At 59.3% G+C, this 114,276-nt stretch carries 104 protein-coding genes, 2 tRNA genes and 5 pseudogenes (2 of these 111 cut by a window edge); 67 read left to right on the top strand and 44 right to left on the bottom strand.

Annotated elements, in window-relative coordinates; genetic code table 11:
• The 4 genes from ACA043_RS01630 to ACA043_RS01615 form a co-directional block, all read right to left on the bottom strand.
• Positions 1-245, bottom strand: the 5' portion of a protein-coding gene (locus tag ACA043_RS01630) for a DUF2164 domain-containing protein (RefSeq protein WP_187678879.1). It extends 16 nt beyond the left edge of the window; the window shows 245 of its 261 coding nt (coding positions 1-245); it begins with the start codon at positions 243-245; its stop codon lies off the left edge, out of view.
• Positions 246-884, bottom strand: a complete 639-nt coding sequence (gene hisH / locus ACA043_RS01625) for an imidazole glycerol phosphate synthase subunit HisH (RefSeq protein ID WP_187678880.1) — start codon at positions 882-884, stop codon at positions 246-248.
• Positions 884-1,477, bottom strand: a complete 594-nt coding sequence (gene hisB, locus ACA043_RS01620) for an imidazoleglycerol-phosphate dehydratase HisB (RefSeq protein ID WP_042557195.1) — start codon at positions 1,475-1,477, stop codon at positions 884-886. The genes hisH and hisB overlap by 1 nt, the downstream gene beginning before the upstream one ends.
• A 271-nt stretch (positions 1,478-1,748) precedes the next feature.
• Positions 1,749-3,413, bottom strand: coding sequence for an OFA family MFS transporter (locus tag ACA043_RS01615; protein ID WP_187678881.1), 1,665 nt, complete (start codon positions 3,411-3,413; stop codon positions 1,749-1,751).
• 492 nt (positions 3,414-3,905) lie between these two features.
• Here ACA043_RS01615 and ACA043_RS01610 point away from each other — a divergent pair, with 492 nt between their 5' ends.
• The 15 genes and pseudogenes from ACA043_RS01610 (at position 3,906) to ACA043_RS01540 (ending at position 18,149) form a co-directional block, all read left to right on the top strand.
• On the top strand, positions 3,906-6,128 hold the full coding sequence (locus ACA043_RS01610; RefSeq protein WP_497658496.1) for an AsmA family protein: 2,223 nt from the start codon (positions 3,906-3,908) through the stop codon (positions 6,126-6,128).
• The gene (gene mutY, locus ACA043_RS01605) at positions 6,125-7,192 is read left to right on the top strand and encodes an A/G-specific adenine glycosylase (protein WP_497658495.1); all 1,068 of its coding nucleotides are present in this window, start codon (positions 6,125-6,127) and stop codon (positions 7,190-7,192) included. Before ACA043_RS01610 ends, mutY begins: the two co-directional genes overlap by 4 nt.
• Positions 7,189-7,461 (top strand): oxidative damage protection protein, encoded by a 273-nt coding sequence (locus tag ACA043_RS01600; protein ID WP_401267770.1) that lies wholly within the window; start codon positions 7,189-7,191, stop codon positions 7,459-7,461. The genes mutY and ACA043_RS01600 overlap by 4 nt, the downstream gene beginning before the upstream one ends.
• Positions 7,462-7,563: 102 nt before the next feature.
• A tRNA-Phe gene (locus ACA043_RS01595) sits at positions 7,564-7,639 on the top strand.
• 409 nt (positions 7,640-8,048) lie between these two features.
• Positions 8,049-9,023: a 2,3-diaminopropionate biosynthesis protein SbnA gene (gene sbnA, locus ACA043_RS01590; protein WP_489879697.1), complete on the top strand. Its 975-nt coding sequence runs from the start codon at positions 8,049-8,051 to the stop codon at positions 9,021-9,023.
• 6 nt (positions 9,024-9,029) lie between these two features.
• Positions 9,030-10,061, top strand: a complete 1,032-nt coding sequence (sbnB, locus tag ACA043_RS01585; RefSeq protein ID WP_401267764.1) for a 2,3-diaminopropionate biosynthesis protein SbnB — start codon at positions 9,030-9,032, stop codon at positions 10,059-10,061.
• Entirely contained in the window at positions 10,055-11,836 is a 1,782-nt protein-coding gene (locus tag ACA043_RS01580) for an FAD/NAD(P)-binding protein (protein ID WP_497658494.1), read from the top strand. The genes sbnB and ACA043_RS01580 overlap by 7 nt, the downstream gene beginning before the upstream one ends.
• Positions 11,833-12,447 (top strand): glutathione S-transferase family protein, encoded by a 615-nt coding sequence (locus ACA043_RS01575; RefSeq protein ID WP_497658493.1) that lies wholly within the window; start codon positions 11,833-11,835, stop codon positions 12,445-12,447. The genes ACA043_RS01580 and ACA043_RS01575 overlap by 4 nt, the downstream gene beginning before the upstream one ends.
• Before the next feature lie 17 nt (positions 12,448-12,464).
• Positions 12,465-13,889 carry an L-lactate permease gene (locus ACA043_RS01570; RefSeq protein WP_497658492.1) on the top strand — a complete coding sequence of 475 codons (1,425 nt, stop codon included), beginning with the start codon at positions 12,465-12,467 and terminating at the stop codon, positions 13,887-13,889.
• Between the two features lie 27 nt (positions 13,890-13,916).
• The gene (locus ACA043_RS01565; RefSeq protein WP_497658491.1) at positions 13,917-15,395 is read left to right on the top strand and encodes an aminotransferase-like domain-containing protein; all 1,479 of its coding nucleotides are present in this window, start codon (positions 13,917-13,919) and stop codon (positions 15,393-15,395) included.
• 27 nt (positions 15,396-15,422) lie between these two features.
• Entirely contained in the window at positions 15,423-15,770 is a 348-nt protein-coding gene (locus ACA043_RS01560; protein ID WP_497658490.1) for a hypothetical protein, read from the top strand.
• Between the two features lie 85 nt (positions 15,771-15,855).
• A pseudogene (locus ACA043_RS01555) lies at positions 15,856-16,068 on the top strand (DUF1016 N-terminal domain-containing protein); the annotation flags it as partial.
• 214 nt (positions 16,069-16,282) lie between these two features.
• Positions 16,283-17,257 (top strand): alpha/beta hydrolase family protein, encoded by a 975-nt coding sequence (locus ACA043_RS01550; protein WP_497658489.1) that lies wholly within the window; start codon positions 16,283-16,285, stop codon positions 17,255-17,257.
• 28 nt (positions 17,258-17,285) lie between these two features.
• Complete coding sequence (locus ACA043_RS01545; protein ID WP_489879692.1) at positions 17,286-17,699, top strand: hypothetical protein; 414 nt, start codon at positions 17,286-17,288, stop codon at positions 17,697-17,699.
• Positions 17,700-17,705: 6 nt separating this feature from the next.
• Positions 17,706-18,149, top strand: coding sequence for a hypothetical protein (locus ACA043_RS01540; RefSeq protein ID WP_187678893.1), 444 nt, complete (start codon positions 17,706-17,708; stop codon positions 18,147-18,149).
• A 70-nt stretch (positions 18,150-18,219) separates the two neighbouring features.
• On the opposite strand, the gene gabP is transcribed toward ACA043_RS01540, so the two are convergent.
• A complete protein-coding gene (gene gabP / locus ACA043_RS01535) occupies positions 18,220-19,611 on the bottom strand; it encodes a GABA permease (protein WP_187678894.1) in 1,392 nt (463 codons plus the stop codon).
• A 554-nt stretch (positions 19,612-20,165) separates the two neighbouring features.
• Here gabP and ACA043_RS01530 point away from each other — a divergent pair.
• The 9 genes from ACA043_RS01530 (at position 20,166) to ACA043_RS01490 (ending at position 28,274) form a co-directional block, all read left to right on the top strand.
• Complete coding sequence (locus ACA043_RS01530; RefSeq protein WP_187678895.1) at positions 20,166-20,939, top strand: ABC transporter ATP-binding protein; 774 nt, start codon at positions 20,166-20,168, stop codon at positions 20,937-20,939.
• 13 nt (positions 20,940-20,952) lie between these two features.
• The gene (locus ACA043_RS01525; protein WP_497658488.1) at positions 20,953-21,699 is read left to right on the top strand and encodes an ABC transporter substrate-binding protein; all 747 of its coding nucleotides are present in this window, start codon (positions 20,953-20,955) and stop codon (positions 21,697-21,699) included.
• Between the two features lie 78 nt (positions 21,700-21,777).
• Positions 21,778-22,473, top strand: a complete 696-nt coding sequence (locus ACA043_RS01520; protein ID WP_187678897.1) for an ABC transporter permease — start codon at positions 21,778-21,780, stop codon at positions 22,471-22,473.
• Positions 22,470-23,159 carry an ABC transporter permease gene (locus tag ACA043_RS01515; RefSeq protein WP_187678898.1) on the top strand — a complete coding sequence of 230 codons (690 nt, stop codon included), beginning with the start codon at positions 22,470-22,472 and terminating at the stop codon, positions 23,157-23,159. The genes ACA043_RS01520 and ACA043_RS01515 overlap by 4 nt, the downstream gene beginning before the upstream one ends.
• Positions 23,140-24,375, top strand: coding sequence for a methyltransferase (locus tag ACA043_RS01510; protein ID WP_497658487.1), 1,236 nt, complete (start codon positions 23,140-23,142; stop codon positions 24,373-24,375). Before ACA043_RS01515 ends, ACA043_RS01510 begins: the two co-directional genes overlap by 20 nt.
• Before the next feature lie 345 nt (positions 24,376-24,720).
• Positions 24,721-25,536, top strand: a complete 816-nt coding sequence (locus tag ACA043_RS01505) for an FkbM family methyltransferase (protein ID WP_497616046.1) — start codon at positions 24,721-24,723, stop codon at positions 25,534-25,536.
• Between the two features lie 76 nt (positions 25,537-25,612).
• A tRNA-Thr gene (locus ACA043_RS01500) sits at positions 25,613-25,688 on the top strand.
• Between the two features lie 237 nt (positions 25,689-25,925).
• Positions 25,926-27,083 (top strand): AAA family ATPase, encoded by a 1,158-nt coding sequence (locus ACA043_RS01495; protein ID WP_497658486.1) that lies wholly within the window; start codon positions 25,926-25,928, stop codon positions 27,081-27,083.
• Positions 27,084-27,890: 807 nt separating this feature from the next.
• Positions 27,891-28,274, top strand: coding sequence for a DUF6124 family protein (locus ACA043_RS01490; protein ID WP_401267724.1), 384 nt, complete (start codon positions 27,891-27,893; stop codon positions 28,272-28,274).
• Between the two features lie 33 nt (positions 28,275-28,307).
• On the opposite strand, the gene ACA043_RS01485 is transcribed toward ACA043_RS01490, so the two are convergent.
• Positions 28,308-28,562, bottom strand: a complete 255-nt coding sequence (locus ACA043_RS01485) for an ogr/Delta-like zinc finger family protein (protein WP_401267722.1) — start codon at positions 28,560-28,562, stop codon at positions 28,308-28,310.
• A gap of 228 nt (positions 28,563-28,790) precedes the next feature.
• Here ACA043_RS01485 and ACA043_RS01480 point away from each other — a divergent pair, with 228 nt between their 5' ends.
• Positions 28,791-29,111, top strand: a complete 321-nt coding sequence (locus ACA043_RS01480; RefSeq protein ID WP_401267719.1) for a thioredoxin family protein — start codon at positions 28,791-28,793, stop codon at positions 29,109-29,111.
• Between the two features lie 22 nt (positions 29,112-29,133).
• Here ACA043_RS01480 and ACA043_RS01475 read toward each other — a convergent pair.
• From ACA043_RS01475 to ACA043_RS01450, 6 genes and pseudogenes are all read right to left on the bottom strand, one after another.
• A pseudogene (locus tag ACA043_RS01475) lies at positions 29,134-29,712 on the bottom strand (phage portal protein); the annotation flags it as partial.
• Positions 29,667-30,033, bottom strand: a pseudogene (locus tag ACA043_RS01470) (phage terminase large subunit family protein); the annotation flags it as partial. The pseudogenes ACA043_RS01470 and ACA043_RS01475, both read right to left, overlap by 46 nt.
• Positions 30,034-30,459 carry a type II toxin-antitoxin system HicB family antitoxin gene (locus tag ACA043_RS01465; protein ID WP_497658485.1) on the bottom strand — a complete coding sequence of 142 codons (426 nt, stop codon included), beginning with the start codon at positions 30,457-30,459 and terminating at the stop codon, positions 30,034-30,036.
• Positions 30,460-30,490: 31 nt separating this feature from the next.
• A pseudogene (locus tag ACA043_RS01460) lies at positions 30,491-30,571 on the bottom strand (type II toxin-antitoxin system HicA family toxin); the annotation flags it as partial.
• A 99-nt stretch (positions 30,572-30,670) separates the two neighbouring features.
• Positions 30,671-31,351 carry an RES family NAD+ phosphorylase gene (locus tag ACA043_RS01455; protein ID WP_497658484.1) on the bottom strand — a complete coding sequence of 227 codons (681 nt, stop codon included), beginning with the start codon at positions 31,349-31,351 and terminating at the stop codon, positions 30,671-30,673.
• The gene (locus ACA043_RS01450; protein WP_187678907.1) at positions 31,348-31,758 is read right to left on the bottom strand and encodes an MbcA/ParS/Xre antitoxin family protein; all 411 of its coding nucleotides are present in this window, start codon (positions 31,756-31,758) and stop codon (positions 31,348-31,350) included. The genes ACA043_RS01455 and ACA043_RS01450 overlap by 4 nt, the downstream gene beginning before the upstream one ends.
• A gap of 332 nt (positions 31,759-32,090) precedes the next feature.
• Between ACA043_RS01450 and ACA043_RS01445 the strand changes: the two genes are divergently transcribed.
• Positions 32,091-33,017 (top strand): LysR family transcriptional regulator, encoded by a 927-nt coding sequence (locus ACA043_RS01445; RefSeq protein ID WP_187678908.1) that lies wholly within the window; start codon positions 32,091-32,093, stop codon positions 33,015-33,017.
• Here the strand turns inward: ACA043_RS01445 and ACA043_RS01440 are convergent.
• The 6 genes from ACA043_RS01440 to ACA043_RS01415 form a co-directional block, all read right to left on the bottom strand.
• The gene (locus tag ACA043_RS01440) at positions 32,934-33,251 is read right to left on the bottom strand and encodes an AzlD domain-containing protein (RefSeq protein WP_007909127.1); all 318 of its coding nucleotides are present in this window, start codon (positions 33,249-33,251) and stop codon (positions 32,934-32,936) included. The genes ACA043_RS01445 and ACA043_RS01440 overlap by 84 nt on opposite strands.
• Complete coding sequence (locus ACA043_RS01435; RefSeq protein ID WP_497658483.1) at positions 33,230-33,946, bottom strand: AzlC family ABC transporter permease; 717 nt, start codon at positions 33,944-33,946, stop codon at positions 33,230-33,232. Before ACA043_RS01435 ends, ACA043_RS01440 begins: the two co-directional genes overlap by 22 nt.
• Positions 33,943-34,320 carry a GNAT family N-acetyltransferase gene (locus ACA043_RS01430; protein WP_016986309.1) on the bottom strand — a complete coding sequence of 126 codons (378 nt, stop codon included), beginning with the start codon at positions 34,318-34,320 and terminating at the stop codon, positions 33,943-33,945. The genes ACA043_RS01435 and ACA043_RS01430 overlap by 4 nt, the downstream gene beginning before the upstream one ends.
• Before the next feature lie 79 nt (positions 34,321-34,399).
• A complete protein-coding gene (locus tag ACA043_RS01425) occupies positions 34,400-35,146 on the bottom strand; it encodes a 2OG-Fe dioxygenase family protein (protein ID WP_166218415.1) in 747 nt (248 codons plus the stop codon).
• A gap of 232 nt (positions 35,147-35,378) precedes the next feature.
• Positions 35,379-36,683 (bottom strand): OprD family porin, encoded by a 1,305-nt coding sequence (locus tag ACA043_RS01420; RefSeq protein ID WP_497658482.1) that lies wholly within the window; start codon positions 36,681-36,683, stop codon positions 35,379-35,381.
• 297 nt (positions 36,684-36,980) lie between these two features.
• A complete protein-coding gene (locus ACA043_RS01415) occupies positions 36,981-37,649 on the bottom strand; it encodes a DsbA family protein (RefSeq protein WP_497658481.1) in 669 nt (222 codons plus the stop codon).
• 256 nt (positions 37,650-37,905) lie between these two features.
• Here ACA043_RS01415 and ACA043_RS01410 point away from each other — a divergent pair, with 256 nt between their 5' ends.
• Positions 37,906-39,999: a TonB-dependent receptor gene (locus tag ACA043_RS01410; RefSeq protein WP_497658480.1), complete on the top strand. Its 2,094-nt coding sequence runs from the start codon at positions 37,906-37,908 to the stop codon at positions 39,997-39,999.
• An 81-nt stretch (positions 40,000-40,080) separates the two neighbouring features.
• Here ACA043_RS01410 and ACA043_RS01405 read toward each other — a convergent pair whose 3' ends face one another.
• The 4 genes from ACA043_RS01405 to ACA043_RS01390 all read right to left on the bottom strand — a co-directional run bounded on the left by ACA043_RS01405 (position 40,081) and on the right by ACA043_RS01390 (position 45,654).
• Positions 40,081-40,293 (bottom strand): hypothetical protein, encoded by a 213-nt coding sequence (locus tag ACA043_RS01405; RefSeq protein WP_187678913.1) that lies wholly within the window; start codon positions 40,291-40,293, stop codon positions 40,081-40,083.
• Positions 40,294-40,538: 245 nt separating this feature from the next.
• On the bottom strand, positions 40,539-41,645 hold the full coding sequence (gene aguA / locus ACA043_RS01400; protein ID WP_497658479.1) for an agmatine deiminase: 1,107 nt from the start codon (positions 41,643-41,645) through the stop codon (positions 40,539-40,541).
• Between the two features lie 5 nt (positions 41,646-41,650).
• Positions 41,651-42,529, bottom strand: coding sequence for an N-carbamoylputrescine amidase (gene aguB / locus ACA043_RS01395; RefSeq protein ID WP_401267699.1), 879 nt, complete (start codon positions 42,527-42,529; stop codon positions 41,651-41,653).
• A gap of 212 nt (positions 42,530-42,741) precedes the next feature.
• Positions 42,742-45,654, bottom strand: coding sequence for an aminotransferase (locus ACA043_RS01390; protein ID WP_497658478.1), 2,913 nt, complete (start codon positions 45,652-45,654; stop codon positions 42,742-42,744).
• Positions 45,655-45,801: 147 nt separating this feature from the next.
• On the opposite strand from ACA043_RS01390, the gene rfbC reads away from it, so the two are divergent.
• Genes rfbC through ACA043_RS01370 form a run of 4 tightly spaced genes read left to right on the top strand, consistent with a single transcriptional unit; the run spans position 45,802 to position 50,032 of the window.
• Entirely contained in the window at positions 45,802-46,347 is a 546-nt protein-coding gene (gene rfbC / locus ACA043_RS01385) for a dTDP-4-dehydrorhamnose 3,5-epimerase (RefSeq protein WP_489879671.1), read from the top strand.
• Between the two features lie 42 nt (positions 46,348-46,389).
• A complete protein-coding gene (locus tag ACA043_RS01380) occupies positions 46,390-48,198 on the top strand; it encodes a sensor histidine kinase (protein ID WP_187678917.1) in 1,809 nt (602 codons plus the stop codon).
• Entirely contained in the window at positions 48,195-49,580 is a 1,386-nt protein-coding gene (locus tag ACA043_RS01375) for a sigma-54-dependent transcriptional regulator (protein ID WP_401267692.1), read from the top strand. Before ACA043_RS01380 ends, ACA043_RS01375 begins: the two co-directional genes overlap by 4 nt.
• The gene (locus tag ACA043_RS01370) at positions 49,577-50,032 is read left to right on the top strand and encodes a YiiD C-terminal domain-containing protein (protein WP_187678919.1); all 456 of its coding nucleotides are present in this window, start codon (positions 49,577-49,579) and stop codon (positions 50,030-50,032) included. Before ACA043_RS01375 ends, ACA043_RS01370 begins: the two co-directional genes overlap by 4 nt.
• A gap of 73 nt (positions 50,033-50,105) precedes the next feature.
• Here the strand turns inward: ACA043_RS01370 and cysQ are convergent, their stop codons facing one another.
• Together cysQ and nudE are read right to left on the bottom strand one after the other, a co-directional pair.
• Entirely contained in the window at positions 50,106-50,933 is an 828-nt protein-coding gene (gene cysQ, locus ACA043_RS01365; RefSeq protein ID WP_497659615.1) for a 3'(2'),5'-bisphosphate nucleotidase CysQ, read from the bottom strand.
• Between the two features lie 7 nt (positions 50,934-50,940).
• Positions 50,941-51,510 (bottom strand): ADP compounds hydrolase NudE, encoded by a 570-nt coding sequence (gene nudE / locus ACA043_RS01360; RefSeq protein ID WP_095190590.1) that lies wholly within the window; start codon positions 51,508-51,510, stop codon positions 50,941-50,943.
• 88 nt (positions 51,511-51,598) lie between these two features.
• On the opposite strand from nudE, the gene yrfG reads away from it, so the two are divergent.
• Entirely contained in the window at positions 51,599-52,261 is a 663-nt protein-coding gene (gene yrfG, locus ACA043_RS01355) for a GMP/IMP nucleotidase (RefSeq protein ID WP_401267686.1), read from the top strand.
• Between the two features lie 115 nt (positions 52,262-52,376).
• Here the strand turns inward: yrfG and lysM are convergent, their stop codons facing one another.
• On the bottom strand, positions 52,377-52,826 hold the full coding sequence (lysM, locus tag ACA043_RS01350; RefSeq protein WP_123529759.1) for a peptidoglycan-binding protein LysM: 450 nt from the start codon (positions 52,824-52,826) through the stop codon (positions 52,377-52,379).
• A 140-nt stretch (positions 52,827-52,966) separates the two neighbouring features.
• Between lysM and ACA043_RS01345 the strand changes: the two genes are divergently transcribed.
• The 4 genes from ACA043_RS01345 (at position 52,967) to ACA043_RS01330 (ending at position 57,957) form a co-directional block, all read left to right on the top strand.
• Positions 52,967-53,854: a LysR family transcriptional regulator gene (locus ACA043_RS01345; RefSeq protein WP_187679420.1), complete on the top strand. Its 888-nt coding sequence runs from the start codon at positions 52,967-52,969 to the stop codon at positions 53,852-53,854.
• 92 nt (positions 53,855-53,946) lie between these two features.
• A complete protein-coding gene (gene fdhD / locus ACA043_RS01340) occupies positions 53,947-54,786 on the top strand; it encodes a formate dehydrogenase accessory sulfurtransferase FdhD (RefSeq protein ID WP_489879668.1) in 840 nt (279 codons plus the stop codon).
• Positions 54,783-57,131, top strand: coding sequence for an FdhF/YdeP family oxidoreductase (locus ACA043_RS01335; RefSeq protein ID WP_401267682.1), 2,349 nt, complete (start codon positions 54,783-54,785; stop codon positions 57,129-57,131). Before fdhD ends, ACA043_RS01335 begins: the two co-directional genes overlap by 4 nt.
• Positions 57,132-57,480: 349 nt before the next feature.
• On the top strand, positions 57,481-57,957 hold the full coding sequence (locus tag ACA043_RS01330) for a glycine zipper domain-containing protein (protein WP_095190584.1): 477 nt from the start codon (positions 57,481-57,483) through the stop codon (positions 57,955-57,957).
• 69 nt (positions 57,958-58,026) lie between these two features.
• On the opposite strand, the gene ACA043_RS01325 is transcribed toward ACA043_RS01330, so the two are convergent.
• The 4 genes and pseudogenes from ACA043_RS01325 to ACA043_RS01310 form a co-directional block, all read right to left on the bottom strand.
• On the bottom strand, positions 58,027-58,446 hold the full coding sequence (locus ACA043_RS01325) for an acyl-CoA thioesterase (protein WP_231990980.1): 420 nt from the start codon (positions 58,444-58,446) through the stop codon (positions 58,027-58,029).
• Between the two features lie 104 nt (positions 58,447-58,550).
• Positions 58,551-59,775 (bottom strand): annotated as a pseudogene (locus tag ACA043_RS01320) (3-hydroxyacyl-CoA dehydrogenase).
• Between the two features lie 107 nt (positions 59,776-59,882).
• Positions 59,883-61,811, bottom strand: a complete 1,929-nt coding sequence (locus ACA043_RS01315) for a RecQ family ATP-dependent DNA helicase (RefSeq protein WP_497658477.1) — start codon at positions 61,809-61,811, stop codon at positions 59,883-59,885.
• Between the two features lie 380 nt (positions 61,812-62,191).
• A complete protein-coding gene (locus ACA043_RS01310; protein WP_497658476.1) occupies positions 62,192-62,695 on the bottom strand; it encodes a polysaccharide deacetylase in 504 nt (167 codons plus the stop codon).
• A gap of 292 nt (positions 62,696-62,987) precedes the next feature.
• Here ACA043_RS01310 and ACA043_RS01305 point away from each other — a divergent pair, with 292 nt between their 5' ends.
• The 5 genes from ACA043_RS01305 (at position 62,988) to ACA043_RS01285 (ending at position 65,057) form a co-directional block, all read left to right on the top strand.
• A complete protein-coding gene (locus tag ACA043_RS01305) occupies positions 62,988-63,284 on the top strand; it encodes a hypothetical protein (RefSeq protein ID WP_489879664.1) in 297 nt (98 codons plus the stop codon).
• 65 nt (positions 63,285-63,349) lie between these two features.
• Positions 63,350-63,520 carry a hypothetical protein gene (locus ACA043_RS01300; protein ID WP_401267673.1) on the top strand — a complete coding sequence of 57 codons (171 nt, stop codon included), beginning with the start codon at positions 63,350-63,352 and terminating at the stop codon, positions 63,518-63,520.
• A 364-nt stretch (positions 63,521-63,884) separates the two neighbouring features.
• The gene (locus ACA043_RS01295; RefSeq protein WP_401267671.1) at positions 63,885-64,184 is read left to right on the top strand and encodes a hypothetical protein; all 300 of its coding nucleotides are present in this window, start codon (positions 63,885-63,887) and stop codon (positions 64,182-64,184) included.
• A gap of 157 nt (positions 64,185-64,341) precedes the next feature.
• Positions 64,342-64,785 (top strand): hypothetical protein, encoded by a 444-nt coding sequence (locus ACA043_RS01290; RefSeq protein WP_213028728.1) that lies wholly within the window; start codon positions 64,342-64,344, stop codon positions 64,783-64,785.
• Positions 64,785-65,057 carry a type II toxin-antitoxin system RelE/ParE family toxin gene (locus ACA043_RS01285; RefSeq protein WP_123449450.1) on the top strand — a complete coding sequence of 91 codons (273 nt, stop codon included), beginning with the start codon at positions 64,785-64,787 and terminating at the stop codon, positions 65,055-65,057. The genes ACA043_RS01290 and ACA043_RS01285 overlap by 1 nt, the downstream gene beginning before the upstream one ends.
• Before the next feature lie 178 nt (positions 65,058-65,235).
• Here the strand turns inward: ACA043_RS01285 and ACA043_RS01280 are convergent, their stop codons facing one another.
• Both ACA043_RS01280 and hslO read right to left on the bottom strand, forming a co-directional pair.
• Entirely contained in the window at positions 65,236-66,777 is a 1,542-nt protein-coding gene (locus ACA043_RS01280) for a phosphoenolpyruvate carboxykinase (RefSeq protein WP_187679408.1), read from the bottom strand.
• A gap of 181 nt (positions 66,778-66,958) precedes the next feature.
• Positions 66,959-67,861 carry an Hsp33 family molecular chaperone HslO gene (gene hslO / locus ACA043_RS01275; RefSeq protein WP_187679407.1) on the bottom strand — a complete coding sequence of 301 codons (903 nt, stop codon included), beginning with the start codon at positions 67,859-67,861 and terminating at the stop codon, positions 66,959-66,961.
• Between the two features lie 105 nt (positions 67,862-67,966).
• On the opposite strand from hslO, the gene ACA043_RS01270 reads away from it, so the two are divergent.
• Entirely contained in the window at positions 67,967-68,767 is an 801-nt protein-coding gene (locus ACA043_RS01270) for a phosphatase PAP2 family protein (protein ID WP_187679406.1), read from the top strand.
• A gap of 113 nt (positions 68,768-68,880) precedes the next feature.
• Here the strand turns inward: ACA043_RS01270 and ACA043_RS01265 are convergent, their stop codons facing one another.
• Positions 68,881-69,288: an RNA-binding S4 domain-containing protein gene (locus tag ACA043_RS01265; RefSeq protein ID WP_187679405.1), complete on the bottom strand. Its 408-nt coding sequence runs from the start codon at positions 69,286-69,288 to the stop codon at positions 68,881-68,883.
• Positions 69,289-69,504: 216 nt separating this feature from the next.
• Here ACA043_RS01265 and rimB point away from each other — a divergent pair, with 216 nt between their 5' ends.
• The 3 genes from rimB to ACA043_RS01250 all read left to right on the top strand — a co-directional run bounded on the left by rimB (position 69,505) and on the right by ACA043_RS01250 (position 72,126).
• Positions 69,505-69,984: a retropepsin-like aspartic endopeptidase RimB gene (rimB, locus tag ACA043_RS01260; protein ID WP_016986269.1), complete on the top strand. Its 480-nt coding sequence runs from the start codon at positions 69,505-69,507 to the stop codon at positions 69,982-69,984.
• A complete protein-coding gene (gene rimK, locus ACA043_RS01255; RefSeq protein ID WP_007949201.1) occupies positions 69,981-70,886 on the top strand; it encodes a 30S ribosomal protein S6--L-glutamate ligase in 906 nt (301 codons plus the stop codon). The genes rimB and rimK overlap by 4 nt, the downstream gene beginning before the upstream one ends.
• Before the next feature lie 268 nt (positions 70,887-71,154).
• Complete coding sequence (locus tag ACA043_RS01250) at positions 71,155-72,126, top strand: IS110 family RNA-guided transposase (RefSeq protein ID WP_497657778.1); 972 nt, start codon at positions 71,155-71,157, stop codon at positions 72,124-72,126.
• A 71-nt stretch (positions 72,127-72,197) separates the two neighbouring features.
• On the opposite strand, the gene ACA043_RS01245 is transcribed toward ACA043_RS01250, so the two are convergent.
• The gene (locus tag ACA043_RS01245; RefSeq protein WP_187679404.1) at positions 72,198-73,511 is read right to left on the bottom strand and encodes an ATP-binding protein; all 1,314 of its coding nucleotides are present in this window, start codon (positions 73,509-73,511) and stop codon (positions 72,198-72,200) included.
• A 115-nt stretch (positions 73,512-73,626) separates the two neighbouring features.
• Positions 73,627-74,367: an osmolarity response regulator transcription factor OmpR gene (ompR, locus tag ACA043_RS01240; protein WP_016986271.1), complete on the bottom strand. Its 741-nt coding sequence runs from the start codon at positions 74,365-74,367 to the stop codon at positions 73,627-73,629.
• 358 nt (positions 74,368-74,725) lie between these two features.
• On the opposite strand from ompR, the gene ACA043_RS01235 reads away from it, so the two are divergent.
• The 7 genes from ACA043_RS01235 (at position 74,726) to tauD (ending at position 82,916) form a co-directional block, all read left to right on the top strand.
• The gene (locus ACA043_RS01235) at positions 74,726-77,050 is read left to right on the top strand and encodes a Tex family protein (RefSeq protein ID WP_497658475.1); all 2,325 of its coding nucleotides are present in this window, start codon (positions 74,726-74,728) and stop codon (positions 77,048-77,050) included.
• The gene (locus tag ACA043_RS01230; RefSeq protein ID WP_187679402.1) at positions 77,050-77,433 is read left to right on the top strand and encodes a PaaI family thioesterase; all 384 of its coding nucleotides are present in this window, start codon (positions 77,050-77,052) and stop codon (positions 77,431-77,433) included. Before ACA043_RS01235 ends, ACA043_RS01230 begins: the two co-directional genes overlap by 1 nt.
• Positions 77,434-77,646: 213 nt before the next feature.
• The gene (gene gshA, locus ACA043_RS01225; RefSeq protein ID WP_497658474.1) at positions 77,647-79,230 is read left to right on the top strand and encodes a glutamate--cysteine ligase; all 1,584 of its coding nucleotides are present in this window, start codon (positions 77,647-77,649) and stop codon (positions 79,228-79,230) included.
• 168 nt (positions 79,231-79,398) lie between these two features.
• On the top strand, positions 79,399-80,376 hold the full coding sequence (gene tauA, locus ACA043_RS01220) for a taurine ABC transporter substrate-binding protein (RefSeq protein ID WP_253497936.1): 978 nt from the start codon (positions 79,399-79,401) through the stop codon (positions 80,374-80,376).
• A 16-nt stretch (positions 80,377-80,392) separates the two neighbouring features.
• The gene (tauB, locus tag ACA043_RS01215; RefSeq protein ID WP_187679399.1) at positions 80,393-81,187 is read left to right on the top strand and encodes a taurine ABC transporter ATP-binding subunit; all 795 of its coding nucleotides are present in this window, start codon (positions 80,393-80,395) and stop codon (positions 81,185-81,187) included.
• Entirely contained in the window at positions 81,184-82,017 is an 834-nt protein-coding gene (gene tauC, locus ACA043_RS01210; protein WP_187679398.1) for a taurine ABC transporter permease TauC, read from the top strand. The genes tauB and tauC overlap by 4 nt, the downstream gene beginning before the upstream one ends.
• Before the next feature lie 56 nt (positions 82,018-82,073).
• Positions 82,074-82,916, top strand: a complete 843-nt coding sequence (gene tauD / locus ACA043_RS01205) for a taurine dioxygenase (RefSeq protein WP_497658473.1) — start codon at positions 82,074-82,076, stop codon at positions 82,914-82,916.
• A 209-nt stretch (positions 82,917-83,125) separates the two neighbouring features.
• Here the strand turns inward: tauD and mgrA are convergent, their stop codons facing one another.
• The 3 genes from mgrA to ACA043_RS01190 form a co-directional block, all read right to left on the bottom strand.
• Positions 83,126-84,163, bottom strand: coding sequence for an L-glyceraldehyde 3-phosphate reductase (mgrA, locus tag ACA043_RS01200; RefSeq protein WP_187679396.1), 1,038 nt, complete (start codon positions 84,161-84,163; stop codon positions 83,126-83,128).
• A gap of 64 nt (positions 84,164-84,227) precedes the next feature.
• A complete protein-coding gene (locus ACA043_RS01195) occupies positions 84,228-85,547 on the bottom strand; it encodes an LLM class flavin-dependent oxidoreductase (RefSeq protein ID WP_497658472.1) in 1,320 nt (439 codons plus the stop codon).
• A 2-nt stretch (positions 85,548-85,549) separates the two neighbouring features.
• Positions 85,550-87,775: a TonB-dependent receptor gene (locus ACA043_RS01190; RefSeq protein ID WP_497658471.1), complete on the bottom strand. Its 2,226-nt coding sequence runs from the start codon at positions 87,773-87,775 to the stop codon at positions 85,550-85,552.
• 205 nt (positions 87,776-87,980) lie between these two features.
• Here ACA043_RS01190 and ACA043_RS01185 point away from each other — a divergent pair, with 205 nt between their 5' ends.
• Together ACA043_RS01185 and ACA043_RS01180 are read left to right on the top strand one after the other, a co-directional pair.
• Entirely contained in the window at positions 87,981-89,018 is a 1,038-nt protein-coding gene (locus tag ACA043_RS01185) for a LacI family DNA-binding transcriptional regulator (RefSeq protein WP_497658470.1), read from the top strand.
• 113 nt (positions 89,019-89,131) lie between these two features.
• Positions 89,132-89,392, top strand: a complete 261-nt coding sequence (locus ACA043_RS01180) for a hypothetical protein (RefSeq protein WP_497658469.1) — start codon at positions 89,132-89,134, stop codon at positions 89,390-89,392.
• A gap of 24 nt (positions 89,393-89,416) precedes the next feature.
• Here ACA043_RS01180 and betT read toward each other — a convergent pair whose 3' ends face one another.
• On the bottom strand, positions 89,417-91,378 hold the full coding sequence (gene betT / locus ACA043_RS01175; RefSeq protein WP_497659614.1) for a choline transporter BetT: 1,962 nt from the start codon (positions 91,376-91,378) through the stop codon (positions 89,417-89,419).
• A gap of 454 nt (positions 91,379-91,832) precedes the next feature.
• Positions 91,833-92,759 carry a serine O-acetyltransferase EpsC gene (gene epsC / locus ACA043_RS01170; RefSeq protein WP_187679385.1) on the bottom strand — a complete coding sequence of 309 codons (927 nt, stop codon included), beginning with the start codon at positions 92,757-92,759 and terminating at the stop codon, positions 91,833-91,835.
• Between the two features lie 190 nt (positions 92,760-92,949).
• On the opposite strand from epsC, the gene ACA043_RS01165 reads away from it, so the two are divergent.
• The 11 genes from ACA043_RS01165 to ACA043_RS01115 all read left to right on the top strand — a co-directional run bounded on the left by ACA043_RS01165 (position 92,950) and on the right by ACA043_RS01115 (position 104,447).
• The gene (locus ACA043_RS01165; RefSeq protein ID WP_497658468.1) at positions 92,950-93,942 is read left to right on the top strand and encodes a D-cysteine desulfhydrase; all 993 of its coding nucleotides are present in this window, start codon (positions 92,950-92,952) and stop codon (positions 93,940-93,942) included.
• A gap of 235 nt (positions 93,943-94,177) precedes the next feature.
• Positions 94,178-94,978 (top strand): cystine ABC transporter substrate-binding protein, encoded by an 801-nt coding sequence (tcyJ, locus tag ACA043_RS01160; RefSeq protein WP_489879654.1) that lies wholly within the window; start codon positions 94,178-94,180, stop codon positions 94,976-94,978.
• 50 nt (positions 94,979-95,028) lie between these two features.
• Positions 95,029-95,694, top strand: a complete 666-nt coding sequence (gene tcyL, locus ACA043_RS01155; protein WP_187679423.1) for a cystine ABC transporter permease — start codon at positions 95,029-95,031, stop codon at positions 95,692-95,694.
• A 4-nt stretch (positions 95,695-95,698) separates the two neighbouring features.
• Entirely contained in the window at positions 95,699-96,448 is a 750-nt protein-coding gene (gene tcyN, locus ACA043_RS01150) for an L-cystine ABC transporter ATP-binding protein TcyN (RefSeq protein WP_187679382.1), read from the top strand.
• A gap of 472 nt (positions 96,449-96,920) precedes the next feature.
• Complete coding sequence (locus ACA043_RS01145) at positions 96,921-97,685, top strand: hypothetical protein (RefSeq protein ID WP_489879653.1); 765 nt, start codon at positions 96,921-96,923, stop codon at positions 97,683-97,685.
• Between the two features lie 267 nt (positions 97,686-97,952).
• On the top strand, positions 97,953-99,194 hold the full coding sequence (locus tag ACA043_RS01140; RefSeq protein ID WP_497658467.1) for an SfnB family sulfur acquisition oxidoreductase: 1,242 nt from the start codon (positions 97,953-97,955) through the stop codon (positions 99,192-99,194).
• Positions 99,195-99,214: 20 nt separating this feature from the next.
• Positions 99,215-100,408: an SfnB family sulfur acquisition oxidoreductase gene (locus ACA043_RS01135; protein WP_497658466.1), complete on the top strand. Its 1,194-nt coding sequence runs from the start codon at positions 99,215-99,217 to the stop codon at positions 100,406-100,408.
• On the top strand, positions 100,408-101,760 hold the full coding sequence (locus ACA043_RS01130) for an LLM class flavin-dependent oxidoreductase (RefSeq protein ID WP_497658465.1): 1,353 nt from the start codon (positions 100,408-100,410) through the stop codon (positions 101,758-101,760). Before ACA043_RS01135 ends, ACA043_RS01130 begins: the two co-directional genes overlap by 1 nt.
• A 119-nt stretch (positions 101,761-101,879) precedes the next feature.
• On the top strand, positions 101,880-102,689 hold the full coding sequence (locus ACA043_RS01125; protein ID WP_497658464.1) for a MetQ/NlpA family ABC transporter substrate-binding protein: 810 nt from the start codon (positions 101,880-101,882) through the stop codon (positions 102,687-102,689).
• Positions 102,690-102,691: 2 nt separating this feature from the next.
• Positions 102,692-103,813 carry a methionine ABC transporter ATP-binding protein gene (locus ACA043_RS01120; RefSeq protein ID WP_497658463.1) on the top strand — a complete coding sequence of 374 codons (1,122 nt, stop codon included), beginning with the start codon at positions 102,692-102,694 and terminating at the stop codon, positions 103,811-103,813.
• Positions 103,803-104,447, top strand: coding sequence for a methionine ABC transporter permease (locus ACA043_RS01115; RefSeq protein WP_064116958.1), 645 nt, complete (start codon positions 103,803-103,805; stop codon positions 104,445-104,447). The genes ACA043_RS01120 and ACA043_RS01115 overlap by 11 nt, the downstream gene beginning before the upstream one ends.
• 52 nt (positions 104,448-104,499) lie before the next feature.
• Here ACA043_RS01115 and ACA043_RS01110 read toward each other — a convergent pair whose 3' ends face one another.
• Positions 104,500-105,909, bottom strand: coding sequence for a hypothetical protein (locus ACA043_RS01110; protein WP_497658462.1), 1,410 nt, complete (start codon positions 105,907-105,909; stop codon positions 104,500-104,502).
• A 527-nt stretch (positions 105,910-106,436) separates the two neighbouring features.
• Between ACA043_RS01110 and ACA043_RS01105 the strand changes: the two genes are divergently transcribed.
• Positions 106,437-106,793, top strand: a complete 357-nt coding sequence (locus ACA043_RS01105) for a DUF6124 family protein (RefSeq protein ID WP_497658461.1) — start codon at positions 106,437-106,439, stop codon at positions 106,791-106,793.
• A 142-nt stretch (positions 106,794-106,935) separates the two neighbouring features.
• On the top strand, positions 106,936-107,562 hold the full coding sequence (locus ACA043_RS01100) for a class I SAM-dependent methyltransferase (protein WP_497658460.1): 627 nt from the start codon (positions 106,936-106,938) through the stop codon (positions 107,560-107,562).
• 1 nt (position 107,563) lies between these two features.
• On the opposite strand, the gene ACA043_RS01095 is transcribed toward ACA043_RS01100, so the two are convergent.
• The 4 genes from ACA043_RS01095 to ACA043_RS01080 form a co-directional block, all read right to left on the bottom strand.
• Positions 107,564-109,816, bottom strand: a complete 2,253-nt coding sequence (locus ACA043_RS01095) for a glycoside hydrolase (protein ID WP_497658459.1) — start codon at positions 109,814-109,816, stop codon at positions 107,564-107,566.
• Positions 109,817-109,906: 90 nt separating this feature from the next.
• Positions 109,907-112,972 (bottom strand): efflux RND transporter permease subunit, encoded by a 3,066-nt coding sequence (locus ACA043_RS01090; protein ID WP_187679372.1) that lies wholly within the window; start codon positions 112,970-112,972, stop codon positions 109,907-109,909.
• On the bottom strand, positions 112,969-114,033 hold the full coding sequence (locus ACA043_RS01085; RefSeq protein ID WP_489879643.1) for an efflux RND transporter periplasmic adaptor subunit: 1,065 nt from the start codon (positions 114,031-114,033) through the stop codon (positions 112,969-112,971). Before ACA043_RS01085 ends, ACA043_RS01090 begins: the two co-directional genes overlap by 4 nt.
• On the bottom strand, positions 114,030-114,276 hold the final stretch of the coding sequence (locus ACA043_RS01080; RefSeq protein ID WP_497658458.1) for an efflux RND transporter periplasmic adaptor subunit. Its footprint extends 857 nt past the window's final position; only the last 247 of its 1,104 coding nucleotides appear in the window; its start codon lies off the right edge, out of view — the gene reads right to left on this strand; the stop codon is at positions 114,030-114,032. Before ACA043_RS01080 ends, ACA043_RS01085 begins: the two co-directional genes overlap by 4 nt.

The raw sequence follows: 114,276 nt of genomic DNA, 5'->3' as shown, positions 1-114,276 counted from the left end.
GCCCACAGGTCACTTTCGATGCTGTCAAACCGCTCCTTGAGGTGGGTCTGCACATCGAAAATCGCCCTGTTGTAATAGTGCGGAGCAATTTCGCGGGTAAACAACTCAAGAATCTCGGCCGCTTCGAATGACCCGAGGTCGAGTTCGAAACGATCTTCCATAAAGCGTTTGATCTTGTGATTGGCCTCGCTCTCCTGCTCGGGAGTGAGGGTCAGGATCGGCGGCTTGGACTTCTTGGCGGCCATTTACCAGCGACCGTCCCACGCGGCGAAGTTCTGCAGCAATTGGAGGCCATGGGTATGGCTCTTCTCCGGGTGGAACTGCACGGCGAAGCGCGAGCCTTCGGCCAGTGCTGCAGCGAAATCGACGCCGTAATGACCGCTGCCCACCACCTGCCGCGCATTGGCGGCGGCGATGTAATAGCTGTGCACAAAGTAGAAACGCGCCATGTCCGGAATGTCATGCCACAGCGGGTGACTCACCGACTGCTTCACTTCGTTCCAGCCCATGTGCGGGACTTTCAGGTGTTCGCCGTCTTCGTGCAGGTCTTTGCCGAAGAACTTCACCGCGCCCGGGAACAGGCCGATGCAGTCGACGCCGTCGTTCTCTTCGCTGGTGTCGAGCAAGGCTTGCATGCCGACACAGATACCGAGGAACGGCCGGTCCTGGCTGACTTCACGCACCAACGAGTCAAAACCGAGGCGACGGATCTCCGCCATGCAATCGCGAATCGCGCCAACGCCGGGGAAGACCACGCGGTCGGCTTCACGGATCACGTCCGCATCGCTGGTGATCAGCACCTTGCCGGCACCGACGTGCTCGAGGGCCTTGGCCACCGAGTGCAGGTTGCCCATGCCGTAGTCGATAACTGCAACCGTCTGCATTACAGAACGCCTTTGGTCGATGGCATCTGCCCGGCCATGCGCTCATCCAGCTCCACAGCCATGCGCAGGGCGCGGCCGAAAGCCTTGAACACGGTTTCGATCTGGTGGTGAGTGTTGGTGCCGCGCAGATTGTCGATGTGCATGCTGACGAGCGCGTGGTTGACGAAGCCCTGGAAGAACTCCTGGAACAGGTCAACGTCGAAGCCGCCAACGGTGGCGCGGGTGTACGGCACATGCATCTGCAAGCCCGGACGACCGGAGAAGTCGATCACCACGCGCGACAGCGCTTCATCGAGCGGCACGTAGGCGTGGCCGTAGCGACGGATGCCTTTCTTGTCGCCGATGGCTTTGGCGAAGGCCTGGCCGAGAGTGATACCGACGTCTTCCACCGTATGGTGGTCGTCGATATGCAGATCGCCCTTGCATTCAATATCCAGGTCGATCAACCCGTGACGGGCGATCTGATCCAGCATGTGCTCAAGAAAAGGAACACCGATATCGAATCGGGCCTTTCCGGTGCCATCAAGGTTGATCGAGGCTTTGATCTGGGTTTCCAGAGTGTCGCGCTCGACAGACGCCTTACGTTCGGCCATCACCAGCTCCGCAAAATCATTGGGCGAAAAAGGCAGCCATTATAGGGGCGCGGGGCCGAAACAGAAACACGCGAGGTGATATGGCAGACGGATAGAACGCCCGGCTGTCGCGGGTAGACATGTCCATACAACTCATTTTGGACACCCCAAAAACAAATGTGGGAGCGAGCCTGCTCGCGAAAGCGGTATATCAGCCAACACCGATGTCGACTGACACGCCGTCTTCGCGAGCAGGCTCGCTCCCACAGGGGTACTGCGTTTTAGCGTTTACTTAGTGAAACAATACCGCCGTTTTCTGCAGGGTCACCCACACACCCCACGCCAACGGAATACCGACCGCCAGCCACGCAGCGATTGCCAATGGCTTGCTGCCCGGTGCAGCTTTCCACTCCAGAACGGTGCTCGCATCAGCACCTTTGTCATGACCCAGTGCCTGTTCGGCAGCCAGTTCGGCGTCGGTCATGAAGTACTTGTCGGCCACCGGGCGCACCAGCAGGTTGCACAGGAAGCCCAACACCAGCAGGCCTGCCAGGATGTACAGGGTGATGTCGTAAGCGGCGGCGCGTTCAACGCCGATGCTCAGTTGATACTCACGCAGGTAGTTCACCAGCACCGGACCGAGCACGCCAGCCGCAGCCCAGGCAGTCAGCAGACGACCATGAATCGCACCGACCATCTGCGTGCCGAACAAGTCAGCCAGATATGCCGGAACCGTCGCAAAACCACCGCCGTACATCGACAGAATGATGCAGAACGCCGCCACGAACAGCGCAACGTTGCCCAAGTGGCCGAGGTTCGGGATCAATGCGTACAGGGCAAAACCCAGCGCAAAGAACACGAAGTAGGTGTTTTTACGACCCAGATAGTCCGAGAACGAAGCCCAGAAGAACCGGCCACCGATGTTGAACAGGCTCAGCAAACCAGTGAAACCGGCAGCAATCGCGGCAATCGAAGCCAGTTGCCCGGCATCCAGTTGACCGAACGGCACATCAACACCGAGCAACTTGCCACCGAACACTTCCTGCAGCAGTGGCGAAGCCATGCCGAGGATGCCGATACCCGCCGATACGTTCAGGCACAGCACCAGCCACACCAGACGGAATTGCGGAGTTTTCCAAGCCACATTCACGTGCACGTGACGATGAGTGATCATCGAGTTCGACGCTTTCTTCGCCGGCGCAGTCCAGCCCTCAGGCTTCCAGCCGGTAGGCGGCACGCGGTAGGCCAGGGCGCCACCGATCATGAACACAAAGTAGATTGCAGCCATGGCCACAAAGCTTTGCCATACGCCGACACCTTCAGGCGAGGCGAAGTGGCTCATCAGCGCCGTCGCCAACGGCGCACCGACCATCGCGCCACCACCGAAGCCCATGATCGCCATGCCGGTCGCCATGCCGCGCTTGTCCGGGAACCACTTGATCAGGGTCGACACCGGCGAGATGTAGCCCAGACCCAGACCGATACCACCGATCACGCCGGAGCCGATCCACATCAGCCAGATCTGGTGGGTATAAATCCCCAGCGCCGAGATCAGCAGACCGCCACACCAGCACAATGCCGATACGACGCCAGCCTTGCGCGGCCCTGCGTGTTCAAGCCAGCCACCCCAGATCGCGGCCGAGCAGCCGAGAAAGATGAAGAACAGGGTGTAGATCCAGCCGAGCATCGAGATCGGCCAGTCGCATTGCGAAGAGAAGACTTGTGCGATGAAGCTCATGTCCGGCGCGCAGGCTACCGGTTTGGTGACGCCCAGCGCCTTGGACAGTGGCAACCAGAACACCGAAAAGCCGTAGGCCATGCCGATGCACAGGTGGATGGCCAGAGCGGCCGGTGGAACCAGCCAACGGTTGAAACCGGGCTTGGCGATGATGCGCTCCTTGGACAGGAACGCAGGCTGGTCGGCGCGAAGGCCGTCCGCCGTGATGCTCGTGCTCATTGTGTATCCCCCAATTATTAGAATGGTTCGCCAGCCACTGTTCACCCTCGGCCTTATGCACGCAGGCATGACCTTTTTTTGGGTGAAGCTCCTTGAAGGCGCGACGTTAAGTCGCAGAAGGACGGACGAACCGGCGAAGGTTACCATTTGCACGTGACAGAAAAACCAAACTGATATCACCTTTTTTCGTGTCATCTGATCTCCTCCTCTGAAGAAGCAGGGAAACGCCGGGATCTTTTGAACCGGTTTTTTCAAAATCAGAAGATCGTCTCGCCGAGAGACGGGTGAACCAAACGCAGAAAATGGCGTCGCAAGCGAGGCCAGGACTATGCCTGCTGGCGCCTGCGGGGCAGCTTGAGATTCAGGCGCTGGCCGCGAAGTTTCAGGTGCTGCTGACGATAACGGCAACATGACGCCACACCGGACCGGGCCGTTGCAGCGCTATACTCCCCGGCTAAATTACGAATTCGACTAAATTACAAGGACTCGCCCATGAAAGCGTTCGGCAAAATCCTGGGTCTGGTACTTCTCGGGCTGTTGCTGATCATTGTGGCGGCAGGCTTTGCCCTGACCCACCTCTTCGATCCCAACGATTACAAAGACGAGATCCGCCAGATAGCCCGCGACAAGGCCCACATCGAGCTGACGCTCAATGGCGATATCGGCTGGAGCCTGTTCCCGTGGCTCGGCCTGGAACTGCACGAGGCCAGCGTTGCCACCCTGGCCAAGCCTGCCGAACCTTTTGCCGATTTGCAGATGCTCGGCCTGTCCGTGCGCGTGCTGCCGCTGTTGCGCCGCGAAGTGCAGATGAGTGACGTACGTGTCGAAGGTCTGAATCTGCGCCTGAACCGCGACAAGAATGGCCACGGCAACTGGGAAGACATCGGCAAGGTGCCGGTAGCGGCTGGTTCCACGCCACCCGCCACCCCAAGCCAACCGGCCAGCGACACCCCGGTAGCGGTGGAAAAACCGGCCCAGCCGATTCGCCTCGACATCGACAGCCTGACCGTCAACAACGCCCGCGTTGAGTACAACGACGAACTCACCGGCAAGCAGTTCAGCGCCGAGAGCATCCAATTGAGCACCGGCCCGGTGCACGATTCGACCAACATTCCGATCAAGGCCACCGCCTTCCTAGGCACCAATCAGCCGGTATTGCGGGTGCGTACCGAACTCAGCGGCGAACTGCGCTTCGAGCGCGCCCTGCAACGCTACAAGTTCGAAGACATGAAGCTCTCCGGCGAAGTAGCCGGTGATCCGCTGCAAGGCAAGACCATGACTTTCTCCGCCCAGGGCCAGTTGCTGCTGGATAAAGCGGCGAACGTCGCCGAATGGACTGGCATCAAGATCTCCGCCAATCAGTTGCGCGCCTTGGGTGAACTGAAGGCTAACGATCTCGACAAGACTCCGCAGATCACTGGCGGCATCTCGATCGCCCAGTTTGATCTAGCAAAATTCGTCGACAGCATCGGCCAGAAACTGCCAGCCATGGCCGAGGGCAGCCTGAGCAAGGTCGAACTGGTCAGCCGCGTTGCGGCGACGCCGACCAGCGTCGCTTTCGACAACATCAACCTGAAACTCGACGACAGCAGCTTCAGCGGCCGCATCGCCGTCGAAGACTTCGCCAAACAATCGCTGCGGGCGATCCTCAAGGCCGACACCTTCGACGTCGACCGCTACCTGCCGCCGAAATCGGAAAAAGCTACCAGCGCCACGCAAGTGCGTCAGGCCGAAGTCGCCAGTACCGAAGCCGACGCCATGGCCGGTGCAGGTTCCACGCCACTGCCGGACAAACCGAGCAAAAGCGCCTGGAGCACCGAGCGCCTGCTGCCGGTTGAGCGTTTGGCCAAACTCGACGTCGACGCCGACCTGACCTTCGGCCAACTGACCCTCGACAAGTTGCCAATCCAGAATGCCGCGCTCAAGGCCACCGGTCAGAGCGGCCTGCTGACCCTGGAGAACCTGCGCGGTGAGTTGTACAACGGCGACTTCGAAGCCAAAGGTACTCTCGACGTGCGCCCAACGGCACCGGTGCTGAACCTGCAAACCCGGATCAACCGCGTGCCGGTGGAAAAAATCCTCGAAAGCCAAGGCAAGACCCCACCGGTCAAAGGTTTGGTGAACCTCACCAGCAACGTTACCGGCAGCGGCAACAGCCAACAGGCGCTGATCGACTCCCTCAACGGCAACGCCAGTTTCGTGATCAACAACGGCGTGTTGCTCAACGCCAACCTTGAGCAGCAACTGTGCAAAGGCATTGCCACGCTTAATCGCAAAACCCTCAGCGGCGAGCCACTGGGCAAGGACACGCCGTTCCAGGAGCTCAAGGGCAACCTGACGTTCCGCAACGGCATTGCCAGCAACCCGGATCTGAAAGTGCGAATCCCGGGCATGACCGTCAACGGTGACGGCGATATCGATTTGCGCGTGCTGGGCATGGATTACCGCGTCGGCATCATCGTCGAAGGCGACACCAGCGCCATGCCGGACCCGGCCTGCCAGGTTGGCGATAAATTTGTCGGTGTCGAGTGGCCGCTGCGCTGCCGCGGCCCGCTGGAGCTGGGCGCCAAAGCCTGCCGCTTGGATAACGAACGCCTTGGCCAGGTCGCAAGCAAACTCGCCGGCGACAAGTTGAGCGAAAAAATCGACGAAAAACTGGGCGACAAGGTCAGCCCGGAACTGAAAAACGCACTGAAGGGGCTGTTCAAGCGATGAGAGCAGAGCAGTTTTCAGAGGCGGTGCTGGATTGGTTCGACCGCCACGGCCGCCACGACTTGCCTTGGCAGCAGGACATCAACCCGTATCGGGTGTGGGTGTCGGAAATCATGTTGCAGCAGACTCAGGTCAGCACTGTGCTCAATTACTTCGACCGCTTCATGGCCGCGTTGCCAACGGTCGAAGCGCTGGCCGAGGCGCCAGAAGACGAAGTGCTGCACCTGTGGACGGGCCTGGGCTACTACACCCGCGCGCGCAATTTGCAGAAGACCGCGAAAATAGTCGTCAGCCAGTACGGCGGCGAGTTTCCGCGCGATGTAGAAAAGTTAACGGATCTGCCGGGCATCGGCTTGTCCACCGCGGGCGCGATTGCCAGCATCAGCATGGGCCTGCGCGCGCCGATCCTCGACGGCAACGTCAAACGCGTGCTGGCGCGCTTTACCGCGCAAGAGGGCTACCCCGGCGAGCCGAAGGTCGCCAAACAGCTGTGGGCCAACGCAGAGCGCTTTACGCCGCACGATCGGGTCAACGCCTACACCCAGGCGATGATGGATCTCGGCGCTACGCTGTGCACGCGCAGCAAGCCGAGTTGCCTGCTCTGCCCGCTGGAGCGTGGCTGCGAGGCGCACATGCTCGGCTTGGAAACGCGCTACCCGATTCCCAAGCCGCGCAAGGCTATCCCGCAGAAACGCACGCTGATGCCGATGCTCGCCAATGGCAACGGCGCGATTCTGCTGTATCGCCGCCCATCGACCGGTCTGTGGGGCGGTTTGTGGAGCCTGCCGGAACTTGACGACCTCGACGACTTGCAACATCTCGCCGATCAGCACTCGCTGGCACTGGGCGAGCAGCAGGCGCTGCCGAGCCTCGTCCACACGTTCAGCCATTTCCAGCTGTCCATCGAACCCTGGCTGGTTCAGGTGCAGGAGGCCAGCCATCACGTGGCCGAGGCCGACTGGCTCTGGTATAACCTCGCCACCCCGCCGCGCCTGGGCCTCGCCGCCCCGGTCAAAACCTTGCTCGAACGCGCGGCCGCCGTATTGAATGCAGGAGAGTCGACATGACCCGCACCGTAATTTGCCGCAAGTACCACGAAGAACTGCCAGCCCTGGATCGCGCTCCTTTCCCGGGCACAAAAGGTCAGGATATTTTTGACAACGTCTCCGCCAAGGCCTGGGCCGACTGGCAGAAACACCAGACCCTGCTGATCAACGAAAAGCGCCTGAACATGATGAACGCCGAAGATCGTAAATTTCTGCAGGGCGAAATGGACAAGTACTTCTCCGGCGAGGAATACGCCCAGGCCGAAGGCTACGTTCCGCCTGCCGAGTAACCCCGAGAAATCGGGGGCGGATCGTAAGCGACGGAATTAATTTAAGAAATTTTAAAAAAGTCGTTGACGAGAATCCGAAAAACCCTTTTAATGCGCCCCGTTGCCCAGATAGCTCAGTCGGTAGAGCAGGGGATTGAAAATCCCCGTGTCGGCGGTTCGATTCCGTCTCTGGGCACCAAATACCGAAAACCCTGAATCGCAAGATTCAGGGTTTTTTTATGCCTGCGATTTAATCCCCCCGCCTTCCCCCCCCTTCTCCCGGTACACCCCAACCCCCGCTGTACTGGAAAAAACCCGAAATCTGTATCTCTCCCCGTGTAGGAAAATTCGCCAGTATTTCTCCAAGCCTTGGCGAGCCAATGACTGGCTCTACTTTGCGCCCCGCAAAACTCTGGGCTTCTGAAGCCCTCAGAGCGCAATACCTGATTTTTTGAATAGATCGGCGTCCACCGCAAGGTCACTTCCCGTCCAGCTAAAAAATCTGAAAACAGACCCAACAGGCGAACTGCATTTACTGCTTTTCAAACATTCCAGGATGAATGCTGGCGCCCCCGTGCGCCCGGCAATAGAGACGAAACGGACGACGTATGATCAAGCAACTTATCAATGAAGACAGTTATGTGCAGATTGGGGATCTTTGCAGCGCGACGATCCAACTGAAAATCGAAGGGCTGAATCCTGCCGGATCGATAAAACTCAAAACCGCGCACGCGCTCGTTACGGATCTGGAAAACCAGGGCCGGATTACCCATAAAACCCGACTGGTCGAGTCTTCGTCGGGCAATCTGGGGGTCGCGCTGGCCATGGTCTGCGCTGCCAAGGGCTACAAGTTTGTCTGTGTGATCGATCCGAATATCTCTGCGCCGAACAGGAAGCTCATGCAGGCACTGGGTGCCGAGATGATCATGGTTGATCAGCGTGACGAAAACGGCGGTTACCTGAATTCACGTATTCGTTTGATCGAGCAAATGGTCGCGGAAAACCCCGACTACATCTGGCTCAATCAATACAAGAATCCAACCAATCCCTTCGCCCACTATCAAGCGACGGCCAAGTCCATCGCCCGTAAGTTTGCACACGTGGATTACTTGTTTGTCGGCGCCGGCACGACCGGCACGCTGATGGGCTGCAAGAACTACTTCGCCGAACATCATCCGCACACCAAAGTCATCGCCGTCGATACCGTCGGCTCGGTCACGTTCGGTTTGCCGGGAGGAACGCGACATATTCCGGGGCTCGGCACCAGCCGCCTGCCGGAGATTTTCGAGCCGTCCGGTATTCACGACTTCCTGTCGATTCCCGAGGAGCAGACGATCAAGGTCTGCCGCTGGCTGGCGCAACGCTACGGCCTGCTCTTCGGCGGCTCCACCGGCACTGTCCTCGCCGGCATCCAGCAGTGGGCGCCGCACATTCGTCCCGACGATGTCGTTGTGGCGATCTCACCGGACATGGGTGAGCGCTACCTCGAAACCATCTATTCCGACGACTGGGTTTCCCAGCGCATCGGCGCAGCAGCGCTGCATCCCCTTTTCCCAGAAATCGCTCTGGCACTTTCGGCGTAATCCCCAATGACCACTCAAACTTCGATTCAACCGTTCCACGTCATTCCCGGTGCAGTCGTGAAGGACATCCTCAACGGACTTCGTCAGGAAGCCATCGAGATCGTCGCGCAGACTTACCTCACCCATGAACGTGGCGAGACCGTTAACCCCGACAGTTACTTCCTGCGTTTTCCGGCGGAGCCGGCGAACCGGATCATTGCCCTGCCGGCGGCGATCGTCGATAGCGAGGGTGATCAATCGGTCTCCGGGATCAAGTGGATTGCCAGCTATCCCGACAACATCAAGTCAGGTATCCCGCGCGCTTCGGCGGTGCTGATCCTCAACGATCCGGACACCGGTTATCCCTACGCCTTACTGGAAGGTGCGTTGATCAGTGCTGTGCGCACGGCGGCGTCGGCGGTGCTCGGCGCCTGGTGGCTCAATGGCCAAAGTCGCAGCGCGCCAAAGCTGTCGATCATTGGTGGAGGGGTGATCTCGCGCAACATCCTTGAGACGTTCATCGCCGACGATTGGTCTTTCGATAGCGTTGGCATTCACGATCTCAACGCAGAATCAGCTCAGGCGCTGTCGGCATTCGGCAAGCAACTCGGATTACCGGATGTGCAACAGTTGTCGCTGCAGGACGCACTGACCGCCGACATCGTGGTGTTCGCTACCAGCGCCGGCGAGCCCTATGTCAAAGGCAGCGGGACATTCCGCCCAGGCCAGATTGTGTTGAATATCTCGCTGCGTGATATCGGCGCAGAAATCATCGAGGAAAGTTACAACTACTTCGACGACGTGACCCATTGCCTGAAGGCCAATACATCGCCGCATCTGGCCGAGCAAAAGTACGGTCATCGCGAGTTCGTCACCGGCACCGTGGCGCAATTGATTCGCGGCGATCTGCAAGTCGCCACAGACAAACCGCTGATCTATTCGCCGTTCGGCATGGGCATTCTTGATCTGGCGATTGGCCGGATGATCCACGACATCGCGGTCAAGGACGGCTCGGCGGTCGCCATCCCGTCCTTCTTCGGGGAGGAGCGCAGATGGTGAATTCGCCTCTGCACATCGGCCTGGTCGGCTGCGGATCGCGCGGGCTGTCGATTTTCGAACGCCTGTTGAGCCTTGCTGAAGAGCGCCCGGAGCAACACGTCGTGATCGACATCTTCGATCCCAATGTGCTCGGTAGCGGCGCGCACTGGCCAAACCAACCGGACTACCTGCTGCTCAACACCGTTGCCGGTCAGCTCGGGGTATTTCCGGACGCGGCGGCATTCGGCAACCTTGCGGATGCACGGGAACGATCGGGGCCGGACTTCCTGACGTGGTGCCGCGCGCAGCGGCTCAAGGTCGATCCGGACAGCGGTTTGCTCGCCGCCAATGGACGCGATGTCGAGCCAGAGGACTTCCTGCCGCGCTACTTGCTCGGCGCTTACCTGGCCGACGCCTTTGCGCGAATCCTCGCCACCGCTCCTCATTGGGTGACGGTGAATCTGCATCAGCACACCGTCACGGCTGTTGAGCGCAACGAGGGTTCTCATTACGTTCTGAAAACCGCTTCAGGTGCTGCGGTGACGGTGGATCGGCTGATCCTGACGGTCGGCCACACCGGTCGCCTGCAAACGGCTGATCACCAACGCGTTGAGAACATCTATCCACTGCCCGGCAGCCTCGACACCATCGAGCCCGGCGAGACCGTACTGATCGAAGGGCTGGGGCTGGGCGCAATGGACACCTTGGCGGCCCTCACCTCTGGACGAGGCGGACACTACAAGCGGATGGCCGACGCCAGTCACGCCTATGAACCCTCAGGTCAGGAGCCGGTGATCTTTATCCAGTCACGGGACGGGCTGCCGTTTCGAACCCGTCCCAATGGTCTGATAGAAAATCCTCGCCACCACGCCGTGCTGCTGACGAGTGCGCGCATCGAAGCCTTGCGGGCAAATGCACAACACCGGCAGCTGGATTTCGAGCAGGACATCCTGCCGCTCATGCTGCTTGAGATGCGGGCGGCGGCCGTCGCCGTGGTACTTGGCGAATCAGGGCGGGAGCAGGTGCTGGCAACGCTCAGAGCCGTCAGTGTTGCGGGCAATCCCGGTGTTGTCGCTTGCGAGGCGCTGCTGCGCGATTACGAAGCGACCGGCGGCTCCATCAACCCGCTAGCGCTGATCTGGCATGCACTGCCTGACGACGTGACGCCTTACAACTATCACGCCTGGATCTACGACACGATCGAAGCCGACCTGCACGAATCGCGGCTTGGGCGTGGGGAATCGGCGATCAAAGCGGCCATCGAGGTCTGGCGCGATCTGCGTGACCGACTGCGCGAAGCCGTGGATTTCGACGGGCTGACCGACGCCTCGCATCGCCAGTTCTACGGCCGTTGGCACAAGGCGATCAACCGCCTCGTTGCCGGCCCGCAGAAAGAGCGCCACGCCGACCTGCTCGCCCTGTGTGACGCAGGCCTGCTGACGTTTCTCAAACCCGGCTCACGACCGGCGATAGACAACTTCCGGCGTGTCGCCGGTTATGTCCAGGGCAGTGGCGTGAACAACAGCGACTGTGCACCGGTGCGCGATCTCGCGCGCCTGGGGCTTATCCGCCCGAGAACCAACGAGCCGGGCATCGACGGCATCGATGTCGACGCAGCGTGCCACCCCAAATCGGTTTCGGGCGAAGCGGTACGCAACATCTGGGTACTCGGCCCGCTCGCCGAAGGCTCTTGCTACTACAACCACTACGTCACTTCGGCGGGTGCGCCCTCGCGTCTGTTCATGGACGCTCATCGCGCGGCCACTGCAATCCTTGAGGCAGGTACTCCAGCATGAAACTTTTCTACCAGACGCATTCGCCCTACGCCCGCAAAGTACTGGTGCTGGCTCACGAACTCGGAATGGCTTCGAACCTGGAAGTCATCCACCACGAGACCAGCCCGACGTCGCCGAACGCGGTCATCTACAAGGCCAACCCGCTAGGTAAAGTCCCGGTGCTGATGCTGCCCGACGACACGGCGCTGTTCGACTCCATCGTGATTTGTGAATACCTCGACGACCTGAGTGACGGGCCGAAACTCATCCCGGCAAGCGGCCCCGAGCGCTATAAGGCGCTGCGCCTTCAGGCCTTGGCGCAGGGCATGTGCGATGTCGGCATCAAGCTGCGCTGGGAAGTCGAGCGGCGCCCGGAGGCCTTGCGCTATCCGGCCTACGCCGACGGTCAGGCTTTCAAACTCAAAGAGGCTTACCGCTTCATCGAAGAACACGTCGACCTCAATGGCCCGATCACTATCGGCCACGTTGCCCTGGCGACCGCGCTCGACTGGATCGCCTTTCGCCAGTTATCGGACTTTTCCGCTCAAGCACGCCTGACCGAGTGGTATCAGACTTTTTGTGAGCGCGCTTCCATGCGGGCGACCGAGTACAGCGGGCAGACTCACGATTAAGTTAAGGAAAACTGTGTATGAGCTCTCTCTTGTTGCAAATGTCACCCATCGCTCTGGTCATCGCACTGATCCTGATCGTCCGCCGGCCGCCGGTACAAGCCGCGCTGGCGGGTGTGCTGCTGGTGCTGGTGCTGTGGGCACTGGGCGCGGCCGGACCTGTGTCCGCCGCGATCACCTCGGCGATCTTTCAGGACACCACGATCCTGTTTCTCAGCACCGCGTGCGTGATCGTACCGGGGCTGGCCTTCGTCATTCTGGTTGAGCGCGGAGGTGCACCGCAGGCCATCGGCGCCTGGGTCAAGGAGCTCGGCTGGACGCCACCGGCACAAGTCATCTTCATCGTGCTGGGCCTGGCGCCACTGCTCGAAGCAATGACCGGTTTCGGCGTCTCGCTGATCGCTACCGTGCCCTTGCTCATGGGCCTGTTCACCCGCCAGTCGGGGATGAAAATTGCCTTGGCCGGCATGGTCATCATGCCGTGGGGCACCTTGGGTCTGGCCACTGTGATTGGCGCGTTGCTGGCGCATTTACCGGCGCAAACCCTCGGTAGTCATTCGGCGCTGATCAGCGCGCCGGTGTTCCTCTGCCTGGCCGCCATCGCCATGTGGCAGGGCGGCATCCGCACTGTTACGCCGTGGCTTGGGCTGATCGTGGTGACGGCATTGTTCGTCGCGGTACTGTTTTCCATCAACCTGTGGATCGGCCCGGAAGTTTCCGGTGTGCTGGCCGGTCTCGCCGTGGCCTGCGTGGGTCTGGGCATCTCATACGCGCAACGCAAGAAACTGGTGCGTTGGCCGAGCGCGGCATGGCCCTATCTGGCCTTGCTGGGGGTGATCGTGGCGTCGCGCGGGTTGTTTGTGCTGTCGGGCTGGGATGCGCTGTGGATCATCAAGGGCGAGCACGTTTCATGGAAGCCTTTGGCATCCCCGGGCCTGGCGCTACTGATCGTCACCCTGCTGATGGCCATCAAACAAAGCGCCGCAGCGGGTTTCCCCTGGCGTGCGCTGTTCAACCGGGCGAAGTTTCCGGTCACGACGATTTTCCTGTTCCTGCTGCTTTCTCAGGTGATGGTCAATGCCGGATTCCTCGTCGAGGCGCAGCGCACGCTGCAATCACTGTCGGGGCTTTCCCTGGCGCCAACGATCGCCTTGCTGGCGGGTATCGCCGGTTACGTCACCGGTTCCAACGTCGGCGGCAACACCCTCGTCATGCCGTCCATTGCCGCCCTGACCAGCGAACACGGCGCGTGGCTGGCCGCGATGGTCAACAGTGCCGCCGGGCATGGTGCGCTGGGATCGCTGTCGATTCTGTCGCTGATCACCGGGCTGGCGGGCGCCAATCGGCATGAAGAGAACAACCTGATCCGATTCGCCTTCGGCCTGGTCGCCCTCAACATCGTCATAGTTGCTGCAACGGGAGTCGTTTTGCTCTACTTTCTCTGAATTGTTTCGAGAAATAACAGAGAACTTATGGACAGGTTTGATTTACCGGACAAACGCTGGCGGATCGTCAAGGACTGGATTATTCGTCAGATCGAAAGTGGTGATTGGGCAGCCGAAACAAAACTGCCCTCGATCCGCACCCTGGCACGAATGTTTGAAACCAGCATCACCACCGTTCAGCGCGCCTTGGCTGATCTGGAAGCCGATGCCTATGTTTCGACCAAACCCCGAATCGGCTATTTTGTTTCGGCCTCGGGACACGCAAAACCCGCCAGTGGTTTCGATTTCTCAAGCGTCACCGTCAACGTCAATCATGCGGTGGTCGCGATGCTCTCCCAAGCCGCCTCGCGCACCACCGCGTCTTTGAACTCGGCCGTCCTGCACAGCGACCTCACGCCGAATGTGCTCCTCAACAAATGCCTTTCAGTGCTGGCCGGCAAGGCTGACAACTCGCTGACAGGACTCGTCGCGCCACCCGGCCTGCCGGCGCTGCGACGGCGCATCGCCGGGCTGATGCTGACCCGCGGCGTGGTCTGCGGGCCGGACGATATCCTCGTGACCTCGGGCGACACCATTGCCCTGGAACTGGCCCTCGAAGCCGTCGCGCCAAAAGGCGCTACGGTGGCAATCGAAACCCCGACCTATTACGGCATTTTGCAGACCATCGAACGCCTGGGCATGCGTGCCTTGCCGATCCGCACGCACGGCAGACTGGGCCTGGACGTGGATCATCTCGAAGAAGCGCTGAAGCTGAAAAAGGTCGCGGTGATCTTTCTCAACCCAACGCTGCAGAATCCCCGTGGTTTCATCATGCCCGATGAAACCCGCGCACGACTTTCACAGATCGCCCGCGAAGCAGACGTGCCGATTATCGAGGACGACATTTTCTTCGATCTGGTGCCAGAAGCGGACCGCCCGCGCGCCATCAAGAGCTACGACACCAGCGGGCAGACGATCTACTGCTCGTCATTCTCCAAGACCGTCGCGCCCGGTTATCGCGTTGGCTGGTGCCTGGCCGGCAAATACCGCAATGCCATTCTGGCGCAAATGTTTTCGCGCAACCTGGCGGTATCGAGCCTTGCGCAAAACGTTCTCAACGAATTTATCGGGCGCGGCTACATGGAAGAACACTGCGCCAGGCTCCGCTCGCAACTGTCTTCGCTGGCGAGCTTTGTCGAAGCACTGGTGCGCACGGACTTCCCCACGGGAACCGTGTACGTGCCACCGCGCGGAGGCTTCATCCACTGGATCGAACTGCCCGGGCACACCGACATGCCGGCACTGCAACAGTTGGCCACCGAACGCGGTTGCCACGTGGCCGGCAGCGGGATCTTTTTCGCCGACGGCCATGCAACCACAGGCGTGCGCATCTGTCTTGGCACAGCACTGACCCCGGGGGTGATCGAGATCTTGAAGGTGATTGCCGAGTGTGCGCACCTCGCCGGGCGACCGCCAAAAACGCAAGGCCAATTGACTCACCAACGAGAAGAGCCGGCAGTTTCCTGACCGTACAAGGACGCTCGCAGAATTGCCATGAATCAGAAACGAACCCGCATCCCCCTGCCCCACCCGCCACCGTATCGCCAGAGCCGTGCGACCTTCTGGCTGACCGTGTTCGTTGGCGTGCTGATCGCCTTCGCTATCAGTGCATCGATTTATACGTTGATCGAAAACTGGATCAACGGCTCGATCACCACAACCAACCGTGGCCCGAAGGACACCTATACCCTGGCCCTACAACCACGGCGATTTTGGATAGAGTTCGTGTCGCAGTGCATAGGTACCGTGTTTCTGCTGCTGATTGGCGTGTTCGGGTTGTGGATTTATCGCAAAGTGCAGGCGCCTGCGGAGAAGCCGAAGGGCAAGCGCACGCGACGCTAATCAGATCGGATTGACGTAGTCCACAGGCAGCAGGACGGTGTCCAGCGCGGCGTCTACGGGCAGGGATACGACTGTGATCAGGGGGTATGGCAAGCAGTTACTGCCGACACTGGCGAAAGAGCTGACGGCTCAATTCGGGAAGGGCTTTGATGCCTCCAACCTTCGGTACATGCGCCTGTTTTATCAAGCATTTCCAATTCGTGACGCACTGCGTCTCGAATTGAGCTGGACCCACTATCGCCGGTTATTACAGGTCGAAAACGACAAGGCACGCCAGTGGTACATGGATGAATGCGCGACCCTCAAGCTCAGTGAGGGCGACAAGCCGACCGTCGGGATCACTTTGTGCGCGCAGGACAACGAGGCGGTCGCGTGTTACTCGATCTTCAAAGGTAATGAGTAACTGTTCGCCAGCAGCTACAAAACGGTGCTCCCAAGTGTGGAAGAACTGCGGATTGTCCCTTGGGCGGACCGAGATTATTGTTGGCAGCTACCCGCGAAGGTCGAACGCCATGAGTTTTCAGGACACGCCCGAATTGGCAGATGTGCAGCAAACGTCGTCATCGGCAGCGCAGTTAGAAGGTGAACCCATCAAGGAAACAGCCGCCGACGGTTTTGTCCTTGGCGGTTTCACCTGGCGGCATGCCCTGCCCGATGTCCAGCGCCCGGTGGTGATCATCAACGCAGCCACGTCAGTACGCTGTCGTCATTACTCGCGGTTCGCCGCTTATCTGTTTGCCAATGGCTTCGATGTCATCACTTACGACTACCGTGGCATCGGCGAATCGCGTCCCGGCTCAATGAAAGGGTTGCACGCTTCGTGGACAGACTGGGGCGCACTGGATTTCGAAGCGATGCTCAAACGCGCGCAACGGGAATTTCCCGGTCAACCGATCGATGTGGTCGGGCATAGTTTTGGTGGCTGCGCGGCAGGCTTGGGCGAGTCAGGAAAGGTTATCCGACGGTTGGTAACGGTCGGCGCGCAGTTCGCCTACTGGCGCGATTACGCACCCGAACAGCGCTGGCGCATGTTCGGCAAATGGCATGTGCTGATGCCGTTGCTGACGCTGGTTTGCGGCTACTTCCCCGGCAAACGTCTCGGCTGGCTGGAAGACACGCCGGCAGGCGTTGTACGCGACTGGAGCACGCCCTCGCCGCGTTATGAAGGGCGGCCAAGCGGCCGGGTGATGCTGGCGAAAACCGGGCATCTGCCCTTCTCAAACCTGCGTGCGCAAACCTTGGCGATCAGCATCAGCGACGATCCATACGGCACAATTGCGGCCATCGAACGCCTGCTCAATTACTTCAGCAACGCCTCGAAAACCCATCTGCGCATCGAACCGCAGGACGTTGGCGAGCAACAAGTCGGACATTTCGCCTTTTTTCGCAGCGCATACCAAGCCACACTATGGCCCATCGCTCTGACCTGGCTGCAAACCGGCGAACTGGCCCCCGACACACCCGGGCGGCAAGTACCGCGCAGCTGAGCCCCTCCAACGCACGACGGAACACATCATGGCCTCCGCCAACAAGCAGCAAAAACGCGCCGCCCGGGCCAAAACCAAGGCCAAGCAGAACCGCACCAAACGTGCCGAAGCGCCGGTCGAGCTGGACCCGAACGATGATCGCATCGACTTCGAATCGGTGGACCTGACCGAACTGTTCAAGAAAATGATCGACGCCGAGAAGATCAGCCAACAAGCCCTGTGCACCGCGTTCCTCGAAGACCCGTTGCTTGAATTGGTCTATGAACAGGAAGGCGAAGAAGGCGCGATGGATTTCATCCTCGCCGCACTGATCGAGTATCGGCAGTGGTCGCAGGAAACCGACGAGGCAGGTGCCTTGGCGTGGATTGAATCCCCGGCCTTCCAGGCCGACTATGTGGCGGCCTCCGACGCGATCGCTGCACAAACCCAACAGAAGAACTGAGTTCCCATGGCATCCCTGAACAAGCAACAGAAACGCGCCAAACGCGCCAAGGCCAAAGCCAAGCAAATCCGTATGGTCGGCCGCAAACCGCTGGATCAGGACGACGACCTCGGCCACCTCGCCGAGCCGATCCCGGAATACACCCTGGCGATGTTCAGCAAAATGCGCGACGCCGAAGCCGTCAGCCGTAACGAGATGCTGCTGACACTGCTGCGTGAACTGGCGTTCATCATCGTCGATCACCCTGAACTGCTGGACATGGAAAACGCCGAAAACGAAGGCATGGCCGCCACCCACCTGGCCGCCGACATGCTGATCGACTACCGCATGTGGGCCGACGGCATGGACATCGAGACCGCCCAGGCCTGGCTGAGCGAACCGCAGTTCATCACTGACTTCGGGATTGCGCTGGATACTTACGGCAAGTCGCAGGAAGAGAAGAGCGAATAAACACCGCTCACAAATAAAAACGGCCGCTCGTCATCACTGACAGCGGCCGTTTTGCATTACGCGTTACGGATCAGTTCAACACCACCGCGCCACGTTTTTCCAGCTTGCGGCGGCGTGCCACCAGCAGGCCGGTAGCGACTACCAGCAGGCTCAACAGACCGGTGGCGAGGATTTCCACGCGGTGCGCTTCCTGGAACAGCATGATGGTCAGGGCCGCCACGATGAAGATGATCACCGCATAGGTCAGGCCCGGGAACAGCCACATGCTGAAGACGATTTTCTCGCCGCGAGCCATGCGCTGTTTGCGCATACGCAGTTGCGAGAACGCGATCACCAAGTACACCAGCAATGCGATGGCGCCGGAACTGGCGAGCAGGAATTCGAACACCGCAGCCGGGGCCACGTAGTTGGCGAATGTGCACAGGAACGCTGCGCCAGTGGACAACATCACCGCCCAGTAAGGCGTACCGCTTTTGTTGACCCGAGTCGACATGGCTGGGGCGTCACCGCGTTTGCCAAGGGAAAACAGCATGCGCGACGAAGTGTAGAGCGCCGAGTTCAGGCAACTGGTTACAGCGACCAGCACCACGATGTCGACGATCATTTTCGCGTTCGGGATGCCCATACGCTCAAGCACGGTCTGGTAGGAACCGAGGTTGGCCAGGGTCGGATCGTTCCATGGCACCAGGGCCACAACGATGAAGATCGACACGAGGTAGAACAGGCCGATCCGCCAGATCACCGAGTTGGTGGCCTTGGAGATTTGCTTGCCCGGGTTCTTCGATTCCGCAGCCGCGATGGTCACGATCTCGGTACCCATGAACGAGAACATTGTGGTCAGGATCGCGCCCAGCACTGCGCCCATGCCGTTTGGCAGGAAGCCGCCGCTGTCGAACAGGTGCGAAACACCGCTGACCTGGCTGTTTGGCAGGTAACCGAAGATTGCCGCCAGACCGAGAATGATGAAGCCGATGATCGCCAACACTTTGATCAGGGCGAACCAGAATTCGAACTCGCCGTAATTCTTCACGCTGAACAGGTTTGTCACGGTCAGCAACATCGTGATGATCAGAGCAAACGCCCAGATGCCCACATCGGGGAACCACGCGTGCAGGATGGTCGCGGCGGCGTTGGCTTCCAGCGGAATCACCAATACCCAGAACCACCAGTACAGCCAGCCGATGGTGAAGCCGGCCCAATGGCCGATGGCACGGTCAGCGTAGGTCGAGAACGAGCCGGTGTCCGGCGAGGCAACTGCCATTTCGCCGAGCATGCGCATGACCAAAACCACGAGGGTACCGGCGGCCGCATAGGCCAACAGCACGGCAGGGCCGGCGGCAGCGATGGCGTGGCCGGAGCCAACGAACAGACCTGCGCCGATAACACCGGCGATCGACAGCATGGTCACATGACGCGGTTTGAGCCCCTGTTCGAGGCCATTGGAGCTTGGGGTACTGCTCATCGAAACTACCTTTGCAAGGAAAGCGATTGCGTCCGGCCCGTCTGGTTTTTTCTTCTTCGTAAAAAGAATCCAACGGGGCGTTCCTTATTCTGCACGCAATATTTGCGCCAAAATATTTCAAACTCTTCTGGGATGGGGCTTTGCGCGCGACCGGACAGTCATCGCAAGTCATTGGATTTAATGGCAATCCGCCAGAGCGTTACCCAGCGACTCACTTTCCAGACGAAACAGCGCACCAGAAACACACTGAAAAAGTGTGGGATGCACAATAAAAGGGCGAATCGGGAACGTTCGGCCGGATAGCGCTTCCAACACCCCGCCAAAGCTGGCAACATCGCGCCTTTTTTTACGCGACACCCACGGGTTTGCACGTTCAAACAGCCGTTCGGTTGTTGATGGGGCGACAGTCTGCTGCGCCGATGCGACAACCTGCCACACGCCATCCGTTTACCGCTCGTAGCGCTGTTGGCTGCCATTGAAACGCTATGCTAGCTTGGCCGCCTCGCCAGGAAGGCCAACCAACAGCAGGAGCGCAACATATATGAGGAACGCACATGGCTGAGGCCACGCCCGCGCTTGAAATCCGCAACTTGCACAAACGCTACGGACAGCTTGAGGTGCTCAAAGGCATCTCGCTGACCGCCCGCGACGGCGATGTGATCTCGATCCTCGGTTCCTCCGGTTCCGGCAAGTCCACGTTCCTGCGTTGCATCAACCTCTTGGAAAACCCGCATCAGGGCCAGATTCTGGTCGCCGGTGAAGAACTCAAGCTCAAAGCCACCAAGAATGGCGAACTGGTTGCTGCCGACGGCAAGCAGATCAATCGCCTGCGCTCCGAAATTGGTTTTGTATTTCAAAACTTTAATCTGTGGCCGCATATGAGCGTGCTCGACAACATCATCGAAGCCCCGCGCCGCGTGCTCGGCCAGAGCAAAGCCGAGGCCATCGAAGTCGCCGAAGCGCTGCTGGCCAAGGTCGGCATCGCTGACAAGCGCCATGCTTACCCGGCGCAATTGTCCGGCGGTCAGCAGCAACGCGCGGCCATCGCCCGCACGCTGGCGATGCAACCGAAGGTGATTCTGTTCGACGAGCCCACCTCCGCCCTTGACCCGGAAATGGTTCAGGAAGTACTTAGTGTCATCCGCGCATTGGCCGAAGAAGGCCGCACCATGCTGCTCGTGACCCACGAAATGGGCTTCGCCCGTCAGGTCTCCAGCGAAGTGGTGTTCCTTCATCAGGGCTTGGTAGAAGAGCAAGGATCGCCACAGCAGGTGTTCGAAAACCCGCTTTCGGCGCGCTGCAAACAATTCATGTCCAGCAACCGCTAACGGAGCAACATGCATGCAGAATTTTAAAAAGGTCTTCCTGGCCGCCGCCGTTACCCTGGCGTTCAGCGCCGGTGCCATGGCCGAAACCCTGAAGATGGGCATCGAAGCGGCCTACCCGCCGTTCAACAATAAAGACGCCAGCGGCAACGTGGTCGGCTTCGACAAAGACATCGGCGACGCCCTGTGCGCCAAGATGAAAGTCGAATGCACCGTGGTCACTTCCGACTGGGACGGGATCATCCCGGCCCTGAACGCCAAGAAATTCGACTTCCTGATCTCTTCGATGTCGATCACCGAAGAGCGCAAGGGCGCGGTGGACTTCACCGAGCCGTACTACTCCAACAAGCTGCAATTCATCGCGCTGAAGGACAAAGAGTTCAAGACTGACAAGGACTCCCTCAAAGGCAAAGTGATCGGCGCCCAGCGCGCGACCCTGGCCGGCACCTTCCTGGAAGACAAAATGCCGGACGTCGAAGTGAAACTCTACGACACCCAGGAAAACGCCTATCTCGACCTGACTTCCGGTCGTCTGGACGGCATCCTCGCTGACAAATACGTCAACTACGAGTGGCTGAAAAGCGACGCCGGCAAAGCCTACGAATTCAAGGGCGACCCGGTAGAAGAAAGCGACAAGATCGGTATCGCTGTACGCAAAGGCGACCCGATCCGCGAGAAGCTGAACGCTGCGCTGAAGGAAATCGTTGCTGACGGTACCTACAAGAAGATCAACGACAAGTACTTCCCGTTCAGCATCTACTGATCCTGACCTGCGGGACCTGCGCCGTTATCTGACGGTGCAGGCTCCCGGCCCTGCCTGCCGCGATTTGAACAGAAATCCATGATTATCGACCTCTACGGATTCGGCCCGGCGCTCGCCGCTGGCGCGCTGATGACCGTCAAACTGGCACTCTCGGCCCTGTGCCTGGGGCTGGTGCTCGGTCTGCTCGGCGCCTTGGCCAAAACTTCCCCGTACAAGCCGCTGCAATGGCTTGGCGGCTTTTATTCAACGCTGGTGCGCGGCATCCCGGAATTGCTCTGGGTGCTGTTGATCTACTTCGGTACGGTCAACCTGATGCGCGCGCTCGGTGAGTTTTTCGGCAATCCCGATCTGGAACTCAGCGCCTTCGCTGCCGGCGTCATTGCGCTGGGCCTGTGCTTCGGCGCCTATGCCACGGAAGTGTTTCGTGGCGCGATCCTCGCCATTCCCAAAGGTCACCGTGAGGCCGGCGTGGCCCTGGGCCTGTCGAAATGGCGGATCTTCACCAAACTGATCATGCCGCAGATGTGGCGCATTGCTCTGCCGGGCCTTGGCAATCTGTTCATGATCCTGATGAAAGACACCGCACTGGTGTCGGTGATCGGCCTGGAAGAAATCATGCGTCACGCGCAGATCGGCGTGACCGTATCGAAACAGCCGTTCACCTTCTATATGGTCGCCGCGCTGATGTACCTCGGCCTGACCGTGCTGGCGATGACCGGCATGCACTTCCTGGAAAAACGCGCCGCTCGCGGCTTCGCGAGGAGCACCCAATGAATTGGGAAGTCATCATCAAGTGGCTGCCGAAACTGGCGCAGGGCGCGACCCTGACCCTGGAACTGGTGGCCATCGCCGTGATCGCCGGGTTGCTGCTGGCGATTCCGCTAGGCATCGCCCGCTCTTCGAAGCTGTGGTACGTGCGCGCTTTGCCTTACGCCTACATCTTCTTTTTCCGTGGCACGCCGTTACTGGTTCAGTTGTTCCTGGTCTACTACGGCCTCGCGCAGTTCGACGCTGTGCGCAACAGCTCAATGTGGCCGTACCTGCGCGATCCGTTCTGGTGCGCCACCGCGACCATGACCCTGCATACGGCGGCGTACATCGCCGAAATCCTGCGCGGCGCAATCCAGGCGATTCCACCGGGCGAGATCGAAGCAGCACGCGCCCTGGGCATGTCCAAACCCAAAGCGATGTTCTACATCATCCTGCCGCGTGCGGCGCGCATCGGCCTGCCGGCCTATAGCAATGAAGTGATCCTGATGCTCAAGGCCAGCGCGCTGGCCAGCACCGTGACCCTGCTGGAACTGACCGGCATGGCGCGCACGATCATTGCCCGCACCTATCTGCCGGTGGAAATTTTCTTCGCGGCGGGCGTGTTCTATCTGCTGATGTCCTACGTGCTGGTGCGCGGCTTCAAGCTGCTGGAGCGCTGGCTGCGCGTCGATGCCTGCCAAGGGCGCTGAAACGTCCCACGTGCTGACGGGCGAGGACTTACTCGCCCGCTTCACGGCACTGGACTCATTTCTCACGACGCATCAGGCGTTGTGGAAACCTCGACCGTTCACTTACTTGCAGCTTCCATGGGAAGCGTCCTATCCGGAGTTGGCCTTGTGGCTACGCGGGCGGTCGCTGGAGGATGCGGAAAACGCTCATAACCAACCTGCTGATCTTGCCGATGCGCCGGAGCCGTTCGCTTCATTGGCGGCGTTATCGGCTGAGTTGGGTGCGGTCGGTGAGTTGCCCGGATATGCGCTGGAAGCTGCGGGCCATCGCTTGAATGTCGATGTGCCGGGGCGCAAATGGCAGCAGATTGAAGCGTTTGCCAGTCGACTGTCCTTCGCATCGCAACCGACCCACTGGCTCGATTGGTGTTCCGGCAAGGGGCACTTGGGTCGACGTTTGTTGGGTGACGGCCAACAACTGACCTGCGTTGAATACGATCCTTCGTTGGTCGTCAGCGGTCAGGCATTGAGTCAGCGCCATCATCTGCATGCCTTGCACATCGAACAGGACGTGACCGCGTCGGACGCCGCGTCTTTATTGAACGCTGAACACACACCAGTCGCCTTGCACGCCTGCGGCGATCTGCATGTGCGCCTGATGCAACTCGCCTCCGCCAGCGGCTGCCGCCAACTGGCCATCGCCCCGTGCTGCTTCAACCGGATCAATCGCACTACGTATCAAGCATTGTCCTGCGCAGGTTTGAAGTCCGCCCTACAGCTGTCGCGGGACGATCTGGCACTGCCAATGAGCGAAACCGTCACCGCCGGCGCACGCGTCAGGCGCCAGCGCGACACGTCGATGGCCCGACGCCTGGCCTTCGACCTGTTACAACGGCAGTCGCGCGGCATTGATGAATACCTGCCAACCCCCTCGCTACCGAGCGCGTGGCTGGACAAACCGTTTGCTGACTACTGCCGCGATCTGGCTGCGCTAAAAGAGTTATCCACAATCGGGACGCAAGACTGGCCAGCGTTTGAAGCTGGTGGTTGGCAGCGGTTAGCCGAAGTTCGCAACCTGGAATTACTGCGAGGATTATTCCGACGGCCACTGGAGCTTTGGCTGAATCTGGATCGCGCACTTTTCCTCGTCGAGCAGGGATACTTCGTACGCCTCGGCGTCTTCTGTGAAACCGCGCTTACCCCCCGCAATTTCCTGCTGCTGGCCGAACGCGCTTAAACACGCAGCGCCTGTGGATAACTCTGTTGATAGAATTCTTGTGGATCCAATATCTCTGGATGTTTCGAGGCATTATCACTGTTGGTCATTTTTTGTTCACATAGATAAAAAACCTGTAAAACAGTGATTTGCGAACAAATTGAAAACATGTCCACAAAATCGTCGCCAAGCACGTTTGATGCCGTGCGTGTTGTGCATAAGCAGCCAACCAAAACGGCATAACCGCCTATTAGTAGGTCGGTAAAGTGAATAATTGCAGCCGCCTGAGACCCTTGCTATACAGGATCACAACGTGCCACCAGCGCACGCACGAACAAGAAAAAATCAGACCGACAGGAAGCGACCGTGACGTTCATTTCTTACGCACAGAATTTCGAAGACATCCGCCTGTGGCGCGCCCTCAGATACTTTGAAAATGGCTTCTATATCGATGTCGGCGCCAACGATCCGACCCACGATTCGGTCACCAAAGCCTTCTATGATCGCGGCTGGCACGGGATCAATGTCGAGCCAGTGCAGAACTACCACGACGCCTTACGTCAACAGCGTCCACGGGACGAGACCTTGCAATGCATTGCCAGTGATCAGCCCGGCGAAGTAACGTTCTACAGCATCCCGGATACCGGACTCTCCACTGCCGACCCCGCCGTTGCACAAGAACGCAAGAATCTCGGCATGGATGTGCACAGTCTCACCGTCAAGGCCCGCACCCTCAGCTCTATCTGCGAAGAGCATGCTGCCGACCGTCCCATACACTTTTTGAAAATCGACGTTGAGGGCCACGAAGAAACAGTCCTGCGCGGCATGGACTTCAACCGCTTCCGCCCATGGATCATCCTCATCGAAACACCGTGGGAGCGCGACCATACCTGGGAACATCTGATCACCGACGCGGGCTATCAGAATGTACTGTTCGACGGCCTCAACAGCTTTTTCCTTGCAGACGAACACCTCAACCTCAAACCCGCCTTCGACCTCCCGCCCTGCAACCTCGACAACTTCCAGCTCTGCAAGGGCCATGCCCTCGCCCACCCCGTCAATCCCGACCTGGAAACCGCCTTGCAACGGGCCGAACACGCCGAAGCACAGCTACGCGCCATGCAAAACAGTCGCGCCTGGCGCACCGTTCAGAAACTGCGCAACGTCCTGCGCAGAGCCTGATTCGAAGCCTGCGCAAAAATAGTCTGAATTCAGGGGTTTACAGGATCTTCCCAATCGCTATAATCGTCGCCCACACGCCGGTATAGCTCAGTTGGTAGAGCAACTGACTTGTAATCAGTAGGTCCCGGGTTCGACTCCTGGTGCCGGCACCATACAAAACGAAGCCCCTGCAGAAATGCAGGGGCTTTGTTGTTTCTGGCGTGTTTATATTCCTGGCAGTTTCACCCTCAGTGAAAATAGCTTCTCCCCTCGCACTTCGCGCGATTAACCACACTTCCTCTTACACACTTCGAAAGCGCGGACTCTGAACCGACAGTTCACATTTCCGTCTTTATGCTAAATTATGAAATAGCAATAATTATGGTGTACACATAAAAAGGTGGAATCGTATGAGCAGCATTTTTCAGCGTCCTGAACTGGCTGAGTCAATGGCAAACCAGCTTCTCAATCCAGGCGTACTCGACGAAGGTCTGCGCTCAGGCCTATTTCTATCTGGCCTGCGTCGCACAGGTAAAACGACGTTTCTGAGGAATGATCTTATTCCGGCCTTGGAAGAAGCAGGTGCGTTGGTCATTTACGTCGACTTATGGAGCGACACTCTGGCCAACCCGGCAACGCTCGTGCACAACGCCATCCAGAAAACCCTGAAAGACCTGCAAACGCCGGGTTCCTCTGCCTTGGAAACCTTCAAGCGCGTCAGCAATGTTGAAATCGGCGCTGCTGGATTTCAGTTCGGCTTCAAACTCGACAGCATTGGCAGCGCCGACGGCCCGACACTGGCCCAAGCACTCACCGAAGTAGTAGATCAAGCCAAGACTGATCTGGTGTTGATCATTGACGAAGTGCAGCACGCCATTTCCTCAGACGACGGTAATCAACTGCTGCTGGCACTCAAAGCCGCCCGCGATGCAATCAACCCCCGCCCCAATACTCCCGGCTACTTTCTGTTCATCGGAACCGGCTCCCACAGAGCGCAAGTCAGCGAACTGACCGCCAAACGCAACCACGCCTTTTCCGGGGCCACGTCAGCAGCCTATCCATTGCTGAAAGGCGATTACGTTGAATTCCTGCTCAACCGACTCGCAATGACAGTGAAGAAGGACAAGTTGCCGTCCCTCGAAGCCGCTGTCGAAGCGTTCAACACTTTGGGAAATCGACCTGAAGAAATGCTGAAGGCTCTACGTCAACTTCTGCAGCAAGAGGGTGAACCCGATCTGTTTCTACCCGTAATAGCCAGCACATTGCGTTCGGCGGCGGCGAGTATCGAGCTGGAAAAAGTCGAGCAACTGGGCAGCCTGGCTCAAGCCATATTCAACAGAATCGCGTCTACGAAAGGCGATGCGCGCGGAATTTTTTCCACAGACGCAGCGGCTGAATATTCAAAGTCAGTCGGGCGAGAGGTGCGGGTCGAAGAGATTCAACCGGTAGTGATTGCGCTGGTTGCCGAGAACATCATCATGCGACGCGGGCATGGGATTTACGCGATTACAGATCAGTTTGTTCAAGAGATTTGGCTGGAAGAACGGGCTTTGATTGAAGGAAGTTAGGCCGCAGGCTGATCTTGATCAGTTAAGACATCTGCGAGGCAGCTCGGGAGCATCATGTGAGTCCACACTGACTCGTAAACCAAATCGACGCGCGCCTGAGCGCGGCGAAAGATCGAGGAGTCAAGTGATGTCACACCACAAGAACACCATTGAATTACGCGAAAAAATGAGGAGTGTGGACACTCACTTTCATTGTTCATCGAACTTTGCACCGCCGATGTACATCTCAATCAACGCAGCAAACTGGCCTTGTCGGAATACGGGAAAAGCCGCATGGAGGCATTTGAAGATGCCGAGAATCTACTACGAAGCCAAGCCGAACCTCACGAAACGCCCCTGCCCCTTCGGCGCACAGCCTGATAGGTCCCCGCTCCCACTCGCTCTCGTCATCCCGACGCGTCGTCAAATCAATGTCTGACAGACAATCACCCAACCTAATCAGGCGCCTTACACACCGTTTGGCGCACACGTTTAAAAACACTCTGGGTTACGCCCAAAGGCCCACAAAACCTTGCGCCGCTGCCTACGCGTACGCCAGAATCCGCCGGCTTGTGCGCCTTGGAACCCACCGGTACCTTGAGCCTGTCACTGCCCATCAGTGATCGGGTTTAGTAGCCCGTGGTCCACCCAGGGCGCATAGCGCATCAGACAGTCAGGCATTTATTCACCTGCACTTTATGGTAGCTGTGCGTAGGGCGCTTTCGAGCGCGCCGGCTCCCTGGGTCCCCGGTCTACTAACCTGCGCACAGCTGCCACCTCTCCTTTTAGTAGAGAAGCGGTGTTGGCTCCTACTTTAGGACCCAGAGTATGTTCAAGATAACGCCAAACCCGCCGGGCACTGATCCGGCAGCCATCGCAGATCCAACATCCCCCTACGAATCGCCCGATTCGAAAAAACTCAACGACGCGGCCAACCGCGCGCTTGATCATTATTTACTCCCACCCACGGCCCAGATCATGGCCACACCGTATCGACCCAACCGCCTCTACATGGCCAACCCAGAGTCCGGCGCCGAATCCTTGTTAGTGGATGCGACTGAAACCCTGGGATCCGCCAGCGTGATGCTCGGCGACTTCGCCGGTGTACTGGAGGGCCACCATCGTAAAACGCTGCAGGGCATCGCCCAAATCGTGATGCTGGCAGAACTGGCGGTCAATCAGGTGCTGGATAAGTTAGTACCGACTGAGTAGCAAAGCGTAGCGGCGAGAGCTCATCTCTCGCCGCTACTTCAATGAGCCCAGCTGTTCAAAAAGATCACGCTGCTTATCAGGGGAAAGCGTTCGCAAACGGTTGAACAAGAGTCGATCAACCGCTTGGGCTGAAGGACTGAGTGTGTGTGAAAATGTAAGATTGGCCACCCAGGTGTGCCCACACGTTAAGGAGCCACATTGGCAGTAAAGCCGGGCGAACTCCGGTGACAGTTCGTCACGCGATACGATCCTTCCTTTTTCCCCACATGAATTGCAATTCACCCGCATAAAACTTCCCGCCAACTGCTTTTTTCGCTAACTTTATCGTTAACGTTCAAAAGTGCGCCCCTCACTATTTATTACCTTTTAAAACCACTTCTATAACGAACCAACCTTAAAACCTGTCAACTCTGACAGTGGCGACTTATCAATTTCAAAACGACAATCCTCTCCAATGGATGCTAGCTAAAAACTACCTCCCGCAGCCACCCCAAGTATCAGCATGGAGTATCAAAAATGGCCACCATAACTTTAACCGACCAAAACTTCGATGAAAATGTCTTGAGAGCAAATGTTCCTGTTCTGGTTTGCTTCAATGCAAACTGGGGCCCAGCGAACGATTTCCCAACCAAGATCATGCCGGAAATTGCAGAAGAAAAGGAGGGGAGACTAATAGTTGGAATTGCTGACATCGAACAAAGTTCCGTCGTTGCCTTACGATATGGTGTTAATGGCACACCCACATTTGTATTATTTAAGGATGGAAAAATAACAGAACATTCGAGAGGCGCAAAGAGCAAATCCGCCATACTAAATTTAATCAACCCCCACATCTAATATTAAAACACACCGCAGAACATCAATTATATTTCTCTGCTTTCCAATCTAACCTTTTGTCCGCGCTCAGCCTTTGATTAACCTGTAAAAACAACTGACTGATCGGGCGTATTTCGTTATTGGTATACACCCGATCAATCTTCTCAATATCCCCAAACCCCGCCGCATTCTCCGGCATCACCCCGGCCAGCGCCGGATTCATCCGCCACGCAGCAATCACGTCATTGCGCGTGATGTTCTTGATCCGCTCAAACTCGTCCTTCGTTGCGATGTCGCCCACCGGGATAATCTGAATCGCCTTGTCACCCCCGCCGGGAATATTGACGAACAACGAGCGGAAATCACACACGTCCTTGCTTCCCGCAATTTTCGCCTGGAGCGCTTTTTCGTCCTCTTCCGAAAGGTTCGGATCGTTGGTGTAAAACACGAACCCAGCGTGCGCGCCGTTGTTGAAGTAGCGACGACGAAACAGCGTGGCCGACTCGTTGAGCAACAGCGCATGCATGCCGCCCAGATAATCCGGCACCCCATAAATATTCTGTTCCACGTCGTAATCCATGACGTGTTCCACCTCATCCTCTTCAAAGTGCAACTGCTTGCCCCCGACTCGATGCAGTGGCCCTGAATCTTGTCCTGAGCCTTGAGTACCAGCGTGTTTTTGGTCTCAAGGCTGAGTTGATCGGCGCGGCACGCGGATTTAAATCGCACACTAAAGCAAACACCCATAGCCGACGCCGGCGATATCAATGTGCTGAACGTTGAAGTGTTCGCAGATTTTTTTTATTTGTGCGGCCAGGTAAGTGGACGAATGCTCACGCCAGGAGTGCTTCTCCAGAATTCGGTACTTACCACCCGGATACAGCGGCGGTGCGACCACCACGCAAGTGGCATCGCCTAGGAGGCGGTTAGGATCGTATCCAACCTATGCAGCTTCAACCGAAATCGAAATCCGCCGCCCAAGCTGTTGCAACGCACGCTCGACATTCTCGATCTTGGAGTGGTGCAGGAAATCGACCAGGCGATCTACCTGAGGCCGTTGCACAGCGAGACGACGCGCCAGTTCGGCCTTGCTCACACCGGACTCCAGAAGCGTATTCCACAGCGCAACCTTCGCGGCAGTTAGCGCAGGCAGACGTAATAAGACGTCACTTTCCTGTTCTCCTGCCTGCCCGGTCGGAATCAACCGACGATCATCAACGTAAATCGACAGTGCTGTCTTGATCGCATCAATAGCGGTGTCCAACGCCTCCCTGAGGGTGTCGCCGACGGCGTGCATCTCGGGAATTTCTGCGCAGGATAGCCAGACGCTGCCCGGCTCTTCGTGAGCTTCCAACGCATATTCGAACATCACAGTTCCTCTCATGGGTTACAGCCGAGCCTCAATCCTTGAGGCCCAGCTGTTTGATTATCGATTTTCTCAACCCTTCGCCCATTTCCTTGGCTCCGTGGTCGGGAAACACCTAGCCAAGGTGGTGAAAATGATGGATGCGCTATCAGAAAGCCACTGACGAAAATCGCCGATACAAAGCCCTCGCATTACTGCGAGGGTTTTTTGCGTTTCAAACCTCACTGACCTCAAACACAAACGAAATCCTACGCTGGCTCGCGCTCCACACATAACGCAGATGCTTGCCCTGCTTGGGAATCGATACCGCCGGCGGCCGAAACGCGGCGACGCATTCGTGGCCGGGTAAGCGCACGCTGTTGTAGAGCAGACCCCAGGATTGGGCCTCACGCAGTTGCCGGGCGAATGCCTGGGACGGGCTGTAAGCGTCGGGATCCGGGTTGTGCATGTCCGGGTAATCGTGGCGGATATCGTGCAGCGGTTTGACGACCTTGTTGGCGTAGGTGCGCATGGTCAACTCAAGATCCGCTTCCTGCGTCGCGGCGAGAAAACGCTCCTGGTGATAACAGGTTTCGGCGATGGCGGCTGCCTGGCTGCTGGCGGCGTAGTAGACGCCGAAGGTGCCGTCGCAGAAGCGGCTGCTTTTGCCGATGTGGGTGAACGCAGCCATGACCGGGGTCGAGCCGGGGCCGGAAAGTCGATCTTCCGGGCGCACTCGGGCAAGCACGCCGGCCTGTTCGATCAGGCGATCATTGGTCAGTGCCTCGATGGCGTAGGCGATTTCCAGGTCTTCGGGGTCGAGTACGTCTTCGAACAACGCAATCGGCGGGAAGCTGCTGTTGACGATCCGGTAAGCCCGCGGCCACTGCGGATCGGCCAGCGCTGGCGCGTTCAACCGCGCACTCCGTCGAGGTAGCGCCGTACATCGGCAATGTCCACAACGCGCCCGGCCAGCATGTAATCCAGCGCGGTTCGACCATTGAAAGGCGCGGCGGTGTTTGGACTACTGACCCATGTATAAGCGCGCTCACGGCTGTTGCTGAAGATGATGCTCAACGCCTTGTGAATCCCCATCAGATAGGAGATGCGCTCGAGGGTGTCGTGGGGCAGGCGCACGTTCGGCGGCAGGTGTTTGTACTTGTAGAACGTGGTGTTGCCGACTCCACCGAGCAACGTGCGTTGCTGATCGGCATTGCAGCCCCATCGCTCCATGAGGTTGAAGAAAAACTTCAGTGCGACGCGACCGGCTTCGGGGGCGTCGAGTTGTTCGCGTGGGGTGAGGGCTGGGGTTGAGGTGGGCATGACCGCCTCCATTGGTAGCTGACATGACTTCAAGCCTAGTACAGATACGGATATTTGTTTTCTTTTAATCCGCTAACGAATCAGCTCGTTAACCCAATATGAATGTTAAAAACGCCGTGATTTGTTATTTCGCGTGAGTTTTTTTGACCTTCATCACCCCCAAGTCATCAAAAAACCCGATCCTGTGTCAGCTTCCAGCCATCGGCAGGGACATCAATTCGCTACTAAACCCGCGACAACTATGCTCAGGTGCAGGAATATAGCCGGCATATGGCGCCGGATCGGCAGTCTCGTAAACAACAATACCCAGCCCACTTCAGAGGGCATTACCCATGGATAGCAGAACCTTACGCAACCTCATGCGCATCGTGCAGACCGGCTCGTTGTCGGCCGCAGCCGAGCATTCGTGCCTGACTGTGCAGGCGTTGGCCGCGCAGTTGAACAAGGTCGAAGAGCAGTTCGGTTTCCGCTTGTTTCGTCGTTCCAACAAAGGGCTGACGCTGACGCCGCAAGGCACTGAGCTGACGCCGTATATCGACAAAGTGCTGATTGCCACGCGACAGATGGAAGAAAAAGTCGAGGCACTGAAAGTGCCCGGGCAGCGCACGTTGAAGGTCGCGTTGAATAACACCTTGGCGCCTGACTTCAACCGGCGAATGATCGGACGCCTGATCGAGGTGTTTCCCGATTATCAGATGGAGTTCAGCTACGCCGAGTCGATGGAAAACCTCAGCAAGCTGAAGAATGAAGACTTTGATCTGGCGGTGCTGATCGGCCCGCAGCGTCCGGGTTTGCCGAGCATCGTCCTGCCGGATGTGCAGGTGCAGGTGGTTGGCGCGCATTGCGGGCAGGAAAACGATCCGTTGACGTTGCTGGGCAACAAATTTCAGGTGCGTCCTGCGGAAGATTGTCCGTATTCCCACAGCTTTTTGCGTTTTCTCGACGCCGGGCTGGGCAATCACGAGAACGGCCAGCGCATGGTCTACTCGTGCAGTGAGACGTTGACCCTGTCGCTGATCACACAGATGGATGCGGTGGGCATGGTCTCGCGCGAGGCCGCGCAGAAAAACGGCCTGACGATTTTCCCCGGGTTCGAGGATTTCCTCGAAGTACGCCTGGCGGTGAACAATCCGGAGTTGTCCAATCAGGCGTTGAGCGACGTCGTCGATCTGCCGTTACATGAACGAGCCGAGCGCAATGTACGCAGCCGTCCCAACCGCCACACTGAGAAAGAGGTTTTTGCTGAAATACGCACATAACAGCGTCGGAATCGCCGCGTAGAATTCCGGGCGATCGAGCTGTATGTGCTGATCCTTGATCAACAAGGGTGTCAGGCTGATCGCAGCGACGATCGCCACCGGCAAGTATTCCAGCGCGCGCGCGATGAACGGCGGCCAGTGCTCGGTATTCACTTGCAGTGGCAAGGCGCGTGGCAGGAAAGTCACCGCCATCATCAGCGCGACCACCAGAATCAGGAACGTTTGGTCAGGCATACACCCACTCCGCAGCCCACAAACGTGGCGATAAACACATTAAACGGCGAGTTGCCGACCAGGCTCAGTGCGCCCATGCAGATGACGGCCGCTGCTGCGGCAATCAGCTTGTTGCGGGTATTGCACAGCGACACCAGCACGTAGAGCATCATCGCGGTCAGCGCGTAGTCGAGCTGATATTTGATCAGGTGCGCGGCGTATTGCGCGCAGACCGCGCCCAGCAAACCGCCGAGTACCCACGCTGTGTGGCAGAACAGGTTGAAGCCAATCAGGTAGCGTACGTTGACCGGCGCGCCAGTGCCGAGTTTCACGCTGTGGAAGGCGAAGGATTCGTCAGTCAGCCCACCGGCGTAGCACCAGCGCTCCATGCGGCTGAGCCCCAACGCGCGCAGGGCCTTGGCCATGTACACCGACATCAACATGTGGCGTGCGTTGATCAGGAAAGTGGTCAGCACAATGGTGGTTAGCGACGCGCCGCTGGAGATCAGCGCCAGCGCGGCAAATTGTGAAGCGCCGGCATACACGAAAAAACACATCGCTACCGGCAGCCACAATGGCAGCCCGGCGTTGACGGCCATCAAGCCGAACACAAACGCCACCGTGAAGTAACCGGCCACCACCGGGCTGGCTTCGGCAAATGTACGCGACGGCTGATGGTTGACCATCAGCGGCGCGCTGCCGGACGTTTCATTCATAGATCCCTCTCAAATGTCCGTTCGCCATGAGGCTCGCAAAAACCCTGGGCAGCCCAGAATCGCTTGCCCGCGAGGTTAGCATCGTCGACGAACAGAAACATCCGCAGCACACCGACCCGCTTCATGTCGGACGACGCCGCTTCAACAAGACGTTGACCGACGCCCTGGCTGCGATAACGCGGGCTGACCGCCAGATGATTGATCGTGCCACGACTGCCGAGCATGCCGCCCAACACCGCTCCGACGATTTCACCCGCCACGTCGAAGGCCAGATAGGCCGTGGTGGTTTTCTGGATCAACACGCCGCGCAGGCATTTGGCATCCTGCCATTCGCAGAACGACACTTCGTCGAACTGACGGAAGAAGCGTTCCATGCGCTGCGCATCCTTTGCCGTGGCGCGGCGCAGCACCACCGGCGTCGAGCACTCGACGCCGTCGATTGGGGTGATCTGATTAGCGAACAATGTCGAAAGCGGTCCCGGGCCGCGAGAAGGAAATCGCCAGAATCTGCCGGTACGCCATGGCATGGGTGTGCGTATTGCGCGCCGGGGTCACGTAGTGACGCATGTCACGATCGAGGAAGTAGGTGGTGTCGAGAATCTCCTGGTAGGTGGTCGACGCCAATTGATGCTCGTGGATATCGTACAAACGACTCTCGGCACCCTCGACATTGTTTCGGCCCCAGAAGTGCACACCGCTGAACGGGTAGCCGTCGCAGTGAATCCCTTCAGGTGTGATTTCAAGCTGTTTGCCCGGTTTGATCTCGATGCGGATCTGATGGATCTGGCACTGCCAGATTTCATCGTGCAGTTCTTCCGGCAACACGCTTTTGTACACTTCAAAATCGGTGTCGATGAGGCTGCGCATCACCGGCGACTCGATGACTTCATCCGAGAAGTCCTGGAAGTGCCGCACAAGGCCGCCCACATAGGCGTTGTTTTCCTTGGACTGCACGTAGGCGCGATGTTCGAGTTGCTTCAGTTCGCGTGTCTTCGGGTTGTACTCAAAGTCGCTGTAACGACGGTAACGCATGCCGGCTTCGGCCTGACCGTAGTAGCTATCAGGCTCCATGTTTTCCCAACTTTTGGTCAGTCTGACGAAGTCGGCAAAATGACCGTAGAGATTGAAGTCACCACCCTGGACGTTGACATATTTGTCGCGCCGTAGCGATTCGCCCACTTCTCTGTTCAAAACGATCATTACCAAATTCTCCGCTGCGTTGAGCGGCCTAATCTATTAGGTGGAGAATTTGCGTCCATGAGAAAGAATTTCAGGCATTTAAAGGCCTGTTTGAAACGGCGTTTGAAGCGACTTAAAAACAACTTTTACATGACAAAAACACGGGTTTTTTCCGGTTTTAACTGAAAAACCGTCGAAAAAAAATCCCGAACCAGTCGGGATTTTTCTCACATCTGTTACACCCTATCAGGCATTAGAAGATGTTGATCGGGTAGTCCACGAACACACGCAGTTCGTTGCCGCTGACGTTGTATTCGCTGGATTTCTGCGAAACACGCAGGATCGAGCTGCGCAGTTTCACGCTCAGGTCTTTGGCCGGGCCGCTTTGCACGACGTACTTGAACTGGTTGAAGATTTCGCGCTCGGTGCCGCCTTCGCTGGTGGACGTAGTGATGTTGTCGCCACGCACGTAAGCGAAGTTGTAGCTCAGACCCGGTACGCCGAATGCGCCGAAGTCCAGGCCGTAACCCAACTGCCAGCTGCGTTCGTCTTCGGCGTTGAAGTCCGACCAGTAGGAGTTGGCCAGGTAGATGGAGTTGCCACCATCGCCGACGCGACCCTGACCTTTCTGGTAACCGCCGTAGGCGTAGCCCAGGTTGCTGTCGCCGGTGGAGCGCTGATGCGCCACGGTGAACGAGTGCGGGCCAGTGGCGAAGGTGGCTGCCAGACTCCAGATCTTATTGTCGCGACCGGTCACGATGCTTTCGCCCGGAATGGTGTTTTCGCGAACGTAGGCGCTGTCGAGCTTGGTGCGGTAGCCGTTGAAGTCCAGGGTCAGGGACTGATCCTTGTCGATCGGGAACACGTAGTTGGCGTTCACGTATTGCTTCTTCAACACGTCTTCAACGTCGGAAGCGTACAGCGCAGCCTTGAACTGTTCGGTGAACTGGTAGCTACCGCCGATCACGTTGATTGACTTCAGACCACCGCTGTCACGACCTTCATCGCTTTTGCGCGATTCGGCGGTGAAACGACCGGCGTTCAGTTCCAGACCTTTGATCTCTTTGGAAGTGATCAAAGTGCCGGTGTAGCTTTCCGGCAGCAGACGCACGTTGTCGTAGCTCAGTACCGGCAAGGCCGGCATCTGGTCACCGTAGGTCAGCACAGTATTGGAGAAGCGGAACTTGACCGCCGCGCCGCCCTTGGCCAGATCGTGGTTCGCGCGACCGTCATTTTCTTGCTTGAAGAAATCGATACCACCGGCGCCGCTGCGGCCCTTGCCGCCGTCCAGACGCAGTGCGTACAGACCGAAAGCGTCGACACCGACACCCACGGTGCCTTGGGTGAAACCGGAGGAGAACGTACCAATGGCCGCTTGGCCCCATTCGGCCTTGTCGTCGTTTCCGTCTTTGTAATCACGATTGATGTAGGCGTTGCGCAGCAGCACTTTCAGGCTGCTGTCTTCTACAAAACCCTTGGATTCGGCCTGGTCGTTAGCCATGGCCTGTGTGGCGCTCAACATCCCCAGAGCGATCAGGCTGATACGCTTGTTCAACATTTTATTTTCCTTATTACGGGTTGAAACGCGCTGTGTCGAACGGCTGAAACGGCGCTGATGCACTCTTTTTTCACCCCGAAACAAAAAGGCCCGCCCACGACAAAGTCGTGGCGGGCCTTCTTATTATTTTTGAGTCATGGCGGTTGGCCACAGGCGTTGGGCCGAATCGTAGCCGCGCCTTGAACATTGTGTCAATTTCAAGAATCGTCTTTAAATAGGCAAAAATCGTCTAAGAAACGCAAATTTTTCGCTGACTCCTTGCACGGAAATGCCGGCAGGCAGTGAATCCGGCGCTTATCAGACACAGCCGTCAAGACCGCAAAGCGCTGCCGCTTCCCCAGCCCCATTAATGCCGATTGCCTGAGCCAACCAATCGGCAAAGGCCTGCGGTTTGCCCAGCCAGGCACTGATGTCGATCAAGGTGAACTGGCCGTCCTGCTCCAAGGCGAACGTCGGAAATCCCTGCCCGCCAAGGCGCGCCAACAATGCGCGACTGGTTTTTACATGCTGCTCGGTATCAACGGATTTAAACGCGGCCCGGAAAGTTTCCTCGGCGTAGCCCATCTGATCCGCCAACAGCAAAAGTACGGATTCATCGGCGATCCGCCGCCCTTCTGCGTAGTGTGCGGTCTGCAACCGCCCGAGCATCTGCAGACCACGGTCATCGATTGCCTCGGCCGCCATGACGGCAGCAATGGGTGGCGTCGAGTCGAACACAGCCGTGTGATCGCGCAGCAAGCCTTCGAAATAGGCCTCGCCAAACGGCTGCCCGGTGTATTCAGCGATGCGCCGGTCGTGGGGCAAGACGTAATTGCGTAATTGCGGGGAAACACGCTGGCGGTTGGCACCGCTCATCATCCCGCCGGCATGAGCGATTACCGGCAGCACTTGCTGCGCGGCCTGTACCAGCGGTTTGGCGCCATAACACCAGCCGCACAGCGGGTCATAGATGTAATGAAGGATCATCGGAAAACTCCGGCCTGAAAGTGGGAAAAATCAATGCCGGCAGACTAGTCCTCGGGGCGTGGGGGAAAAACGCTGGAATGGCTTTCAGACTGTTTCGTGAATCGGTCGAATTGTCTGAATGCTCAGATTGTGTCCAGATCGACACAAATTGAAACAATCAGACAAGGGAACTTTTAAGGAATAATTAACGGGAGCAAATGCAAAGCATTACCATTCGCACGCTCGAATTCTTCCACCCTTTCGGATGCGCTTTTCAATGCCTGCCCCGTTCCGTCTTACGCCCGTCACCCTTGGGCTTTCTGCTTTCCTGTCCAGCGGTTTTGCCTGGTCGGCCACTGAGTTGCCCGCCACCGCCATCAGCGCCGAAGCGCAAGCCGATGACCCGCGCGTCAAAGTCAGTAATACCGCGACCCGCACCTCGACCCCGGTGCGTTATGTGCCGCAGGCCATTGATTCGATCAAGACGTCGAACGTCGCCGACTACGGCACCAATGATATCGGCGATGCCCTGAGTGGCATGCCCAACGTCAGCAGCAGCGCCGACACCCGCTTCGACAGCTTGCGCATTCGTGGCTTCGACGCCAGCAACGACTTTTATCTGGACGGCATCCGCGACGACAGCCAATACAAGCGCGACCTGCACAACATCGAGCGCGTCGAAGTGCTCAAAGGTCCGGCCGCCGTGCTGTATGGCCGTGGCAGTCAGGGCGGGATCGTCAATCGGGTGAGCAAAGCGCCTGAGGCCGGACGTCGCTCAACCATAGAAGCCCAGGCCGGCAGCGAAGATCTACGCAGCCTGTACGCCGACCTCAGCACCGACCCGAGCGAGAACATCAGCCTGCGCCTGAACATGGGCAATATGGATGAAAACAGCTTCCGCGACGGCGTCAGCGGCAACCGCCAACTGTTCGCGCCGTCGATGAGCTGGCAACTGACGCCCGACCTGAACTGGCTGGTGCAGTACGAATACAGCCGTTACAACCGCACACCGGATCGCGGCATTCCTGGGGTAAACGGGCGCCCGGCGGATGTCGGCCGCGACACAACCTACGGCAATGATCACGATTTCATCGACGACAAGTCGCAATCCCTGCGCTCGAAACTCACCTACGAGATCAACGACAACTGGCAACTGCGCCAGACCCTCGGCGTGTTCAAGCTCGACAGTGATTTCGACAACACCTACCTAACCGGTTACACACCGGCTACCAACAAGGTCACGCGTCAGCACTGGCAGCAGGATCTGAACACCCGCAACGTCTACAACAACCTCGAACTTGAAGGCGGTTTCGATACGTTCGGCCTTGAGCATCGCCTGCTGACCGGTGTCGAGATCGGCAGTCAGCGCCGCGATCCAAAACTGTATAACGCCGCCACCGGCAGAACACCGGGTGCGCAACCTGTGCCGTCGCTGGACCTGTTCAACCCCAACCGCGACCTGCGCCACACCGGCAGCATGCAGCTCAACAGCAGCAGCCACACCGAGGTCGAAAGCCGCGCGGTCTATGTTCAGGATCAACTGCGCCTGAACGATCAATGGCAACTGCTCGCCGGGTTGCGCTACGACACCTTTGATATCGAGTCGACCAACAAGATCAGGAACATTTCCGAAGATCGCGACAGCCACAGCACCAGCCCGCGCGTGGGTCTGGTCTGGACGCCGCTGCAGAATCATTCCTTCTACGCCTCGTGGTCGAAGACTTTCTCGCCGGTGGGCGGAGGCCTGATCGGCATCACACCGGGCGCGGCCGGCAACACCAACGACCTGAGCCCCGAGCTGACCAAGCAGAAAGAAATCGGCGTGAAGAGTGACTGGCTCGATGACCGTTTGAGCACCACCCTGGCGATCTATGATCTTGAACTCTATAACCGCCGCACCACCGATCCGAATGATCCGACCCTGACCATCATGACCGGCGTACAGCGCTCAAGAGGGATCGAACTGACCGCCACCGGCAACATCGTCGGCAACTGGTACGTGCGCGGTGGCGTCGGTGTGCAGGATGTGAAGATCGAAAAGGACAACAACGGTCTGGAAGGCAAACGCATCAACAACGTTGCCAAACGCAACGGCAGCCTGTTCCTGACCTGGAAACCGGAAATGGGCTGGTACGGCGAAACCGGTCTGACTCTGGTTGGCCAGCGTTATGCCGATAACGCCAACACCACGGTGCTGCCGGGTTATGGCCGTTGGGATGCGCTGGTCGGTTATCGCTTCAAGGACTGGGATTTGCGCGCAGCGCTGAACAACATCAGCGATCGCGAGTATTACGAATCGGCGACCAGCCAGTATCAAATCCAGCCGGGCGCGCCGCGTAGCGTCGTGATGACGGGCACCTATAGTTTTTAAAAGCAGGCTGCGATCTTTTCGATTTTGCATAAAAAAGCGCCGCCATCCCGGCAGCGCTTTTACCAATCCCTGTTGTTTTTCTTATCCCTGCATCACAGCCCACAACGCTTCCAGTTCGGCCTCGCTGAACAGGTCAGCGGGGTAGCGCTCGATCATCATCCGGCGCGGATCAGGTTCCCTGATCTGACGCGTTCCATTGGACTTCAAAAAGTGCGCGACAATCTGGAGCGATTCGCCTTTTACGGCCATGGGATGCAACGTCCGCTCGCTGACTACGTTCACTTCGGCGTTCATTTCAGCGCTCTCTCCCCGGTCATGAGCGGCTACGTTATCCAAGGTTTATGACAGAACTGTTGAAGTTCGCCTCCCTCCCTAGTGCCCTTTGTCCGATACAAGAGCTATGCCAAGGTTTCCGATTTGTCGACAAGCGGATACAAAGAAGCCCGCAGTCCAACCGGGCTGCGGGCTTCTTCAGGTACATCGCGCGCTAATCGTCGCCCGGCTGATTTATTAATCAACTCAGGCTGTTACGACTCAACTCACTCTTTGTGCGGCGCGGGTTGCTGCTGGGTAAGGCAGTGAATATTACCGCCACCCAGTAACAGTTCGCGGCCCGGCACCATCACCACTTCGTGTTGCGGGAACAGGTTCTGCAGGATTTCCCGAGCCGGGGCGTCCATCGGATCGTCGAAGCTCGGTGCGATGATGCCGCCGTTGACGATCAGGAAATTCACGTAGGAACCGGCCAGACGCACGCTCGGATTGCGCTCCTGAGTGCCATCCACCGGATCGACCCCGGCGCACTCTTCTTCGGTCGCGAACAACGGCCCCGGAATCGGCATTTTGTGCACCGTGAACGGGCGCCCCTTGGCGTCGATGCTGCTTTCCAGCACCTTCATCGCGGCCTGACAGCGTGGGTAGTTCGGATCCTGTGGATCATCGGTCCACGCCAGCAGAACTTCGCCCGGACGCACGTAGCAGCAGAAGTTATCCACATGGCCATCGGTTTCGTCGTTGAACAAACCGTCCGGCAGCCAGATGATTTTATCCACAGCCAGATTGGCGCTCAGCACTGCTTCGATTTCTTCGCGACTCAGGTGCGGGTTGCGATTGCGGTTGAGCAGGCATTCTTCAGTGGTGATCAGCGTGCCTTCGCCGTCGACGTGAATCGAACCACCCTCCAGCACAAAACCTTCGGTGCGATAACGCGGGCTGCGCTCGATCTCGAGGATCTTGCCGCCGACCTGCGAATCGCGGTTCCACGGCGAGTACAAGCCGCCGTCAAAGCCGCCCCAGGCGTTGAAGTCCCAGTTCACACCGCGCACTTCGCCACTGTTATTGATAACGAAGGTCGGACCGCTGTCGCGAACCCAGGCGTCATCGCTGGACATCTCGACCACGCGGATATTCGGCACGTCGAGACGGGCGCGGGCGTTTTCGTATTGGCCGGCGGACACCGCAACAGTCACCGGTTCAAAACGGGCGATGGCCTTGGCCACCGCCACGTGGGCAGCTTGTGCAGGTTTGCCGCCCAGGCGCCAGTTGTCCGGGCGCTCGGGCCAGATCATCCAGGTTTGCGTTTGGGGTGCCCACTCGGCCGGCATGTGGAAGCCGTCGGCGCGCGGGGTGCTTTTCAATGTGGTCATCGGGATCAGGACTCCAGGGAACCGTCGAGGGTTTTCAACGCGCCGTACAGATTCGGCCGGCGGTCACGGAATGAACCCCACGCGCTGCGAATATGTTCCAGCTCGTCGAGGTTGAAAGTGTGCACAAGAATACCTTCTTCGGTTTTATTCAGCTCCTGCACTTTTTCGCCGAACTGGTTGGCGATGAACGATGAGCCGTAGAACGTGATGTCGTAGCCGTCCTGTTCTTCGTTGCCGATGCGATTACTGGCGATCAGCGGCATCAGGTTGGCGCCGGCATGGCCCTGCTGCACGCGCTGCCAGTGATCGCGGGACGAAATGCTCTTGTCGTGCGGCTCGCTGCCGATGGCGGTCGGGTAAAACAGGATTTCCGCACCTTGCAGCGCCATCGCCCGCGCCGCTTCCGGGAACCACTGATCCCAGCAGATGCCCACGCCGATTTTTGCGTAACGGGTATTCCAGACCTTGAAGCCGGTATCGCCCGGATTGAAGTAATACTTTTCGTGGTAGCCCGGGCCATCCGGGATGTGGCTTTTACGATAAATCCCGAGGTTGCTGCCGTCGGCATCGATGATCGCGATGCTGTTGAAACGCGCACGACCGGCCAGCTCGTAGAAGCTGATCGGCAGCACCACTTGCAGCTCTTTGGCGATTTTCTGGAAATGTTTGATCGCGACGTTTTCTTCCACCGTAGTGGCCAGTTGCAGATAGTCCGGGTTCGGCTTCTGGCAAAAGTACGGCGCTTCGAACAGCTCCTGGATCAGGATGATCTGCGCGCCTTTTGCGGCAGCTTCGCGCACCAGTCTTTCGGCGGTTTCGAGGTTGGCTTCCAGATCCCACGAACAGGCCATCTGCGTGGCGGCGACGGTAACGATACGGCTCATGAATCATCTCCGGGCAAGTGCTTTGACGGTCGAGGATTCGACCGAAGAGAAAAAACGCGCGCACCGGACAGAAATCGCCATGCCGGAGCAATGGCGACTTTATAGCCGATAAATATCGGCTTTAGAAGCTATCTACCAACCTTTCATCTAAAAATAATCACAAATAGCCGATATAAATCTGCTTTTTGTAGGAGCGGTTGGGAATCCGTGGCTTACAGGCCTTCGGTAAGCACCCGATCCAGCATGTCGACAAAGAAATCCACACTGCGCCGCGAGGTCACCATCGGCGGTTTGATCTTGAGGATGTTCAGGTCATCGCCGGTCGGTTGCATGAAAATCCCCAGCTCGCGCAGGCGATCGCACAGCGATGTGGTCTCTTCAGTCGCCGGCTCCAGTGTGTCGCGATTACGGATCAGCTCAACCCCCAGATAAAAACCGGAACCGTGCACCGCGCCCACCAGCGGATGTTTATCGATCAACGCTTCGAGCCGCGCCTTGAAGTGGCCGCCGACCACTTGGGCGTTCTCCCAGAGTTTTTCTTCTTCCATCACATCCAGCACGGCCATGCCGATCTGGCAGCTCACAGGACTGCCACCGGCCGACGAGAAGAAGTAACCCTCAGCCTCCAGCGCTTCGGCGATTTCCCGGCGAGTAATGACCGCACCGAGTGGCTGGCCGTTGCCCATGCCTTTGGCCATGACAATGATGTCCGGCACCACACCTTGTTCTTCGAAGCCCCAGAAGAAATGGCCCATGCGCCCGTAACCGACCTGCACTTCATCGGCGATGCACACACCGCCCTGCGCGCGGACCAACGCATACACCTGCTTCAAGTAACCGGGTGGCAGCGAGATGCCACCGGCATTGCCATACACCGGTTCGCAGATAAACCCGGCCAGTTGACGCTTCTGCTCAGCGATTTTCGCCAGATGATGCTCGACACTGCGCACATAGTCCGGCGCCGAATCGAGGCCACGGAATTCGCCACGATAAATGTTCGGCGCGATCACCGGATGTACCCAGTCCGGACGGCTTTCAAGGGCTTTCGGGTTGTCGGCGATCGAGGTCGACACCGCATCGGCACCGATCGTCCAGCCGTGATAAGCCTCCAACACGCTGACCATGTCGCGACCGCCGCTGTAGGCCCACGCCAGACGAATCGCCAGGTCATTAGCCTCGCTGCCGCTGTTGACCAGAAACACCCGATCCATGCCTTCCGGCGCCAGTTTCAGCAAGCGCTCGGAGAACTCGGCCACCGCCGCATAGTTGAAGCGTGAGTTGGTGTTGAGCAGTGACCACTGCCGGGCAGCAACCGCCGCCATGCGTGGATGGCCATGACCGAGCACTGCCACGTTGTTGAGCATGTCGAGGTAGGAACGACCCTGCATGTCGATCAGATGATTGCGCCAGCCGCGCTCGATGCGCGGCGGATCGACGTAATAGTGTTTTTGCGTGCGGGCGAAACTGGCGTCACGGCGTTCCAGCAGGGTTTTCGCGTCCAGCTCCGGCTCGGCATCACAGGCCAATCCCAATAAAGCTGCCGGCGACGGACATAATGCCTGCCACGCCGCCGCACGGGACGGCGTGCAAAACAGCGGCGCAGCCAATTGCGCACCGCGACTCAGTTGCACGATCAACGGCCCGCTGACCGCCCCCAACACCTGACCTTTGACCAGCGCCGCACCGCTGTGCAGCGATGGCGTCACGCCCCACAAACGCACGCTGAGCTGTGGGCCATCGAGTTGCAGCGCACCCTCTGCGCACTGATGAACCAAACCGGCAAACGGCGATTCCACAGGCGTGCCATTGGGCACGCGTAATTCGACGTGCAGCGGGAAGGTGTCCGGTTCATCGGCGCTGTCTGGCCGAGTGCGCGACAAACGGTATTGGCCATAACGACTCGCCGCCAGACCATGGGCGGCAGCCGCTTCATTCAACAATCGCTGGTCGATGCCCTCCTGCTCCCAGTTGCCCGCCTCGAAATGCGGGCTGAGAACGCCGAGGTCGATCAATGCGAATTCCCGTCCGACCAGACCAGGCAGTAATGGCGCAAAACCTTCGCCGTTGATCACAGGCAAAGTCTGACCGACCGAACTGAGAATCGCCGCCTCCATCAGCGCCAGCGGCACCGATGTGGCGACGCGGAAGATTTCCCACTCGTGGGTGAGGTTGTCGCGGCTGTAAACGTTGCCCGGATCGATGCTGACCTGCTGCTCGCCACTGAGCACCAGCACCGCCGCCCGGGCGACGATCAGCGGCCACAGCGCTTGCAGTTCCTCGGATTGCAGAGGATTGACCGCGTGATAAGCCTGAACCGCCGGCAGAATCACAAACGGATCGCCGTCGGCGTGATGCAGCAATGCGGCGCATGTCACCGACAGATCGGTAATGCGCCAGGTGCGGATCAGGTCGCCGAAATCGATCACACCCTGCAATTGCCAATGGCGCTGTGCGTCGCGCTGCCAGACGGCGTTGTCGTCAGTGATGTCCATGTGAATCGCCTGCACCGGCAGTTTGTCCACCAGTGGCTGCAAGCGGCGCTCGGCCTGCTCGGCGGCGTCGGCGATCAATGCGCGCTGCTGGTCGTCCTTGATCACTGGCAGCAAATGACTGATCAGTGCGCTGGCATGGCGCGCGTCCCATTGCAATGTGCGCTCAAGGCCCGGGTGGTCAAACCCGGCCAGTGCCAGGTCCATCTCACCGCAGAGCCGGCCAAACCCGGCCACCACGTCATGGCCCAAGTGATCGAGATGGGTCAGCGGCTGACCTTCGATGTAATCGAGTAGCCGCACATGTACCGCCTCGCCATCGACTTGCAGCGTCAGCAGGTCCTGACCGTTATTGGCGGCAATCACCCGCGGCACATTTACTGTGCAGTGTTCGGCCAGATACTTTAGGCCGGCATGCTGGGCCTGCAACTCGACAAGGGCGTAATCGCCACGGCAGATTTTCAGCACAAACCGCCCGCGCTCACTGTCTACGCGATAGTTAAGATCTTGCTGACTGCCGAGGGCCTGTAACGTGCCGCCGAGCCCGTAATGTTCGGCGAGCCATTGCAAGGCCTGCGCCTCTGAAACCTGCGGGCTGGGCAAACTGGCGCGATGAATCAACGTGGCGAGCGGCATGAAACGACCCCTGAAATTTTATTAGGCGCTTATATCGCCACTGCTTCGGAGGATGCGCAACCCCTGATCGTGGTTATTCGAGCGCTCGCATCCGCCGGCACTTTGCGCAAGAATGTCGGCCATTCACACCTGCCTATGGAAAACCTCATGGATGTAATCACCACCGACCTGCCCGGTGTTCTGATCATCGAACCCAAGGTGTTCGGTGACGAGCGCGGTTTCTTCTACGAGAGTTTCAACGCCAAGGCATTCCAGGACGCGACCGGCCTGGACACCCAATTCGTTCAGGACAACCATTCGCGCTCGCAAAAAGGCGTGCTGCGTGGCCTGCATTACCAGTTGGAAAACACCCAGGGCAAACTGGTGCGCGTCACGGTCGGTGAAGTGCTTGATGTGGCTGTGGACATTCGCCGCAGCTCGCCGCACTTCGGCAAGTCGGTGGCCGTGCGCCTGTCGGCTGAAAACCATCGTCAACTGTGGGTACCGAAAGGTTTCGCCCATGGCTTCGTAGTGCTGAGCGAGTTCGCCGAGTTCCTCTACAAGACCACCAACTACTACGACCCATCGTCCGAGCGCAGCATTCGCTGGGACGACCCTGCTCTGGGTATCGACTGGCAATTGGACGAAGCGCCGAAACTCTCGGCGAAGGATCAAGCTGCAGCGTTGCTCAAGGACGCTGACGTCTTTTCCTGAGGCCGGGCATAATGCGCCTGTTCCCTCAGGCGCATCCGGCTCATGAAACCATCCCTTCCCCGCAGACCCCGCTGGCGCAGCCTTGCCCTTCTGGCCCTGTGTCTGGCGCCTTTACTGTGGCCGTTGGAACATCTGGCCGAGCGCTATTACCGCAGCGAACTGGCCGGGCAGAATCGCCAGACCCTCGACCTCTACGTCGCCAACCTGCTGGGCACCCTGCACCGCTATGAAGTGTTGCCGCAGATCCTCGGCGACCTGCCGGCCCTGCGTACCGTGCTTGGAGCGCCAGACGATGGTGTTACCCAAGGCAATGCCAACCGTCTGCTGAAAAACATCGCCGCACAGACTGGCGCCGAAGTCATGTACCTGATGGACACCACCGGGAAAACACTCGCGGCGTCGAACTGGGACAAACACGATAGCTTCGTTGGCCGCAATTTCTCTTTCCGCCCTTATTTCAGCGAAGCCATGGCCGGGCGTCTCGGGCGCTTTTTCGGTCTTGGAACGACGTCGGCCAAGCGCGGCTACTTCTTCGCCGCTGCGGTGCGTAATGGTGAAAAGATCACTGGCGTGCTGGTGATCAAAGTCGATCTCGACCACACCGAAAGTCTCTGGGGCAAAACCCCGGAACAACTGCTGGTGACCGACCATAACGGTGTGGTCATCCTCACCTCGCGTCCTGAATGGCGCTTCCGCTCGACCCGCGTCTTGAGCGATACCGAGCGCGCAGCGATCACCGCAATCCAGCCCTACCCGACCCGTGAACCGCGTCCGCTGAACCTCAGCCCCGATGCCTGGCTGACACAAACCCACGACATCGCCGAAACCGGCTGGAGCGTCAGCATTCTTGCGCCGCGCACGCTGATCGACCGCCCGGTGCGTACGGTGGTCGCCATCGGTGGCGCCACGCTATTGGTTATGATGCTGCTTCTCGGCCTGATGATGCAGCGCCGCCGCCACTATCTGGAGCGCATCGCGTTTGAAGCCAAGGCCCGTCGTGAACTGGAAGGCCGCGTCGCCGAGCGCACCAGCGACCTCGAAGGCCTCAACCGCCGCTTGAAACAGGAAGTGCTGGAGCGCGAACAGGCGCAACAAGAACTGGTTCGTGCTCAGGATGATCTGGTGCAGGCCGGCAAACTGTCGGCGCTGGGGACCATGTCGGCAAGCATCAGCCACGAACTCAATCAGCCGCTGGCGGCGATCCGCAGCTACGCGGAGAACGCTGAAGTACTTCTCGACCATGAGCGGACTGACGACGCGCGCGGCAACCTCAAACTGATCAGCGAACTGACCGGGCGCATGGCGTCGATCATCGCCCACCTGCGTGCGTTCGCCCGCCGCGATCGTCACGCCCCGGAGAGCGTCGCCCTGCAACCGGCGCTGGACGATGCTCTGGCCTTGCTGGCCAAGCGTCGGCGCAGCATGGAAGTCGAGCTGATCCGCGACCTGCCCGCCGCCACCCTGTGGGTCGAAGCCGGGGAAACCCGCCTGCGCCAGGTACTCGGCAATCTGCTGGCCAACGCCCTCGACGCCCTCACCGAAAAGGGCCCGCCGCGCAAATTGTGGCTGAGTGCCGAATCCACTGCCGAAGGCGTCAATCTGTACATTCGCGACAACGGCCCGGGGTTCTGTATGGAAGCCCTCGGTCGCGCCAGCGAGCCCTTCTACACCACCAAGACCCGTACTCAAGGTCTTGGTCTGGGTTTGGCGATTTGTGAAACCCTGATGCGCGCCTTCGGTGGTGAACTGTCGTTCTCCAACCACAAACAAGGTGGCGCCTTGATCACCCTGCGGCTGCGCGCCGGCGCGCCCGGGGTCAGCCTGCAACCGTCCGAGGATCGAAGTGCATGACCATCGACAATCGCATTCAGGTGGTGTTGATCGACGACGATCCGCACCTGCGTCAGGCCCTCGGCCAGACCCTGGATCTGGCCGGGCTGAAAATCCTCCCGCTGTCCGAAGCCAAGGGGCTGGCAGCGCAACTGGAGCGCGACTGGCCGGGTGTGGTGGTCAGCGACATCCGCATGCCGGGCATGGACGGTCTCGAATTGCTGAGCGAGTTGCACGCCCAGGATCCCGAGCTGCCAGTGCTGCTGATCACCGGCCACGGCGATGTGCCGCTGGCCGTGCAGGCGATGCGTGCCGGGGCTTATGACTTCCTCGAAAAACCGTTCGCCAGCGACGCCCTGCTCGACAGCGTGCGCCGCGCCCTGGCCGTGCGCCGCCTGGTGCTGGACAACCGCAGTCTGCGTCTGGCCCTCAGCGATCGCAATGAACTGAGCGCGCGTCTGGTCGGCCACTCGACACCGATGTTGCGCCTGCGCGAGCAGATCGGCGCGTTGGCGGCGACCAAGGCTGATGTGTTGATCCTTGGCGAAACCGGGGCTGGCAAAGAAGTCGTCGCTCGGGCATTGCATGACCTGTCGAGCCGCCGCAACGGCCCGTTCGTGGCGATCAATGCCGGGGCGCTGGCTGAATCAGTCGTGGAAAGTGAACTGTTCGGTCATGAGCCAGGCGCGTTCACTGGCGCGCAAAAACGCCGGATCGGCAAGTTTGAATTCGCCAATGGCGGTACGTTGTTCCTCGATGAAATCGAAAGCATGAGCATGGACGTGCAGGTGAAGTTGCTGCGCATGCTGCAGGAGCGCGTCGTTGAACGTTTGGGCGGCAATCAGCTGATTCCGCTGGATATCCGTGTGATCGCCGCGACCAAGGAAGATCTGCGCCAGGCCGCTGATCAGGGCCGCTTCCGTGCCGACTTGTATTACCGTCTCAACGTCGCGCCATTACGCATTCCCCCGCTGCGCGAACGTGGCGAAGATGCGCTGGTGCTCTTCCAGCATTACGCCGATGAAGCCAGCGCCCGCCACGGCTTGCCGCCGCACGAACTGCAACCGGCACAACGTGCCCTGCTGCTACGCCACACTTGGCCTGGCAACGTGCGCGAGTTGCAGAACGCGGCCGAACGTTTCGCCCTTGGCCTGGAACTGGCGCTGGATAACACCGGCACCGAAGGGGGTGGCGCGACCGTGGAAGTCATCGCCGGCGGCCTTAGCGAGCAAGTGGAAAACTTCGAGAAGTCGCTGATCGCCGCCGAACTGTCGCGCTCCCACAGCTCCGTGCGCAGCCTTGCCGAAGCGCTGGGCATTCCGCGCAAGACGCTGCACGACAAACTGCGCAAGCACGGCTTGAGCTTTGCCGACAGCGGCGCCCACGGAGATGAAGCCGAATGAACCGCGACAGTCGCTATCTGGAATCGGTCCTGCATCACGACATTCCCCTGACTCAGGCGATGGGCCTCAAAGTGCTCGACTGGCAGGCGCAGCAGCTGAGTCTGCACTTGCCGCTGGATGCCAACGTCAACCACAAAAGCACCATGTTCGGCGGCAGTCTCTACTGCGGGGCAGTGCTGGCCGGTTGGGGCTGGCTGCATTTGCGCCTGAAGGAAGAAGGGATCGAGGACGGGCACATCGTGATTCAGGAGGGGCAGATCAGTTATCCCCTGCCAGTGACGGGGGATGCCACGGCGATTTGCCCGGCGCCGGAGGCGGCGGTGTGGAAGAAGTTTCTGGCGATGTATCAGCGTTATGGACGGGCGCGGTTGACGTTGAATACGCGGATCGTCAATTCCGGGAATGATGAGGACGCCGTGACGTTTAGCGGGCAGTACGTTTTGCATCGTTAAAGCAAAGATCGCAGCCTGCGGCAGTTCCTACAGGTTTATCCATGTAGCTGCCGCAGGCTGCGATCTTTTGATCTTAACCGCGGGCCAACTCCAACAACCTCGCTCGCCACGCTGCCTTCGCCGGCAGCGCCAAAAAGAACTCGTTCAGCAACGATTCCCGCGCCGGATAGCAGAACGCGTCACCGCGCAAATCCAGCACCTCACCGCCCGCGCCTTCCAGCACACCCTGCGCCGCCGCCGTGTCCCACTGCGAAGTCGGTGCCAGGCGCGGATAACAATCCGCCGCACCCTCGGCCAGCAGGCAGAACTTCAACGAACTGCCGATATTGGCCAATTGCAGCTCACCCAGACTGGCGCTGAGTCCTGCGAGCAAGCGCTCCTGCTCGGGGCTGGAATGCCGACGACTGGCAACCACGGTGAACGCTTCGCCCGGCGCCGGTACGTCGCGCACCTTAATCGAAACCGGTGTACCGCCCTTGTCACAGCGCCACGCGCCCAACCCGTTACCACCGACGTAATAACGACCGTTGGTCGGCATCGACACCACACCAAACACCACCCGGCCGTTTTCGATCAGGGCGATGTTGACGGTGAACTCCTCACTGCCACTGATGAACTCTTTGGTGCCATCCAGCGGATCCACCAGCCACCAGCGCTGCCAGCCGGCGCGCACGCTTCGCGGGATATCGGCGTCCTCTTCGGACAGCACCGGAATGCTCGGATCCAGCGCCGTCAGACCGGCAACGATCAGGTGATGCGCGGCCAGGTCCGCAGCGGTCACCGGCGAATCATCGGACTTGGCCGTGACTTCAACGCCTGCGCGCCAGAACGGCAAAATCGCTTCGCCTGCCTGCAATGCCAGCTCGATCACTGGCGCCATCAACGGGTGCGGGAAATTCATCAAACGCTCACTCATAACTGAAAACACCGCGCTGGCTCAGCAGGTCGCGGGTCAAATAAAGCGCCGCCAGTGCGCGCCCTTCGGAGAACTGCGGATTCAGCGCCAGCGCCGACAACTCACGCAGATTGACCTTGTCGACCCGCATCGGCTCGGGCTCATCGCCCTCCAGACGTTCCTCGTACAGATCGGTGGCCAGCACCACCTGAATCTTCTGGCTCATGTAACCGGGCGACAGCGACAGCTCGGTCAGATGTTCCAGTTGCCGCGCGCCGAAACCCGCCTCTTCCTTGAGTTCACGCTCGGCCGCCGCCAACACATCTTCGCCCGGCTCGATCAAACCTTTAGGCAAGGACAACTCGTATTCGTCAGTGCCGCCGCAGTATTCCTCGACCAGCACCGCGTGCTCGGCATCGAGCATCGCCACGATCATCACCGCGCCGTATCCCGCACCCTTGCCGACCAGCCGCTCGTAAGTGCGCTCCACGCCGTTGGAAAAACGCAGCTTCAGTTCTTCGACGCAAAACAGGCGGCTGGTGGCGACGATTTCGCGGGCAAGTACAGTGGGTTTCTGGCGCATGCAAAGCTCCTTGGCGTGAACGCGCTACTATAACGCGGCTTTCCCGATTGTTTACGTCGGATATCTTTTCACCGTTCGAGACGTTGCCATGCCTTCATTACCGTGGTCCGACATCGATACCGTTCTGCTGGACATGGACGGCACGTTGCTGGATCTGCACTTCGATAACCATTTCTGGCTGGAACATCTGCCCCAACGTTACGCCGATCTCCACGGGATCAGCCGGGCCATGGCCGAGATGGAATTGCAGCCGCTGTTCGAGCGACATGCCGGTCAATTGCAGTGGTATTGCCTGGATTTCTGGAGCGCGGAGCTGAAGTTGTCAGTGCGTGAATTGAAGCAGGAAACCGCGCACCTCATCGCCCTGCGCCCGGATGCCGATACCTTTCTGGCGGCAATAAAACGGGCCGGCAAACGGGTGATCATGATCACCAACGCGCACCGTGATTCGCTGTCGTTGAAGCTGGAGCGGATTGAACTGGCGCCGTACTTCGAGCGGTTGATCAGTTCGCACGATTACGGTTACCCCAAGGAGAACCCGCAGTTCTGGGATGCCTTGCAGACGGATATCGGTTTTGATCCGGCGCGCAGTCTGTTCATCGACGACACCTTGCCGATTCTGCGCAGTGCGCGGGATTTCGGTGTGGCGCACTTGTTGGCGGTCAAAGAACCGGACAGCCGCAAAGGGCCGAAAGATACTGCGGAGTTTGCAGCGGTCGAGGATTACCGCGACCTCATTTCCGGTTTATGAAGATCCATTGTGGCGAGGGGATTCATCCCCGATGGGCAGCGCAGCGGCCCTGGTTTTTTTGCGCCTGCTGCGCAGCCGGTCGGGGATAAATCCCCTCACCACAGGATCTTGCAGATTACTCAGGGATGCGCAGTGTCTGCCCCGGATAGATTTTGTCCGGATGTTTGAGCTGCGGTTTGTTGGCCTCGAAAATCTTGTTGTACTGGTTGGCGTTGCCATACACCGCGAGAGAAATCGCGCTGAGGGTGTCGCCTTTTTTCACCACGACAAACCGGGCGGCAGCCACCACTGGCCCGGTTACCGTGATCTGATCGTCAACACCGCTGACGCCGGCGACGTTACCCAATGCCAACAGAATCTTTTCCTTTTCTTCCTGACTTGAAGCTTCACCGGTGGCGATCACCTTCTCGCCCTCGACTTTGACCTGGATCTTGGAAGTATCAATTCCCGACAACGCGTCCTGCACATGCTTGGTCAGCGCATCACCGTTGGCCTCGGCCTTGTCCGGCGTCAGCGCATCGAGAATTTTCTCACCGGCTTCTTTGATAAAACTGAATAAGCTCATCGTGTTCACTCCATGGAATAAAAGGGTCGTCGACCAAGACTAGACCACCACGGACAAACCCGGTTCCAAGCCGACCAATGACCCTGCCGCCCCCCAAGCGGTAGAATCACCAACCCCCGCCGCCACCCTTCGGAGCGAAGATGGACATCAAGCAGCTGAAATTCCTCATCGCCCTCGACGAAACCCGCCACTTCGGCCAAGCCGCCGCGCGCTGCCATATCACCCAGCCGACCCTGTCGATGCGCCTGCGTAGCCTTGAAGAAGAGCTCGATCTGCCGCTGGTCAACCGTGGCCAGCGTTTCGAAGGCTTCACCGCGCCGGGCGAACGGGTGCTGGCGTGGGCGCGTACGGTGTTGGCGGCTTATGACGGTTTGCAGGCGGAGGCGGCGGCGTGTCGCGGCAACCTGATCGGCACGCTGCGCTTGGGCGTGGTGCCGCTGTCGAGCTTCGATCCGTTGCCGCTGATGCAACGCCTGCACGCCGCGCACCCGGATCTGCGTTTCGAACTGTCGGCGCTGAGTTCCGAGCAGATCCTCGAGCATCTGGCGAACAATCGCATCGACCTTGGCGTGTCTTATCTGGATCGTCTGGATAACGAACGCTTCGAAGCCCTGGCTTTAAGCGAAACCCGCATGGGCCTGCTCTACGACCAGCGCTCGTTCACTTTTGGCGAGGCGCCGTTAAGCTGGGAATCGTTGATCGAACTGCCGTTGGGCATGCTGACCAGCGGCATGCATTTTCGCCAGTCCATCGACCACAACTTCCACAGCCGTAACCTGACGCCGCAGCCGTTGCTGCAAACCGACGCTGTGCATCAATTGTTACAAGCCGTACACAACGGCTTTTGCTGCGCGATCATGCCGCTCGACGGAGGCCTCGAAAAGCTTACCGATCACCTGCGCCTGCAACCGATCGAAAACGCTCAAACCCTCGCGTCGCTGGGCCTGATCATGCGCCGTGGTGCCCCGCGTTCGGCGCTGGCCGAAGCCTGTTTTGCGCTGTATCAAAAATCACCAGGCGAGTCTTGATCGACGGCATCTATCGGAAGATCGACATTAGCGATTAGACGCGACATCTTGCCGCGCCTAGTCTTAGCGTTGATCAATCCGTCGGTGATGCCATGAACGCCAAGCGCCCAGCCTGCGCGGCGCCTGCACTTGAAACGCCCGCGCCCGCCGCCAGCCAGACCTACAGTTACAGCGATTTGCCCCTCGAGGAATCGGCCAGCACCGCGCTGGCCGAGGAAGTCGCGTTGGCGATCGCCTACAACGGCATCAGCCAGGCGGTCATGCTGGTGACGCCGACCGACCTTGAAGACTTCATCGTCGGCTTCAGCCTCGGCAGCGGCATCATCGAAGATGCTACCGATATCTATGACCTGCAACTGACTGGCGCAGGCTCGGCGCAATACGCGCAAGTGACCATCGCCAACCGTGCCTTCTGGAACCTCAAACAACAACGTCGCCAGTTGGCCGGCACCAGTGGTTGCGGCTTGTGCGGCGTCGAAGCGGTGGAACAAGCGCTGCCCGATCTCAAAGTGTTGGCCGGCACGCCGTTGCCACCGCTTGCATGGCTCGACGGTTTGCGCCAGCGCATCGGCGCGTTCCAGCCGCTCGGCCAGCACTGCGGTGCGGTGCATGCGGCGGTGTTCATGAACGCCAGCGGTGAACTGCTGCTCGGGCGCGAAGACATCGGCCGGCACAACGCCCTCGACAAGCTGATCGGCGGGCTGATCCGCCAGAAGATATCCACAGAAGGCGGACTGGCGATTGTCACCAGCCGTTGCAGCCTCGAATTGATCCAGAAAGTTTTGCGCGCCGGCATCCAGACCCTGGTCAGCCTGTCCGCCCCCACAGGCCTTGCCGTGCAATGGGCCCGTCGACACAACCTCAATCTCATCCACCTGCCGCAGAAAAGTGCGCCGCGGGTGTATAGCCCCGCGATGGAGAATCAAGCGTGAGCCAACATCATCAAGCCGACCAGAAACCTGTCCCGCGCTACAAGCCTTACAAAGGTGCAGCCGGCGGCTGGGGTGCCCTGATCAGTGTGGCCCAGGCCTGGTTGACCAGCGACAACGCGCTGAAAAACCTGCGCATGATGCTCAAGACCAACCAGAACGGCGGCTTCGATTGCCCGGGTTGCGCCTGGGGCGATTCGCCGGAAAGCGGCATGGTCAAATTCTGCGAGAACGGCGCCAAAGCGGTGAACTGGGAAGCGACCAAGCGCCGGGTGGATGCCAAATTCTTCGCCAAACACAGCGTGACTTCGCTGCTGGAGCAGAGCGATTACTGGCTTGAGTATCAGGGCCGCCTGACCGAGCCGATGGTCTACGACGCCGAGACCGATCGTTACAAACCGATCGCTTGGGACGACGCGTACGCCCTGATCGCCAAACATCTGCAAAATCTGCCGAGCCCGGATCTGGCCGAGTTCTACACCTCGGGTCGCGCCAGCAACGAAGCGGCGTATCTGTATCAGCTGTTCGTGCGCGCCTTCGGCACCAACAATTTCCCTGACTGCTCGAACATGTGCCACGAAGCCAGCGGTGTGGCGTTGGCGCAAAGTGTCGGCGTCGGCAAAGGCACCGTAACTTTCGACGATTTCGAACACGCCGATGCGATTTTCGTCTGGGGCCAGAACCCGGGCACCAACCACCCGCGAATGCTCGAACCGCTGCGCGAAGCAGTGAAACGCGGCGCTCAGGTAGTGTGCATCAACCCGCTGAAAGAACGCGGTCTGGAACGCTTCCAGCACCCGCAACACCCGATCGAAATGCTCACCAACGGCGACAAGCCGACCAACACCGCGTATTTCCGCCCGGCACTGGGCGGCGACATGGCAGTGCTGCGCGGCATGGCCAAGTTCCTGCTGCAATGGGAACGCGATGCGCAGAAGGCTGGCGCCCCGGCCGTTTTCGACCACGACTTCCTCAACGCCCACAGCGCCAATGTGCTGGAGTACCTCGGCGTTGTCGACGACACGTCATGGGAGCAGATCGTCGAGCAATCCGGCCTGACCCTGGTGGAAATCGAGCAAGCGGCGCGCATGTACGCCAAAGGCAAGAACGTGATCATGTGCTGGGCCATGGGCATCACCCAGCATCGCCATTCGGTGCCGACCATTCAGGAAATCGCCAACCTGATGTTGCTGCGTGGCAATATCGGCAAGCCGGGCGCGGGCCTGTGCCCGGTGCGCGGCCACAGTAACGTGCAGGGCGACCGCACGATGGGCATCAATGAACGTCCGCCGGTGGCGTTTCTTGATTCGCTTGAGCGTCGCTTCCAGTTCAAGGTGCCGCGTGAAAACGGCCACAACGTGGTCGAGGCAATCCATGCGATGGCCGAGGGCCGCGCCAAAGTCTTTATCGGGCTGGGCGGCAACTTCGCCCAGGCCACGCCGGACAGCCCGCGCACGTTCGCGGCGCTGAGCAATTGCGACCTGACCGTGCAGATCAGCACCAAGCTCAACCGCAGCCATCTGGCTCACGGTAAAGACGCGCTGATCCTGCCGTGCCTCGGCCGTACCGACATCGACATCCAGACTGAAGGCCCGCAAGCCGTCACCGTGGAAGACTCGTTCAGCATGGTCCACGCCTCCAACGGCCAGTTGCAGCCGCTATCGAATCAGATGCGCTCGGAACCGTCGATCATCGCCGGCATCGCCGCCGCGACCCTGGGCAGCAAACCGGTGGACTGGAACTGGCTGGTGGCCGATTACGGGCGTATCCGCGAGCTGATCGCCGACACCATTCCCGGCTTCAAGGAGTTCAACGAGAAGGTCAAAAATCCGGGCGGCTTCTACCTCGGCAACAGTGCTGGCGCGCGCAAATGGAACACGCCATCGGGCCGCGCCAATTTCCGCCCGAATCTGCTGCCGAAGGATCTGGTACACGAACGCACCCGCGCGACCGGACAGTTGCCGGATCTGATCCTGCAATCGATGCGCTCCCACGATCAGTACAACACCACGATTTACGGCCTCGACGACCGTTATCGCGGGGTGAAAGGTCAGCGTGATGTGTTGTTCGTCAACGAAGCCGACATTATTCGCCTGGGCTTTCGGCCGGGGCAGAAGGCTGACATCGTTTCGATCTGGGACGATGGTCGTGAGCGTCGGGTGAAGGGCTTCACGCTGTTGGCGTTTGATATTCCGGCTGGACAAGCTGCTGCTTATTACCCGGAAGTGAACCCGCTGGTGCCGCTGGAAAGCACTGGGGATGGTAGCCATACGCCGACATCCAAGTTCATTGCGATCCGGTTGGAAGCGGCAAGCGAGACCGGGTTGATCATGGCCAAGTCCGCTTAAAGGCTGCGATCTTTTTTCTTTTGATCGTTCCCACGCTCTGCGTGGGAACGCAGACCGGGACGCTCCGCGTCCCAATAGCAGACGCGGAGCGTCCAAGGATGCGTAACCACGCATAGCATGGTTACGATCAACGCTTGTTTTTTGCGTTTCCATCGCCCACAAAAAAGGCCGCTTTTTCAAAAAAACGGCCTGTCCGAAGTAGCTAAAGACCGGCGAAAATCGCTTAAGTTCCGCCCATAAAACAGTAACTTACGCTTTTGTATACAAGTCGTGCTATTCGTCGGATTTCGATTGTCACGCTTGTTACACAGCCTCAGGATCGGCGCCGTCATCCCTTTGAGGCTCATCTATGAAGTTCTCCTCGATTCTCTTGTTGTCCCTTGGCCTGGTCAGTGGTTTTGCTTCCGCCGGCGGCACCACCGAAGCAGGTGTGGGCGGCGCATTGGGCGGGGTTCTTGGCTCGGTCGTCGGTCAGTCGTTAGGCGGCAATACAGGTTCCACCATCGGCGCAGCCCTGGGCGGCGCGGGTGGTAGTGCGGTAGGCGCAGACAAACGCAGCCGTGGCGAAGCCGCCATTGGCGGTGCGTTGGGCGCGGCCGGCGGTAACGTGGTTGGCCGCAGCATGGGCGGCACCACCGGCAGCCTGATCGGCTCCGCAGCAGGTGGCGGCGCCGGTGGCGCGCTGGGTAACTACATGGGCAACAAAAGCGATGACGATGATCGTCGCTATGATCGCCGTCACGATGACCGTCGCTACTATCGCGACCGTCACCCGGGTCGCGGCCACGCTTATGGCCACCGCAAACATCACAAGTATCGCGACTGAGGCCTAAACACCTCGTTGGCCGGTAAAGCAAAAATCGCAGCCCTAGGGCTGCGATTTTTTTTACTTTTTTCACACCACCAATCTTTCCAGCGCCCCGCGTAACCCGGCAGGAATCGGCACTGGCTGATTGCTCGCCCGATCGACAAACACGTGCACGAAACGCCCGGCGGCACACGCTTCGCTTTCGCCGACCTTGAATACCGCCAGTTCATACTGCACCGAACTGTTGCCCAACTTGCCGACCCGCAAACCGATCTCGATCAGATCAGGGAAAGCGATCGAGGCGAAGTAATCGCACGCCGAACTGACCACAAAACCCACCACCTCACCGTCATGGATATCCAGCCCGCCAACCTGAATCAGGTAAGTGTTCACGGCCGTGTCGAAGAAGCTGTAATAGGTGACGTTGTTGACGTGACCGTAGGCGTCGTTGTCGTGCCAGCGCGTGGTGATTGGCTGGAAGTGCGGGTAGTCAGAGCGTTGGTTCATGCGTAGTTCTCGTATTGGGCGTTCTCACGCTGACCGTGAGAACGCCCACTATACCTGTGGGAGCGGGCTTGCCCGCGAAGGCGCCGGCACAGGCGCCACATCATTCACCGGTCAGCAAACCCCTTCCCATGCGCCGCCAACTCACCAATCAACCGCGTCGGTTTCCACTGATCGCCCTGCCGCGTCTCCAGCGCCAACAAGCGCTGATGAATATCCGCAAGCCCCTGCTGATCCGCCCAGGCCATCGGCCCGCCCTGGTCCGCCGGGAAGCCATAGCCATTCAGATACACCAGATCGATGTCATGGGCCGACTCGGCAATGCCTTCCTGCAGAATCTTCGCGCCCTCGTTGACCAGCGCCAGCAGACAACGCTCAAGAATCTCTTCCGGGCCGATCTCACGACGCTGAAAGCCCAGACTTTCGCTGACCTGCAATACCAGCGCATCAACCTCAGGATCATGCTCAGCCTGACGACTGCCCGGCTCATAGTGGTAGTAACCATTTGCCGGACTTCTGCCCAAACCGCCCCATCTCGCACAAGCGGTTATCCACCTGAACCTCAGGCGCGTCCTGGCCTTTGCCGGCCAGCTCACGCGCACGCCACTCCAGATCGATACCGACCACGTCGTACATGCGGAACGGTCCCATCGCAAAACCGAAGCCCTGCAACGCCGCATCAACCTGCTGTGGATAAGCGCCTTCAAGCAGCATCTTGCGCGCCTCCAGCACATACGGATGCAGCATGCGGTTGCCGATAAAACCGTGACAGTTGCCGGAGACCACACTGACCTTGCCCATACGCTTGCCCAGCGCCAACGCAGCTTCCAGCGCTGCCGGCGAAGTCTGCGCGCCGCGAACGATTTCCAGCAGCTTCATGATGTGCGCCGGGCTGAAAAAATGCAGGCCCAGCACTTGCTCAGGTCGTTTGGTTGCGGCAGCAATCGCATCGATATCCAGCGCCGACGTATTACTCGCCAATAGAGCCTCAGGCTTGAGCAAGCCATCCAGTTCGCGAAAGATCTTCTGCTTGAGCTCAAGGTTTTCGTAGACCGCCTCGATCACCAGATCGACATTGCGGATCGCCGTGTAATCGGCCGCCGCGCTGACCCGCGCGAGACGCGCATCAGCCTCGGCCTGATCGATCCGCCCCTGACGCACGTTATGTGCATAAGTATCGGCAACGGTTGCGAGCGCCTGCTCAAGCATCTGTGGATTGTTATCCACCCATTGCACCGTCACGCCGGCATTGGCCAGGCACATGACAATGCCACGCCCCATGGTGCCCGCACCGATCACCGCCGCCTGCTGAATATCGAATGTCTGGCTCATGTTGTTCTCTTGTTGGCGATCCAAAGACTGGTCTCACCATAGTCAGCCAACGACGGTTTTTGAAGTTTATTACCGTGATGATCGACATTCAGCGGATGGATGCAGCCTCAGAGATGTGCTTGAACCCAACCCCGCACTTCGGCATACGGATACTCCTCCAACGCCGCATAACCGGAAATCGCTCGCGCCTTGAGCTTGGTAAACAGCGGCACACTGATCCCGCACAAAAACCGCGTCAGCCGTTCCGACGTCGGTGCATTGCCCGTGTGCTGCTCATGCCTGTGGATAAAGTCACTGCACAGCGCGGCAAAATTTTTATCCACAAGCGCTGGCAACTCCGGTGGCGCTGGCAGTCGAGCGACATGCCCATGACACACCGAACAATGCCCGCAGCGCTCAGGCGCATCGTGATCACCGAAGTACTCCGCCAGCCGATAACCCAAACAGCGTTCAGTGGCGAACACATCGAGCATCGCGTGAATCCGCGCGACTTCCGTCTGCTCATGGCGGGTGAAGTAATCGTGTAACTCACCGCTCAACACGTCGCTGTCAAAATCGCTTTGCAGCAGGCTGTAGACCTCGGTCATCTGCTTGCTCTCGAGCTCGACCCAGCCCTTCTCCTGGAAATAATCCAGCGCCTTCACCACCCGATTACGCTCAGCCGAATACTGCGAATACATCGCCTCGAAATTCACCGTGGCCCAGGTGCGCGCACGGGTCGACGTCTGGATAAGCGCCGCGACAAACTCCCGACGTTCACCCTCGAAACGCTCAAGCAGCGCCTCAGGCTCCAGCAAGTATTTGAAGCGGTATTCGGCGTAATACGCGTAGCGCGGGGCAATCAAGCCACGCAGCTCCAATTGCACGAGCAAGGTCTTCAGCGGCAACGCGCGGATGTTGCTGTGATCCGCCAGCGGTCCGAGCAGAAACTCCCACTGCCCTTCCGGTTCCGAGGCCTTCAGTTCATCGAGCACATAGCGAATGCCGTCGCGCTCCGGGGTGTCGCCGTAAACGAAGTTTTCCAGCACATTGAGACTGTCACGGTTGGCCAGCACCAGGCAGTCCGACGGCTGCCCGTCACGCCCGGCGCGGCCGATTTCCTGACTGTAGTTTTCGATGGATTTAGGCAGGTCGAAATGCACCACATTGCGTATGTCGCTCTTGTCGATGCCCATGCCGAAAGCGATGGTAGCGACGATGCAATTGGACTGACCGGCCATGAAGCGTTTCTGGATGGCTTCGCGTTTATCGTGGGGAAGACCGGCGTGATAGGCCTCGGCCTGAATGCCGTTGCGCTCAAGGTGTTCGGCGATGTGCTCGGCGGTTTTCTGCAAGGTCACATAGACGATGCTGGGCTGGCCCGGACGCTCGGCCATCCACTCCACCAGACGCCGCCGCTTGTCCTGCCCGCGCACCGGTTCCACCAGCAGATTGAGATTGGGCCGATAGAAACCGGTCGTCACCACATCATCGGCGGCAATGGCAAATTTGGCCTGCATGTCGGCGATGACTTTTGGCGTTGCCGTAGCCGTCAACAGCAGGGTTTGCGGGATGTTGACCTGCTTTTGGTAGTCCGGCAGCTTGAGGTAATCGGGTCGGAAATTGTGCCCCCACTCCGAGATGCAGTGCGCCTCGTCCACCACCAGCAACGAGATCGGCACCTGCTGCAAAAAGTTGCGGAAGCGCTCGTTTTTCAGGCGCTCCACGGAGATCATCAGAATCTTCAATTCGCCCGAACGGGCGCGGGCCATCACGTCATTGGCGTCATCGCGGCTCTGCGCCGAATCGATGCTGCCCGCCGAAATGCCGTGGCGTTGCAGAAACGCCAGTTGATCCTGCATCAATGCGAGCAACGGCGAGACCACCAGCGTCAGATTCGGCAGCATCAGCGCCGGTAACTGATAGCAAAGAGACTTGCCAGAACCCGTGGGGAAAATCGCCGCTGCCGAGCGCCCGGCCAGCACCGCGCTGATCGCGGTCTCTTGTCCGGGGCGAAACTGTGGATAACCAAAAACCTGTTCCAGGGTGTTGTGCATTCGCTGTCACTCCTTTGACCGCTGCCATGCCAACAGCCTAGCGGGCGATCGCAGCGAGTCGAGAAAAGGTCGGGGGGCAAATCGATACGAGATGATACAGCCCCGGAGGCCTGGCCACTGGCTGAAACAAACGCCACGATTTGTTTATCGCGGTGTTTGCCGACATCGCGATAGCGTGCCCGCTCCACCTCCGTATCACGCCCGGACGGCTGATGCGCGCAAACATTTCAAAGGAGTGATCATGCACTACAGATTGAAGTTAGCCCTCGTCCTCACCTTCACCGCCCTGATGTTGGGCGGATGCATGCGAGGACCCGAAGACCTTCCGCAGTTCGCCATTTCAGCGACACCGCAAGTCCTCACCGAAACCTGACCTTCACTCAGGGCAGCAGCACCGCCACGCGCAACTGCTCGTTCAATACCTGCTCATGCACGCTCAGGCTCTTGCTCGCCCACAGCGCATGGGCCGGGCTGATATCGCCCGTGAACGCCGCCGCCAACTGACGCAGGTCGGCGACGCTGCGCACCTGCGGACAAAACGGCTGTTCGGCACAGTCCTGACTGGCGTTGCGATAAGTGCTCAGCAAGTGATCCCACAGACCATCGCGCACCTGCCTGATCGATTTGAGCTGCACTTGCGGCACACCCAAACGTTGCTTCAGACCCGATTCGTCGAGCGATTCACTGGCGAGCAAGTCTTTGCCGAACATCAGCACTTCGGCGCGCGAAGCCGTGTCGACATTCGCCTGGCTGTTAAGCGCCTCCGGCCAACCGGTTCGATCCAGATAATTCAATACCAGCGAATTGCCGGGCTCTGCGGCCATCGTCAAACGGCAACCGCTGACCCATAGCAATACAATCGAGGCCATTCGTAGCCACTGCATACCTAATTCCCTTTAAGCGCGTATCGGACGTTTGGAAACGTCCCACAGATTCTGGCGCGCAAGATACAGAGGTTTGGTCGGAAGCGCCTGACAAACCCGTAGGAAACTTCCCGCCTAAGGGTTTTGCCTTGAAAACGCCATGAAAACACGTAAGGCAAATGCCCGAACCCAGGAAAAACCCCTACGAACTCTGTCCATCCCGGCTGTCTTGTTCCACCGCGCGACGCCCTCCTATAGTGACCGGCGCGACTGAATCGCACTGTAGCGACTTCTAAAAGGACAGCCTTAATCCATGACCTCACTGCACTCACCCAGCAACCGCTACCGCCGTTTGAAAACCAGCTACGGCGAAAATCCGGTGCTGGTTATCGACACCGACGCCTGCCATGAGGACTTGCTGGATGCGGCTCAACAACGTCTGTGCGCCGCCGGCAATCTACTGGAAACTCTTTACTGCATGTGTTTCAAACAAGCGGACGTTAAAGACATTCCAAACATCATCACTGCGCTTTATTTATTGACTCAAGACGGCTGCGAACTATTAGAAGTTGCAAAACTGAAAGCCGCACACCGCCAGCACACCCCTTAAACAACAAACCTGGAAACAACCAACTCGCCGATGCCATCGTCAACGCCCAGGAGCAATACCGGGCCATGGAAGAGTGTTCGTACACCTACTTCACCGAAATGGACCAGGGCGAACGCCGTGTGTCCCTGGGCGGCAGAGACGTCCAGTTCTCAGCGGTGAAAGGCACGATTTACACCCCCGCAACCGGGCTGAACACCACCGTGCTGGATGTGGCGACGAGTCGGCATGTTCGTTGATGGCGAGGATCGGTGAGCCGGCGAAAAAACCTACAGCAATGCCCTATCCGGTATTCGTCCCGTTCCTACAAACACAGACTCCCTTGCCGCCTATCGCGGCTTGGTAAGTCAAATCTATAGTCGTGACTGTCGCTGCCAAATCAGCGACTCGGGTTTGGTCACCTGAAATTGAGAGAGAGAAACTGCGCATGCCCTTGTATGCTTGCCGCCATCTATTGTGCGGCATGCTTTATGGCGGCTGTGTTTGGGACGCTTCGGCGTACACGGAGTTCTCTCTCTCTGGTTGACCAACCCGAACACAGTCGCCTCCCATCGTTTGGTCATGATGGCGGCGGCTATTGGAACGCCTATAGAGAGAAGAACAATGAAAAAATGGACCCAGTTCACCACCGATCGCTACCGCCCACTCGAATCCAACCTCACCGACACCAAGCCCCTGATCATCGACACAGCGGCCAACCCGCAAGACATCCTCGAATGCGCCGTCCAGCGCCTGCGCGCGTCAAGCGACCTGCTAAAAACCCTCTACTGCCTCAGCTTCAAACAAGCCGACGTCGAAGACATCCCCCACATCACCCACGCCCTCTATCTGCTGACGCAGGATGGCTGTGACCTGCTGCAAGTCGCGCAGCAGCAGATGCTCAATTGGAAAGCACCCGCCTGAAAAAAATCTCAGGCAGATGCGCGCTCAAATAACTAGCGCCTGCCTGACCAAAGAACATGGATGCTGCACACCCGGCGTCCAGCACAGGAGTTGAATTTTGCAAACTATTATTGATTGCGTACGATGGGAGCCATTGTTCAACCAAGAGCTCGCCTTCATGACCACTGAAACCATTGATCACAGTACTCTCGCGCGATTGTTTGAGAATGGTTCGATCAGTAGCGCACATATCGTCGCCAAACCCGGTGGCTGGTCAATTCAGATTCAGCAAGGAAACAAGGAATATTCACTGGCAGCACAACGCAGTGGTCAGGTGCGACTGTTCAAGCGGTTCGAAACACTGGTGACCTACCTGCAAGGAGTAGGTATCAATCACTTCGATGTGGACGCCTCCAGCTATGACCCTCTGCAGATAAAAACCTATGCCCGCCCTGATCGCGCCGAAGCGATGAAACAAGCTCATGAAGCTGCGGCATATGAAGAATGGGTCAAGCAACAGGTACAAATCAGCATTGATGACCCAAGACCCAGCGTCAGCGATGAAGACGCTCGCAGGATATTTGCCGCCAAGCGGGATGCTCTGCGTCAGCGAGTACGTTGATGAGGTTGGTCTGGCGCCAAGAGGCGCTGGATGACCGAGAAAACATCATGGAGCGTATCGGCCAGGAAAATCCCGCTGCAGCGATTAAGCTCGATGAGCTTTTCGAATCGAAGGGAGAAAGCGTCCGCCAGCAGCCAGCTTTATACAAAAGAGGTATCGCGCAAGGCACCCGCGAAATGGTTGTCACCCCAAACTACTACATCATCTACACAATCAAAGTTGATGCTGTGGAGATGCTGCGAGTACTGCATACCAGGCGGCAATGGCTATGAAGGCTGAAGAGAAGAAGAACGGCGTATAGAGTTCGCGGCTACTTAAGTGGCATTATTCTGGCTGTTTAACGCGAACGCTGCGGGAATAATGGCAGTTGATCTGATAATGACACCCAACCCATCACCCACAAAAAAGCCGCCCTCAAGAGGCGGCTTTTTCACTCACCAGAACTAAGTCTTACAACTTCGGCCCAGCGGCCTTGATCGCGTCGCTCACTTCGAACTTCTTGAAGTTCTCGATGAACAGACCGGCCAATGCCTTGGCAGCCTCGTCGTATGCAGCCTTGTCAGCCCAGGTGTTGCGTGGGTTGAGCAGGTTGGTTTCAACGCCCGGTACGGCCAGTGGCACGTCGAGGTTGATGGTGTCGAGGTGCTCGGTGGCGGTACCGATTAGTGCGCCGCTCTGGATCGCTGCGATCACTGCACGGGTGGTCGGGATGTTGAAGCGTTTGCCGACGCCGTAGCCACCGCCGGTCCAGCCGGTGTTGACCAGGTAGACCTTGGAGCCGAAGCCGCGGATGCGCTTGATCAGCAGTTCTGCGTATTCACCAGCCGGACGCGGGAAGAACGGTGCGCCGAAGCAGGTGGAGAAGGTCGACTTGATGCCGCTGCCGGAACCCATTTCAGTCGAGCCCACCAGTGCGGTATAGCCGGACAGGAAGTGGTACGCCGCTTGTTCTTCGTTGAGGATCGACACTGGCGGCAGTACGCCGGTCAGGTCGCAGGTCAGGAAGATCACAGCGTTTGGCTCGCCGCCCAGGTTGTGCTCGGAACGCTTGGCAACGTGTTCCAGCGGGTACGCGGCGCGGCTGTTCTGAGTCAGGCTGACATCGGCGTAGTCGGCGTGCTTGGCGTCGTCGATGACGACGTTTTCCAGCACGGCGCCGTGCTTGATGGCTTTCCAGATGACCGGCTCGTTCTTCTCGGACAAGTCGATGCACTTGGCGTAGCAGCCGCCTTCGATGTTGAAGACAACGCCTTCGCCCCAGCCGTGTTCGTCGTCACCGATCAGGTAACGGCTTTCGTCGGCGGACAGGGTGGTTTTACCAGTGCCCGACAGACCGAAGAACAGGGTCACGTCGCCTTCTTCGCCGATGTTGGCGGCGCAGTGCATTGGCAGCACGTCAGCGGCCGGCAGCAGGAAGTTCTGCACGGAGAACATGGCTTTCTTCATTTCACCGGCGTAACGCATGCCGGCGATCAGCACTTTCTTCTGGGCGAAGTTGAGGATCACGCAACCGTCGGAGTTGGTGCCGTCACGCTCAGGCACGCATTCGAAGTTGGCCACGTTGAGCACTTGCCATTCTTCACGGCCAGCCGGGTTGTACTGGGCCGGGTTGATGAACAGGCAACGACCGAACAGGTTCTGCCAGGCAGTCTGGGTGGTCATTTTCACGGCCAGGTAGTGATCTTCGGCCGCACCTACATGAACGTGGGAAACAAAGTGCTCTTGCGCGTTGTTGAACGCCTCGACACGAGCCCACAGCGCATCGAACTTGTCGGCCGGGAACTTGCGGTTGATCGGGCCCCAGGCGATAGCGGCCTGGGTGGAAGGCTCTTCAACGATGAAACGGTCGACTGGCGAACGGCCGGTACGATGACCGGTGCGGACTACCAGAGCGCCGGTATCGGCAAGCTCGCCTTCACCGCGGTTCAGGGCTTCTTTTACCAGATCATCAACACTCAGATCGGTGTACACGGCGTTATTGGCTTGCGTCATGAGGTTCCCCGTCGGCCAGTGGCCGAGTGTGCTCCAAACGTTTTGTAGTAGAAAGTTGCGCACTACTACCGCGAAAAAAGTGGGCCGGATTATGCCAGAAAAGCCCAAAAAGAGTAGGGTCCTCCCGTCGTAACGGCGTAATTACGTCGTTGAGCAGTGAATTTACCTGCGCTGAACCGTTTTAGTGCCGGGTATCTGACGGGGTGTCGACGCCTGCGCCAGCGAACAATTGAGCGATATCGGCGGCATCAAACTCGTAACGTTCGTTGCAGAACTGGCAATCGATCTCGACTTTGCCACCCTGCTCAGCCACCAGCGCCTGCGCATCTTCCAGACCCAGACTGACCAGCGCAGTGCCCGAGCGTTCCCGCGAGCAGCTGCAGTGGAAGCGCAAGTTCTGCACATCAAACAGGCGCACTTGCTCTTCATGGTAGAGACGGTGCAGCACGGTTTCGTTGTCCAGGCTCAACAATTCATCGGCGCTCAGGGTGCTGGCCAGCGCGGTGATGTGCTGCCAACTGGCGGCGCGATCTTCTTCGTCCTTCAGACGATCGGCTGGCAGTTGTTGCAGCAGCAGACCACGGGCACGACGACCGTCGGCAAACAGCTTGAAGCGGGTACCAACCTGTTGCGACATGACGAAATAGTTGGTGAAACAGTCGGACAGGGTTTCGCCGTCGAGGTCGACGATGCCCTGATAGCGCTGGCCGACAGTCGGGTCGACAGTCAGGGCCAGGACGCCGTTGGGCATCAAGTCGCTGAGGGTCGCATCTGCCGCGATCTGATCGGCGTGGTAACGCGCCAGGCCACGGATTTCACGCTCGCTGGAGCACTCGATCATCAACATCGGGATCGGGCCTTCGGAACGCGCCTGCAGAATCAGCAAGCCGTCGAACTTCAGGGTACCTACCAGCAAAGAAGCGGCCGCCATCAATTCGCCCAGCAGTTGCGCAACCGGTTCCGGGTACGGGTGTTTGGCAAGAACTTCGGCGTAGCTGCGCTCAAGCGCAACCAGTTCGCCGCGGGTGTCGCTGTCATCGAAGATGAAGCGTTGGGTGAAATCGGTATCCGTCAGGTCGGTCATAGGTCTGGGTATCTGAAATTGATGACAAAATGGTTACAAAACGTGAAAATTTGCGTTTCTTGGCACCCTTTTTGGTGCCGACTGCTTAGCCATGGGAGGCATTTTATGAACAATCCGGGTTTGTTCCAATCAAGGTGGAACCTCGGCCGGCTGGTTCTGTGCAACGTAGTGCCATTAGCCCTACTGGCTTTCTGGTTATGGCCTACGGGCAACTCGCTGTGTGTGATTTTCGACGAGTGGCTGTTCCGCTCGCTCAATGCACCGCTGGCCAGCAACACGATATGGCTCCACATCTGGGCAATTGCAAGTCTGCGCCCGTTCGACATTGTGGTCGGGCTGATTCTGCTGATGCTGCTGATCAAGGGCGACTGGGTGTTCAAGGCGATTGATGTACGTCGGGCATTTTTCGGTTTTTTCTCGATCCTGCTGTTGATGGTGGTGATCCGCGCACTGTTTTCCAAATTCGCCGACCACATGGACTGGCAGCACAGCAGCCCGTCGATGGTGCTTGAAGGCGCCGTTCACCTGAGCGACTACTTTCCACATCTGGAGAAGACCTGGGAGCTGAAGGATCGCTCGAGCCAGAGCTTCCCCGGTGATCACGCTTCGGTGTTGCTGATCTGGGCACTGTTCATGGGCGTGTTCAGCCGCACGGCTGGCCAGTTCCTGACGATCTGGGGTCTGACCTTGCTGTTCATGCTGCCGCGACTGGTGGCCGGTGCACATTGGGGTCAGGACGATTACATCGGCGGTGTGTTGCTGGCGGTGTGGGCGTTGGGCTGGGGTTATTACACGCCGTTTGCGTATCACGCGGCGAATTTCTGGCTGAAGGTGACAGCGCCGATTTTCAATCTGCTCGGCAAACTGCCGGTTGTTTCGCGGATGAGTGTGATGCGTAGCGCCTGATATCGAATTGTTCATGGCGGGTGCCGCGCACTCGATTCGCGAGCAGGCTCGCTCCCACATTGGAATGCAATCTTCTGTGGGAGCGAGCCTGCTCGCGAAGAGGCAGTAACGCCCTACTCGCTGCTGCTGTTACCCCGAAACTTAAACAGATCCCGCCGCTGTTTCTTGCTCGGCTTGCCGTCGGTGCTCACGCCCAACGCACCCGCCTTGCGCATCGCCGCTGCCGCTTCGCGCTTTTCAACACTCACCTCGGTTTCTGCATATAGCGTCTGTGCCTCAGGCGCGCCACGACGCACGATCGACAAGGCTTCGACCCTCACCGTGCGCACTTCGAAGCCGGTGCGGATCTCGAATTCATCGCCGATGCGTGGCTCTTTGCCAGGCTTGCAGCGCTCGCCTCGACAATGCACCTTGCCACTCTCGATCGCAGCTTTGGCCAAGGCACGTGTTTTATAAAAACGCGCTGCCCATAGCCACTTATCGAGACGGACCTTGTCGTCCTCTTCGCTTTTTTGTGCCATGGAATGTCCTCATTCTGAAATATTGGTGAACTGTACTACCGTTTCTGTCGTGCCATGAATTGCAGCATCCCGGATTACAATGCATGCATTCCGGCGCCTGCTTCAGGGGCTGATAATCCGGGCTGTAGAAATCTGTCGCCTTTTAACCCTTATTCTGCGTGAATACCGCAAATCCGGCCCCTGCGGGCTGATCGGTTGTCACGGTTGAGCATTTTTTTGAAGACATTTGACCATTTGACCGTTGTCGGTCTGCGCGAGTGGGTGGCGCTCCCGGATTTGGGAGTCGCGGGCCTGCGAGCAAAAATCGACACCGGTGCCAGTACCTCCAGCCTGCATGCCACCGACATCGAGCCGTTCGAACGCGACGGCGAGAAGTGGGTGCGTTTCACCGCGCACCTGGGCACGGTGGTGCAGTTGCGTCACCGGCGCTGTGAAGCGCCACTGGTGACGCGCAAAACCATTAAAAGCTCCAATGGCCATGCCCAGGAACGCTATGTGATCAGCACGACGCTGGCTCTGGGTGATCGGGTCTGGCCGATCGAGTTCACCCTCGCCTGCCGCAAGTCCATGCGCTATCGCCTGTTGCTCGGTTCCAAAGCCTTGATCGACGGCCACCTGGTGGTCAATCCGGGCATCAAATATGTACAAGACAAGCCGGTGTTCCCGGTATCTACCTCCTCAACAGGTGTTGCATGAAGATCGCTGTGCTGTCGCGGAACCCGCGTCTGTATTCCACCCGTCGTCTGGTCGAAGCCGGCACCGAGCGCGGGCATGAAATGGTCGTGATCGACACCTTGCGCGCCTACATGAACATCGCCAGCCACAAGCCGCAGATCCACTATCGCGGCAAACCGCTGGAAGGCTTCGATGCGGTGATCCCGCGGATCGGTGCGTCGGTGACGTTCTATGGCTGCGCAGTGCTGCGTCAGTTCGAAATGATGGGGGTGTTTCCGCTGAATGAATCGGTGGCCATCGCCCGTTCGCGGGACAAATTGCGTTCTCTGCAATTGCTGTCACGACGTGGCATCGGTTTGCCGGTGACAGGTTTTGCCCACTCACCGGATGACATTCCCGACCTGATCGACATGGTCAATGGCGCGCCATTGGTGATCAAAGTGCTGGAAGGCACTCAGGGTATTGGTGTGGTGCTGTGTGAAACCGCGACCGCCGCCGAGTCGGTGATCGAAGCGTTCATGGGCCTGAAGCAGAACATCATGGTTCAGGAATACATCAAGGAGGCGGGTGGTGCGGATATCCGCTGCTTCGTGGTTGGCGACAAGGTGATCGCGGCGATGAAGCGTCAGGCCAAACCGGGTGAATTCCGCTCCAACCTGCACCGCGGCGGCAGCGCCAGTCTGATCAAGATCACACCGGAAGAGCGCATGACCGCTTTGCGTGCGGCCAAGGTCATGGGCCTGGCGGTAGCGGGTGTGGATATCCTGCGCTCCAATCACGGGCCGCTGGTGATGGAAGTGAACTCATCGCCGGGGCTGGAGGGGATCGAGACCACCACCGGGAAGAATGTGGCAGGGATCATCATTGAGCATCTTGAGAAGAATGGCGGGCCGAACATGACTCGGACCAAAGGCAAAGGTTAAAAGCAAAAGATCGCAGCCTCCGGCAGCTCCTTGTATCTCGACTATCGCTCCGTCAGGAGCGATAGTTCTCGACTGATCATCGAGGGAGGGACTTGGAAGCCGTGCAGCTCCTTAGGCTTTTTGCCTGTGATGTAGATCGTGCTCCAGCCCTCCACACTCACTCGTATAGTTCGAACGGTATCTTGGGCCCGTCTCTGGCGAGAGCCCGCATTCGCAAGGTTGGACAGAGTGCAGTGATGATCGAAAACGGATTAATGGAGAAACGGTCATGTCCAATTTCGTCGGCGTCGATGTCGCTAAAAATACCTTTGATATCGCCACTCACCTGCCAAACGGCAAGCACAAAACCAAGGCCAAACTGGCTAACGACTCAAAAGGTTTCAAAGAGTTTGACGCCTGGCTGAACAAGCAGGTCGAGCCTACAGCTCTGATCGTGATGGAAGCCACCAGCGTTTATCACCTGGAACTTGCCGAGTTCGTCTACAACAAGGGTTACCGGGTCTGCGTCGTCAATCCGGCTACGACCCACGCTTACGCCGACAGCGAGCTGCGCCGGATCAAAACCGACAAAAGCGACGCCAAATTGATCGCTGACTTTGCTCGGGAAAAGGCTGAAAAGCTTCAGCTTTGGGCTCCAGAGCCGCTGAAATATCGTCAGCTAAAGGCGATGGTACGTCGCTTGGATGACCTTCAGGAAATGGAGCAAATGGAGCTCAATCGCCTGGATGTATCCGACGAAAAGGTCAAAGACTCGATCAACTCTGTGCTGCGTCACATCGAGAAAGAGATCGTTGAAACTCACAAATCAATCAAAAAACACATCGACGATGATCCAGACATGCGCCAAATGCGCGACTTGATCGTGACCATCGACGGTATCGGCCAGAAAACCCTTGAGCGGCTGCTGGCCGAGTTGGGCGACCTGCGTAAATATGACGACCCTCGCAAGCTGGTCGCTGCCGCCGGGTTGAACCCAAAGCTGCAGGACTCGGGAAAATTCAAAGGCAGAACAGTGATTTCGAGGATCGGATCGGCTCGCGTTCGGGCGGGTCTATACATGCCTGGGTTGGTTGCACTGAAGCACAACAAGGCAATCATCGCCATGAAGGACCGCTTGAAGGCCAACGGCAAGGCCCCCAAGCAAATCATCTGTGCAGCGATGCGCAAACTCCTACATTTTGTCTACGCCGTTCTTAAATCGGGCCAGCCATTTGACCCGAAAATTGCCCTTGCCCGATGAGGGGCAAGACGGTATCTACAGGGTATGCATTCCCATGTGGAGCTGCCGGAAGCTGCGATCTTTTTCAGCGTTTAAACGGCATCCCGCGGCAACATCAACCCCAATGGCAAACGCACTCGCGCTTCCAATCCGCCCCCGGACCGGTTGCGCAGCTCGACATTGCCGCCATGCATCGAAGCAATCCGCTTCACAATCGCCAGACCCAACCCCGTGCCCTTGCCGCCCCGCGCACGATCGCCTCGGGTAAACGGGTTGAAAATCGCCTCAAGCTCCGACGGATCAATCCCCGCCCCACGGTCCATCACACTCAGCACCACATACGGCGCGCTGGTGTCACCAGACACATAAGCCGCGACTTCGACGCCGCTGCCTGCATGATTCAAGGCGTTGCCGATCAAGTTGTTCAGCAAGCGCTTCATCGAAACCCGACGCAACGGAAACGGCTGGATCGGCTCCAGACGCAGACGAACCTTTTCTTCGCTCTGGTTGTACGGCGCCGCCACTTCACGCACCAGATCGCTGAGGTCCACCTCTTCCACCGACTCGTCGCGACCATCGCGAATAAACGCGAGGAACTGGTCGAGAATCGCATCCATGTCTTCGATGTCGCGCACCATGTCGTCGGTCAGGTCGTTGCGATCGCCCATCAACTCCAGCGACAGCCGCAATCGAGTCAACGGCGTGCGCAAGTCATGGGAAACCCCGGCCAGCATCAGCTCGCGCTCACGCCCGGCCTGTTCGACGTCTTCGGCCATCTGGTTGAAGGCGCGATATACCTCGGTCATTTCGCTAGGCGTGTCACTGATCGGCAGACGCACACTGCGGCCCTGGCCGAGTTGCCGGGCGGCATAGACCAGTCGTTTCAAGGGTTGGTTGAGCTGGCTGACGAAAATCCACGCCGACGCCGTCGACAGCAAACCAATCGCCAGGAACCAGCCAAGCACGTTCCAGATTTTCTGGCCGCGCAGAGGATGCGGGTACAACGGAACTTTCAACCAGCCATCCCCCAGGCTCGGCGCACGAACCCACAGCGCCGGCGGCGAGTGCATGCGCAATCGCACTTCCGTATCCGCGCCCAGCTCTGCCTGCATTTGCCGCTGGTAGATCTCGCTGTACGGCCAGTGCTGTTCGCCTTCCGGCACACCGGCACCCACCACCCGGATCAGGGTTGAGGCATCAGCGATCTTCGCGCGATTTTCTTCGTCAGCAGCCCAATAGGCGCGCAGCGTCAGAGCGACGCCGTGGCTGTATTGGCGATCCACCAGCACGTCCTCGTTCATCAACAGATAAACCAGGGTCAGCGCCTTGGAAAACAGCACGACGATAAGCACCAGCCAGAGGGTGCGGGAGAAAAAACTTTGGGGAAACCAGACGGGGGTCTTCATCAATAACCGCTACACACTTGCAGGAGCGAGCAATGCTCGCATATTGCGGATTGCGAGTCTGCGGGGATGGCCATTATGGCCAAGTCCCGACAGACCCGCTCCTACAAATCACCGATCACTTGGTGGCGGCGCCATCCGGTACGAACACGTAGCCCACGCCCCAGACAGTCTGGATATAGCGCGGTTTGGACGGATCAGGCTCGATCATCCGGCGCAGACGGGAAATCTGCACGTCGATGGAACGCTCCAGCGCATCCCACTCACGACCACGGGCCAGGTTCATCAGCTTGTCGCGGGTCAGTGGCTGACGCGCGTTCATCACCAGGGCCTTGAGCACCGCAAACTCACCGGTGGTGAGCATGTGTACTTCGTCGCCGCGTTTCAGTTCACGGGTGGCCAGCGACAACACGTAATCACCGAAGGTGACGTTTTCGTCTTCGCTGCCCGGCGCGCCCGGTACCGGGGCGGCCTGACGACGCAGAACAGCCTTGACCCGGGCCATCAGCTCGTCCGGGTTGAACGGCTTGGCCAGATAATCGTCGGCGCCCAGTTCCAGGCCCTTGATGCGGCTCATCTCATCGCCTTTGGCGGTGAGCATGATGATCGGAATCTGGTTATTCGCTGCTCGCAGACGACGGCATGCGGTCAAGCCATCTTCGCCGGGCAGCATCAGGTCGAGGACGACCAGATTGAAGACTTCACGCGACAGCAGACGATCCATCTGCTCGGTGTTCGGTACGGTACGGGCACGATAGCCCTTGCTGACGAAAAAACGTTCCAGCAGGCTGCTCAGCCCCGGATCGTCGTCAACGATGAGAATTTTTTCGCCTTCAGCAGTTTGTGCAGTGCTGCTCATTGGATGCTCCTTTTAGCTCGGCGCGCATTATGGCGTAGCTGCCGTTATACGCACCGTGTGCATTGTTAGCAGATTTTTCCTTCACTGCCAGAAAACCGGGGTTTATGCCTACAGACTGCAACGCCCCCGAATGACAGAACGCTGGTTATAATGCGCGGCGTTTTGTGCCAGGCAACGTCTGAATCGTTACCGCAAGTGGCCGGTATTTTTTCCAGGCCAGCGCAGTAATTGTTCGATTTCACGGGTCAATGGGCTGCCTTTTGACCCAGGCAGCGGCCATCTTCATGCCGCTCAACCAGACTCCGGGCCTTTATTTCCGTGCCTGCGAGCCTGCTTTCACAATATGTCAGGTGGTTTTATGGACAGCATCAACAGCCGCATCGCCGAGGAACTCGGCGTACGCCCACAACAGGTCGAAGCGGCCGTCGCGCTACTCGATGAAGGCTCTACCGTTCCCTTCATCGCCCGCTACCGGAAAGAAGTCACCGGCAGCCTCGATGACACCCAGTTGCGTCATCTGGAAGAGCGCCTGCGCTACCTGCGAGAACTCGACGAACGGCGCATCAGCATCCTCGCCAGCATCGAAGAGCAAGGCAAACTCACCCCTGCTCTTGAGCGCGACATCAAGCTCGCCGACACCAAGACCCGCCTCGAAGACTTGTACCTGCCGTACAAGCAGAAGCGCCGCACCAAGGGCCAGATCGCCCTGGAAGCCGGCCTCGGCGATTTGGCCGACGGCCTGTTCAACGACCCGAACCTGGCCCCGGAAAGCGAAGCGGCACGCTTCGTCGACGCCGAAAAAGGCGTGGCCGATGTGAAAGCTGCGCTGGAAGGCGCCAAATACATCCTGATGGAACGCTTCGCCGAAGACGCCAGCCTGCTGGAAAAACTGCGTACCTATCTCAAGCAGGAAGCGACCCTCAGTGCCCGCGTGATTGCCGGCAAGGAAGAGGAAGGCGCGAAGTTCCGCGACTACTTCGAACACGACGAGCCACTGAAAAGCATGCCATCGCACCGCGCACTGGCGATTTTCCGTGGCCGCAACGAAGGCATCCTCAGCTCCGCGCTGAAAGTCGGCGACGAACTGCCGGGCACCATGCACCCGTGCGAAGGCATGATCGGCCAGCAATTCGGTATCCAGAACCAGAACCGTCCGGCCGACAAATGGCTGGGTGAAGTGGTGCGCTGGACCTGGAAGGTCAAGCTCTACACCCACCTGGAAACCGACCTGCTGGGCGAGTTGCGCGACGGCGCCGAAACCGAGGCAATCAACGTGTTCGCCCACAACCTGCACGACCTGCTGCTGGCCGCGCCGGCCGGCCCGCGCGCAACGCTGGGTCTCGACCCGGGCCTGCGCACCGGTTGCAAGGTGGCGGTGGTCGATTCGACCGGCAAACTGCTGGATCACGCCACGGTTTACCCGCACGTGCCGCACAACAAATGGGATCAGACCATCGCCATTCTGGCGGCCCTGTGCGCCAAGCACTCGGTTGACCTGATCGCCATCGGCAACGGCACCGCCAGCCGCGAAACCGACAAACTGGCGATCGAGCTGATCAAAAAATATCCAGCCATGAAGATGACCAAGGTCATGGTCTCCGAGGCCGGCGCATCGGTGTACTCGGCGTCGGAACTGGCAGCCAAGGAATTCCCGGATCTGGACGTGTCGATCCGTGGTGCGGTGTCGATTGCCCGTCGCTTGCAGGATCCACTGGCCGAGCTGGTGAAGATCGACCCGAAATCCATCGGTGTCGGCCAGTACCAGCACGACGTGTCGCAACTGAAACTGGCACGTGGTCTGGACGCTGTGGTCGAGGACTGCGTGAACGCCGTCGGCGTCGACGTGAACACAGCCTCCGTGGCCCTGCTGGCACGGATCTCCGGTCTCAACGCAACACTGGCGCAGAACATCGTGGCGCACCGCGACGAGCACGGCGCGTTCAAAACCCGCGCAGCGCTGAAGAAAGTCGCGCGTCTGGGCGAAAAAACCTTCGAACAGGCCGCCGGTTTCTTGCGCGTGATGAACGGCGACAACCCGCTGGATTCCTCGGCGGTTCACCCGGAAGCCTATCCGTTGGTGCAGCGCATTGCCGCTGAAACCGACCGTGACATTCGCTCGCTGATCGGCGATGCCGGTTTCCTAAAGCGCCTGGACCCGAAGAAGTTCACCGACGAGACCTTCGGTCTGCCGACCGTGACCGACATCCTCCAGGAGCTGGAAAAACCGGGCCGCGACCCGCGTCCGGAATTCAAGACTGCCGAGTTCCAGGAAGGCGTCGAAGACCTCAAAGACCTGCAACTGGGGATGATCCTCGAGGGCGTCGTGACCAACGTGACCGCGTTCGGCGCATTCGTCGACATCGGCGTGCATCAGGATGGTCTGGTGCACATCTCGGCGCTGTCGGAGAAGTTCATCAAAGATCCGCGCGAAGCGGTGAAGGCCGGTGACGTGGTGAAAGTGAAGGTCATGGAAGTCGACATCCCGCGCAAGCGCGTCGGCCTGTCGATGCGCATGGGCGACACCCCGGGCGAGAAGATCGATGGCGCCCGTGGCTCGCGTCCGGGCTCGGCACAACGCCAGCCTTCGAACAACGCGCCACGCAAGGAAACCGCCACCGCCGCGCCAGTGAACAACGCGATGGCGTCGCTGTTCGCCAACGCCAAGCAGTTGAAGAAACGCTGATGGAGATTCCGGCCGGGCTCGTCGAGAGCGCGTTTTTCAAGCTGTTGGGTTGCCGCCTGCACAGCCTGGAAACCGGGGTGGCGCAAGTCGCCCTGGGGCTGGAACCCGAATTGCGCAACCGCGGCGGCAAATTGCATGGCGGCGCGCTGTTCAGTCTGGTCGATATCGCCATGGGGCTGGCCTGTTCCAGCACCCACGGTTTCGATCAGCAGAGCGCGACCATCGAGTGCAAGATCAACTACATCCGCGCCGTTTCCGACGGTGAGGTGCTGTGTACGGCGCGGGTGATCCACCCGGGCCGCCGCACGTTGGTGGTCGAAGCCGATGTGATGCAGGGCGACAAACTGGTCGCAAAAGCGCAAGGCACGTTCGCTGTCCTGTAGCTTGTGGCCATCAATTTGAGTTAATTTCGGCGCTGCGTCTGCGGCGTCGAACTTTTCCGCGTGCGTAATAGCCAGATTCAAGGAGTGAAGTTGGCAATCGGCACGGGCCTTTATGGCTCAAAAACCAGGCGAAAACGCCAGTTTCAACTTCACCCTTGTAGACCGTCCTGCCCACCCCCATATTGGGGCGACTGACGCGTGAAGGAATCCAAATTGAGCGAACTTCTCAACCGCCGCCTGGCTCTGCTCGGTGAGCGCGCCAACCTCTCTCTGCTCGAACAGTGCCTCCACGGTATCGAACGTGAATGCCTGCGCGTGACCAGCGAAGGTCGACTGGCGCAAACGCCGCACCCGGAAGCCTTGGGTTCCGCGCTGACCAACGAACAAATCACCACCGACTATTCCGAGTCGCTGCTGGAATTCATCACACCTGCCCTGCCCGACCCGGCGGACATGCTGGCGAGCCTGGACAAGATTCATCGTTTTGCCTACAGCAAACTCGGCAGCGAGTACCTGTGGAGCCCATCGATGCCGTGCCCGTTGCCGGCCGAGGAAGACATCCCGATCGCCTACTACGGCACGTCCAACATCGGTCAGCTCAAGTACGTCTACCGCAAAGGCCTGGCCCTGCGTTACGGCAAGACCATGCAGTGCATCGCCGGGATTCACTACAACTTCTCCCTGCCGGAAAAACTCTGGCCGCTGCTGAAAGAAGCCGAGGGTTTCGTAGGCACCGACCGGGATTTCCAGTCGTCGTCCTATATCGCGCTGATCCGCAATTTCCGTCGCTACAGCTGGCTGCTGATGTACCTGTTTGGTGCTTCCCCGGCGCTGGATGCCGGTTTCCTGCGCGGTCGTTCGCGTCAACTGGAACAACTGGACCCGGACACCCTGTATCTGCCCTACGCCACCAGCCTGCGCATGAGCGACCTCGGTTACCAGAGCAACGCCCAGGCCGGCCTGACGCCGTGCTACAACGATCTGGCGAGCTACACCGACAGCTTGCGCAAAGCCGTGGCCACCCCGTACCCGCCGTACGTTGAGGTCGGCACGCATCAGGATGGCGAGTGGGTTCAGTTGAACACCAACATCCTGCAGATCGAAAACGAGTACTACTCCAACATCCGCCCGAAACGCGTGACGTACACCGGCGAGCGGCCGATTCAGGCGCTGGTGGCCCGTGGCATTCAGTACGTTGAAGTACGTTGCCTGGACATCAACCCGTTCCTGCCAATGGGCATCGACCTCACCGAGTCGCGCTTCCTCGATGCGTTCCTGCTGTATTGCGCGTTGAACGAAAGCCCCCTGCTGACCAACAACTCCTGCGGCAACGCCACGTCGAACTTCCTCAGCGTGGTCAAGGAAGGCCGCCGTCCGGGCCTGCAATTGCAGCGCGACGGTCAGCCGGTCGAGCTGAAGGTTTGGGCGGCCGAGCTGTTGGAACAGATTGCGCCGCTGGCGGCGCTGCTGGATCAGAGCCATGGCGGCGATGCGCACAGCAAGGCGCTGGATACGCAGCTGGCCAAGGTCAAAGACCCGTCGCTGACACCGTCGGCGCAAGTGCTGGCAGCAATGGCTGAACACAAGGAAAGCTTCGCGCAGTTCTCCCTGCGTCAGAGCCAGGCGCATGCGGAGTTCTTCCGCAGCGAGCCTTTGAAGCCCGAAGAACAGGCGAAATTTGAGGAGGTGGCGCGTTCTTCTCTGGCGGCGCAGGCTGAGCTGGAGCAGAACGAAGTGGGCGATTTTGATGTGTTTGTCGGGTCGTATCAGGCGAGCATTCTCGCAATCAGCAACTAAGCGTAGCCTTGGATCGTTCCCACGCAGAGCGTGGGAACGATCAATATCCGCCGAGCCTTAGATTTTTCCGCTCATAAGCTCATTCTAAAAAGTTATTTATTTTTGGATTCTTAGATCATTTAGTCTCCTATCACGCCGACGCTCGGTCGCCTGATATGGAGCTCTTCAATGAAACTGAATTTCCCGCTTCGCCTGCTGGCCGCGGCCTCTCTGGCTGCCGCGAGCTTCCTGGCGCAGGCTGCCGACCTCACTGTCGCTTACCAGACCACCGTTGACCCGGCGAAAGTCGCCCAGGCTGACGGCGCTTATGAGAAAGCCACCAAAGCCGACATCAGCTGGCGCAAATTCGACAACGGTGCCGACATCATCGCGGCCATTGCCTCCGGTGACGTGCAGATCGGTTACCTCGGTTCGAGCCCGCTGACGGCGGCGATCACCCGCAAAGTCCCGGTGGAAACGTTCCTCATCGCCACCCAGATCGGCGCCGCCGAAGCGCTGGTTGCCCGCGACGGTTCCGGCATCAAGACCCCGCAAGATCTGATCGGCAAGAAAATCGCCGTGCCATTTGTGTCCACCGGTCACTACAGCCTGCTCGCCGCACTGAAGCACTGGAACATCGATCCGTCGAAAGTCACCGTGCTCAACCTCGCCCCGCCAGCGATCATCGCGGCGTGGAAACGTGGTGACATCGACGCCACTTACGTGTGGGACCCAGCCCTCGGTGTGGCCAAGGAAAACGGCAAAGTGCTGATCACTTCCGGTGAACTGGCCAAGTTCGGCGCGCCGACTTTCGATGCGTGGATCGTGCGTAAAGACTTCGCCGAGAAGCACCCGGAAATCGTCACCGCGTTCGCCAAAGTCACCCTCGACGCTTACGCCGATTACCGCAAAGACCCGAAAGCCTGGCTCGCCAATCAATCCAACGTCGACAAACTGGTGAAGCTCTCCGGTGCCAAGGCCAGCGACATTCCATTGCTGCTGCAAGGCAACGTCTACCCGTTGGCGGCGGATCAGGTCAGCGACCTCGGCGCGCCGACCACCAAAGCCATCACCGACACCGCCGCGTTCCTCAAGGAACAGGGCAAGGTCGAAGCCGTTCTGCCGGACTACGCGCCGTACGTCAGCGCCAAATACATCACCAACTGATCGGGAGTTAATAGCGATGGCCTTGCTACAGCTGGAGCGCATCAGCGCACAGTACCCGGGCAGCCCGGAACCGGTGCTGGCGGATATCTCTCTGACCCTGGGGCCTCAGCAATTGCTGGTGGCCCTCGGCCCGTCCGGCAGTGGCAAGACTTCGCTGTTGAACCTGATTGCCGGTTTCGTCGAACCGAGTGCAGGGCGCATCACCCTCGACGGCGTGCCGGTCAAAGGCCCAAGCGCCGAACGCGGCGTGGTGTTCCAGGACGACGCCCTGCTGCCTTGGCAGGATGTGTTAGCCAACGTGGCTTTCGGTCTTGAACTGGCCGGTGTTGCCAAGCACAAACGCGAACAGCGCGCCCGCGAGATGCTCGCGCTGGTCGACCTCTCCGGTTTCGAGAACCGCCGCGTCTGGCAGCTTTCCGGCGGCCAAAAACAACGCGTCGGCCTCGCCCGCGCCCTCGCTGCCGACCCCCGCGTGTTGCTGATGGACGAACCCTTCGGCGCCCTCGACGCCTTCACCCGCGAACAGATGCAGGAGCTGTTGTTGCAAGTCTGGCAACGTACCGCCAAACCGGTTTTCCTGATTACCCACGACATTGAAGAAGCGGTTTTCCTTGCCACTGATTTGATTCTGCTCGCGCCGAATCCGGGGCAGATCGTCGAGCGTCTGCACCTGGATTTCGGCCAGCGTTACGCCGCCGGTGAGTCTGCCCGCGCGATCAAGTCCGACCCGCGTTTTATCGAAACCCGCGAACACGTGCTCAGCAAAGTGTTCTCGCAACGCAGCGCCGTTCAACGGCAGGAGCGCGCATGAGCAGTTACGACGTTTCTGCCCCTGCGGTGAAGAGCTCTTCGGTGGCGATCCCGGTGCGCCGCCGCCTCAGCACGCGCTGGATCAGCCTGCTGACTTTGTTCGCCTTGCTGGTGATCTGGTGGGCGGTGACCGCCACTGGATTGATTGAGCCGCTGTTCCTGCCGCCGCCCTCCGCCGTGCTGCAAAAAGGCTGGTTGCTGGCGACTGCGGGTTATATGGACTCGACCCTGTGGCAGCACTTGGGCGCGAGCCTGAGTCGTATCGGCCTGGGCTTGGGTTTTGCGATTCTCACCGCCGTGCCGGTGGGCATCGCCATCGGCGCTAATCGCATCGCCCGTGGCGTGCTCGATCCGCTGATCGAGTTCTACCGCCCTATCCCACCGCTCGCCTATCTGCCGCTGATCGTGATCTGGTGCGGCATCGGTGAGTTGTCGAAAGTGCTGCTGATCTACCTGGCGATTTTCGCCCCGATTGCGATTGCCACCGCGACCGGCGTACGCACCGTCGACCCGGCGAAATTGCGTGCCGCGCAGTCGCTCGGCGCCACCCGCGCGCAGCTGATTCGTCATGTGATTTTGCCGAGCGCACTGCCGGACATTCTTACCGGTGTGCGCATTGGTCTGGGCGTCGGTTGGTCAACGCTGGTGGCTGCCGAACTGATCGCGGCCACCAGCGGCTTGGGCTTCATGGTGCAATCGGCCGCGCAATTTCTGGTCACCGATGTGGTGGTGCTGGGGATTCTGGTCATCGCCCTGATTGCCTTCGCCATGGAAATGGGCCTGCGCGCCCTGCAACGCAAACTGGTGCCGTGGCACGGCCAGGCGCACTGATTGTTCAGTACTGACTACCCCGACACATCGGGGCCCCGAAATTGAAGAGAACCACCATGAGCAGCCTGAATATCACCCCGTTAAGCTCGGCCCTCGGCGCACAGATCAGCGGCATCGACATCAGCAAGCCGTTGAGCCTGGAACACCGCGACGACATCGAGCAGGCGCTGCTCAAGTACCAGGTGCTGTTCTTCCGCAATCAGCCGATCGAGCCGTCGCAACAGGCGCGCTTCGCTCATTATTTCGGCGATCTGCACATTCACCCGATCTACCCGAACGTGCCGGAACAGCCAGAAGTGCTGATTCTGGATACCGCCGTTACCGACGTGCGCGACAACGCGATCTGGCACACGGACGTGACCTTCCTGCCGACGCCGGCGATGGGCGCGGTGCTCAGCGCCAAGTTGCTGCCAGAGTTTGGCGGCGACACGTTGTGGGCCAGCGGGATTGCTGCGTATGAGGCGCTTTCGGCGCCGATGAAAACGTTGCTTGAAGGACTGACCGCCACCCACGATTTCACTCGCTCGTTTCCGCTGGAGCGTTACGGCAACACACCTGAAGCGCTGGCACAGTGGGAAGAGGCACGGCGCAAGAATCCGCCGTTGTCGCACCCAGTGATTCGCACGCACCCGGTGAGCGGGCGGCGTTCATTGTTCGTCAACGAAGGCTTTACGTCGAAGATCAATGAGCTGTCGGAGACCGAGAGCGAGGCGATTCTGAAGTTCCTGTTCGCCCATGCGACGCGGCCGGAGTTCACCATTCGCTGGCGCTGGCAGAAGGACGATATTGCGTTCTGGGACAATCGCGTGACGCAGCATTATGCGGTGGATGATTACCGCCCGGCGCGGCGGGTGATGCAGCGGGCTACGGTGTTGGGGGATGTGCCGTTTTTTCGCTGAGCCCTAAACAGCAAACGCCCCTCACCCTAACCCTCTCCCAGAGGGAGAGGGGACTGACCGTGTAGTTTTGTCGCTATACATCGACCTGATATACCGAGTCGAACTCAGGCTTAAAAAGCATGAAGATCGGCTCCCTTTCCCCCTCGCCCCCCCTGGGGGAGAGGGCTGGGGTGAGGGGGTAGGATCCGAATGACACACCCCGCTCGTGATCACTCCGCCGTCGAAGGTTTCTCCCAAAGATTGATCCCACCCTCTTGGGCAAACCCGTCAATCTCCGCCAATTCCTCAGCACTGAAGCTCAAATTCTTCAACGCCCCGACGTTCTCGATAATCTGCTCCGGCCGGCTCGCGCCGATCAGGGCCGAGGTCACGCGCGGATCACGCAGCGTCCACGCCAGCGCCAGTTGCGCCAGGCTCTGGCCGCGACGCTTGGCGATCTCGTTCAACGCGCGCACGTGGGCGATGTTGGCATCGGACAAGTGCGAAGCCTGCAACGAACCACCGCCCGGACGATTGACCCGCGCATCCGCCGGCACGCCGTTGAGGTATTTGTCGGTCAGCAGCCCTTGCGCCAATGGCGTGAAGGCGATGACGCCGGTGCCGAGTTCATCGGTGGTATCGAGCAGATCCTTTTCCACCCAACGATTGAGCAGGTTGTACGCCGGTTGGTGAATAAGCAGCGGCACTTTCCATTCTTTGAGCAGCGCGGCGATCTCGCGGGTTTTCACCCCGGAATACGAGGAGATGCCGATGTACAACGCCTTGCCCTGCTGCACCGCCGTGGCGAGGGCGCTGGCGGTTTCTTCCAGCGGAGTGTCCGGGTCGAAGCGGTGCGAATAGAAGATATCCACATAGTCCAGACCGAGGCGTTGCAGGCTCTGGTCGAGGCTGGCCAGCACGTATTTGCGCGAGCCGCCGCCCTGGCCGTAAGGGCCGGGCCACATGTCCCAACCGGCCTTGCTGGAGATGATCAGTTCGTCGCGATATTGCTTGAAGTCCTCGCGCAGCAGGCGACCGAAGTTGATTTCGGCACTGCCGTACGGAGGGCCGTAGTTGTTGGCCAGGTCGAAGTGGTTGATCCCCAGGTCGAACGCGGTGCGCAGCAAGGCGCGCTGGGTCTCGATCGGCGTGCTGTCGCCGAAGTTATGCCACAGCCCCAACGACAGCGCCGGCAGCACCAGACCGCTGCGGCCGACGCGGCGGTATGGGATGGAGTCGTAGCGGTTTTCGGCAGCGGTGTAAGTCATCGAATCCTCTCTTGTCTGTTTTGAAATGGGTGTCGACTGCTTCGCGAGCCTGCTCGCAAGGGTGTTACACAAATCTATTGCCGGGTCGGACAAGGCCTAGATTCTGGCGCAACGTCCGGCCCTCGTACTCAGTTCTGAACAGACCACGCCGTTGCAGTTCCGGCACCACGCCATTGGCGAAGTCTTCGAGCCCGCCAGGCAGATGCGGTACCAGCACATTGAAACCGTCCGCCGCGCCCTGTTCGAACCATTCCTGCAAACGGTCGGCAATCTGTTCAGGCGTGCCCACCACACTGTAATGCCCTCGCCCACCGGCAATCTTGCGGCCCAGTTCAACGAGCGTCAGGTTCTCCCGGCCTGCCAGTTCGGTCAGCAGTTTTTGCCGACTCTGCTGACCACTGTCGGTGAGCGGCAGCTCCGGCAGCAGCCCGTCCAGCGGGTACTTCGACAAATCGAAGTTGCCCAGCATACGCCCAAGCAAGGCGACGCCAACTGCGGGTTCGACTAATTGCTGAAACGTTTCACATTTTTCCTGCGCTTCGGCTTCCGTCTGCCCGACAACCACGAAAACCCCGGGCATGATTTTCAGCGAATCCGCGCTGCGTCCGTACTTGCTCAAGCGTCCCTTGAGATCGCTGTAAAACGCCTGAGCGCTGGCCAGTGAAGTTTGCGCGGTGAATACCACCTCAGCGGTTTGCGCCGCCAGTTCGCGACCGGTTTCAGAGGAGCCGGCCTGGACAATCACCGGTTGACCCTGCGGTGAACGCGCGACGTTCAGTGGCCCTTTGACCCGAAAGTGCTCACCGACATGATCCAGCACGTGCAGTTTCGAAGGGTCGTAATACGCGCCACTGGCCTTGTCGCGGTGAAAGGCGTCGTCCGCCCAACTGTCCCAGAGCCCGGTGACCACCTGATGAAACTCGCGGGCGCGGCTGTAGCGTTCGGCATGGCCTATGTGTTCATCACGGCCGAAATTCAATGCTTCGGCGGCGTTGTCGGAGGTCACCAGATTCCACCCCGCGCGCCCGCCCGACAGGTGATCAAGTGAGGCGAATTTGCGCGCAACGTGATACGGCTCGTTGTAACTGGTGGTGGCGGTGGCGATCAGGCCGATGTGCTCGGTCACGGCACTGAGAGCCGAGAGCAAGGTGAGCGGTTCGAAGTGATCAGACCTTGCCATGCGGCTGGCAATGTCCTGGGTCGGCGCAGCGACGCTGTCAGCAACGAACAGCGTATCGAACTTCGCCGCCTCGGCAATCTGCGCGAGCCGTTTGTAATGGGCGAAATCCAGCCCGGCGTTGGCCGGCACTTCCGGATGACGCCACGCGGCGACATGGTGCCCAGTGGCCATGAGAAATGCACCGAGTTTCAGCTGTCTGCTCATTTTTAGAAGTCCTTGCGCAGTTGCACGCCGAAGTAGCGTTCGTCATCCCGTGGCACGGCGCGATAGATGTAGTTGCCGCCGCTGGCCAGCAGTGGCGAATAGGACTTGTCGGTAAGGTTCTTGCCCAGCAAGGCCACGCGCCAGCCGTTGCTGTAATCGGCCAGGGCGATGCTGGCGTTCCAGAGGCCGTAAGCGCCTTGCTTGGTGTCGGCGTTCTGGCTGATGTCGTACTGCACTTCGCTCTGCCAGCTGTAGTCAGTGCCGAGTTCGATATCCAGGCCGTTGTCGAGCGGGATGGTGTAGTCGGCGCGCACGTAGCTTTTCCAGTCCGGGCTGAACGGCAGCGGTTTGCCGTTGACGTTGCACGATGCCGCCGCGCCGGCCGGGCAGGCGAATTCGTCGATGCGTGCGCGGGTGTAGGCCAGTGCGCCGGAGAATTTCAATTGCTGGCTCGCCTGCAAGGCGTAATCGAGTTCGACGCCTTCTGTGCTGACGCTGCCGGCGTTGATCAGGCGCGTCACCACTTGCCCGGCGACGGTGTCGAAAAAATTGGCCTGGTAGTTGTCGTAGTCGCTGTGGAAAACCGCGAGGTTGGTGGTCAGGCGATTGTTCCACGACGTGGCTTTGATCCCCGCCTCCCAAGTGTTGGAGGTTTCCGGTTTCAGCGCTTCGGTGTCGCGCGGCTGCATGTTGAAGAACACGTTGTAGGCCGGGCCTTTGTAGCCGCGCGAGTAGGTCAGATACGTGGTGACCGCGTCGCTCAAGTCGTACTGCACGCCGAGTCGACCGGACCAGCCGTCCTCGTCCACCGAGCCGGAACTGCTGGTCGCCGGTTGAATGCCGCTGACGGTGGTCGCCGAGGTGGAGACGCGGCGGTGATCGTATTCCAGATCATAGTGGGTGTAGCGCAGGCCGGCGATACCGCGAAAGTCCGGGGTGAAGTTCAACGTCGCTTCACCGAATGCCGCGTAGCTGTCGCTGGTGGTGCTGTAGTCGGCAACGCCTCGGTCGGTGCGCGTGGTGGTGGTCAGTGTGCGCTGATAGGTTTCGTCGTCTTTGCCGTGCATGTAAAACAGGCCGCCGACGTATTCGAGGAATTCGCCTTTCGGCGAGGCCAGGCGCAGCTCCTGGGAGTATTGGTCGAAGGCCAGATCGCCCTTGTCCGCTGTGCCGGGGAACGCTGCCGTCACCGTGCCGAGTCGGTCGCCATCCTGATACTGGGTGTTGTCCCAGCCACGCCATGCGGTAATCGACGTCAGGGTGTAATCGCCCAGTTGCCAGTCGAGCTGGCCGGACAAACCTTTGTTGATGTCCTCGACGTGGCTGCGGGTGTCGGTATTGATGTCGCGGTTGTGGCTGGTGGCATTGACCGGGCTCAACGCATTAGCGAAGGCCGGGGTCAGGGATTTGCCCACCACGCCATTCGGACCGTCATCGTGGGACTGCATGTAATCGGCGATCAGGGTGAAGGTGACGTCCTCGTTAGGGGTGAATTCGAGTTTGCCGCGCACGCCGCGATGGTTGTAGCCGTTAACCTCCTGACCGTTGTATTGGTTGTCGACGTTGCCGTCGTAGCTCCCGAACAAGGTGCTGATCGAGCCCTTGAGCGTGTCCGGAATCAGGCTGCCGCCAATGCCGAAGCGGGTGCGGCTCTCATTGCCACTGTAGTACGACTGATCGATGTAGCCGTGGGTCTCGGCGGTCGGCGCCTTGCTGGTGATATTGAGCACACCGGCCGAGGCGTTCTTGCCGAACAGCGTGCCTTGCGGGCCGCGCAAGACTTCGACGCGCTCCAGATCCAGCAGGTCGAGCGTGGACTGGCCGGGACGTGCATACACCACGCCGTCGATCACCGTGGCCACGGTCGGCTCGACGCCGGGCGAGGTGGAAATCGTGCCGACGCCGCGCACGAACAGTGAGGTGTCCTTGTTCGATGCACCGGTACGGAAATTCAGCGACGGCACTTGCTGGACGATGCTCGCCACGCCGTTGCGGTTGTCGCGTTCAAGCTGTTCGCCGTCGATCACCGACACCGCCACCGGCACCTTTTGCAGCGATTCTTCGCGGCGGGTGGCGGTGACCGTCACGGACTTGAGTGTCGGCTCCTGACCAGTGCTCTCAGCCGCGAAAGCATCGGCCAGGGGCAACGCCGCCAGCCCCGTGAACAGCCAGCCCGCAGCGCGAATCGATTGCGCCAGTTTGTGTGTTGCCCCAGGAATATTGTGCATGTTTGCCCGCTCGAAAATGGCCCTGAACCGCTGCCGTTCTGCGACGACAGCGCCTGTATCGGTGTCTTAGGCATTCGCTCGAGCGAGTAGCAGACATCGCGCTTTGTTAGCGCTAACATCGCCAGTATTGGCAAGCCCGGCATAGAGCGTCCAATACTGAAAAATTACTTTTATATGCGTTTTGGTTTTTAAGAAGGATCGCGCCATGAACGAAGAAAAGCCCCGCAAACGCCGTGGCGCCGGACGCGTGACCCTGAGTGCGGTTGCGCGAGAGGCTGGCGTTTCAGCGATCACCGTGTCGCGTTACTTCAATCAACCGGAACAGGTTTCGCCGGAACGTCGCGAGCGAATCGCAGCGGTGGTGGCCGAGTTGGGTTATGTGCCGAATCTGGTAGCCGGTGGCTTGGCTTCAGCGCGGGGGAAAATTGTCGGCATGGTAATACCGAACATCTCCGGGCCGATCTTCGCCAACACCATTCAGGGCTTCAGCGATACGCTTAGCCGTCACGGTTATCAGCTGCTGCTGGCGTCGAGTTACTTCAGCACCGAACTGGAAGAAAACGCCGTGCGAGCGTTTCTTGGCTGGTCGCCGGGAGCACTGGTGCTGACCAGTCATTTCCACAGCGCTGGCACGGAAAAGATGATTGCCGAGGCGGAGATTCCGGTGATTGAAACCTGGGATTACCAGCCGGAACGCGAGCCGATGCAGATCGGTTTTTCGCATTTTGAAGTGGGTATCAGCGCCGCTCGATATCTGTACGACAAAGGTTATCGACGTATCGCTTTCGTACAGAACAGCGCGCCCGGCGACCTCAGTGCACTGGAACGCCGCGACGGTTATGCCGCGACTGTGCGCGAGTTCGGACTGGAACCATGGGTGTTCGCCCCGGACGCCGACCGCGCGCCGTTCGAGGCCGGAAAGCAAGCGATGGAAGCCTTGATGAACGCCTCACCCCGCCCCGATGCGATCATCTTCGCCAACGACAACCTTGCCGCCGGCGGCCTGCTGGCGGGCCAACGTGCCGGCATCAGAATCCCCGAAGACTGCGCCATTCTCGGCTTCGGTGATTACCCATTTGCCGAGATGCTATTGCCGAGTCTGAGCACCATCAAACCGCCGGCGCTGGAGATCGGTGTGCTTGCCGCGACGCGGGTATTGGAAAGCCTTGGAGTGTTGCCGAGCGATGACGTGCAGCGGCTGAATCTGCTGCAATGCACAGTCATCGAACGCGAAAGCAGCTGACGAATATGGCGGGGGCGGAATTGGCTATGCTCTAAAGAACTCCGAGGTGGCCCCTTCGCGGGCAAGCCCGCGAAGGCGGCGGATCAAGCACCACATATCCCGAAGGCAAGTCTATGCACACCGCAATCATCATCTTCTTCGGCCTGGTTCTGCTGACCCTGATGCTCTACATCGGCGAGCGCATCGGCTTCAGTCGCCAGACGATGGCGTACAGCTTCGCCGCGCTATGGCTGGCGCTGACGGTGATTAACGGCGCGGTGGGCGTGGTGCATGCCGGCCAGTCCATGGGGGCGGAACTGGTAATCGGCAGTGCGGTATTTGGCGTGCCGCTGGCGGCGATGGTGTTGTACATGGTGCTGAGCGCCGAGTCCTGAACAGACGCGGCGCCCAGCTCATGATCAACGAACCAAGTGCAGGAACTGCATGTGCCGTTCGTACTGGTCGAGGATGTCGTTGATGATCTGTTCCTTGGTGTAGCCGACCAGATCGTAGTCCTGACTGCCCTCGCTCAAATGCACTTCGGCGCGGTAATAGCGACGGTTGTTGAGCTGCTTGGAGCCCATGCCACCACGGGCGAATGACGGCGTGAAGTAGCCGCGCATCTGCACCTGATAGATGAACGGATGCTGCTCGCCGTGACCGATTTCCAGGCTGACGTTGTCATGTGCCGGATCCGGCTGGGTGACGACGCTCAAGCCTTTCTCGACGAACACCGCCGTCACTTCTTCGATCGCCGGGCGCACGGTGGTGTCCATGAAACGGTACACCTCATCACGCGACGGGAAGTGCACAGCCTGACTCAGGCGCTGTCGCCAACCACCCGTGCCACGCCGCGCACCGGACACCGGTGCCAGCGAATGCAGTTGCGCGATCTGCTTCTGCGACTCGAGATAGAACGCCTTGTGCAGGCCCCACATCATCAACAGCAGAATCAGCGAGAACGGTAACGAGGTCAGCACGACCGCCGACTTCAGCGCATCGATGCTGCCGGAGAACAGCAACGCGCTGGTGATCAGCGCGGTCATTGCGCCCCAGAACACCCGCAGCCATTTCGGCCCGTCTTCATCCGGGTTGCCGCCTTTGGCCGACAGTGTCGAAAGCACCACCGTGCCGGAGTCGGCGGAGGTGACGAAGAACACGAAGCTGATGAACACCGTCACAGCGATGACGGTTTTGCTCCAGGGGTAGGTTTCCAGCAACAGGTAAATACTCATCGACGGGTTTTCGATGGCCGACATGCCGAGCGCGCTCATGCCGTGATTGAGCACTTGATCGAGAGCGCTGTTGCCGAAGATCGACATCCAAGCCAGGGTGAAACCGAGCGGGATCAGCAGCACGCCGAAGACGAATTCACGGATGGTTCGGCCACGGGAAATCCGTGCGATGAACAGGCCCACGAACGGCGACCATGCGATCCACCAGGCCCAATAGAACACTGTCCAGCCGCCGAGCCAGTCACTCGGTTTGTCGTAGGCGTAGAGGTCGAAGCTCTTCATCGGCAAGGCGCCGAGGTAGTCGCCGACGTTCTGGATCAGGGTGTTGAGCAGGTGCTGGGTCGGGCCGGCGAACAACACAAACAGCAGCAGCGCACAGGCCAGCAGCATGTTGATGTCGGACATCACCCGCACGCCTTTATCGACGCCGGATACGGCAACAATGATCGCCGCGCCCATCATCAGCGTGATCAGGCCGACCTGAATCCACTGGGTGTGAGCGATGCCGAACAGGTAGTCCAGACCCGAGTTGAGGTGCAGCACACCGAAGCCCATGTCAGCGCCAAGACCAAACACCGTGGCGATGATGCCGAAGCCGTCCACCGCGTAGCCGATGGGGCCGTTGATGCGTTTGCCGATCAGCGGATACAGCGCCGAACGCAGGGCCAGTGGCAGGTTATGCCGGTAAGCGAAGTACGCCAGGGCCATGCCGACGAAAGCGAATACGCCCCAGCCGTGCAGGCCCCAGTGCAGAAACAGCACCTGCATCGCCTGACGCGCCGCGTCCGCCGTGCCGGCCTCGCCTTGCGGCGGCTGGAGCATGTGGGTCAGCGGTTCGGACACGCAGAAGAAGAACAGCGTGATGCTGATCCCGGCGGCGAAGAGCATGCCGGCCCAGGACAGATAACTGAATTCGGGCTCGTCGTGGTCGGCACCGAGTTTTATCTTGCCGTAGCCGGATAACGCGGTGACCACCACGAAGACCAGATACAGCGTCATCGCGAGCATGTAGTACCAGCCGACCGTGTTGGCCGCCCAGTTTTGCGCTTCCAGCAGCCAGGCACCAGCCTGTTCCGGCATGGCGATGACCACGAGACCAAACAGCAGAATGACCGTCGCGGCGAAGTAGAACACCGGCGGATTCATGCGTACCAGGCCGCTGGCGGGGGTAGACGATGCACTCATGAAACATGCACCTCGAGGGTTTGAAACGTGGCTGAAATGATCGGACTCAGCAAAGGCAAGCCTCCTGTTGTGAGCGGGCAGCGAACCACCGGTTTAACTTGAATGAACGTTCAAGTTAAACATGGATAGGGCGCCAAGGACTAATCGCACGGCTAAGCGGTAGCTTTCCTACGCTAGCTCAAGGAGGGGTATGACGTGGGTTTGAGTGGATTCGTTCAATAGCCCCTCACCCTAGCCCTCTCCCAAAGGGAGAGGGGACTGATTGGGGGATATTGGGGAGATACGCCGACGTGATCCTGCTGTACCGAATCCATAATCGACTTGGTGTTTCAGGTCGATGTTTGACTCAAGACACCTTGATCGGCCCCCTCTCCCTCTGGGAGAGGGCTGGGGTGAGGGTTAAGCCTCTAAAGCCCTACTTCTGCGTCCCGTCATCATGCTGCAAATTGGCCTGAGTCAAATTGCACCCCGCCGGCACACTTCGAGTCAGCCAGACATTGCCGCCAATGGTCGAACCCTTGCCGATGGTGATCCGCCCCAGAATCGTCGCCCCGGCGTAAATCACCACATCGTCCTCGACAATCGGATGGCGTGGATGGCCCTTCTGCAACTGCCCGTCTTCATCCGCCGGGAAGCGCTTGGCACCCAAGGTCACCGCCTGGTAAATCCGCACGCGCTCGCCAATGATCGCCGTCTCGCCGATCACCACACCCGTGCCGTGATCGATAAAGAAACTGCGGCCGATCTGCGCGCCCGGGTGGATATCAATCCCGGTGGCCGAGTGGGCGATTTCCGCACTGATGCGTGCCAGCAACGGCAGCCCCGCGCGATACAAATGGTGGGCCAGACGATGGTGAATCACCGCCAGAATTCCCGGATAGCACAGCAACACTTCATCGACGCTGCGCGCCGCCGGATCGCCGTGGTAGGCCGCCAGCACATCGGTGTCGAGCAGCGTGCGCAGCCCCGGCAATGCCAAGGCAAAATCCTGCACGATCTGGATCGCGCGCGTCTCGACTTCGCTGTCGTCCTGCGCGCTGTGGCGGGCGACGTAGCGCAGTTCCAGGCGCGTCTGCGCCAACAGGGCGTTCAACGCCACATCGAGGGTGTGGCCGACGTAAAAATCTTCACTTTCTTCGCGCAGATCCACCGGCCCCAGGCGCATCGGAAACAACGCCCCACACAGCGCTTCGAGAATCTCCGCCATCGCGGCGCGGGACGGCAGCTCTCGACCACCCTGCTCGCCGGAGGCCCGGCCATTCTGGGCACGCCACTGATCCCTAGCGGTACGCAGTTGGCTGACGATGGTCTGCAATTGCCAATGGCTGGAACGCTCGCTCACGGTAAAGACTCCTCACGGGCGGCCGGACTGTCTGGCCGCGTCAACGGCGACTACTTTACGGCATGCCCCCAAGCGCGAATTAAGAACCGATAGTGCTGGGCTCAGTCCATTTGGCTATAAGCGATTCGCGGTTGCCCCTGCAAAAGCGCGTGCCTATAGTCCCTTCATCTTTCTCCGCCAGTACGGACTCATGATCAAACAACAGCTTGACCGCTTTAACCGTCTCGACCTTCTCGACCAACCGACTCCACTGGAAAAACTCGAGCGTCTGTCCACCTGGCTGGGCCGCGACGTGTACATCAAACGCGACGATCTGACGCCACTGGCCATGGGCGGCAACAAGCTGCGCAAACTCGAATACCTCGCCGCCGACGCGCTGGCGCAAGGCGCCGACACGCTGATCACTGCCGGTGCGCTGCAATCGAACCACGTGCGCCAGACCGCCGCACTGGCAGCCAAACTGGGGCTGGGCTGCGTGGCCCTGCTGGAAAATCCGCTGGGCACCGACGACAGCAATTACACCGGCAACGGCAATCGCCTGCTGCTGGATCTGTTCGATACCAAGGTCGAACTGGTCGACAACCTCGACAACGCCGACGAACAACTCGCCGCCCTCGCCGTGCGCCTGCGCAGCAACGGCAAGAAGCCTTATCTGGTGCCGATTGGCGGCTCCAATGCCCTTGGTGCGTTGGGTTATGTGCGTGCTGGTCTGGAACTGGCCGAGCAGATCAAGGACACCGGCCTGGAATTCGCCGCCGTTGTATTGGCCTCCGGCAGCGCCGGCACCCACAGTGGTCTGGCGCTGGCGTTGAGTGAGGCGTTGCCGCAATTGCCGGTAATCGGCGTGACCGTGTCGCGCAGTGAAGAAGCCCAGCGTCCGAAAGTGCAGGGCCTCGCCGAACGCACGGCCGATCTGCTCGGCGTGGCGTTGCCGGCAAGCTTCAAGGTCGAATTGTGGGACGAATACTTCGGCCCGCGTTATGGCGAACCGAATGCCGGGACGCTGTCCGCAGTGAAGCTGTTGGCGAGTCAGGACGCGGTGTTGCTTGATCCGGTGTACACCGGCAAGGCCATGGCCGGGTTGCTCGACGGGATTGGTCGTCAACGCTTCGATGAAGGCCCGATCATTTTCCTGCATACCGGCGGGGCGCCGGCGTTGTTCGCCTATAAGGATTTCCTGTAAGCGGAAGACGAGATCGTTCCCACGCTCTGCGTGGGAACGACCAATATTCCAAAAAGGAATAACATTTCAAATATTAAGTATTTTCACGTCTAACGCAGACATCTTATAGTCTCGCCGCAGGCGAATTTCGGGCGAGACGCATAAGCTGCTTTAAGGCAGGATAGCGCTGTCGTTCAAATCACGAATTTGCCTACATTCCTTAAGCGTCTTCCATAAGAAAACACAGGGGCTTGTCATGAATTTTTCCGCACTACGTCGCAATCTGCTGGTCGGTTCGCTGGGTCTTGCGCTGAGCGCCGGTCTGATTGGCCAGGCAGTGGCTGGTGAGCAACTGCAACAGATCAAGGACAAAGGCGTTATCAACGTCGGCCTGGAAGGCACTTATCCACCGTTCAGCTTTGTCGACGAGAACGGCAAGCTGTCCGGTTTCGAAGTCGAGCTTTCCGAAGCGCTGGCGAAAAAACTCGGGGTCAAAGCCAAGATCCAGCCAACCAAATGGGATGGCATTCTCGCCGCGCTGGAATCCAAGCGTCTGGACGTCGTGGTCAACCAAGTGACCATCTCCGACGAGCGCAAGAAGAAGTACGACTTCTCCGAACCGTACACCGTCTCCGGTATCCAGGCATTGGTGCTGAAGAACAAGGAAGCGGCACTGAACATCAAGACCGCTGCTGACCTGTCCGGCAAGAAAGTCGGTGTAGGTCTGGGCACCAACTACGAGCAGTGGGTCCGCGCCAACGTACCGGGTGCTGACGTGCGTACCTATGATGATGATCCGACCAAGTTCGCCGACCTGAACAACGGCCGTACCGATGCCATCCTGATCGACCGTCTGGCCGCACTTGAGTACGCCAAGAAAGCCCCGAAGACCGTAGCCGCCGGTGAAGCATTCTCCCGTCAGGAATCCGGTGTTGCCCTGCGTAAAGGCGAGCCTGAATTGCTGGCAGCCCTGAATAAAGCCCTCGACGAACTGCGTGCCGACGGCACCCTTGAGAAGCTGTCCACGAAATACTTCAACGCTGACGTCACTAAATAATGGAAGTTGGATTTCAATTCGAAGCGCACTTCCCGCAGTTGAGTCAGCAAATCGCCGAAACCACTCAACTGTTGCTGAACTCCGCGCCCTTCCTGCTCAAGGGCGCGTATTTCACGGTGATCCTCAGTCTCGGCGGGATGTTCTTCGGCTTGCTGCTGGGCTTCGGCCTGGCGCTGATGCGCCTGTCGCGCTTCAAATCAGTGAGCTGGCTGGCGCGCGTCTACGTGTCGTTCTTTCGCGGGACACCGTTACTGGTACAGCTGTTCGTGATCTATTACGGCTTCCCGCAACTAGGAATCGAGCTTGATCCGCTGCCAGCTGCGCTCATCGGCTTCTCGCTGAACATGGCCGCTTACGCCTGTGAAATCCTCCGCGCCGCGATCGGTTCGATCGAACGCGGTCAGTGGGAAGCCGCTGCGAGCATCGGCATGACCCGTGCGCAGACCTTGCGCCGGGCCATCCTGCCGCAGGCCATGCGCACGGCATTGCCGCCGCTGGGCAACAGCTTCATTTCGCTGGTCAAGGACACGGCACTGGCCGCCACCATTCAGGTGCCGGAACTGTTCCGTCAGGCGCAGCTGATTACCGCCCGGACTTTTGAAGTCTTCACCATGTATCTTGCCGCCGCACTGATCTACTGGATTCTGGCCACGGTGCTTTCGCACTTCCAGAACAAGTTGGAAGAGCGGGTCAATCGGCACGACCAGGAGTCCTGACCCCATGATTGTCGTGGAAAAACTGACCAAGCAATTCAAGGGGCAGGTCGTGCTTAACGGCATCGACCTCGAGGTGAAGGAAGGCGAAGTGGTCGCGATCATCGGCCCCAGCGGCTCGGGGAAAACGACGTTCCTGCGCTGCCTGAACTTCCTTGAGGAACCCACCAGCGGCCGGATCAAGGTCGGCGATATCGAGATCGATACCAGCCGCCCGCTGAACCAGCAGCAAAGCCTGGTGCGCAACCTGCGACAGCACGTGGGCTTCGTGTTCCAGAACTTCAACCTTTTCCCCCACCGCACCGCCCTGGAAAACATCATCGAAGGCCCGATCGTGGTCAAGAAGATGCCGCGCGAGCAAGCCATTGCCCTGGGCATGAAGCTGCTGGCCAAGGTCGGCCTCGCCGGTAAAGAGGACGCCTATCCGCGTCGTCTGTCCGGTGGTCAGCAACAGCGCGTGGCGATTGCCCGGGCGCTGGCGATGGAGCCGGAAGTGATCCTGTTCGACGAGCCGACCTCGGCCCTCGATCCGGAACTGGTGGGCGAAGTGCTGGCGACCATCCGTGGTCTCGCCGAAGAGAAACGCACCATGGTCATCGTCACTCACGAAATGGGCTTCGCCCGCGACGTGGCCAACCGTGTGGTGTTTTTCGACAAGGGCGTGATCGTCGAGCAAGGCGAAGCCAAAGCGCTGTTTGCCAACCCGAAAGAAGAACGCACTCAACAATTTCTCAGCAAGTTCCTGAATCACGCCTGAGAACTTCAAGAAGTAGACACACTGACTTCCACGGATGGAAGTTACCTTTACCCCGCCCTCACCAACCCGCTCAATATATATAAACAAAACATAATCAATGCATTACATATATATGTTCTGCAACAGATGAAACTCGTCTATTACCTACCGAACGCTGAATGCCTGCCTTTAAATAAGTCCGTACACAAACCTTCAAAAAAGCCTGAGTTCCGTGGCCTTATTCACCATAGCACCTAGGCATACGGCTTCGGCAATGTAGGAAAATTCTGATTAACCCGTAATTCACGAATTAACTAACAGCGTCTATTGACACCCCTCCCCGCACACTCTTATCTAGTCGCCAACCGGCACTACTTAGTTAAATCGACGCGCATATAACTTGAACAAATGTTCATTGCTTTATTGCCAGTTGATTCACAACTTTATTCTTCCAGAAACGGACTTCGCTGCAAGGCTCCAAGGAGAGAAATCGATGACCCGCACTTCGCACACCCCTGAACTCGCAGCGCCGACCCTGGCACCCGCGCAAAAAACCGGCATCAACCTCGCTGCCGCCGCCCACCTGTTGGTCGATGTGTCGCCCTACCCCGACATGGACTGCGGCGACCTGATCGAACTGTTCTGGAACAAATGCTATGTCGCATCAAAGGTGCTGACAGCCGAGGACGTCGGCACAACGGTAAGCCTGCGGGTGCCGGAGAGTTTTATTGCCGACGGCACCGCGCGTATCCACTATCGGGTGATGCAGGTCGGCCAGGGACCGGCGCTGTCGGCGGCGACTCGCGTGCAGGTCAAGCTCGATTGCCCCGGTGGCCAACCTTCGGCAGTGTGCGCAGACGAAAACCAGCAACTGGCGCCAGTGACGATCCCCGACACCATCCGCCGTCAGGGCGTAAACCCCAACCAGATCAAACGCGGTGTGCCGCTGACCATCGAGCCATACCTGAACATGGCCGAGGACGACGCCATCACTTTGCGCTGGGGCGACGTGCGCATGGATCTGGCGCCGATCACGGCAGCGGATGTCGGGCTGCCCATTCAGGTCTGGGTGCCGCCAGCGGTCATCGTCGAAGCCGGCGAGGATCTGAGGCTGGACGTGACCTATTGCATTCTCGACCGGGTCGGCAATAACTCGCGCTGGGCGCCGCCGCGAACGTTGAAGATCGGGTGTGTGAATCCTTATCTGAAGGTGCCGTTGAAGCCAGTGTGCAAGGCAGCCGAATCGCACGAAGAGTGAAACTCTCAACGAGGTGAGGAGCCTGGGCTCCTCACAACGAAACACTTAACCCTCCAGACCATGACCCCTTCTATGCATATTCCTAAAAGTTAGTTTATTTAATATTTATACACGCTTAGGGTATATGCACCGGACCACCGGACATTCTTTCGTTCGCCGCACTTTCGCGGCGTTTTTCATGAGATGTGAGGTAGGTAGTATGGTCCGGAACACAATCACCCCAGTGCAGATCGCCAGGGCATTGCGTGCAGCCAAGGAGCGGCACTGATGTCCAGTCTGGCAGATGCAAACGTCCAGTCTGATCTGGACATCGCCCCGTTGTTGTTGCCCGCGCAGGTCTTGCGCAACGACGCCCAAGCCATCAAGGCCGCCCATGAGCTGGCGCAAGTCGCCCGCGTGCAGGCCGCCAGACGCGACCGCCAGCGCAAGTTGCCCTGGTCGGAAATCGAACAGTTCACCCGCAGCGGTCTGGGCAGCATTGCCATCCCGCGCGAATACGGTGGCCCGCAGGTTTCCTTCGTCACATTGGCCGAGGTCTTCGCGATCATTTCCGCCGCCGATCCGGCGCTGGGACAGATCCCGCAGAACCAGTTCGGCATCATCAATCTGGTGCTCGGCAGCGCGACCGAAGAGCAGAAACAACAGCTGTTCCAGAGCGTGCTGGAAGGCTGGCGCATCGGCAATGCCGGCCCTGAGCGCGGCACCAAAAACACGCTGGAACTGAAAGCGCGCATCACCGCCGACGGCGATGACTACGTGATCAATGGCCAGAAGTTCTACTCCACCGGCGCGCTGTTTGCGCACTGGGTCGCAGTCAAGGCGCTCAACGATGATGGCAAGCAAGTGCTGGCCTTCGTCCGTCGCGGTACGCCAGGGCTGCGCATCGTTGATGACTGGTCGGGCTTCGGTCAGCGCACCACCGCCAGTGGCACGATTCTGCTGAACAACGTGCGCGTCGAGTCGAGCCTCGTCGTCGATAACTGGAAGATCAACGCAACCCCAAACACCCAAGGCGCCGTGTCCCAGCTGATCCAGGCTGCCATCGACGCCGGGATCGCCCGTGGCGCCATTGACGACGCCATCGAATTCGTCAAAACCCGCGCGCGGCCATGGATCGACGCCAAAGTTGAACGCGCCAGCGATGACCTCTACGTGATCGCCGACATCGGCAAACTGAAAATCGAACTGCACGCCGCCGAAGCGCTGCTGCGCAAGGCCGGGCAAGTGCTCGATCAGGTACACGCCGCGCCGCTGACCGCCGAATCCGCCGCCCGCGCCTCGATTGCCGTGGCCGAAGCCAAAGTGCTGACCACCGAGATCTCGCTGCTGGCCAGCGAAAAGCTCTTCGAACTGGCCGGCAGCCGCGCGACCCTCGCCGAATTCAACCTCGACCGTCACTGGCGCAACGCCCGCGTGCACACCCTGCACGATCCGGTGCGCTGGAAATATCACGCGGTCGGCGCCTATCGCCTCAACGGCACTTTGCCGGCTCGCCATTCCTGGATTTGACCAGACCTCTGGAGAAACACATGACTCTTTTCCATCCCGTCGCGGTCATCACCAGCGATGAGCAAGCCCTGATCGTCGCCAGCGACCTGGCCGAAGATTTCAAACGCGACAGCGCCCTGCGCGACCGTGAACGACGCCTGCCGCTGCCGGAACTCGACGTGTTTTCCCGCTCAGGCCTGTGGGGCATCAGCGTGCCGAAAGAATACGGCGGCGCTGGCGTGTCGAACGTGACCCTGGCCAAAGTCATCGCCCTGATCGCTCAGGCTGACGGCTCTCTCGGGCAGATTCCGCAGAACCATTTCTACGCCCTCGAAGTGCTGCGCGTGAACGGCAGCCACGCGCAGAAACAAAGGTTGTACGCCGAGGTATTGGCCGGCCAGCGCTTCGGCAATGCACTGGCAGAGCTGGGCACCAAAACTGCCCACGACCGTGTCACCAGCCTCAAGCGAGAAGGCGACGGCTACCGCATCAACGGTCGCAAGTTTTATGCGACCGGCGCGATTTACGCGCAGCGCATTCCAACATCCGTGGTCGATGAAAACGGCGTGCAGCAACTGGCCTTCGTCCCTCGCGAGAGCAAAGGCCTGACGGTGATCGACGACTGGAGCGGCTTCGGCCAGCGCACCACCGGCAGCGGTTCGGTGGTGTTCGAGGACGTGTACGTCGCCGCCGAAGACGTGATCCCGTTCCAGAGCGCTTTCGAACGTCCGACCACCGTCGGCCCGCTGGCGCAGATTCTTCATGCCGCCATCGATACCGGCATTGCCCGCGCCGCTTACGAAGATGCATTGCACTTTGTGCGAAGCAAGACGCGGCCATGGATCGACTCCGGCAACGACAAAGCCACCGAAGACCCGCTGACGCTGAAAAGCTTTGGCCACTTGAGCATTCGCCTGCACGCCACAGAGGCGCTGCTGGAACGCTCCGGTGAGTTCCTCGACAAGGCTCAGGCCGAGACCAGCGCCGAAACGGTCGCCGCCGCCTCGATTGCGGTGGCCGAAGCACGCGCGATCAGCACGGAAATCTCCCTCGCCGCCGGCAGCACCTTGTTCGAACTGGCTGGCAGTCAGGCCACCCTGATCGAGCACGGTCTCGACCGCCACTGGCGCAACGCCCGGGTGCACACCCTGCACGACCCGGTGCGCTGGAAGTATCACGCGGTGGGCAATTACTACCTCAACGATGAAAACCCGCCACTGCGGGGGACCATCTGATGACGAAGAAAAAAATCTTGCTCAATGCGTTCAACATGAACTGCATCGGCCACATCAACCATGGCATGTGGACGCATCCGCGCGACACCTCGACTCGCTACAACACCATTGAATACTGGACCGAGCTGGCGCAGTTGCTGGAGCGCGGGCTGTTCGACGGCTTGTTCATCGCCGACATCGTTGGCGTGTACGACGTCTATCAGAACTCGGTGGATGTCACCCTGAAAGAGTCGATCCAGCTGCCGGTCAACGATCCGTTGCTGCTGGTTTCGGCGATGGCCGCTGTCACCAAAAACCTCGGTTTCGGCCTGACCGCCAACCTCACTTACGAGCCGCCGTATCTGTTCGCCCGACGCATGTCGACCCTCGATCATTTGAGCCGTGGTCGCGTCGGCTGGAACATCGTTACCGGCTATCTGGACAGCGCCGCCAAAGCCATGGGCCTGCGCGAGCAAGTCGAGCATGACCGTCGCTACGATCAGGCCGACGAGTATTTGGAGGTGCTCTACAAACTCTGGGAAGGCAGTTGGGAAAACGGCGCGGTGCTCAATGATCGCGAACAGCGTATCTACGCCCAACCGGAAAAAGTGCACAAGGTCGAACACAAGGGCGAGTTCTATCAGGTCGAGGGTTATCACCTCTGCGAGCCGTCGCCGCAGCGCACACCGGTGCTGTTTCAGGCCGGTAGTTCTGATCGTGGTTTGCTGTTCGCCGGGCGTCACGCCGAGTGCGTGTTCATCAGCGGCCAGAACAAACCGTCGACCAAGGTTCAGGTCGACAAGGTGCGCGCCAGTGCCGTCGAGGCCGGGCGCAATCCCGAGGACATCAAGGTGTTCATGGGCCTTAACGTCATCGTCGGCGAGACTGAAGAAGCCGCATGGGCCAAGCATGCCGAGTACTCGAGCTACGCCAGCGCCGAGGCCGGCGTGGCGCATTTTTCCGCGTCCACTGGCATCGACTTTTCGCAGTATGAAATCGACGAACCGATCCAGTACGTGAAGAGCAACGCCATTCAGTCCGCGACCAAGAACCTGCAAAACAACGACTGGACCCGGCGCAAATTGCTCGACCAGCATGCCCTCGGTGGCCGCTATATCACCGTCGTCGGTTCGCCTGAGCAAGTGGCGGACGAACTGGAATCCTGGATCGCCGAAACCGGTCTGGACGGCTTCAACCTGACCCGCATCGTCACCCCGGAAAGCTATGTCGATTTCATTGAGCTGGTGATTCCGGAGTTGCAGCGGCGTGGGTCGTACAAGACCGCGTATGACAGCGGCAGCTTGCGCGAGAAGCTGTTTCACGGCGAGGCACAGTTGCCGGAGCAGCACATCGGATCTTCGTACCGCCGCTAAAAGCTTCGCGAGCAGGCTCGCTCCCACAGGGGAAAGCATTCCAAATGTGGGAGCGAGCCTGCTCGCGAAGAGGCCCGACCAGACATCACACATTTCATGCACTGACTGGAAAAACCACTATGACCAAGAAACGCCTGTCCCACCCAGTCAAAGCACTGGCCCTGGCCCTCGGCCTGTTCAGCTCGGCCGTCTTCGCCGCCGACGCTGCGCTGAAAATCGGCACCACCGCCGCCTTCGCCATTCCGCTGGAAGCCGCCGTCGAAGAAGCCTCCAAACAAGGCCTGAACGTCGAACTGGTGGAGTTCACCGACTGGATCGCGCCGAACGTCAGCCTCGCCGCTGGCGACATCGACGTGAACTACTTCCAGCACATCCCGTTCCTGGAGAACGCCAAGGCTGCCGCCGGTTTTGATCTGGTGCCATTCGCCCCGGGGATCATCAACAACGTCGGCCTCTACTCGAAAAAATACAAAAGCTTCGAGGAGCTTCCAGAGGGCGCCAGCGTCGCCATCGCCAACGACCCGATCAACAGCGGTCGCGGCCTGCAACTGCTGGCCAAGGCCGGGTTGATCACCCTGAAGCCGGGGGTCGGCTACAAAGCCACCGAAGACGACATCGTCGCCAACCCGAAGAAACTCAAAATCCTTCAGGTCGAAGCCGTGCAACTGGTGCGCGCCTACGACGACGCCGATCTGGTGCAGGGCTACCCGGCCTACATTCGCTTGGCGAAAACCTTCGATGCCGGTTCCGCGTTGCTGTTCGACGGCCTCGATCACAAGGAATACGTGATCCAGTTCGTGATCCAGCCGAAGAGCAAAACCGATCCGCGCCTGATCAAATTCGTCGACATCTACCAGCATTCGCCAGCCGTCCGCGCGGCACTGGATAAGGCCCACGGCAAGCTGTATCAGGCCGGGTGGGAAAGTTGAGCATGACAGCCGCGACCCAACGGCGACTGGATATTCCAGAGCTAAAGAATGCTGAACGTACAGAATTGCATCCCAAGCTGAACCGCGCCCACGTGCGCTTCATCGGCCTCGGCAAAACCTACGAAGGCCGGCAAGGCCCGGTCGCTGCCCTGCAAGGCATCGACCTGGCGATCCAGCGCGGCGAAGTGTTCGGCATCATCGGCCGCAGCGGTGCGGGCAAGTCGTCGCTGATCCGCACGATCAATCGTCTGGAACAACCGACCTCAGGAAGGGTGCTGATCGATCAGGTGGACATCGGCGAGTTCGATGAAGACCGCTTGGTCGCCCTGCGCCGACGGATCGGCATGATCTTCCAGCACTTCAATCTGATGTCGGCGAAAACGGTTTGGCAGAACGTCGAACTGCCGCTGAAAGTCGCGGGTGTGCCAAAAGAACAACGCGAAAAAAAGGTTCGCGAACTGCTCGAACTCGTCGGCCTGCAAGCCAAGCACAAGGCCTATCCGGCGCAGCTTTCCGGCGGCCAGAAACAGCGTGTCGGCATCGCCCGCGCCTTGGTGCATGACCCGGATATTTTGCTCTGCGACGAGGCCACTTCCGCGCTCGATCCGGAGACGACTCAGTCGATCCTCGGCCTGCTGCGCGAGATCAACAAACGTCTGGGCCTGACCATCGTCCTGATCACTCACGAGATGGCGGTGATCCGCGACATCTGTGACCGCGTAGTGGTGCTGGAACACGGCCATGTCGTCGAGCAAGGCCCGGTGTGGGAAGTGTTCGGCAATCCGCAGCACGAGGTCAGCCAGACGCTGCTCGCGCCGCTGCAACATGCGTTGCCAGAAGAATTGCAGAACCGTTTACAGGTGCAGTCATCATCCTCCGGGGCGGCGGTGGTGCTGCGTTTGCAGTTCACCGGCAGTGCCAGTGATGAGCCGGATCTGGCGGCATTGTTTTCGGCGCTCGGTGGGCGGGTGAAATTGCTCCACGGCGGCGTGGAAAGAATTCAGGGGCACGCGCTCGGGCAACTGCTGCTTGCCGTGAGCGGTTCGCCGTGGAGCGCCGAGCAACTGCGTGAACGCGCCGGGCAATGGGCGCAACGGGTGGAGGTGTTGGGTTATGTGGTTTGATCGCTTGCTGCAAGGTTTTATCGACACGTTTTTGATGGTCGGCGTGTCGTCGCTGATCGCATTGCTGGTGGGGATTCCCATGGCGGTGATTCTGGTTACCAGCGACAAGGGCGGGATTTACCAGGCGCCGGTGCTGAATCGCGCATTGGGCGCATTCGTGAACCTGTTCCGCTCGATCCCGTTTCTGATCCTGATGGTCGCGCTGATTCCGTTCACCCGCCTGATCGTCGGCACCACCTACGGCGTGTGGGCTGCTGTGGTGCCGCTGACCATCGCCGCGACGCCGTTCTTTGCGCGAATAGCCGAAGTGAGTCTGCGCGAGGTCGATCACGGTCTGATCGAAGCCGCGCAAGCCATGGGCTGCCGACGCTGGCACATCGTCTGGCATGTGCTGTTGCCGGAAGCGCTGCCGGGGATTGTCGGCGGTTTCACCATCACGCTGGTGACGATGATCAACTCCTCGGCCATGGCCGGCGCAATCGGCGCCGGTGGCCTGGGCGACATCGCTTACCGCTACGGTTATCAGCGGTTCGATAGCCAGATCATGCTGACGGTGATTGTGTTACTGGTGGCGTTGGTGGCGGTGATTCAGTTGGGCGGGGATCGGTTGGCGCGAGGTTTGAATAAACGCTGAAGCCCATCAAGGGATCGCAGCCTGCGTGGGAGCGCAAAGGCTGCGATATTGCTTAATCCTCGATCAGGCTATCGAGCCACGCATATTGGGCTTTGCTTTGATGCAGCACCTGCATGCTTTTCGCCGCACAAATCAAACTGTCAGCATTGTTCACCGCCAGGTGCGCTCGCATCTGCGGGTTTGCATTGAACAGGTCAACCGCCGCCTGAAGGTCCAGGTCGTCGCCGATTCCCAGGTAATCACCGACACCGAACAAAAAGGCATCGTGGTCATCCGAAAAAGACTTCAAATAATCGACCGTCAATCCGCCGCGCATGATCGCCTCGGAGACACCGCGCTCAGGAACGTCGTAAACGGTCAACGAATCCCCATCCAGCAAACGGCCCAGACGGCTGTCCAGATAGAAATAATCCGCTGCATTGGGCCCAATGCTCTGGAACCGGTCGACTCTGTTGGTGTGCAACATTTCATGGCCCAGGGAAATACTCAAAGTCCCGCGCTGCATGTACTTGCGATTAAGAAAGAACCGACCGTGAAAATCATTCTTGTACATCCATGCCCCGCTATTGGTGTCCGCATCGACCCCGAGAAATTTCTCATCCCCCCAAGCCCCTTGGTACTCCCTGGAAAGCGCCAGGCCTCGCGCAACTGAATCGGCGAATCGCTGGGTAACGGCGCGGTGAGCGCTGCCAAAGAAGCTTTCGTACACCCCCTCGGCGTCGGGATATTGCAGGCCGATGGCGTGACTGGCCTCAGAGAAAATGCTTTCGACCGCTTGCAACTCCGAGCGAATCATTACCGCCTGCTCCATCGGGAACTGCTTCAACCCGCGTGCGACCAGCGTGCCCTCCTGCGCCGCCGTGTACTCGAACGAGTCATCGTTACCGGTATGAACCCGGTTTTTTTGGGCGTAGTCGGTTCTGACCTCACGTATGAGCTGATCAATGTCGATATCAATCACTTTGCCCGGATCGGGCAAAGGCCGAGACCGTTCGAGTGACCAGATCTTGCTGCGCGGATCAAAAAACAGCGCCGGCCCCAGCGCTGCCGATTCAGAGGCCAGCGCTGCCCGATATTCACCGGCGATGCCGGTTTCCCGGACCAGTACGATCTCGCCGGGAGCGATATCGACATAGTTTCGGTTCTTGAACACCCTGAGGCCCTGAGCATTGGCTGCGGGCAAGTTGGCCGGTGCTCTCAAGCTGTAGCGCTCAAGTGTTTTGATCGTCGGATGCAGGGGCGTGACCTGGGCAGAATGCAACGGAGTAATCGTGATGACGGAGGGCGACGGGTCAGCAGGCGAAACCGCCTCCATGCCTGATAGGTCCGCGTCAGGGCGGTGAATCTTCACCGGCGTCCCGTCGCCGGATGGCGTACTGCCGGCTCTTTTACGGGTTGGCGTTGCATCCGTCGAGTGACGGCGGGTCGACGAGGTGGAGCCGGGGTTGCGAACAATGCCCATGAAAAATCCTTTTTTTGAGTGAGTCCCCCTGAATAAAAAACAGGGCAGACATCGCGATAGTCGTCTATCGCGCAGGCGTCATTACATCCCGGAGCGAACCGCAGAGTGCGGTACATATGTATTGCACAGTCGGTAGGGTTTTATGCTTTGCCGTGAGGAGCGATTCACACCGAAAAGGGAAAATTTCGTACAGGAAAATCAGAGAGCCTACAGGCCTGTTCTCTTTCCTTTGCAGGACATTTCCTAGATCATTCCGAGCGCTTGCGCCTGCCGGATCCGGTGGCTAGTCTCGGCCCGTCACTGCTCATCAGTGATCGGGTTTAGTCGCCCGGGTCAAGTCGGGCGTACAGCGTCACCTCGTGTCAGGGGCTTTTTCCTGCCTGAGCGTTATGGTGGCTGTGCGCAGGGCACCTTCGGGTGCGCCGGTTTTGCCTGACGACCGGTCGACTAACCTGTGCGCAGCCGCCACCCCTGTTCGTTTAGTCGCGATATCGGTTGGCTCCAATTAACGTTCAGGAGTTTTACCCATGAAAAAGATTGTCCCCGATCCACCTTCAGAAAAAACCACCGAAAACGAACCCTCCAGCGAGCAGTTCAAAGACCGCTCCGCGCTGTACCGCGCCATCGATTTCTACCTCACCGGCAAGCAACCCTCCCCGCCTGATGAACTGCGCTTCTACAACGTCAGCGAAGACGTCAGTTTTGAAGACGCACAGCTCTATCTCGCCGATCTTCTGCGCTGTGCTTCCGTTTCGGCGTATCAGTGTGGCGATCATCTGCAAGGCGCGGACCGGGCCATGGTGTTTTCGGTCTGGCATTTGCTGGAGATTGCCAAGGCAATGGTGGATCGCTCGATTGATTGTCTGGGGATGAAGAAGAGCTGAAAATTTGGCGGCTGTGCGTGGGGCACCTTCGGGTGTACCGGTTTTCCTATTGACCGGCCTACTACCTGCGTGCAGCCGCCACCCAATCATTTCCTTTCATGGCGTATATTCGGCCAATCTCAATCGCCCACGCAGTCCAACCATGAAACAGACCCCCACCGACCTCGAACAGATCACCGCCACCACGCTCGGCCACTACAATTCGGTAGCCGAAGACTTCCGTGAGGGTACCCGCGATCACGATGTCAGCCAGAACATCGACGCACTGTTGCGGCATATTCAGGGTGTGGCGCCGTTCAGCATTCTTGATTTCGGCTGTGGGCCGGGGCGGGACTTGCAGGCGTTCACGCGTATGGGCCACGTCGCGGTCGGCCTCGACGGCTCGGAGAAGTTTGCGCAGATGGCCCGCGAGGACAGTGGCTGCGAAGTGTGGTGCCAGGATTTCCTCAAGCTGGATCTGCCCGAAGAGCGCTTCGACGGGATCTTCGCCAACGCCGTGCTGTTTCATGTGCCGTTACAGGAACTGCCACGGGTTTTAGGGCAACTGCGAAGCACGCTGAAACCGGGTGGTGTGCTGTTCAGCTCCAACCCGCGCGGGGATAACCAGGAGGGCTGGAACGGATCGCGTTTTGGCGCGTATCACGACCTGCAAGCGTGGCGCGGCCTGTTGACCGCTGCCGGGTTTGTCGAACTGGAACATTACTTCCGTCCGGCAGGGCTGCCACGCGAACAGCAGCCCTGGCTGGCCAGCGTCTGGCGCAAGGTCTGAGTCAGGGCAAGGTCTGCACCCGATAGTGGCTGACCGCATCGTCCGGCGTTAGCACGGTGATGCTTTCGCCCGGCAAGGTTCGGCCATCCACGTCACGCGCGGCTTGATCGAAGTTGGCCAACAGTCGAGTGCCGTCCTCAAAGGACGTCTGCTGAACCCGTCGATCCTCGCTCAGCCATTGGAAACCGGTGAGTGCCTGCGTTGCCAGGCGCTCATGCAGCGGGCGGAAGAACGCATCCTGACGCGCAATCAGTGGCAAGCGTTGCGCCAGCGTTGCCGCGCTCAGGTGATACAGCGGCGGTACGTTGTAGAGCAATTGCGTGAGTTCGTTTTCCACCCGCACGTTGCTCAGCTTCAGGCTGTCGAACAGCCAGTGATGACTGGTGATGACCGAACCGTGAAACACCGCCTGGTACAGCGGCAATCGGCTGGCTGGATCAAAGTGAATACGCCGGTACGATTCTTTGATCGGCACGGGTTTGAAGAACACCGCCGGTTGCTCGGGTGGATACCACTTGCCCGTGAAGTATTCGGAGTCGGGGTTCTTACTCATATCGGCGTCACCCCAACCGATCACCGGTGTCTGCATGCCATGGGCGAACAGCACGCCTTGAGCCGTCGTCGCGTTACCGTCTTCGGAACCGCTGGGCAGTTGCAGCGTTTCGTTGATCCAGCGTGAGGCCTGAACGTTACCCTCGGCGTTTTGCGCCTGGGTCATGGTCGCGCCGGGCCGGTAGCTGTCGAACACCATGCCCGCCGCATAGGCATCGAGGAACCAGCTGTTGAAACCGGTGGCGGCGCTGATGGCTTTGATGCGTTTCTCAAGTAAGGGACGCACGCAACGCGGATCGGTGTAGTGACCGGACTGCTGAAAGCCGGTTTTCGCCACGCCGCTTTCCAGCACGATGGCGCAGTCCACATTGGCCTTGTCGCCCAGGTGCGCGGTGGTCCAGTCCGGGTTCTCGGCCCGGCTCAGCGCCGTTTCGTAAGAGTCATACGGCGCGATCAGATACCCTGCCGCCACGCCCGCGCGAACCGCCTCCGGATGCCAGAGCCCGCCCTCCCATCCATCGCCGAGTCCCAGCCACAAGCGCGGCAGTCCTGCGTTCTGCAACCGTTCGATGGTATCGAGCGAAAGGCTGCTGCCCCAACGCGCGGAGTCGACAGTCAAGACACCCGCGAAATCGGCGGCCAATTGGCTGCGCAGTGCTGCGTAGCCGCTGACCAATGCCTGCATGTCCGGCACCGCACGAGCCTGCCAGGTTTTGCGCGCCTGAGCGGCCAGCGCGCGGTTAATCCCGCGCAACAGCACGGTCTGCTGATAGCTGTTGAGCACGGTTTCGCTGGCGAGCATCTGCAACGCTTCACGATCCATCCCGGCCCGTAGCGCACTGGCAAGTCTGGTTTGGCCACGTAGTTTGCCGAGCAGCGCCGGCCAGTTGCGCACATCTTTTTGCCCCAGCAGATCATTGCCCCACAGATAGACATGACTGGCGCCCAGCAACTTGCGCGCCTGCGGGGTGTTCTCGAGCTTGCTGCTCAGGGTTTCGAAACGGCCATTATCGATCAGCCATTGCCGATAGCGCTTGGCGCCGGCCAACGGATCGGCGTCGCCCAGAAACAGGCTGAAGGTCAGCGGCGTCGACGGTGCCAGTGAAGTGAATTGATGCCGCGCCGCCAACGCCAGCGTGTCGCCGTCAGCGCTGAACTGCAGTTGGTTGTTGTAGGGATTGCTCAGCAACCAGCTAAGGCTGAAGCCCTCGTGCTCGACACCCCACAGCGGCAGGCTCAGATCCTGAGTGCTGTCGAACTGGCCCTGATCCACCAGAAACGCCTGCCACAGCGGATCGCCGCGCGGCACGTAATGCCCTTCGGCGAGCGGCCAGATCAGTCCTTTACCCATCGCACTGCCGGGTTGGCGCAGGAACTCCAGTTCAGCGGGATCACGGGCGGTGATCGAGAAGCTCAGGTCACGCTGATCGAGTTCAACGCTGAGCGACCAGGCGCCATCGTCCCATTGCCAGTCGAGGCGATTGCCGCGCCTGAGCAACTGGCTGACCTTGTGCGCATCAACACCCGTCGATGCCTGCACGGTCGCGCTGTCGGCCGGGGTCACACGCACCGCGAGAGTCGCCGGATCGATCTGCACCCGCCACAACGAATTTTCCAGCAGCGTTTCGGCCACCGATGAGGGCGACAGGCACAGGCCGACCATCAGCAGCAGTTGGCGCAGCCAGCAAGCGACAGTCGACATCGGGCGTCCCTCCTCCAAATGGAGGAAGGACGGTAACGCAATCGACCGGGGTTGTAAGTCAGACCGTTCCCAAAGGTGTAACGGGAGCAATCAATGGTTCGATGAGGCTGAGTCCTTCTTCGGCTCGCGAATCTTGTACCAGGCCACGTACAGCGCCGGCAGAAACAGCAGCGTCAGCAGCGTCGCAATCACGATCCCGCCAATCATCGCGTAAGCCATCGGCCCCCAGAACACTTCCCGGGCAATCGGGATCATGCCCATGCTGGCCGCCGCTGCCGTCAGCAGAATCGGCCGGCGTCGATGTTCAGTGGCTTCCACCACCGCGTCCCACGGCGCCAGCCCCTTCTTCTCGAACTCATCGATCTGCGTCACGAGGATCACCGAGTTGCGGATGATGATGCCGATCAGCGCCAGAATCCCCAGGATCGCCACGAAGCCCATGGGCGTACCGGTCGGCACCAGCGCCAGCACCACGCCGATCAGCCCCAGCGGCGCTACACTCGCCACCAGAAACATCTTCTGCACGCTGTGCAACTGGATCATCAGGAAAGTCGCCATCAAAAACAGCATCAATGGCAGCACCTTGGCAATCGGCCCCTGAGCCTTGCCGCTCTCCTCGACCGTACCGCCAGTGGCGACTTTGTAGCCGACCGGCAGTTTTTCGGCGAAGGCATCGATCGCCGGTTTGAGCAGTTTCACCAGGTCGGTCGGCTGAATCTCGTCGCGCACCGACGCCTTGATGGTGATGGTCGGCAAACGGTCGCGACGCCACACCAGCGGCTGTTCCAGCTCGTAACGCACGGTGGCGAACGCCAGCAGCGGAATCGACGTGCCGCCCGGCGTGACGATTTGCAGGTTCTGCAGGGTTTCCGGCGTACCGCGCTCCGAATCCACGGCGCGACCGACCACGTTGATCAGGTAGATATCGTCATCGACCTGGGTCAACGGCGAGCCGCTGACGATGCTGTTCATCAGGTTCGCCACGTCTTCGGACGACAGCCCGAGCTGGCGCGCCTTGTCTTGGGCGATGTCGATGCGCAGGACTTTGCCCGGCTCGTTCCAGTCGTAAATGATCTCGCCGATGTGCGGGTTCTTGTCCAGTTCGGTGGCCAGATCGATGGCGTGTTTGCGCACCTGATCGATGTCCTTGCCGCTGACCCGGTACTGGATCGGGCGACCCACGGGCGGCCCCATTTCCAACGCCTGCACGTAACTGCCGATACCGACGAAGTCCTTGTGCAAACGCTCACGCAGACGCTGGCTCAGGGCTTCGCGGGCCTCGAAGTCTTTGCTGACGATGACCAGTTGCGCGTAGTACGGGTTCTGTAATTGTTGATCGAGCGGCAGGTAGAAACGGATCGCACCCTGGCCGATGTAAGTGCTCCAGCGCACGATGTCCGGATCACCCTTGAGGGTTTCCTCCAGCTTGTCGACGGCCTTGCGGGTTTCGTCGATGGAAGCGTTTTGCGGCAGGTTCAGGTCGACCAGAATTTCCGGGCGATCCGAGGACGGGAAAAACTGGTTCTGTACAAAGCGCATGCAAAACACCGCCAGCACAAAGCACACGACCGTAATGCCAATCGCCCACCAGCGGTTGCGCATCGACCACAACAGACCATGGTTGAACGCACGACCGACGCGCCCGGGCTCGGCCGCATGGGGTTTCACGTTGGCGCTGAGAATGTGCACACCGATCACCGGCGCAAAGAACACCGCCACCACCCACGACACCAACATCGCCACGGCGATGACCGCAAACAGCGTGAACGTGTATTCACCCGCCGAACTGGCGTTGAGGCCGATGGGCACAAAACCGGCGACCGTCACCAGCGTACCGGTGAGCATCGGGAACGCCGTTGAGGTGTAGGCGAACGTCGCCGCCTGCTCCCGGGTCTCGCCCATTTCCAGGCGTGTGACCATCATCTCCACGGTGATCATCGCGTCGTCGACCAACAGGCCGAGGGCGATGATCAATGCGCCAAGGGAAATCCGCTGCATGGTAATGCCGCTGTATTCCATGAACACAAACACCATCGCCAGCACCAGCGGAATCGAGCACGCCACCACCAGCCCGGCACGCACGCCGAGGCTGATGAAGCTCACCACCAACACGATGATCACCGCCTCGAACAAGGCGCTGGTGAAGCCGCCGACGGCCTCTTCCACCACCACGGCCTGATCGGAAACCGTGTGTACACCAACGCCTACCGGCAAGTCGGCGGTGAGTTGATCGATGCGCGCGTGCAGCGCTTTACCGAATTCCTGAACGTTGCCGCCCTTCTGCATGGCAATCGCCAGACCGATCGCCGGTTTGCCATCGAAGCGGAACTCCGGAGTCGCCGGATCGACGTAACCGCGACTGATATCGGCAATGTCGGCCAGACGATAGAAGCGGTCATTGAGCTTGAGATTGACCTCGGCCAGATCCTTCTCCGAGGCGAACTGCCCCGACGTGCGCACGGAAATCCGCTCCGGCCCGGCCTCGATCACCCCGGCGGGTGTCACCGCGTTCTGCGATTGCAGGCTCTGCACCACTTGGCGCTGATCGATGCCCAGCGCCGCCAGTTTGCGCGTGGAGAAGTTCAGATAAATCACTTCGTCCTGCTGGCCGACCATCTCGATTTTGCCCAGCCCCGGCACATTGCGGATCTCGGCGCGCGCCTGTTCCACGTAATCGCGCAACTGGCGCATGGTCAGGCCGTCGGCGGTAAACGCGTACACCGAGCCGTAGACGTCACCGAACTCGTCATTGAATCCCGGCCCTTGAATGCCCTTGGGAAACTGCCCGCGAATATCGTCGATCTTCTTGCGCACCTGATACCAGATTTGCGGGATGTCCTTGGCGCTGGTGGTGTCGCGCAGGTACACATACACCGTCGATTCGCCGGGGCGGGTGTAGCTTTTCACGTAGTCGAGCGAATCCAGTTCTTCGAGTTTTTTCTCGATGCGGTCAGTGACTTGCTTGAGGGTCTCCTCTTGGGTCGCGCCCGGCCACTTGGTCTGGATCACCATGGTCTTGATGGTGAATGACGGATCTTCTTCACGGCCCAGATTGAAGTAAGAAAACACCCCCATCAGCAGTGCAACGAACATCAGATACCAGACGAACGACTGATGCTTGAGGGCCCATTCGGAGAGGTTGAAAGAGCCTTTCATTGACTGTCCTCGTCAAGTTTCACGGATTGTCCGGGTTTGAGGCTGTTGACGCCGGCGCTGACTACCTGCTCGCCGTTCTTCACACCGCCGGCCAGCACCACAGTGCCATCGGTGCGGCTGATCACGCTGACGTCGCGCGGGTTGACGGTTTTGTTTTGGGTATCGACTACCCAGATCCGCGTTTTACCGTCGACCTCCTGTATCGCCGTGGCGGGCAATTCGATGCGCGGCTTGATCGCCGAACTGAGGGTCACGCTGATCGCCGTGCCGAGACGGAACCCGGGCGGCGTTTCGGCCAGGGTCAAACGGGCGCGACGGGTACGCGTCGCACTTTGCGCCTGCGGTTCGATTTCGCGGATGGTCGCTGTGGTGTTAATGCTCGGATCGAGTTGCGCGGCCACCAGAAACACCACGTCGCTGGGGATCTGATCGACCAGTGTGTCCGGCAGATCGATCACGGCTTCCTTGATGTCCGGTTGCGCCAGCGTCACCACTTGCTGGCCGGCAGTGACCACTTGCCCGGCTTCGGCATTCCACGCGGTGACCACGGCTTTGTGGTCGGAACGCAACTGGGTGTAGTCGAGTTGATCCTTGCTCTGGTTGACCGCCGCCCGCGCCTGCTCCAGCGAGGCCTGGGTAGTTTTCAAATCAGTGGTGGCGATGTCCAGTTGTGCCTGCGCGCCAACCCCGCGATCAAACAGCGCTTGCTGACGCCGGGCGTTGGCCTGTGCATTGATCAGTTGCGCCTGAACCCTGGCCAGATCGCCTTGGGCAGAGCGCAACTGGTTCTGTTGGTCGGAGGGGTCGAGCGTGGCGAGCAGCGTGCCCTTCTCGACTTCGGCACCGACGTCGACGTTGCGGCTGGCGATGCGCCCGCCGACACGGAAACCGGTGTTGCTCTCGTAGCGCGCCTGAATGCTGCCGGCGAAACGGCCGAGGGTTTCCTCGTTCAGCGCCTGGACCTTGATCGACAGCACCGGCCGCACCGGCTCCGGCGGCGGTTCGTTTTTCGAGCAGGCGGCCAACAACACAGCCACGGACAACAGCCCCAGACGCCTCATGGCTGTGCTCCCGGTTGCAGATCTTTATAAGTGTTTTCGGCGATCTCGACTTTAATGCCCGGGTGCAACAACTGCCCGCCGGCGACGACGACTTTCTCGCCGCCCTTGAGGCCTTCGCTGATGATGACTTTGCCGGTCAGATAGCGCCCGACCGTGACCGTGTGCAATTGCGCCAGGCCCTGATCGTCGACCATCCACACGGCGGGGTCGCTGACGTTTTTGGTCAGCGCCGACCATGGCAAC

Source organism: Pseudomonas sp. LBUM1648 (assembly GCF_059716145.1).
Note: the sequence above shows the minus strand (reverse complement) of the source record. Positions and strands in the feature narration are given on the sequence as shown.

Coding starts and splice junctions, on each gene's coding strand:
- hisH (WP_187678880.1), bottom strand. CDS start 884: ATGCAGACGGTTGCAGTTATCGACTACGGCATGGGCAACCTGCACTCG.
- hisB (WP_042557195.1), bottom strand. CDS start 1,477: ATGGCCGAACGTAAGGCGTCTGTCGAGCGCGACACTCTGGAAACCCAG.
- ACA043_RS01615 (WP_187678881.1), bottom strand. CDS start 3,413: ATGAGCACGAGCATCACGGCGGACGGCCTTCGCGCCGACCAGCCTGCG.
- ACA043_RS01610 (WP_497658496.1), top strand. CDS start 3,906: ATGAAAGCGTTCGGCAAAATCCTGGGTCTGGTACTTCTCGGGCTGTTG.
- mutY (WP_497658495.1), top strand. CDS start 6,125: ATGAGAGCAGAGCAGTTTTCAGAGGCGGTGCTGGATTGGTTCGACCGC.
- ACA043_RS01600 (WP_401267770.1), top strand. CDS start 7,189: ATGACCCGCACCGTAATTTGCCGCAAGTACCACGAAGAACTGCCAGCC.
- sbnA (WP_489879697.1), top strand. CDS start 8,049: ATGATCAAGCAACTTATCAATGAAGACAGTTATGTGCAGATTGGGGAT.
- sbnB (WP_401267764.1), top strand. CDS start 9,030: ATGACCACTCAAACTTCGATTCAACCGTTCCACGTCATTCCCGGTGCA.
- ACA043_RS01580 (WP_497658494.1), top strand. CDS start 10,055: ATGGTGAATTCGCCTCTGCACATCGGCCTGGTCGGCTGCGGATCGCGC.
- ACA043_RS01575 (WP_497658493.1), top strand. CDS start 11,833: ATGAAACTTTTCTACCAGACGCATTCGCCCTACGCCCGCAAAGTACTG.
- ACA043_RS01570 (WP_497658492.1), top strand. CDS start 12,465: ATGAGCTCTCTCTTGTTGCAAATGTCACCCATCGCTCTGGTCATCGCA.
- ACA043_RS01565 (WP_497658491.1), top strand. CDS start 13,917: ATGGACAGGTTTGATTTACCGGACAAACGCTGGCGGATCGTCAAGGAC.
- ACA043_RS01560 (WP_497658490.1), top strand. CDS start 15,423: ATGAATCAGAAACGAACCCGCATCCCCCTGCCCCACCCGCCACCGTAT.
- ACA043_RS01550 (WP_497658489.1), top strand. CDS start 16,283: ATGAGTTTTCAGGACACGCCCGAATTGGCAGATGTGCAGCAAACGTCG.
- ACA043_RS01545 (WP_489879692.1), top strand. CDS start 17,286: ATGGCCTCCGCCAACAAGCAGCAAAAACGCGCCGCCCGGGCCAAAACC.
- ACA043_RS01540 (WP_187678893.1), top strand. CDS start 17,706: ATGGCATCCCTGAACAAGCAACAGAAACGCGCCAAACGCGCCAAGGCC.
- gabP (WP_187678894.1), bottom strand. CDS start 19,611: ATGAGCAGTACCCCAAGCTCCAATGGCCTCGAACAGGGGCTCAAACCG.
- ACA043_RS01530 (WP_187678895.1), top strand. CDS start 20,166: ATGGCTGAGGCCACGCCCGCGCTTGAAATCCGCAACTTGCACAAACGC.
- ACA043_RS01525 (WP_497658488.1), top strand. CDS start 20,953: ATGCAGAATTTTAAAAAGGTCTTCCTGGCCGCCGCCGTTACCCTGGCG.
- ACA043_RS01520 (WP_187678897.1), top strand. CDS start 21,778: ATGATTATCGACCTCTACGGATTCGGCCCGGCGCTCGCCGCTGGCGCG.
- ACA043_RS01515 (WP_187678898.1), top strand. CDS start 22,470: ATGAATTGGGAAGTCATCATCAAGTGGCTGCCGAAACTGGCGCAGGGC.
- ACA043_RS01510 (WP_497658487.1), top strand. CDS start 23,140: ATGCCTGCCAAGGGCGCTGAAACGTCCCACGTGCTGACGGGCGAGGAC.
- ACA043_RS01495 (WP_497658486.1), top strand. CDS start 25,926: ATGAGCAGCATTTTTCAGCGTCCTGAACTGGCTGAGTCAATGGCAAAC.
- ACA043_RS01490 (WP_401267724.1), top strand. CDS start 27,891: ATGTTCAAGATAACGCCAAACCCGCCGGGCACTGATCCGGCAGCCATC.
- ACA043_RS01485 (WP_401267722.1), bottom strand. CDS start 28,562: ATGCGGGTGAATTGCAATTCATGTGGGGAAAAAGGAAGGATCGTATCG.
- ACA043_RS01480 (WP_401267719.1), top strand. CDS start 28,791: ATGGCCACCATAACTTTAACCGACCAAAACTTCGATGAAAATGTCTTG.
- ACA043_RS01465 (WP_497658485.1), bottom strand. CDS start 30,459: ATGTTCGAATATGCGTTGGAAGCTCACGAAGAGCCGGGCAGCGTCTGG.
- ACA043_RS01450 (WP_187678907.1), bottom strand. CDS start 31,758: ATGCCCACCTCAACCCCAGCCCTCACCCCACGCGAACAACTCGACGCC.
- ACA043_RS01445 (WP_187678908.1), top strand. CDS start 32,091: ATGGATAGCAGAACCTTACGCAACCTCATGCGCATCGTGCAGACCGGC.
- ACA043_RS01440 (WP_007909127.1), bottom strand. CDS start 33,251: ATGCCTGACCAAACGTTCCTGATTCTGGTGGTCGCGCTGATGATGGCG.
- ACA043_RS01435 (WP_497658483.1), bottom strand. CDS start 33,946: ATGAATGAAACGTCCGGCAGCGCGCCGCTGATGGTCAACCATCAGCCG.
- ACA043_RS01430 (WP_016986309.1), bottom strand. CDS start 34,320: ATGGAACGCTTCTTCCGTCAGTTCGACGAAGTGTCGTTCTGCGAATGG.
- ACA043_RS01425 (WP_166218415.1), bottom strand. CDS start 35,146: ATGATCGTTTTGAACAGAGAAGTGGGCGAATCGCTACGGCGCGACAAA.
- ACA043_RS01420 (WP_497658482.1), bottom strand. CDS start 36,683: ATGTTGAACAAGCGTATCAGCCTGATCGCTCTGGGGATGTTGAGCGCC.
- ACA043_RS01415 (WP_497658481.1), bottom strand. CDS start 37,649: ATGATCCTTCATTACATCTATGACCCGCTGTGCGGCTGGTGTTATGGC.
- ACA043_RS01410 (WP_497658480.1), top strand. CDS start 37,906: ATGCCTGCCCCGTTCCGTCTTACGCCCGTCACCCTTGGGCTTTCTGCT.
- ACA043_RS01405 (WP_187678913.1), bottom strand. CDS start 40,293: ATGAACGCCGAAGTGAACGTAGTCAGCGAGCGGACGTTGCATCCCATG.
- aguA (WP_497658479.1), bottom strand. CDS start 41,645: ATGACCACATTGAAAAGCACCCCGCGCGCCGACGGCTTCCACATGCCG.
- aguB (WP_401267699.1), bottom strand. CDS start 42,529: ATGAGCCGTATCGTTACCGTCGCCGCCACGCAGATGGCCTGTTCGTGG.
- ACA043_RS01390 (WP_497658478.1), bottom strand. CDS start 45,654: ATGCCGCTCGCCACGTTGATTCATCGCGCCAGTTTGCCCAGCCCGCAG.
- rfbC (WP_489879671.1), top strand. CDS start 45,802: ATGGATGTAATCACCACCGACCTGCCCGGTGTTCTGATCATCGAACCC.
- ACA043_RS01380 (WP_187678917.1), top strand. CDS start 46,390: ATGAAACCATCCCTTCCCCGCAGACCCCGCTGGCGCAGCCTTGCCCTT.
- ACA043_RS01375 (WP_401267692.1), top strand. CDS start 48,195: ATGACCATCGACAATCGCATTCAGGTGGTGTTGATCGACGACGATCCG.
- ACA043_RS01370 (WP_187678919.1), top strand. CDS start 49,577: ATGAACCGCGACAGTCGCTATCTGGAATCGGTCCTGCATCACGACATT.
- cysQ (WP_497659615.1), bottom strand. CDS start 50,933: ATGAATTTCCCGCACCCGTTGATGGCGCCAGTGATCGAGCTGGCATTG.
- nudE (WP_095190590.1), bottom strand. CDS start 51,510: ATGCGCCAGAAACCCACTGTACTTGCCCGCGAAATCGTCGCCACCAGC.
- yrfG (WP_401267686.1), top strand. CDS start 51,599: ATGCCTTCATTACCGTGGTCCGACATCGATACCGTTCTGCTGGACATG.
- lysM (WP_123529759.1), bottom strand. CDS start 52,826: ATGAGCTTATTCAGTTTTATCAAAGAAGCCGGTGAGAAAATTCTCGAT.
- ACA043_RS01345 (WP_187679420.1), top strand. CDS start 52,967: ATGGACATCAAGCAGCTGAAATTCCTCATCGCCCTCGACGAAACCCGC.
- fdhD (WP_489879668.1), top strand. CDS start 53,947: ATGAACGCCAAGCGCCCAGCCTGCGCGGCGCCTGCACTTGAAACGCCC.
- ACA043_RS01330 (WP_095190584.1), top strand. CDS start 57,481: ATGAAGTTCTCCTCGATTCTCTTGTTGTCCCTTGGCCTGGTCAGTGGT.
- ACA043_RS01325 (WP_231990980.1), bottom strand. CDS start 58,446: ATGAACCAACGCTCTGACTACCCGCACTTCCAGCCAATCACCACGCGC.
- ACA043_RS01315 (WP_497658477.1), bottom strand. CDS start 61,811: ATGCACAACACCCTGGAACAGGTTTTTGGTTATCCACAGTTTCGCCCC.
- ACA043_RS01310 (WP_497658476.1), bottom strand. CDS start 62,695: ATGCAGTGGCTACGAATGGCCTCGATTGTATTGCTATGGGTCAGCGGT.
- ACA043_RS01305 (WP_489879664.1), top strand. CDS start 62,988: ATGACCTCACTGCACTCACCCAGCAACCGCTACCGCCGTTTGAAAACC.
- ACA043_RS01300 (WP_401267673.1), top strand. CDS start 63,350: ATGGAAGAGTGTTCGTACACCTACTTCACCGAAATGGACCAGGGCGAA.
- ACA043_RS01295 (WP_401267671.1), top strand. CDS start 63,885: ATGAAAAAATGGACCCAGTTCACCACCGATCGCTACCGCCCACTCGAA.
- ACA043_RS01290 (WP_213028728.1), top strand. CDS start 64,342: ATGACCACTGAAACCATTGATCACAGTACTCTCGCGCGATTGTTTGAG.
- ACA043_RS01285 (WP_123449450.1), top strand. CDS start 64,785: ATGAGGTTGGTCTGGCGCCAAGAGGCGCTGGATGACCGAGAAAACATC.
- ACA043_RS01280 (WP_187679408.1), bottom strand. CDS start 66,777: ATGACGCAAGCCAATAACGCCGTGTACACCGATCTGAGTGTTGATGAT.
- hslO (WP_187679407.1), bottom strand. CDS start 67,861: ATGACCGACCTGACGGATACCGATTTCACCCAACGCTTCATCTTCGAT.
- ACA043_RS01270 (WP_187679406.1), top strand. CDS start 67,967: ATGAACAATCCGGGTTTGTTCCAATCAAGGTGGAACCTCGGCCGGCTG.
- ACA043_RS01265 (WP_187679405.1), bottom strand. CDS start 69,288: ATGGCACAAAAAAGCGAAGAGGACGACAAGGTCCGTCTCGATAAGTGG.
- rimK (WP_007949201.1), top strand. CDS start 69,981: ATGAAGATCGCTGTGCTGTCGCGGAACCCGCGTCTGTATTCCACCCGT.
- ACA043_RS01250 (WP_497657778.1), top strand. CDS start 71,155: ATGTCCAATTTCGTCGGCGTCGATGTCGCTAAAAATACCTTTGATATC.
- ACA043_RS01245 (WP_187679404.1), bottom strand. CDS start 73,511: ATGAAGACCCCCGTCTGGTTTCCCCAAAGTTTTTTCTCCCGCACCCTC.
- ompR (WP_016986271.1), bottom strand. CDS start 74,367: ATGAGCAGCACTGCACAAACTGCTGAAGGCGAAAAAATTCTCATCGTT.
- ACA043_RS01235 (WP_497658475.1), top strand. CDS start 74,726: ATGGACAGCATCAACAGCCGCATCGCCGAGGAACTCGGCGTACGCCCA.
- ACA043_RS01230 (WP_187679402.1), top strand. CDS start 77,050: ATGGAGATTCCGGCCGGGCTCGTCGAGAGCGCGTTTTTCAAGCTGTTG.
- tauA (WP_253497936.1), top strand. CDS start 79,399: ATGAAACTGAATTTCCCGCTTCGCCTGCTGGCCGCGGCCTCTCTGGCT.
- tauB (WP_187679399.1), top strand. CDS start 80,393: ATGGCCTTGCTACAGCTGGAGCGCATCAGCGCACAGTACCCGGGCAGC.
- tauC (WP_187679398.1), top strand. CDS start 81,184: ATGAGCAGTTACGACGTTTCTGCCCCTGCGGTGAAGAGCTCTTCGGTG.
- tauD (WP_497658473.1), top strand. CDS start 82,074: ATGAGCAGCCTGAATATCACCCCGTTAAGCTCGGCCCTCGGCGCACAG.
- mgrA (WP_187679396.1), bottom strand. CDS start 84,163: ATGACTTACACCGCTGCCGAAAACCGCTACGACTCCATCCCATACCGC.
- ACA043_RS01195 (WP_497658472.1), bottom strand. CDS start 85,547: ATGAGCAGACAGCTGAAACTCGGTGCATTTCTCATGGCCACTGGGCAC.
- ACA043_RS01190 (WP_497658471.1), bottom strand. CDS start 87,775: ATGCACAATATTCCTGGGGCAACACACAAACTGGCGCAATCGATTCGC.
- ACA043_RS01185 (WP_497658470.1), top strand. CDS start 87,981: ATGAACGAAGAAAAGCCCCGCAAACGCCGTGGCGCCGGACGCGTGACC.
- ACA043_RS01180 (WP_497658469.1), top strand. CDS start 89,132: ATGCACACCGCAATCATCATCTTCTTCGGCCTGGTTCTGCTGACCCTG.
- betT (WP_497659614.1), bottom strand. CDS start 91,378: ATGAATCCGCCGGTGTTCTACTTCGCCGCGACGGTCATTCTGCTGTTT.
- ACA043_RS01165 (WP_497658468.1), top strand. CDS start 92,950: ATGATCAAACAACAGCTTGACCGCTTTAACCGTCTCGACCTTCTCGAC.
- tcyJ (WP_489879654.1), top strand. CDS start 94,178: ATGAATTTTTCCGCACTACGTCGCAATCTGCTGGTCGGTTCGCTGGGT.
- tcyN (WP_187679382.1), top strand. CDS start 95,699: ATGATTGTCGTGGAAAAACTGACCAAGCAATTCAAGGGGCAGGTCGTG.
- ACA043_RS01145 (WP_489879653.1), top strand. CDS start 96,921: ATGACCCGCACTTCGCACACCCCTGAACTCGCAGCGCCGACCCTGGCA.
- ACA043_RS01140 (WP_497658467.1), top strand. CDS start 97,953: ATGTCCAGTCTGGCAGATGCAAACGTCCAGTCTGATCTGGACATCGCC.
- ACA043_RS01135 (WP_497658466.1), top strand. CDS start 99,215: ATGACTCTTTTCCATCCCGTCGCGGTCATCACCAGCGATGAGCAAGCC.
- ACA043_RS01130 (WP_497658465.1), top strand. CDS start 100,408: ATGACGAAGAAAAAAATCTTGCTCAATGCGTTCAACATGAACTGCATC.
- ACA043_RS01125 (WP_497658464.1), top strand. CDS start 101,880: ATGACCAAGAAACGCCTGTCCCACCCAGTCAAAGCACTGGCCCTGGCC.
- ACA043_RS01120 (WP_497658463.1), top strand. CDS start 102,692: ATGACAGCCGCGACCCAACGGCGACTGGATATTCCAGAGCTAAAGAAT.
- ACA043_RS01115 (WP_064116958.1), top strand. CDS start 103,803: ATGTGGTTTGATCGCTTGCTGCAAGGTTTTATCGACACGTTTTTGATG.
- ACA043_RS01110 (WP_497658462.1), bottom strand. CDS start 105,909: ATGGGCATTGTTCGCAACCCCGGCTCCACCTCGTCGACCCGCCGTCAC.
- ACA043_RS01105 (WP_497658461.1), top strand. CDS start 106,437: ATGAAAAAGATTGTCCCCGATCCACCTTCAGAAAAAACCACCGAAAAC.
- ACA043_RS01100 (WP_497658460.1), top strand. CDS start 106,936: ATGAAACAGACCCCCACCGACCTCGAACAGATCACCGCCACCACGCTC.
- ACA043_RS01095 (WP_497658459.1), bottom strand. CDS start 109,816: ATGTCGACTGTCGCTTGCTGGCTGCGCCAACTGCTGCTGATGGTCGGC.
- ACA043_RS01090 (WP_187679372.1), bottom strand. CDS start 112,972: ATGAAAGGCTCTTTCAACCTCTCCGAATGGGCCCTCAAGCATCAGTCG.
- ACA043_RS01085 (WP_489879643.1), bottom strand. CDS start 114,033: ATGAGGCGTCTGGGGCTGTTGTCCGTGGCTGTGTTGTTGGCCGCCTGC.